101 protein-coding genes, 1 tRNA gene, 1 other RNA gene and 1 riboswitch (2 of these 104 only partly in view) are annotated in these 115,343 nt (G+C 41.6%); of the genes, 20 read left to right on the forward strand and 83 right to left on the reverse strand.

Going from position 1 to position 115,343, the window contains the following annotated elements:
* Positions 1-649, reverse strand: partial view of a metal ABC transporter solute-binding protein, Zn/Mn family gene (locus ACQKMH_RS17165; protein ID WP_427588692.1) — the 5' portion only. Its footprint begins 278 nt before the window's first position; the window shows 649 of its 927 coding nt (coding positions 1-649); it begins with the start codon at positions 647-649; its stop codon lies beyond the left edge, outside the window.
* Positions 650-1,432: 783 nt separating this feature from the next.
* Here ACQKMH_RS17165 and ACQKMH_RS17170 point away from each other — a divergent pair.
* A complete protein-coding gene (locus ACQKMH_RS17170; RefSeq protein WP_427588693.1) occupies positions 1,433-2,395 on the forward strand; it encodes a LacI family DNA-binding transcriptional regulator in 963 nt (320 codons plus the stop codon).
* A 242-nt stretch (positions 2,396-2,637) separates the two neighbouring features.
* A riboswitch (Lysine riboswitch) is annotated at positions 2,638-2,822 on the forward strand.
* A 96-nt stretch (positions 2,823-2,918) separates the two neighbouring features.
* Complete coding sequence (locus ACQKMH_RS17175) at positions 2,919-4,370, forward strand: amino acid permease (protein ID WP_427588694.1); 1,452 nt, start codon at positions 2,919-2,921, stop codon at positions 4,368-4,370.
* Positions 4,371-4,420: 50 nt separating this feature from the next.
* Here the strand turns inward: ACQKMH_RS17175 and ACQKMH_RS17180 are convergent, their stop codons facing one another.
* The 6 genes from ACQKMH_RS17180 to ACQKMH_RS17205 all read right to left on the reverse strand — a co-directional run bounded on the left by ACQKMH_RS17180 (position 4,421) and on the right by ACQKMH_RS17205 (position 11,206).
* Entirely contained in the window at positions 4,421-6,100 is a 1,680-nt protein-coding gene (locus tag ACQKMH_RS17180) for a glycoside hydrolase family 13 protein (RefSeq protein ID WP_427588695.1), read from the reverse strand.
* An 82-nt stretch (positions 6,101-6,182) separates the two neighbouring features.
* Entirely contained in the window at positions 6,183-7,262 is a 1,080-nt protein-coding gene (locus ACQKMH_RS17185; protein ID WP_427588696.1) for a Ger(x)C family spore germination protein, read from the reverse strand.
* On the reverse strand, positions 7,259-8,359 hold the full coding sequence (locus ACQKMH_RS17190) for a GerAB/ArcD/ProY family transporter (protein ID WP_427588697.1): 1,101 nt from the start codon (positions 8,357-8,359) through the stop codon (positions 7,259-7,261). The genes ACQKMH_RS17185 and ACQKMH_RS17190 overlap by 4 nt, the downstream gene beginning before the upstream one ends.
* 22 nt (positions 8,360-8,381) lie before the next feature.
* On the reverse strand, positions 8,382-9,890 hold the full coding sequence (locus ACQKMH_RS17195; RefSeq protein ID WP_427588698.1) for a spore germination protein: 1,509 nt from the start codon (positions 9,888-9,890) through the stop codon (positions 8,382-8,384).
* Between the two features lie 220 nt (positions 9,891-10,110).
* A complete protein-coding gene (locus ACQKMH_RS17200) occupies positions 10,111-10,638 on the reverse strand; it encodes a YhcN/YlaJ family sporulation lipoprotein (RefSeq protein WP_427588699.1) in 528 nt (175 codons plus the stop codon).
* Positions 10,639-10,876: 238 nt separating this feature from the next.
* A complete protein-coding gene (locus ACQKMH_RS17205; RefSeq protein ID WP_427588700.1) occupies positions 10,877-11,206 on the reverse strand; it encodes a DUF948 domain-containing protein in 330 nt (109 codons plus the stop codon).
* 124 nt (positions 11,207-11,330) lie between these two features.
* Here ACQKMH_RS17205 and ACQKMH_RS17210 point away from each other — a divergent pair, with 124 nt between their 5' ends.
* Entirely contained in the window at positions 11,331-11,510 is a 180-nt protein-coding gene (locus ACQKMH_RS17210; RefSeq protein ID WP_230161936.1) for a hypothetical protein, read from the forward strand.
* Positions 11,511-12,100: 590 nt separating this feature from the next.
* Positions 12,101-12,721: an RraA family protein gene (locus ACQKMH_RS17215; protein WP_427588701.1), complete on the forward strand. Its 621-nt coding sequence runs from the start codon at positions 12,101-12,103 to the stop codon at positions 12,719-12,721.
* Positions 12,722-12,787: 66 nt separating this feature from the next.
* On the opposite strand, the gene ACQKMH_RS17220 is transcribed toward ACQKMH_RS17215, so the two are convergent.
* The 5 genes from ACQKMH_RS17220 to ACQKMH_RS17240 form a co-directional block, all read right to left on the reverse strand.
* A complete protein-coding gene (locus tag ACQKMH_RS17220) occupies positions 12,788-14,755 on the reverse strand; it encodes an LTA synthase family protein (RefSeq protein ID WP_427588702.1) in 1,968 nt (655 codons plus the stop codon).
* A 1,182-nt stretch (positions 14,756-15,937) separates the two neighbouring features.
* Positions 15,938-16,882: a siderophore ABC transporter substrate-binding protein gene (locus ACQKMH_RS17225; RefSeq protein WP_427588998.1), complete on the reverse strand. Its 945-nt coding sequence runs from the start codon at positions 16,880-16,882 to the stop codon at positions 15,938-15,940.
* A gap of 212 nt (positions 16,883-17,094) precedes the next feature.
* Positions 17,095-17,853, reverse strand: coding sequence for an ABC transporter ATP-binding protein (locus tag ACQKMH_RS17230; protein WP_098371510.1), 759 nt, complete (start codon positions 17,851-17,853; stop codon positions 17,095-17,097).
* Complete coding sequence (locus ACQKMH_RS17235; RefSeq protein WP_427588703.1) at positions 17,847-18,794, reverse strand: iron chelate uptake ABC transporter family permease subunit; 948 nt, start codon at positions 18,792-18,794, stop codon at positions 17,847-17,849. Before ACQKMH_RS17235 ends, ACQKMH_RS17230 begins: the two co-directional genes overlap by 7 nt.
* Entirely contained in the window at positions 18,787-19,737 is a 951-nt protein-coding gene (locus ACQKMH_RS17240; RefSeq protein WP_427588704.1) for an ABC transporter permease, read from the reverse strand. Before ACQKMH_RS17240 ends, ACQKMH_RS17235 begins: the two co-directional genes overlap by 8 nt.
* Before the next feature lie 339 nt (positions 19,738-20,076).
* Between ACQKMH_RS17240 and ACQKMH_RS17245 the strand changes: the two genes are divergently transcribed.
* The 3 genes from ACQKMH_RS17245 (at position 20,077) to shc (ACQKMH_RS17255) (ending at position 24,363) form a co-directional block, all read left to right on the forward strand.
* The gene (locus ACQKMH_RS17245; RefSeq protein ID WP_427588999.1) at positions 20,077-20,346 is read left to right on the forward strand and encodes a DUF1450 domain-containing protein; all 270 of its coding nucleotides are present in this window, start codon (positions 20,077-20,079) and stop codon (positions 20,344-20,346) included.
* 310 nt (positions 20,347-20,656) lie between these two features.
* Positions 20,657-22,312, forward strand: coding sequence for a M14 family metallopeptidase (locus tag ACQKMH_RS17250; protein WP_427588705.1), 1,656 nt, complete (start codon positions 20,657-20,659; stop codon positions 22,310-22,312).
* A 155-nt stretch (positions 22,313-22,467) separates the two neighbouring features.
* Positions 22,468-24,363 carry a squalene--hopene cyclase gene (gene shc, locus ACQKMH_RS17255; RefSeq protein ID WP_427588706.1) on the forward strand — a complete coding sequence of 632 codons (1,896 nt, stop codon included), beginning with the start codon at positions 22,468-22,470 and terminating at the stop codon, positions 24,361-24,363.
* A 250-nt stretch (positions 24,364-24,613) separates the two neighbouring features.
* Here the strand turns inward: shc (ACQKMH_RS17255) and ACQKMH_RS17260 are convergent, their stop codons facing one another.
* The 17 genes from ACQKMH_RS17260 to ACQKMH_RS17340 all read right to left on the reverse strand — a co-directional run bounded on the left by ACQKMH_RS17260 (position 24,614) and on the right by ACQKMH_RS17340 (position 41,150).
* Positions 24,614-25,096 carry a tetratricopeptide repeat protein gene (locus tag ACQKMH_RS17260; RefSeq protein ID WP_427588707.1) on the reverse strand — a complete coding sequence of 161 codons (483 nt, stop codon included), beginning with the start codon at positions 25,094-25,096 and terminating at the stop codon, positions 24,614-24,616.
* A 298-nt stretch (positions 25,097-25,394) separates the two neighbouring features.
* Positions 25,395-25,943, reverse strand: a complete 549-nt coding sequence (locus ACQKMH_RS17265; RefSeq protein ID WP_427588708.1) for a PepSY domain-containing protein — start codon at positions 25,941-25,943, stop codon at positions 25,395-25,397.
* A gap of 65 nt (positions 25,944-26,008) precedes the next feature.
* A complete protein-coding gene (locus ACQKMH_RS17270) occupies positions 26,009-27,364 on the reverse strand; it encodes an ATP-binding protein (protein WP_427588709.1) in 1,356 nt (451 codons plus the stop codon).
* Positions 27,361-28,056, reverse strand: a complete 696-nt coding sequence (locus tag ACQKMH_RS17275) for a response regulator transcription factor (protein WP_427588710.1) — start codon at positions 28,054-28,056, stop codon at positions 27,361-27,363. Before ACQKMH_RS17275 ends, ACQKMH_RS17270 begins: the two co-directional genes overlap by 4 nt.
* Positions 28,057-28,253: 197 nt before the next feature.
* Entirely contained in the window at positions 28,254-28,775 is a 522-nt protein-coding gene (msrA, locus tag ACQKMH_RS17280; RefSeq protein ID WP_427588711.1) for a peptide-methionine (S)-S-oxide reductase MsrA, read from the reverse strand.
* Positions 28,776-28,913: 138 nt separating this feature from the next.
* A complete protein-coding gene (locus tag ACQKMH_RS17285; protein ID WP_230158970.1) occupies positions 28,914-29,522 on the reverse strand; it encodes a response regulator transcription factor in 609 nt (202 codons plus the stop codon).
* Between the two features lie 12 nt (positions 29,523-29,534).
* Positions 29,535-30,656 carry a sensor histidine kinase gene (locus ACQKMH_RS17290; protein ID WP_427588712.1) on the reverse strand — a complete coding sequence of 374 codons (1,122 nt, stop codon included), beginning with the start codon at positions 30,654-30,656 and terminating at the stop codon, positions 29,535-29,537.
* A gap of 93 nt (positions 30,657-30,749) precedes the next feature.
* Positions 30,750-31,802 (reverse strand): fatty acid desaturase, encoded by a 1,053-nt coding sequence (locus ACQKMH_RS17295; protein WP_427588713.1) that lies wholly within the window; start codon positions 31,800-31,802, stop codon positions 30,750-30,752.
* Between the two features lie 383 nt (positions 31,803-32,185).
* Positions 32,186-32,896, reverse strand: coding sequence for a response regulator (locus ACQKMH_RS17300; RefSeq protein ID WP_427588714.1), 711 nt, complete (start codon positions 32,894-32,896; stop codon positions 32,186-32,188).
* Complete coding sequence (locus ACQKMH_RS17305; RefSeq protein ID WP_427588715.1) at positions 32,897-34,483, reverse strand: ATP-binding protein; 1,587 nt, start codon at positions 34,481-34,483, stop codon at positions 32,897-32,899.
* Positions 34,484-34,565: 82 nt separating this feature from the next.
* Positions 34,566-36,092 (reverse strand): tripartite tricarboxylate transporter permease, encoded by a 1,527-nt coding sequence (locus tag ACQKMH_RS17310; protein WP_427588716.1) that lies wholly within the window; start codon positions 36,090-36,092, stop codon positions 34,566-34,568.
* A gap of 18 nt (positions 36,093-36,110) precedes the next feature.
* Positions 36,111-36,566: a tripartite tricarboxylate transporter TctB family protein gene (locus ACQKMH_RS17315; RefSeq protein WP_427588717.1), complete on the reverse strand. Its 456-nt coding sequence runs from the start codon at positions 36,564-36,566 to the stop codon at positions 36,111-36,113.
* A 57-nt stretch (positions 36,567-36,623) separates the two neighbouring features.
* Positions 36,624-37,649 (reverse strand): tripartite tricarboxylate transporter substrate binding protein, encoded by a 1,026-nt coding sequence (locus ACQKMH_RS17320; RefSeq protein WP_427588718.1) that lies wholly within the window; start codon positions 37,647-37,649, stop codon positions 36,624-36,626.
* Between the two features lie 159 nt (positions 37,650-37,808).
* Positions 37,809-38,735, reverse strand: coding sequence for an AEC family transporter (locus tag ACQKMH_RS17325; protein ID WP_427589000.1), 927 nt, complete (start codon positions 38,733-38,735; stop codon positions 37,809-37,811).
* A gap of 152 nt (positions 38,736-38,887) precedes the next feature.
* Entirely contained in the window at positions 38,888-39,760 is an 873-nt protein-coding gene (locus tag ACQKMH_RS17330) for a LysR family transcriptional regulator (RefSeq protein ID WP_427588719.1), read from the reverse strand.
* Between the two features lie 159 nt (positions 39,761-39,919).
* On the reverse strand, positions 39,920-40,702 hold the full coding sequence (gene fdhD, locus ACQKMH_RS17335; RefSeq protein WP_427589001.1) for a formate dehydrogenase accessory sulfurtransferase FdhD: 783 nt from the start codon (positions 40,700-40,702) through the stop codon (positions 39,920-39,922).
* An 85-nt stretch (positions 40,703-40,787) separates the two neighbouring features.
* The gene (locus ACQKMH_RS17340; RefSeq protein ID WP_427588720.1) at positions 40,788-41,150 is read right to left on the reverse strand and encodes a DUF2294 domain-containing protein; all 363 of its coding nucleotides are present in this window, start codon (positions 41,148-41,150) and stop codon (positions 40,788-40,790) included.
* 332 nt (positions 41,151-41,482) lie between these two features.
* On the opposite strand from ACQKMH_RS17340, the gene fdhF reads away from it, so the two are divergent.
* Both fdhF and ACQKMH_RS17350 read left to right on the forward strand, forming a co-directional pair.
* A complete protein-coding gene (fdhF, locus tag ACQKMH_RS17345) occupies positions 41,483-44,422 on the forward strand; it encodes a formate dehydrogenase subunit alpha (protein ID WP_427588721.1) in 2,940 nt (979 codons plus the stop codon).
* A gap of 19 nt (positions 44,423-44,441) precedes the next feature.
* Positions 44,442-44,918: a DUF1641 domain-containing protein gene (locus ACQKMH_RS17350; RefSeq protein ID WP_427588722.1), complete on the forward strand. Its 477-nt coding sequence runs from the start codon at positions 44,442-44,444 to the stop codon at positions 44,916-44,918.
* A 160-nt stretch (positions 44,919-45,078) separates the two neighbouring features.
* Here the strand turns inward: ACQKMH_RS17350 and ACQKMH_RS17355 are convergent, their stop codons facing one another.
* A complete protein-coding gene (locus ACQKMH_RS17355) occupies positions 45,079-46,047 on the reverse strand; it encodes a nuclease-related domain-containing protein (protein ID WP_427588723.1) in 969 nt (322 codons plus the stop codon).
* Here ACQKMH_RS17355 and ACQKMH_RS17360 point away from each other — a divergent pair.
* Complete coding sequence (locus ACQKMH_RS17360) at positions 46,033-46,239, forward strand: hypothetical protein (protein ID WP_427588724.1); 207 nt, start codon at positions 46,033-46,035, stop codon at positions 46,237-46,239. The two genes, ACQKMH_RS17355 and ACQKMH_RS17360, sit on opposite strands and share 15 nt — an antisense overlap.
* 219 nt (positions 46,240-46,458) lie before the next feature.
* Here the strand turns inward: ACQKMH_RS17360 and ACQKMH_RS17365 are convergent, their stop codons facing one another.
* From ACQKMH_RS17365 to shc (ACQKMH_RS17375), 3 genes are all read right to left on the reverse strand, one after another.
* Entirely contained in the window at positions 46,459-47,361 is a 903-nt protein-coding gene (locus tag ACQKMH_RS17365) for a TIGR01777 family oxidoreductase (RefSeq protein ID WP_427588725.1), read from the reverse strand.
* Positions 47,362-47,394: 33 nt separating this feature from the next.
* Positions 47,395-47,943: an HXXEE domain-containing protein gene (locus ACQKMH_RS17370; RefSeq protein ID WP_427588726.1), complete on the reverse strand. Its 549-nt coding sequence runs from the start codon at positions 47,941-47,943 to the stop codon at positions 47,395-47,397.
* Between the two features lie 101 nt (positions 47,944-48,044).
* The gene (shc, locus tag ACQKMH_RS17375; protein ID WP_427588727.1) at positions 48,045-49,913 is read right to left on the reverse strand and encodes a squalene--hopene cyclase; all 1,869 of its coding nucleotides are present in this window, start codon (positions 49,911-49,913) and stop codon (positions 48,045-48,047) included.
* Between the two features lie 99 nt (positions 49,914-50,012).
* Between shc (ACQKMH_RS17375) and ACQKMH_RS17380 the strand changes: the two genes are divergently transcribed.
* Positions 50,013-51,167, forward strand: coding sequence for a DUF2515 family protein (locus tag ACQKMH_RS17380; RefSeq protein ID WP_427588728.1), 1,155 nt, complete (start codon positions 50,013-50,015; stop codon positions 51,165-51,167).
* A gap of 437 nt (positions 51,168-51,604) precedes the next feature.
* On the opposite strand, the gene ssrA is transcribed toward ACQKMH_RS17380, so the two are convergent.
* The 5 genes from ssrA to secG form a co-directional block, all read right to left on the reverse strand.
* Positions 51,605-51,966: a transfer-messenger RNA gene (gene ssrA / locus ACQKMH_RS17385) on the reverse strand.
* Positions 51,967-52,089: 123 nt separating this feature from the next.
* On the reverse strand, positions 52,090-52,557 hold the full coding sequence (gene smpB / locus ACQKMH_RS17390) for an SsrA-binding protein SmpB (RefSeq protein WP_230158983.1): 468 nt from the start codon (positions 52,555-52,557) through the stop codon (positions 52,090-52,092).
* Between the two features lie 66 nt (positions 52,558-52,623).
* Positions 52,624-54,993, reverse strand: coding sequence for a ribonuclease R (gene rnr / locus ACQKMH_RS17395; RefSeq protein ID WP_427588729.1), 2,370 nt, complete (start codon positions 54,991-54,993; stop codon positions 52,624-52,626).
* Between the two features lie 33 nt (positions 54,994-55,026).
* Complete coding sequence (locus tag ACQKMH_RS17400; protein ID WP_427588730.1) at positions 55,027-55,773, reverse strand: alpha/beta hydrolase; 747 nt, start codon at positions 55,771-55,773, stop codon at positions 55,027-55,029.
* Positions 55,774-55,918: 145 nt separating this feature from the next.
* A complete protein-coding gene (gene secG / locus ACQKMH_RS17405) occupies positions 55,919-56,152 on the reverse strand; it encodes a preprotein translocase subunit SecG (RefSeq protein ID WP_063233970.1) in 234 nt (77 codons plus the stop codon).
* 176 nt (positions 56,153-56,328) lie between these two features.
* Here secG and ACQKMH_RS17410 point away from each other — a divergent pair, with 176 nt between their 5' ends.
* A complete protein-coding gene (locus ACQKMH_RS17410) occupies positions 56,329-56,871 on the forward strand; it encodes a hypothetical protein (RefSeq protein ID WP_427588731.1) in 543 nt (180 codons plus the stop codon).
* A 55-nt stretch (positions 56,872-56,926) separates the two neighbouring features.
* Positions 56,927-57,751: a M15 family metallopeptidase gene (locus ACQKMH_RS17415; RefSeq protein ID WP_427588732.1), complete on the forward strand. Its 825-nt coding sequence runs from the start codon at positions 56,927-56,929 to the stop codon at positions 57,749-57,751.
* A 355-nt stretch (positions 57,752-58,106) separates the two neighbouring features.
* Here the strand turns inward: ACQKMH_RS17415 and eno are convergent, their stop codons facing one another.
* The 9 genes from eno to ACQKMH_RS17460 form a co-directional block, all read right to left on the reverse strand.
* Positions 58,107-59,402 (reverse strand): phosphopyruvate hydratase, encoded by a 1,296-nt coding sequence (gene eno / locus ACQKMH_RS17420; RefSeq protein ID WP_230158988.1) that lies wholly within the window; start codon positions 59,400-59,402, stop codon positions 58,107-58,109.
* A 30-nt stretch (positions 59,403-59,432) separates the two neighbouring features.
* Positions 59,433-60,968: a 2,3-bisphosphoglycerate-independent phosphoglycerate mutase gene (gene gpmI / locus ACQKMH_RS17425; protein WP_427588733.1), complete on the reverse strand. Its 1,536-nt coding sequence runs from the start codon at positions 60,966-60,968 to the stop codon at positions 59,433-59,435.
* Entirely contained in the window at positions 60,961-61,722 is a 762-nt protein-coding gene (tpiA, locus tag ACQKMH_RS17430; RefSeq protein ID WP_427588734.1) for a triose-phosphate isomerase, read from the reverse strand. Before tpiA ends, gpmI begins: the two co-directional genes overlap by 8 nt.
* Positions 61,723-61,768: 46 nt before the next feature.
* Positions 61,769-62,953 carry a phosphoglycerate kinase gene (locus ACQKMH_RS17435; protein ID WP_427588735.1) on the reverse strand — a complete coding sequence of 395 codons (1,185 nt, stop codon included), beginning with the start codon at positions 62,951-62,953 and terminating at the stop codon, positions 61,769-61,771.
* A gap of 246 nt (positions 62,954-63,199) precedes the next feature.
* Positions 63,200-64,207, reverse strand: a complete 1,008-nt coding sequence (gap, locus tag ACQKMH_RS17440) for a type I glyceraldehyde-3-phosphate dehydrogenase (protein WP_427588736.1) — start codon at positions 64,205-64,207, stop codon at positions 63,200-63,202.
* A gap of 32 nt (positions 64,208-64,239) precedes the next feature.
* Complete coding sequence (locus ACQKMH_RS17445) at positions 64,240-65,274, reverse strand: sugar-binding transcriptional regulator (RefSeq protein WP_427588737.1); 1,035 nt, start codon at positions 65,272-65,274, stop codon at positions 64,240-64,242.
* Positions 65,275-65,414: 140 nt separating this feature from the next.
* Positions 65,415-65,657, reverse strand: coding sequence for a glutaredoxin family protein (locus tag ACQKMH_RS17450; protein WP_427588738.1), 243 nt, complete (start codon positions 65,655-65,657; stop codon positions 65,415-65,417).
* 15 nt (positions 65,658-65,672) lie between these two features.
* Positions 65,673-67,010, reverse strand: a complete 1,338-nt coding sequence (rpoN, locus tag ACQKMH_RS17455) for an RNA polymerase factor sigma-54 (protein WP_427588739.1) — start codon at positions 67,008-67,010, stop codon at positions 65,673-65,675.
* 337 nt (positions 67,011-67,347) lie between these two features.
* Positions 67,348-67,419, reverse strand: a tRNA-Arg gene (locus tag ACQKMH_RS17460).
* Positions 67,420-67,706: 287 nt separating this feature from the next.
* Between ACQKMH_RS17460 and clpP the strand changes: the two genes are divergently transcribed.
* Complete coding sequence (clpP, locus tag ACQKMH_RS17465) at positions 67,707-68,315, forward strand: ATP-dependent Clp endopeptidase proteolytic subunit ClpP (RefSeq protein WP_057912033.1); 609 nt, start codon at positions 67,707-67,709, stop codon at positions 68,313-68,315.
* Between the two features lie 88 nt (positions 68,316-68,403).
* Here the strand turns inward: clpP and ACQKMH_RS17470 are convergent, their stop codons facing one another.
* From ACQKMH_RS17470 to ACQKMH_RS17540, 15 genes are all read right to left on the reverse strand, one after another.
* A complete protein-coding gene (locus tag ACQKMH_RS17470; RefSeq protein WP_048688029.1) occupies positions 68,404-68,661 on the reverse strand; it encodes an HPr family phosphocarrier protein in 258 nt (85 codons plus the stop codon).
* Between the two features lie 20 nt (positions 68,662-68,681).
* The gene (whiA, locus tag ACQKMH_RS17475; protein ID WP_427588740.1) at positions 68,682-69,635 is read right to left on the reverse strand and encodes a DNA-binding protein WhiA; all 954 of its coding nucleotides are present in this window, start codon (positions 69,633-69,635) and stop codon (positions 68,682-68,684) included.
* Between the two features lie 70 nt (positions 69,636-69,705).
* Entirely contained in the window at positions 69,706-70,692 is a 987-nt protein-coding gene (locus tag ACQKMH_RS17480) for a gluconeogenesis factor YvcK family protein (protein WP_427588741.1), read from the reverse strand.
* The gene (rapZ, locus tag ACQKMH_RS17485) at positions 70,682-71,581 is read right to left on the reverse strand and encodes an RNase adapter RapZ (RefSeq protein ID WP_427588742.1); all 900 of its coding nucleotides are present in this window, start codon (positions 71,579-71,581) and stop codon (positions 70,682-70,684) included. The genes ACQKMH_RS17480 and rapZ overlap by 11 nt, the downstream gene beginning before the upstream one ends.
* A 46-nt stretch (positions 71,582-71,627) precedes the next feature.
* On the reverse strand, positions 71,628-72,086 hold the full coding sequence (locus ACQKMH_RS17490) for an NUDIX hydrolase (RefSeq protein WP_427589002.1): 459 nt from the start codon (positions 72,084-72,086) through the stop codon (positions 71,628-71,630).
* A gap of 560 nt (positions 72,087-72,646) precedes the next feature.
* Complete coding sequence (trxB, locus tag ACQKMH_RS17495) at positions 72,647-73,594, reverse strand: thioredoxin-disulfide reductase (RefSeq protein WP_230159001.1); 948 nt, start codon at positions 73,592-73,594, stop codon at positions 72,647-72,649.
* A gap of 103 nt (positions 73,595-73,697) precedes the next feature.
* On the reverse strand, positions 73,698-75,200 hold the full coding sequence (locus ACQKMH_RS17500) for a tetratricopeptide repeat protein (RefSeq protein ID WP_427588743.1): 1,503 nt from the start codon (positions 75,198-75,200) through the stop codon (positions 73,698-73,700).
* 474 nt (positions 75,201-75,674) lie between these two features.
* Positions 75,675-76,331: a bifunctional phosphoribosyl-AMP cyclohydrolase/phosphoribosyl-ATP diphosphatase HisIE gene (hisIE, locus tag ACQKMH_RS17505; RefSeq protein WP_427588744.1), complete on the reverse strand. Its 657-nt coding sequence runs from the start codon at positions 76,329-76,331 to the stop codon at positions 75,675-75,677.
* Positions 76,328-77,086, reverse strand: a complete 759-nt coding sequence (gene hisF / locus ACQKMH_RS17510; RefSeq protein ID WP_230159004.1) for an imidazole glycerol phosphate synthase subunit HisF — start codon at positions 77,084-77,086, stop codon at positions 76,328-76,330. Before hisF ends, hisIE begins: the two co-directional genes overlap by 4 nt.
* Complete coding sequence (gene hisA / locus ACQKMH_RS17515) at positions 77,087-77,821, reverse strand: 1-(5-phosphoribosyl)-5-[(5-phosphoribosylamino)methylideneamino]imidazole-4-carboxamide isomerase (RefSeq protein ID WP_427588745.1); 735 nt, start codon at positions 77,819-77,821, stop codon at positions 77,087-77,089.
* Positions 77,818-78,450, reverse strand: coding sequence for an imidazole glycerol phosphate synthase subunit HisH (hisH, locus tag ACQKMH_RS17520; protein WP_427588746.1), 633 nt, complete (start codon positions 78,448-78,450; stop codon positions 77,818-77,820). Before hisH ends, hisA begins: the two co-directional genes overlap by 4 nt.
* Positions 78,451-79,038, reverse strand: a complete 588-nt coding sequence (gene hisB, locus ACQKMH_RS17525) for an imidazoleglycerol-phosphate dehydratase HisB (protein WP_427588747.1) — start codon at positions 79,036-79,038, stop codon at positions 78,451-78,453.
* Between the two features lie 104 nt (positions 79,039-79,142).
* Positions 79,143-80,423 (reverse strand): histidinol dehydrogenase, encoded by a 1,281-nt coding sequence (gene hisD / locus ACQKMH_RS17530; protein WP_427588748.1) that lies wholly within the window; start codon positions 80,421-80,423, stop codon positions 79,143-79,145.
* A gap of 26 nt (positions 80,424-80,449) precedes the next feature.
* Entirely contained in the window at positions 80,450-81,079 is a 630-nt protein-coding gene (gene hisG / locus ACQKMH_RS17535; protein ID WP_427588749.1) for an ATP phosphoribosyltransferase, read from the reverse strand.
* On the reverse strand, positions 81,072-82,256 hold the full coding sequence (locus ACQKMH_RS17540) for an ATP phosphoribosyltransferase regulatory subunit (protein ID WP_377356381.1): 1,185 nt from the start codon (positions 82,254-82,256) through the stop codon (positions 81,072-81,074). The genes hisG and ACQKMH_RS17540 overlap by 8 nt, the downstream gene beginning before the upstream one ends.
* Before the next feature lie 473 nt (positions 82,257-82,729).
* On the opposite strand from ACQKMH_RS17540, the gene ACQKMH_RS17545 reads away from it, so the two are divergent.
* From ACQKMH_RS17545 to ACQKMH_RS17555, 3 genes are all read left to right on the forward strand, one after another.
* Positions 82,730-83,779, forward strand: coding sequence for a processed acidic surface protein (locus ACQKMH_RS17545; RefSeq protein WP_427588750.1), 1,050 nt, complete (start codon positions 82,730-82,732; stop codon positions 83,777-83,779).
* A 1-nt stretch (position 83,780) separates the two neighbouring features.
* Positions 83,781-84,440, forward strand: coding sequence for a class D sortase (locus tag ACQKMH_RS17550; protein WP_427588751.1), 660 nt, complete (start codon positions 83,781-83,783; stop codon positions 84,438-84,440).
* A gap of 71 nt (positions 84,441-84,511) precedes the next feature.
* Positions 84,512-84,655 (forward strand): hypothetical protein, encoded by a 144-nt coding sequence (locus ACQKMH_RS17555; protein ID WP_427588752.1) that lies wholly within the window; start codon positions 84,512-84,514, stop codon positions 84,653-84,655.
* Positions 84,656-84,691: 36 nt separating this feature from the next.
* Here the strand turns inward: ACQKMH_RS17555 and ACQKMH_RS17560 are convergent, their stop codons facing one another.
* From ACQKMH_RS17560 to ACQKMH_RS17605, 10 genes are all read right to left on the reverse strand, one after another.
* Positions 84,692-85,210 (reverse strand): acyltransferase, encoded by a 519-nt coding sequence (locus ACQKMH_RS17560; RefSeq protein WP_230159014.1) that lies wholly within the window; start codon positions 85,208-85,210, stop codon positions 84,692-84,694.
* The gene (ppaX, locus tag ACQKMH_RS17565; protein WP_427588753.1) at positions 85,207-85,875 is read right to left on the reverse strand and encodes a pyrophosphatase PpaX; all 669 of its coding nucleotides are present in this window, start codon (positions 85,873-85,875) and stop codon (positions 85,207-85,209) included. Before ppaX ends, ACQKMH_RS17560 begins: the two co-directional genes overlap by 4 nt.
* On the reverse strand, positions 85,865-86,809 hold the full coding sequence (locus ACQKMH_RS17570; protein WP_427588754.1) for a nucleoside recognition domain-containing protein: 945 nt from the start codon (positions 86,807-86,809) through the stop codon (positions 85,865-85,867). The genes ppaX and ACQKMH_RS17570 overlap by 11 nt, the downstream gene beginning before the upstream one ends.
* Positions 86,810-86,836: 27 nt before the next feature.
* Entirely contained in the window at positions 86,837-87,649 is an 813-nt protein-coding gene (gene lgt, locus ACQKMH_RS17575) for a prolipoprotein diacylglyceryl transferase (protein ID WP_427588755.1), read from the reverse strand.
* A gap of 27 nt (positions 87,650-87,676) precedes the next feature.
* Positions 87,677-88,612, reverse strand: a complete 936-nt coding sequence (hprK, locus tag ACQKMH_RS17580) for an HPr(Ser) kinase/phosphatase (RefSeq protein WP_427588756.1) — start codon at positions 88,610-88,612, stop codon at positions 87,677-87,679.
* Between the two features lie 820 nt (positions 88,613-89,432).
* On the reverse strand, positions 89,433-90,533 hold the full coding sequence (locus tag ACQKMH_RS17585) for a DUF4097 family beta strand repeat-containing protein (RefSeq protein ID WP_427588757.1): 1,101 nt from the start codon (positions 90,531-90,533) through the stop codon (positions 89,433-89,435).
* A gap of 230 nt (positions 90,534-90,763) precedes the next feature.
* On the reverse strand, positions 90,764-93,643 hold the full coding sequence (gene uvrA / locus ACQKMH_RS17590; protein ID WP_427588758.1) for an excinuclease ABC subunit UvrA: 2,880 nt from the start codon (positions 93,641-93,643) through the stop codon (positions 90,764-90,766).
* Between the two features lie 6 nt (positions 93,644-93,649).
* Positions 93,650-95,635 carry an excinuclease ABC subunit UvrB gene (gene uvrB, locus ACQKMH_RS17595; RefSeq protein ID WP_427588759.1) on the reverse strand — a complete coding sequence of 662 codons (1,986 nt, stop codon included), beginning with the start codon at positions 95,633-95,635 and terminating at the stop codon, positions 93,650-93,652.
* 218 nt (positions 95,636-95,853) lie between these two features.
* A complete protein-coding gene (locus tag ACQKMH_RS17600; RefSeq protein ID WP_034309928.1) occupies positions 95,854-96,084 on the reverse strand; it encodes a CsbA family protein in 231 nt (76 codons plus the stop codon).
* Positions 96,085-96,272: 188 nt separating this feature from the next.
* Entirely contained in the window at positions 96,273-97,880 is a 1,608-nt protein-coding gene (locus ACQKMH_RS17605; RefSeq protein ID WP_427588760.1) for a catalase, read from the reverse strand.
* 271 nt (positions 97,881-98,151) lie between these two features.
* On the opposite strand from ACQKMH_RS17605, the gene ACQKMH_RS17610 reads away from it, so the two are divergent.
* Both ACQKMH_RS17610 and ACQKMH_RS17615 read left to right on the forward strand, forming a co-directional pair.
* A complete protein-coding gene (locus ACQKMH_RS17610) occupies positions 98,152-100,344 on the forward strand; it encodes an MMPL family transporter (protein ID WP_427588761.1) in 2,193 nt (730 codons plus the stop codon).
* A 189-nt stretch (positions 100,345-100,533) separates the two neighbouring features.
* Positions 100,534-101,067: a YceI family protein gene (locus tag ACQKMH_RS17615; RefSeq protein WP_427588762.1), complete on the forward strand. Its 534-nt coding sequence runs from the start codon at positions 100,534-100,536 to the stop codon at positions 101,065-101,067.
* Between the two features lie 84 nt (positions 101,068-101,151).
* Here the strand turns inward: ACQKMH_RS17615 and ACQKMH_RS17620 are convergent, their stop codons facing one another.
* Complete coding sequence (locus tag ACQKMH_RS17620) at positions 101,152-102,207, reverse strand: FecCD family ABC transporter permease (protein ID WP_427588763.1); 1,056 nt, start codon at positions 102,205-102,207, stop codon at positions 101,152-101,154.
* Entirely contained in the window at positions 102,204-103,208 is a 1,005-nt protein-coding gene (locus ACQKMH_RS17625) for a FecCD family ABC transporter permease (RefSeq protein ID WP_427588764.1), read from the reverse strand. The genes ACQKMH_RS17620 and ACQKMH_RS17625 overlap by 4 nt, the downstream gene beginning before the upstream one ends.
* 179 nt (positions 103,209-103,387) lie before the next feature.
* On the opposite strand from ACQKMH_RS17625, the gene ACQKMH_RS17630 reads away from it, so the two are divergent.
* Positions 103,388-104,377 (forward strand): ABC transporter substrate-binding protein, encoded by a 990-nt coding sequence (locus ACQKMH_RS17630; protein ID WP_427588765.1) that lies wholly within the window; start codon positions 103,388-103,390, stop codon positions 104,375-104,377.
* A gap of 100 nt (positions 104,378-104,477) precedes the next feature.
* Here ACQKMH_RS17630 and ACQKMH_RS17635 read toward each other — a convergent pair whose 3' ends face one another.
* The 9 genes from ACQKMH_RS17635 to secA all read right to left on the reverse strand — a co-directional run.
* Positions 104,478-105,671, reverse strand: a complete 1,194-nt coding sequence (locus tag ACQKMH_RS17635) for a PDZ domain-containing protein (RefSeq protein WP_427588766.1) — start codon at positions 105,669-105,671, stop codon at positions 104,478-104,480.
* A 213-nt stretch (positions 105,672-105,884) separates the two neighbouring features.
* Positions 105,885-107,309, reverse strand: a complete 1,425-nt coding sequence (locus tag ACQKMH_RS17640) for a S41 family peptidase (protein ID WP_427588767.1) — start codon at positions 107,307-107,309, stop codon at positions 105,885-105,887.
* A 138-nt stretch (positions 107,310-107,447) separates the two neighbouring features.
* Positions 107,448-108,839 carry a murein hydrolase activator EnvC family protein gene (locus tag ACQKMH_RS17645; RefSeq protein ID WP_427588768.1) on the reverse strand — a complete coding sequence of 464 codons (1,392 nt, stop codon included), beginning with the start codon at positions 108,837-108,839 and terminating at the stop codon, positions 107,448-107,450.
* 111 nt (positions 108,840-108,950) lie between these two features.
* A complete protein-coding gene (gene ftsX, locus ACQKMH_RS17650) occupies positions 108,951-109,844 on the reverse strand; it encodes a permease-like cell division protein FtsX (RefSeq protein ID WP_427588769.1) in 894 nt (297 codons plus the stop codon).
* Positions 109,834-110,520: a cell division ATP-binding protein FtsE gene (gene ftsE / locus ACQKMH_RS17655; protein WP_061141190.1), complete on the reverse strand. Its 687-nt coding sequence runs from the start codon at positions 110,518-110,520 to the stop codon at positions 109,834-109,836. The genes ftsX and ftsE overlap by 11 nt, the downstream gene beginning before the upstream one ends.
* Before the next feature lie 296 nt (positions 110,521-110,816).
* Positions 110,817-111,158 (reverse strand): cytochrome c551, encoded by a 342-nt coding sequence (cccB, locus tag ACQKMH_RS17660; protein ID WP_427588770.1) that lies wholly within the window; start codon positions 111,156-111,158, stop codon positions 110,817-110,819.
* Between the two features lie 48 nt (positions 111,159-111,206).
* Entirely contained in the window at positions 111,207-112,034 is an 828-nt protein-coding gene (locus ACQKMH_RS17665; RefSeq protein WP_427589003.1) for a YitT family protein, read from the reverse strand.
* 215 nt (positions 112,035-112,249) lie between these two features.
* Positions 112,250-113,348, reverse strand: a protein-coding gene (gene prfB / locus ACQKMH_RS17670) for a peptide chain release factor 2 (RefSeq protein WP_427588771.1) whose coding sequence is annotated in 2 segments (ribosomal slippage) — positions 112,250-113,284 and positions 113,286-113,348 — 1,098 coding nt in all. Because the reading frame shifts where the segments join, the coding sequence is not laid out codon by codon here.
* A gap of 168 nt (positions 113,349-113,516) precedes the next feature.
* Positions 113,517-115,343 carry the 3' portion of a preprotein translocase subunit SecA gene (gene secA, locus ACQKMH_RS17675; RefSeq protein ID WP_427588772.1) on the reverse strand. It continues 687 nt past the right edge of the window, so only the last 1,827 of its 2,514 coding nucleotides appear in the window; its start codon lies off the right edge, out of view; its stop codon occupies positions 113,517-113,519.

Genomic DNA, 115,343 nt, shown 5'->3' on the forward strand with positions numbered 1-115,343 from the left:
GCCCTCTTACGTCCAAACCATAGGACTGACCGTAGTATCCAAAAGCATCATGTGCTGTAACGAGCACCCGTTGGTCTTCTGGTATTTTATTTATTTCATCTTGAACATATTTATCAAGTTCCTCCAACTGCTGAACATACTCTTCATAATTATCAAGAAACTCTGCTTCATGATCTGGATCATTGGCAATTAACTCTTTCTTCACTGACTCCGCCGCAACCATCCAGAGCTTTACATCAAACCATACGTGGGGATCATGTTCCGTTGCACTCACTTTGCGAAGTTGTTCCTCCTTGAAGTCCTCCGTTACGGCAATCGTCGGTTTATCCTTGCTCATCATTTCAAAGATATCCGTCATTTTCCCCTCTAGATGGATCCCGTTATAAAAAATCATATCTGCTGAATCCAGTGTCTTCACATCACCCTGTGTTGCTTTATATAGATGGGGATCCACTCCGGGTCCCATTAAACTGGTGACCTCGACATGTTTACCGCCAATATTCTCCACCAAGTCCCCTATCATTCCTGTCGTAGCAACTACGTTCAACTTGCCATTGTCCTTATCCAGTTCGGTCGTGTCATTGCCGCACCCCGTTAAAATCAGGATTGCAGCAAGAACGCCCCCAATAGATTTTAGAAAACCCATCATATTCCCTCCTCTTTTTCATTTCCCTAAAAATGTTTGCCGTACGCAAAATTAAGTGTAAATTTTTTTACATTGTCGCAAATGCTAAAAAGTTTCCTCTGCACAACTTATTTTATACTATACACAATTATACAAAAAAAGTGCAACTATTTTTCTTAAAGCCGATATAACTTTTCTAAAAGATCCTTGATTGAATCCACAACAAAAAACTGTCCGGAATATCACTTAGAATTTCCAGACAGTCAGTCATTTCTATGGAGAAAGGCAGGCATGGCATGTTCGACACTAGCGAATCATTCTAACGTTAGAGTTTGTTTGTCCTTACCGACGAAGATATATTTATATTATGGAGTTATAACGGTGAATATAAACTAGGGGACCTTTTTCGAAATCATAAATGATGAACTGTTTAAGGCATGCCCCCGTGCTTAAGGACTTTTATCTTCAAATAAATGTACGATTATTTCAAGACGGGCATCCCGCATTGTTTCAAGGGGGATATTTTCATAGTAGTATCAAGCTTGTACTGCTCCATCATTTTTCCGGCTTCAAAGATATTGCCAAGTACGCCAATCCCAATTCGATACCACAAAGTACAATCAGGCTGATTAAAGTTTGGACCATCATGATTTCCTCCTCCTCTAAGACTTAAACCAATCTTAAAGGATGAAACCCATACCAGAACAAGACCCTTTCTGTAAAAACCTTCAGTAGCCTTATTCTGCTCCCTTGCTCTGAAATGGGTTTCATACGATACAATATAAAAAAAGAAAAAACGGTGATCCCATGACAAATATTAAAGAAATCGCTCAATTTGCAGGTGTATCTGTCTCAACAGTGTCTCGCGTATTGAATAATCATCCATATGTAAGCCCTGATAAAAGAGAGAGCGTTTTACAAGCCATCGATCGCTTGAATTACTCAAGAAACATCAATGCCATTCATCTTTCAAAGGGAAAAACGAATCTTATCGGCATTATCATCCCTTTCACCAATCACCCCTATTACGGGGCAATCGTGCACGGAATTACTAAGCAGGCTAACGCAATAGGCTGCCATATAGTCATCTTTGAAACCCATTATGAAAGAGAGAAAGAAATTCAGGCGTTGAATATGCTGCAAATGAAGCAACTTGATGGCATTATCGTTTGTTCAAGAATTTCGGAAATGAAAGTCCTATTGGATTATCAAAGATACGGTCCGATTATTTTATGTGAAGATACAGCCCAGGCTGAGTTATCGTCGATCAGCATAGATCATTATGCAGCCTTTTCCTGTGCCCTTGAATACGTGATTGCTAAAGGATATAAGAAAATTGGTTACAGTCTCGGCCGTAAAAAGAGCAGGAACAGTTTTCTTCGAACAAAGGCCTTTAATGATATCATGAGAAATCATCAACTTATAAACAATAAAGAATGGCTGTTTGAAGGAAGCTATCACATCAAAGACGGTGAACAATTGTTTCAGGAGTGGAATTCGATGATGGATAAACCGGAAGCCCTCATCATCACTAATGATGACACGGCTGCAGGATTCATTCTTACTGCTAAGAAATCGGGAATAACAGTTCCAAACGATGTCGCCATCCTCGGCTTCAATAATGATAGCCTTAGTGAGCTGCTTGACATCACGACCATTTCCTTGCCGCTGGAATGGATCGGGAAAATGGCAGTGGATCTATTTGAGAATCCTGAAGTAATCAAACATGTGAAGCTGGACTACGCCCTTATAAAAAGAAAGACCGTTTAATGTTATTTTTGTATGTCGCAATTTGATTATTTCCTTTTTCCAATCCTTTTAGAACTAGGAAAAAATAACCACATAAAATAATGATTGCGATATCTATTAGAATATTTTATAATTTTGATATAGTAAAGTTTACTCAATTACTAGCAATCATTTAACGATTTCAAGAATATCTTGAGTAAGATCGTACGACGTCAACTATGCTGGCGCGACGATTTAAGAAAATTGAATACTTCCTCATTTACCGATGAGTTAGAGGCTGCAGCTTATAAAAGTAAAACGGACGAGATTCTGGAAAATTCAAGACTCCGTTTGAAAGGATAAGTTGCCGAAGTTTGGGTATATTCCATGTATATCCTTGCTGGCGGTGTTACCGAACAGGAACATCACTGTCACGTTTTTTCTAAAAGCGTGGGGAGCTATCTTCGGAAGGATAAACGGGTTTATTATAAACAGCCGTCGATCTTTTTCGACTGCTGTTTTTTTATATTTCGTTCCCTTCCAATAAAAAGGAGTGTAACATCAATTGTCAAATTCACAAAAAGCATCAAGCCCTACTGAATTGAAAAGGAGCCTGAAAGCGCGGCACTTAATGATGATTTCATTAGGTGGAACGATTGGAACAGGTTTATTTTTAGCAAGTGGCGGTGCGATTCATTCGGCCGGACCTGGCGGTGCCTTGGTGGCATACGCGGTCATCGGTATCATGGTTTATTATTTAATGACAAGTCTCGCAGAAATGGCATCGTTCATGCCGGTAGCCGGTTCATTCCGTGTTTATGCTTCCAAATTCGTCGATCCATCTTTCGGCTTTGCGATTGGTTGGAACTACTGGTATAACTGGGCAATCACCATTGCCGCCGAATTGGCAGCCGTTGTCTTAATTATGAAGTTCTGGTTTCCTGATAGTCCTTCCTTTATCTGGAGTGGCATCGCGTTAATCATTATGTTTCTTATTAATTATATGTCCGTTAAAGGTTTTGGCGAGACCGAGTTCTGGTTTGCTATGATCAAAGTCGTGACAGTCGTCATTTTCTTGATCACTGGGGTTCTGATCATTCTTGGAATCATGGGTGGGAATGACCCAATTGGTTTTTCAAATTTCACTATGGGCGATGGCCCCTTTAACGGTGGTTTCTTCACGATCTTAGGCGTTTTCATGGCTGCCGGTTTCTCGTTCCAAGGAACGGAATTGCTTGGAGTGACGGCTGGTGAAAGCGAAGATCCAGAAAAAAATATCCCAAAAGCGATCAGATCCGTTTTCTGGCGTATCATTTTATTCTATATCCTTGCCATTTTTGTAATTGGTATGATCATTCCGTTTACTGATTCACGTTTATTGAGTCAAGATGTTGCCGTCAGTCCATTCACGCTCGTATTTGAACGTGCTGGCCTTGCATTTGCAGCATCCATCATGAACGCGATCATTTTATCATCCGTACTCTCTGCCGGTAACTCTGGCATGTACGCTTCAACTCGTATGCTCTGGGACTTGGCACGTGATGGGAAAGCGCCGAAATTCCTTGGAAAGTTAGATAAAAGAGGAGTACCCGTGAATGCACTTATCCTAACTTCTTTAGTTGGCTGCGTTGCATTCTTAGCTTCATTTTTCGGAGATGGTGTCGTTTATATTTGGTTATTGAATGCTTCAGGTATGGCTGGATTCGTAACATGGGTCGGGATAGCTCTTGCCCACTATCGGTTCCGCAAAGCCTACGCAGCTCAAGGCCTTGATTTGAATGCTTTACCATACAGGGCCAAAGGCTTCCCATTCGGGCCAATATTCGCACTTGTTCTATGTATTATCATTATCATTGGGCAAGGCTATCAGGCTTTCAGCAGCAACGGGATTGACTGGAATTCAATGTTCGTTTCCTACATTGGCTTGATTCTATTCTTCGTCCTATGGTTCGGTTATAAAATTAAGCACAAAACGAAAATCATTCCCCTTGAGGAATGTGATCTTAAATCAAAATAATACGTAAAAAGTCCATGGTCTCCTCAAATGAAGGAGACCATGGACTTTTTTCATTTCAAATGATAAACACGACATTCATATGGACGCAGAGGTTTGATGGAGATCCCCTCTTCCTCCTGTTCATAATTGCCGATCAGCCTTGTACTAGAATAGGAATGTAGCTCTTCTGGCAAAGAAAAGGAGGCCTGCTCCTCTTTAAAGTTGCATAGTACCAGCAGCTTTTCATCATCAAGCGTTCTCGTATAGGCAAATATTCGTTCATCATGGGGCAAGAGCAGTTCAAAACGGCCATAAACGATGATTTCATGCTGTTTGCGTAGTTGGATAAGACGTTTATAAAAATGAAAAATGGAATTCGGATCATTGTAGGCTCTCTCTGCATTAATTTCGGGAAAATTCGGATTAACCTTAATCCAAGGAATCCCTTTCGTGAATCCTGCGTTCCGGGAGTCATTCCACTGCATCGGTGTCCTCGCGTTATCCCGGCTGCGAGCATGGATGGCTGACATCATCCGCGCTTTAGACCAGCCATGTGAATTGACGAGTTCGTCATATGAATTCAACGTTTCGATATCCCGGTATTCATCCTTGCTTTCAAATGCAACATTGGTCATGCCCAGCTCTTCCCCTTGATATATATAAGGTGTCCCTTGAAGCATATGAAGACAAGCGGCAAGCATCTTTGCGCTTTCAATACGGTACTTTCCATCATTCCCAAACCTTGAGACAATCCGGGGCTGATCATGGTTGTTCCAGTATAAACTGTTCCAGCCATTGCCCTCTAAACCAGTTTGCCACTTGGATAGAATTCGCTTTAAATCGCTTAGCTTCCACTTATCGTTACTCCATTTCCCTGCTGGTCCACCCCCCAAATCCATATGTTCGAATTGAAAGACCATATGTAGCTCATTACGATCTTTTCCTGTGAACAATTGCGCTTCCTCCGGGGTGACGCCTGGCATTTCCCCAACGGTAATCACGTCATATCCAGATAGGACCCGATGATTGATTTCCTGTAAAAACTCATGTATACGCGGGCCATTCAGGAAAAAAGGACTTCCATCGCCATACTTCTTTTCATGATGAACGGTTCCATCTGAATAGCTCTGATCTTTTGAAAGGAAGTTGATGACATCCATCCGAAATCCATCGACACCTTTATCCAGCCACCAGGTCATCATGTTGTAGATTTCTTCACGAAGCTTAGGGTTCTCCCAGTTTAAGTCCGGCTGTTTCTTGCTGAATAGATGTAAATAATATTCATCCGTTCCTTCATCATATTCCCATGCCGAACCTTTAAAAATGGACTCCCAATTATTTGGCTCGGCTCCATTCTTTCCAGGTTTCCAAATATAAAAATCACGCTTTGGATTATCTTTTGAGGATCGGGATTCCTTGAACCATGAATGTTCATCCGAGGAATGATTGACGACAAGATCCATCATGATTTTCATTCCTCGTTCATGCACGGCCTTCAGCAACAATTCAAAATCAGCCATGGTTCCGAATTCTGTCATGATTGATCGATAGTCACTGATATCATACCCATTATCATCATTAGGAGATTGATAAACAGGTGAGAACCATAACACATTCACACCCAGCTCCTGTAAATAGTCTAGTTTCATCAATATTCCATTTAAATCCCCTATCCCATCTCCATTACTATCCATAAAACTCCGAGGGTACACTTGATACACAACAGCCTCTTTCCACCATGTTTTGTACATGCCTTTCCTCCCTTCTTTAAACGCATTGACATTTACACCAATACCCCTATTATAAAGAGGAAAACTTCAGAATATTCTTCTTTTATTCCGCTATTCCCGTTTGAATCATTTCAATATCCAAATCTACTTCAATTGGAATATGAGGATATGCTTTCTCCCAATGTTTTAGATTGAAATCCCTTGTTTTACTTTTAGCGATATCACCAAGTGCAAGCGGATCTACATGGTTATCCTGCAACATGGTTACCATCTCTTTTAATTTTTTACCCATGACATGTTCTGCTTTAGCTTCAATTTTTTTCACGTCAACCGGGTTGCCCAAGTCATACCCTTGAACCTCTAGCAGATTCGCTTTTAAATTCACTTCAATCTTGACCTTCGGATTTTGATTTGCATTCGAAATATCATAATGGACTTTTGATTCCACGTTATTGATTTCTGTATATTCATTTTCCTTCCATTTAATCTCATAACTCCCCAGCTTAAAGTTTTCACTAAGGACTTTGAATAAAAATCCATCCTCATAAGGAATGTATTTACCAATATACCTGTCCCTTTTAAACAGGGCGATTCCTTTCACCCGTATTCGCTCTTCCGCTGTTTCCAATAGCGGTAAGACCGGATCAATTCCTTTACCATGACATGCATATAAATACCTGTGCAAATCTACATCAGGTAAATTAGTCCTGATATTCTGTTCGATCAACTCTTTTACTTGAACCCCTGGAGTTTTAATTAATTTCGGTTCCATTTTAACTAAATCCTCCGCTTTTCCATGAACGATCGCTAAATACAAATCCCGTCCCACCATTGGGTCTCGCCTATATGTATCGACGTAATCATTCAAACCTTTTCTTGCCAATTCTTCACCATAAAGAATGACAGTCAGTCTCCCTCCGGCAATTGGAAATGGTGTTTTTGCATTTTCTTGCTGACGAGCTGCCTTTACATCATGGGTGATCGCTTCATATACCTCCTTACCCAGACTTTCCTCACCAGGCTGAGGAACGTTGACAACGACCGTACCTTTAATTTTATTGCTCCCGGCATCATCATAACCAACCATTTCAGCAATTAAAATATCTTCTAATATTTGCTTTTCCACCCCGCAAGCCGTCATTAAGAAGCAACCTAATGTAATCAAGAGCAAATGGAATTTCATGGTTTATGACCCCTTACTTTATAAACGATCGACTGCCATATGAATAAAAGAGGAAGGTAAAAATAAATGATATAAAAACCTATTTGTGAAAAGAGTGTGTTAAACCTATCGATCCTATTGCGGTCATCCAAGAAAAAACAGGACACTAATATGACAAGCAGGATGAAAACTAGCATCTTCCTCTGTCTAACCCCGAAAACCCTTTTTGCTGTTCTGCTAGCTGCCCAAATCCCTAGGCAAACATTCGGGAGAACCATGAACAGCCATACGGAAACCCCTATGTATTCGAACCTTTCAATGAATGGAAGGTCTACAATTTTCCATAACGTCAAAGTTGCCCAAATTACATCCTTCAGTTGCTCCTGATGATAGTAGGCTAATGAAATAATAATGGTTACTAAGTAAATCAACATTGTACACACCACCCCTAATTGGGCCCACTTTTGGGAGTGTTCACGCCTTTTTATGAATGGATAATAAATCAGGATCAATTCAAAACCAAGATAATTCAAGGTCATTTTCTTACAGGCCTTCATGATTTCCAAAAAAGAATGATCAAGAAAAGGACCCAAGTTTCCGAAGTGGGCATGCTTAAGTGGGAAATAATTCAAAAGGAATAACGGCGATCCGATAATAAGTCCGATTATAAAAAAACCAGTAATGACCCTGAACCCTCCCACAACAAAGCTATACACGAGAATAAGAATGATGGTCAATAGCATGAGGACATTAACACTAGGGAACATCCAAACCTGAATGACTTCTAAATAAGTCCTGATAAGAATGATGGGAATCAAGATAAAGTAGAGGATGAACAAAATATTGAAACCATTTCCTACCCATTTACCAAACAAATCTTGATGGATGGCGATCAAATCAAGCGTTTGTGGACCCTTGCCTAAAATTTTGTAGCACATCCAAAGAAGAATATTTATGATTAATCCTGAAATGATGACGGATATCCAGGCGTCTTGCCCGGCTTCTCTCGCTATGACCCGTTCAAATCCCAATATCCCTACTCCAATCTGCATTCCGGGCATGAGGAAAAAAACTAAAAATGGAGAAATTAGTTTCGTTTCATTTGGTTTCACTTCCATACTACTCACCGCTTTCTACGTCTTATTCATCAATATCACTTTGAGCGTTTTGAGTTTTTGCCTTCTTTCTTATCCTTATTCGATCTTCCGTCCGCAGAAATTGTGGGCGTTTAATCTGCTTTGAAAAAGGCAGGCGAATTAAACTATCTTTAAAGTCAGGTAACCTTAACGGGTAAAGAGGTTCTAAATATGGACTGCCAAGCGACGTCAATTTCAATAAATGACTTAAAATGAATGCACTGCATAAAGCTAATCCAAACAGTCCGTATAATTGAGCTGCAAATAGAAAAGGAAAGCGGATCAGACGAATCGTATTACTGATTTGGTAAATCGGCAACGTAAATGAAGCAAGGGCAGCCAAAGCGACAAGCATCAATAGGACATTACTGACAAATCCTGCTTCAACAGCGGCTGTACCGATGACGATACCCCCAACAATACCGATGGTGGAGCCAACCTTAGCAGGAAGCCTAACCGCCGCTTCCCTCAGTAATTCAATGGTTCCTTCAAGCACGATCGCTTCCAAAATGGGCGGAAAAGGAATCACTCCCCTGGAGGATATCAAAATGGGCAACAAATCTGTCGGGATCACCTGATAATGATAGGTTAAAACGGCAACATACAGAGGCGAAGATAAAATGGAAAAGAGGACGGCGAAAAGACGAATCAAACGAAATGAAGTACCAAGATTCCAAATTTGAAAATAATCTTCAAATGACGAGAAAAACGAAATGATGGTGTTAGGGCCAATTAATGCATGTGGCGACCCATCAAGCATAATCCCTATTTTCCCTTCCGATAATACACTGGCCAAATGGTCAGGCCGTTCAGTATCAATGAGCTGCGGAAACATCGAATTTCGATTATCGGTGATCATCTGGCCTACAAACGAAATATCGACGATCGTATCATAATCTATATCATCTATTCTTTGCATGACTGTATCAATGAGCTGCTGGTTAACAATTCCATCTATATAAAGAACGACTAACCTTGTTTGTGAAATGCTCCCTACCCGAAATTCCTTGGACTGCAATTCAGGAATGGGCAGCCGATTACGAATTAGATTCAAATTCGTATCAAGCGATTCAACAAAGGCTTCCTTAGGGCCAGCGACCGTATATTCCGACTCAGGTATGGAAGTTTGCCTTTTCACACTGTTACCGCATGGAATCAACAAACACTTTTCATCAGATTTTTTGTATCGGATCATGATCGAACCTGCCAAAACCAGCCTTTGAATGACGTTTATATCCGTTGTCTCTTTTATATCTTCCATTGGAATATCGTCTTTTAATTGTTGTAGATTCTTTTTTGGTTGATTAGAGATGACCGCCAAAACCTGTTCGTGGAGCTGTTGAGCACTAATTAGTGATTTAAAGTAGGAAATGGTATACCCATCTTCATTCGGGAATTGGAAGGTAAGAAAGTCATTGGATGCTTCGAACTTTTTAAGCAGTTCAAAAAAATCCTTAGAATTATTCTGAAAAGCTGTTGCATCCGTTTCCCCCTTGCCCTTAAAAAACTTCATTACTTCACCCCTATTCCCTGTCCTTTAGTTTCTTAGCTTACCCAATTATTGTAACCACCCTCTATAAAGTTAGTCATGAATACCGATATCCATAGAACCGATCCGATGTGATTACCCATGGTTATTTCATTCATTCCTTAAAACAGGAAAAGACCCATCCGGGAGTTACGAAATCCCCGGATAAGTCTTTGGTTTTTTGATTCATTTAATTTTTCACCTTTTACCTTGAGCTTGGAAAAATGCGTGTTACAAGCTCACGGAACTCATCAACGAATCCTGCAACGGGTTTTCCATTTTGAATGTCATTCACATATCCATCCATTCTTTGAACAAAGTCAGGGTTAGTCGACACATAGACATTGTCTACAGATGGGTCGGCTCCTCTTACTGCATCAGCAACTCTTTCTTTCAGGTCATCTGAGACATCTTTATCCGCACCGTCATTTAACACAGCACCTACATATGCATGATGGTCAGTCACAATGACTCTGGCGCTCTTTACATCCTTCAAGGCTTCTACGCGATTTGAGATATCATCAGACACCCTCATATCGTTTACACCATTATCATTATTTTGATTATCATTTATATTTTGCCTTGTGTCGCTTACGTTCATCGGATTATCATAATTATTCTGATTAGTACGATTCAGACCAAGATTCTCACTGGCACCTTCCTTATTATTCTGAGTACAACCAGTAATCAGTAGAACCATCATCGCACTTGATACTATCGCTTTATAATTCATTCTTTCACTCCTCTCAAATTGTTAACATTACTATTTGCAAGGAGTGGGTTGATTATTCACAAGAAATGACCTTCAGACTGATAATTCCCACCAAAACCAACGAACACTAAACCACTTGAATCCATCCAATTACAGCAAAAGCCCAAGAGGTCATGAATCATAACCTCCTGGGCTTTTTTCCCTCCGTTTATTCAGAATTCTGGATTTTACTGTTGGACCATTCTTGTTAATCATTTTATTATGCATCGCTTCTGTTTCTTAGCTTTAACTTGTCACCTTTAATTGAAAACCAAATATGTTTAAAGGGCTCAGGTGTTTGTTTAGCAGCATCGACTGTATATTGTACGGCCTCTTTTTTATATTGTACATCTTCAGTGATTCCATGCTGTGTCATGGCGAGTTGATCTGTCTCTGATTTAATCTGATTTGTTTTTGCCTGAATGCGCGTAACCGTTTCAGTCACATTTTCAATTGTCGGTTTCGACTCCTTAAATGTTTTGAAAGCAAAAAAAGCTAAATAGATAATTGATCCGATAAAAAGGGCAAGACTAATGTATACAATAATCACCTATGATTCCTCCTTCATTATTTACCTTTACTATACCCGTAACACTTAAGCAGAAAACGATTCCTCATGTATTTTCTTTTATGCCTGGTCATATCATTGAAAGAAAGAAAAAGGAGGAATGAAAATGAATCATATGCCTCTGCTTAAAGCCTGTTTTAAAGCTGGGATACACTTCATTAAACACTTAACCATACAGCAGGCTGCCACCATAGCAGGAATCATTTTTTTAATCATTCATCCAGAAATTTTAAGTCCAATTTGGCTTACATTGGCAACCTCTGTCTTGGTATTGCTCTTACTTTGACGAATGTTGATTCCTCTTTAGTGATCATCCGTACACAGGTTTCACTAAAGACCTCTTCGCTACACTTGCATTCGTATCAGAGGATATAGGGTATACTGATATTTTGCGCTTGGTGACACTAGGCGAGTGAAACAAACTATTATATTACTACGGAACTGCTACACACAGCAGCGTAAAGTATCCCCCATTCATGAAAATAAAAACCAATACTCGATGATATCCTTATAACCGCTCTTTATTTGGACAAGTTGCCCCTCTGTTTTTTGAAATAGGCTTGCAGAGAGATGAATGATCCAAACGCTTTCGAAATCCAGTCTACAAGCCCTTATTCTAAACAGATATAACATGATCAAAGTCCATGTCCAACCAAGGCTGGATTTCATTTTACCATCCGTCTCATAAAGTTTAATCAATCGTTTGATTAAATAGGGATTTGCCTTGAACTCATGGAGTCAGAAGAACCTCCCTCCCCTTCCATATATCGCTTTCTCCACATTTATCATTTTTGAAAAAAACGCCTTTCAATTAGAAAATTGTGATAATTGTGTATAATTAGACTATATTCAAATTCTCAAGGAGGAATCATATTCATGGATACTCTTATTCAACAGTTCAGGGATTTACCCACCACCGCCATTTCGGATGCAATGGAAGGATTGAACAATCTGGAATCGGTCATTAAACCATTAAAAGAAGAATATCATGTTGCTGGAAGAGCTTTAACAGTACAAGTGCCCGTAGGTGATAATTCTGCCGTCTTGAAAGCAATCGGTGAGGCTCGTCCGGGCGATATAATAGTCGTTGATAGCAAAGGGGATACATACCGGGCAATAGCTGGGGACTTTGTTGTCGGCATGATGCAGACCATGGAAATTGGCGCTCTCGTAGTAGATGGCGTCATTCGTGACCTGAAAGCCATTAAAGACCTGAATTTCCCTGTATTCAGTAAAGGGACGACCGTTGCCTCAAGTGGTAAGGTCGGTGTAGGAGAAACCAATATCCCCATTTCATGTGGAGGTGTTACCGTATTTCCAGGTGACATTATCATAGGGGATGTAGATGGTGTCGTCGTCGTGCCACAAGCAATGGGTGACGAAATCCTGATGAAAGCAAAAGATAAAATATTAAAAGACGTAAAGCGTGAAGAAAAGTATGCAGGAAAGCCTGAAGAAATAAAAAAGTATATTGCCATGATGACCAATAAAGCATAATGGATCCTTTTGCAGAAAAAAAACAGGCAGGAAGCCTTTGCTTCCTGCCTGCTTTTTCGTAAAGCCTTATTTATCGGACTCGGTTTCCTTTGAACCCTCTTCATCATATGTGTAATCATAATCAGTAGGGTCTATCGGTTTAAAACCATTTGGAGTATAGAAACGGAGTAAGTCCCCGTTCACTACTTTATCGGATAAATTGAGCATCGTTTCAGCTCTCGTTTTATAATTGAGGATGTCATCATTTTCCTCGACCAATTCCCCTGTTTTCGTATCGTAGTATTTCCCTTTAATGGAAGTGACATCTGGTGTGACAAAATCACCATTCCTGAAAGGTACTACTTCATTATGATCTTTTGACAATAAATCCGAACCGAATTGTACATAATCTTTAGATTCAACACCTAACAGATGCAATAAAGTCGGAAGTAGGTCAATCTGTCCTCCGTATTGGTGCATTTCCCCGCCTTCAACACCTGGAACATGAATCAATAATGGTACACGTTGCAATTGGGCATTCTCAAATGCTCCAACATCCTTGCCAAGCACTTTTGACATGGCTTCTTTATGGTTTTCGGAAATACCATAGTGATCACCATACATAACGATTACCGAGTTATCATATAGACCAGATTCCTTCAGATAATCGAAAAACTCTTTAAGCGCCTCATCGGCATAGCGTGCAGTCTGGAAGTAATTATCAACTGAAGCATCGCCTGTCGTTTGTTTACCGATTGTTGCTTTTTCCTGGTCCATGGCATATGGGAAATGATGAGATACTGTTATGAATTTTGTATAGAAAGGCTGTTTAAGCGTTTCTAACATAGGAATCGATTCTTTAAAGAAAGGCTTATCCATTAATCCATAACTTAGTACTTCCTCTTTATTTTCCATATTATAATGGTTTGCATCGAAGAACTGATTAAAACCAAGAGACTTATACATATTGTCCCGGTTCCAGAAAGATTTGTAATTACCATGGAACACAGCAGATGTGTATCCTTGTTGTCCTAAAATCGCTGGTGCTGCTTGATACGTATTTTGGGATCTGTTTGTGAATGCTGCCCCCTGTGGTAAACCGAACAGGGAATTTTCAAGCATGAATTCTGCATCCGCCGTTTTACCCTGGCCTACTTGATGGAAGAAATTATCAAAATGCATGAAATCTGATTTATCATGTGCAAGTGAGTTTAGAAATGGAGTTACTTCTTCCCCATTCAATTTATAATCGATCAAGAAATTCTGCATGGATTCCAAATGCAGGTAGATGACATTCTTACCTTTAGCTGCACCAAAATACTTAGGGTTCGGTTCAGCGCTTGTTGCCTTCGTATAGTTGACCACTTCTGCGATATCCGTGCTATTTGCAGTTGCACGCTGAGCGTATGTTTTAGTATTCTGAACGGCATCATATACCGTATAGTTGAACATACCCAAATATTTGACGATATAGTTCCGGTCAAATGTTCTTGATAATAATTGCGGACGATCCTTTTCAGCAAGTCCCAAATTGATAGCGAAAATTGCAAGTCCCGCTAGGTAAACCATTCCAACTGTACGGCGTTTAACTTTGAAGTCTTCCACTTTAAAGCCTTTGAATCTGTACAATACAATCAAAAGAACCGTATCAAGGAAATAAAATACATCATGAGCTTTAAATAATTCTAAAATACTCGGTCCCAAATCCCCGGCATTTTGCACTTGCGTCAAGGTTGGTAAAGTAATGAAATCGGTAAATGAACGGTAGTAAACAATATTGAAGAATAACCATAGTGACAACAATAAGTTCAACCTGATGATCCATTTAAACGATTTTTTCCCTTTCGCCAATAATGCCAGGCCAAAGAATAAAATGGCTGAGCTAATCGGGTTTATGAACAGTAAGAACTGTTGCAGGCCATTTTCAAGACCTAAGTTAAATTCAATTCGATATCCAATATAAGTTTTTATCCAAAATAGAACTACCGCAATAAAGAAAAAGCCTAGTATGTTATCTGCAAATAAATGCCGGCTTTTTTTAAGAAAATTATTCATGCTTTCACCTCTATTAATCTAGTGGTTTATTTATATAAATTTTTACTTAGTTACAAAAGACGGAAAATCGCAAAACTTATGATAGCATTCTTTCCTTCCGATAGTCAAGAGTGTGCAAACCACCTTTTGTCACATCACTGCCTCTTATATCCAGAACACTTTTTTAGCTTATGAACAAACCTTTGAAAAAATAACAGAGCTTCGCCCGTCTCGAATGACCAGTACACCTATAACAAATATATAGGAATTCCAAGTCTTAATCCAATAAATATCACCGTAACTTTTTGGGGCGACTGTGGCTGACAGTCACAATTTATTTTCAGTTCCTTCAGGCTTTTACCATTATATACGACTCTTTATAAAAACACCAGCACATTACAAAATATGTAAAGATATTATTCTCGGATCTTTGAAAGCTATTAGCTATACCCAGGATTCCTTTCCCGATAATTCGACAACTGCATTGTTGCTGGCTCCCTCGTACTTTTAAATCCCTTTCAGAACAAACGCCTGCCCTAGCCTCCCCCATTTTTCTAACTGATCCTCACACTCTGAAATTCCATTATGTAACAAATGTTTTGAAGCTTGTTCTTTTCTCCCAGTTCGCGTAATATCGACATCATTTCCATATTGATATCTTTTCTTTAAAATTTTTCCTTTTTTAATTTAATCTCTCCTTGAAATTAAATGGCATCAAGTATTTCTTTTATACCCTTAAGAAAAAAGTATCGTCAATTCGATTTTTCTTAAGGGATATTTTTCAACCCATTATAGGTTCTATTTTACAATATTTACTGAAAATAAAAGTGCAAAACCCCTCCTGAAACATTCATGCAAGAACGAACATTATGATTCTAAACAAAAGTGGCCTTATAATAGGAAGAAACTATTTTGCCCTCGGTTGTGTAATGTAGTCCTTATTTTCTTTCGATACCTCTCAAATGAGCCCCTGGCAGCCTACAAAAGGCGTGTAATATTAGCCTTGTCCAATTCCCCCCCTACTTGAGATGGGAAGACGCTATAAGCCGTTATATACACACGTTTAATTTCCTCATTTTTTATGATGTCCAATCCAAATGATTTTTGAACTCTTGTTATGTATATATATTTCCAGCCAGCTTTATTATAAAAAAATAAAAAATCCTGCCCTCGATCGAGGACAGGATTTCCTTTAACCTTATATTACTTAAGACCTTTTGAAACTTCTTTAACCATCTCATCAACGGATTCTAATCCGCCGCCTGATAAATACCAGTAGTTAGGGTCAAGATAAATGATGTTGCCTTCTTTGAAAGCTTTTGTATTTTTCACGATGTCATTTTCAACTGTGCTTTTCGCTGCAGCTCCATCACCGGCAACCGCATCTCTGTCTACAACGAATAGGTAGTCAGGATTCTTTTCAGCAATGTATTCGGAAGAAATACTTTGACCGTGTGTCGATACTTCCAATTTATCATCTACAGCAGGTACTCCGAATACATCATGGATGATTCCGAATCTTGAATCCGGGCCATAAGCACTTACTTTTCCACCGCTGGAAAGAACGATTAAACCAGTTTTGTCAGTTGGAGCTTTTTCTTTCAAAGCATTGATGTTTTCTTCAACACTTGCCAATCCTTTAGCAGCTTCGTCTTCTTTATCAAAGATTTTACCCAAAAGAGTTACGTTTTCTTCAAATGATTCCATATACTTTGTTGTATCTACACCAACAAAAACAGTAGGGGCAATTTTGCTTAATTCCTCATATGCTTCAGCTTGACGGCCAGAAATAAGGATTAAGTCAGGAGCAATTTCATTGATTTTTTCGAAGTCAGGCTCTTTTAATCCGCCAGCATTTTCAGTTGTACCTTCATATTTAGAAAGGTATTTTGGAAGGCCATCATGAGGAACAGCTGCCACTTCCACACCCAATTTATCAAGAGTATCAAGAGTACCCATATCGAATACAACGACTTTTTTAGGGTTTGTTTTTACTTTCGTTTCCCCTAGTTGGTGCTTAACTGTAATTTCTTCGCTTTTAGCACTTTCTTTCTTCGTGCTTGATTCCTCTTTTTCCTTATCTGCTCCACAAGCTACAGCCACTACAGCCAGCATTGCAACCAAAAGCAGTAAAGATAATTTCTTAATCATTATGGTCACCTCGAAAAGTATTTTTTATTTAAAATTACATAATGAATCCTCACCTTCACAGAGTTCACCTTCATCACTTTTCCTGCCATATGAACAGGAGGCGGCTAAAGTCTTGGGCGCCCGCCAACTCTTAACAGCCTAATGAGCGTAAGAGGTGATTCTGGGACGGCTACGAATACTGAAGTAATTTAAAACCAAATGGAATTGTCTTAAGTGAAGTACACACAGATCTTATTATCATTGATATTTTGGATTTCAATATCCATATCGTAGATTTCCTTTAATACATTGGAATTGATGACTTGCTCGGTAGGTCCATTATGAACAACCTTGCCGTCCTTCAGTGCGACAATATAGTCGGAATAACAGGATGCAAAATTAATGTCATGAATGACGATAATGACCGTTTTCCCTAATTCATCGGCCAATCTCCTCAATACCTTCATGATTTGGACGGAATGCTTCATGTCAAGATTGTTCAGGGGTTCATCAAGAAGTACATACTCCGTGTTCTGAGCAATAACCATGGCAATGAATGCCCGCTGTTGCTGACCGCCGCTAAGCTGGTCAAGGAACTTATCCTGCATGTCTGCAAGTTCCATATATTCAATCGCTTCATCGACATATTTCCAATCCTCTTTGGTCAACTTGCCTTGTGAATACGGAAAACGGCCAAAGGCAACTAGTTCACGAATCGTTAATCGGATATTGATGTGGTTAGCCTGCTTTAAGATGGCAATCTTCTTCGCAAGTTCATTGCTATTGAATTTCCCCATATCCTTACCATCGATCAGGACTTCTCCCGAATCCCGGGTAATGAGCCGGCTGATCATCGAAAGGACGGTACTTTTCCCCGCTCCATTGGGACCGATGAAGGATGTGATTTTCCCTTTCATTATTTCAATGGAAACATCCTCGACAACCGTTTTACTATTATATTTTTTGAATAAATTTTTCACTTCTACCATGATTTATTCTCCTTTAATAGAAGATAGATGAAATAGACACCGCCAACAAAGTTGATAATGACACTTAATGTGGTGGAGAACGTAAAGATCCTCTCTACAATGAATTGGCCGCCGACCAAGGCAATCACACTGATCAGCATCGCACCCGGGATGATATGTTTATGTTGATAGGACTTAATGAATTGATAGGCCACATTTGCAACAAGTAACCCGAGGAACGTGATCGGACCGATCAGGGCCGTTGAAATGGAGATTAAGATCGTAACGACGATTAAAACCCGTTTCGTGACAAAATCATAATCCACTCCCAAGTTTATGGCTTGGTCCCTTCCTAGGGACATGACATCTAAATACTTCAAAAATCTCATGAAATAGATCATTGCCGCTATCATGAGGATAATGGCTAACGTTAACAGGTCCGTGTTGACATTATTGAAGCTGGCAAACATTTTATTTTGAATGATTTGAAACTCATTCGGGTCAATCAATACCTGCATGAATGAAGACATGCTGCCGAATAAGGTCCCGAAGATGATGCCGATCAGCAATAGGAAGTAAATATTGCGGTTTTTCTTGAACATGAACTTGAACAGCAGGCTGGAAAAAATAAGCATGGCCGCAAGTGTAATCAGGAAATTAAGATTTTTATTCATGATCATGATATGCGTTGAACCGAAGAGGAAAATCACTCCCGTTTGGATCAGCATATACATGGAGTCCAACCCTAATATGCTTGGTGTCAGGATTTTATTATTCGTGACCGTCTGGAAAATCACTGTTGAAAAAGCTATAGCACAACCAACCACAATGATGGCGATGATTTTGATAACCCTTCTTGGCAGTGCATAATCCCAATTCGGGCCAAGGTCCCAAAAGATATAACCTGCCGTTAAAGCTGCTGCAAGAACAGCTAATATAATGATTCTAATTTTATTATTCATATGCCTTTCTCCTCATTATCAGATAGATAAATACGGCGCTTCCTATCACACCAACCACGAGTCCGATCGGGATTTCAAATGGATATATGAGGATCCTGCCCAGAATATCGCAGATCAATAGGAATACTGCCCCTAGCAATGCTGTATGAGAAAGACTCTTTTTCAAATTGTCACCAAGGTAAAGGGATACAATATTTGGTACGATCAAGCCTATGAAAGGAATCGTTCCCACCGTTAACAGGACGACAGTTGAGGATAAAGCAACGATGATTAACCCAAAATTGACGATAAGCTTATAATTGAGTCCTAGATTGATAGCAAACTCCTCACCCATCCCTGCCACAGTGAATTTATTGGCAAAGAAGTATGCGAGAATGACTAGTGGGATACTTACATATATAAGTTCGTACCTTCCCGACATGATCATCGAGAAATCCCCATTCATCCAAGTGTTGAGGCTTTGAATCAAATCATATTTATAGGCAAAGAAAGTCGAGATAGATCCGACGATATTGCCAAACATCAAACCAACCAATGGGATGAAAATCGTATCCTTATATTTCACTTGATCAAGAATTTTCATGAACAAGAATGTACCTGCCAATGCGAATATGAAAGCGAATGCCATTTTCTCGATAAGTGCTGCCGATGGAAAAATGATAATGGCAAGAAGAAGTCCGAGCCTTGCAGAATCCATGGTACCGGCAGTCGTCGGTGACACAAACTTATTGCGGCTCAATTGCTGCATGATCAGGCCGCTTATACTCATCACCACGCCGGCAATGATTATCGTCACCATTCTAGGAAAACGGCTTTGCAGCATGATTTGCACTTTATCATCACTTAGATTCAATAAATCAAGAGGGGTAATATCTTTTACACCAATGAATAATGACGTAAATGATAAAACAATTAACGCCATGACTAAATATCTTATCTTCATCTACATTTCCTACTCTTCCTATCTCAGTAAATACAGCGATAATATTTTTAATTAAAGATATCTGAATACAGACTATTGTAAACACCCATTGAATCAGAATCATTAGTTACAATAGTTACAAGGATCTTCCACTTGTGATAATGAGATTCATTATCATTATCACATTAACTCTCATTCTATCATTTCTTTGACAGGTGTCAACACATACAAGGGAATTACTTTGATAAATTCTGGATAGTCTATTGTGTGAATTTGAATTATCCTTTCATGCATTTCGTTTCAGAAAATGATAAAATCAAAATAACAAATATTTACTCTTCTAACGAAAGTAGCGATATGATGAAAAACTTCCTTACCAAAGTGTTCACTAAAAAAGAGAAAATCCAGATTGAATTTTGCCAAAATAATTTAGATCGCTTCCTTAATGAACAAACTGTTGCTGATTATGGTAAGTTCCTAGCGAATCCGAGGATTCAATATAAGGAATATGAATGCTTAAGTGAATGTAAACTTTGTAAGACAACCCCCTACGCAAAAGTGAACGGCCAGATATTGAGCGGGGAAGATTCAAAGGATCTTTTACATCAGTTACAAGCTGAATTAAAATAGGTACCGGCCAAGCTAATTGCTTGATCCGTACCTATTTTTAATTTCAACTATTTTATTATCGTTTGTTTAGCCGGATGATTTAGAGTCACCTATTATGGAAAACCTTCTAAAACTTCCCCACACTTTTTTCCCTGCGAAATTCACTCTATATATTAAAAGAAGCCGAGTGTACCTTACTGGGCTACAAGCCATGGAACGGATTTATCAATCTAGTAGATACTTCCTGTTTTTTACTATTTTCAGTGTTTATGCTGTATAACTAGCAATATATATGATAATTTATGGAAAAAGGTAAATGAGGAGGACGTTCGTGAAAAAAATCATACCAACCATCGTATCAGTTGTCACACTAGGTCTTGTCACTGGATTGCCTGGCCAGAACACCATCGCCAAGGCAGAAGATTTCACCCCTTATTATGGAAATGGTCCAAGCTATATTCAACCTGATAACCTCTCCTACCTTTTCCCTGAATCTAACGTTTCTTTCAAGACCCCTGCCTTTAACCAAGGCAAGATTGCCTTTACAAGCCAAGAAGAAATGATTGGTTATATCAAGTCCCTCACCCGTAAAAATAAGAACATCCAAGTCAAGACACTAGGTAAATCCACAGAAGGACGCGATATCCCGATGCTACTTTTCAGCAAGGATTCAAAAAAGCTGAAAAATGATACCCATAAACCATTGATATGGATACAAGGTCAGATTCATGGCAATGAGCCCGCTGCAGGTGAATCTACATTAGTCCTTGCACAATGGTTGGCTGAAGGCAAGCTTGGTGATGTGCTTGATAAAGTGAATATTGCCATTGTCCCACGCGTGAATCCAGACGGCTCTTATCAGTTCAAACGATATACCTCCAATGACATGGATGCGAATAGGGATTATTTAAAAGTCGAGTACCCTGAAGTTCAGACGATACACCAGTCCATCGACGAGTACGAACCTGAAGTCATTCTTGATGTACATGAATACACTGTGAATCCCGCCCCCCTTAAAAAGGTAGGTGCAAATGGATCGATTTCTTCCTATGATTTACTCATCTCCTCAGCCAAAAATTTAAATATTCCAAAACAGCTACGAAAGGCTTCCGATGAACTTCTATTACCCAATGTTTATAAGACATTGGATAAAGAAAGGCTTTCCTATCACGATTACTATACACTCGATACTTCTGATGAAGGAGTCCTCACCGCCACTGAAGGGAGTACGGAAGCTCGGATCGGCCGAAACGCCCTCGGTTTGAAAAATACAATGACCTATTTAATTGAAACAAGGGGAATCAATATTGGCCGTGCAGACTTTAAACGTCGTGTTTTTGCACAAGCTACTGCACAGGCAGCATTCATAAAAACGGCTGCCGAGCAGGCTAATAAAGTTAAAAAGGCGGTTAAGCAGGCAGAAAATGAAGTCGTACAAAAAGGGCGAAAAGTAAATGATAAGGACAAAATTGTCATTACCAGCGAAAACAAATTGATTAAGAATCAAAAAATGACAGTAGTCGATTTAGCAAAAGCTAAACTGGCCGATACCTCCATTGATTGGGTGGATTCTACTGAAGCCTACCCTACCCTTGTTAGAGATCGGCCGACAGCTTATATCCTTCCACCTGAATATAAAGATATCGCCAAGAAACTTCAGCTATTGGGTGTAGAAGTGAAAAAATTAAAAAAATCGATGAAAGTATCCGTCGAAAGCTATAGAGTTAAGGATTTGAAGGTGTCAACTGAACTAGAAAGCGGACATTCCACAAGGGAAGTCACGACCGCCGTAACATCGAAAATGCGGGATATCCCAAAAGGTAGCTATGTATTCGACATGGCACAGCCTGACGCCAACTTCATCTCCCTTGCACTAGAACCGGAAGGGATAGACAGTTATGTAACATTCAATTTCATCCCTGCTGACAAGGGGAAAGAACTCCCGATTTACCGCTATATGCAAAAATCTTCATTACCGGTTAAATAGTACTTCTTGAAGAATACCTAAAAGACGCTTTGGCAGCTTTCATTGCCAAAGCGTTTTATGTGTTCAGAAACGGACCGGCAAAAATTATTTCTTGAATGCAATAGGAACTTCCGAATATACATATAAACTGAAAATGTTTTAGAGGAGGAACGTCATTGAACCAACATATACAATTGGAAATGAACCGTCTTGTTGATTGCATAAAACAGGACCAATCCGCTGATGGTTCGTGGAATTATCCCTTTGACACTGGAATAACGGCAGATGCCTATATGATTATATTATTGAAAGTTTTAGATATGGAAGATGCTTCACTTATAGAAGCTTTAGTAAAAAGAATCGAAAGCAGGCAAACGGATAACGGTTCATGGAAACTTTTCCAAGACGAGAAGGATGGTAATGTTACAGTTACGATCGAGGCCTACTATGGCCTTCTTTTTAGCGGACTCCGAAATGAGCGGGATCCACATATGAGGAAAGCCAAACAATTCATTCTTTCCAAGGGTGGAATCAAACAGGCCAAATTGTTAACCAAAATGATGCTTACAGTCACCGGACAATATAAATGGCCCCGCTTTTTCCCCATTCCTCTCGAAGTTGTCTTACTGCCGCCAACCTTCCTCGTCAGCATATTTGATCTTTCCGTATATGGACGGGTCAACCTGATTCCACTGCTTTTACTTGGTCATAAAAAGTTTCAGATCAATACCACGAACACACCTAGTTTAAAAGATTTATTTCAAACAAGGGCGGAACGTTCAGAGGAACATGCATGGGAGGAATATCGTACCGACGAATTTCGATCCTTCTTCTCCAAACTTCAATCAGGTGTCAAAACGTTAATTGGTTATCCGGATTATTTACATTCCTTAGCCTTGGATTCGACGAAAAGGTTTATGCTCGACAGGCTGGAACCAGACGGAACGCTGTACAATTATTTCGGTTCTACCTTTTTCATGATTTTTGCCCTCCTTTCAATTGGGTATTCGAAAAAAGATCCGGTGATTTTAAAAGCGGTTGCTGGTTTGAAGGGAATGGCCTGCTCTGTTGACGGTCACACACATATCCAGTTTACAACGCCCCATGTTTGGAATACCTCCTTAATCAGTTACGCCCTTCAAGAAGCAGGAATCCCATCCAAAGACCAAACTGTTGAGGCCGCAAACCAGTACTTATTGTCGCGCCAGCATTATATGTATGGAGATTGGCTGATTCATAACCCTAACGCAATTCCAGGTGGCTGGGGGTTCTCTGATTTAAATACAATGAATCCGGACGTGGATGATACCACTGCCTCACTGCGTGCGCTGGCTAAACAACTGCAAGAAAAACCGGATAATCGGGACAGCTGGCAGCGTGGCGTCTCCTTCACGATTTCCATGCAAAATGATGATGGCGGATTTCCTGCCTTCGAACGGAATAACGACCATAAATGGCTACATTTCATTCCTGTAGAGGGTTCCAAATATCTCCTGACTGACCCTTCGACAGCCGATTTAACAGGGAGAACGCTGGAATTCCTAGGGAACTATACAAATATGAAGAAGCCTGAAGAAGTCAGCAGAAGAGCGGTGGATTGGCTATTGGAGAACCAGGAGCATGATGGATCCTGGTATGGGCGCTGGGGAATCTGCTATCTATATGGCACATGGTCTGCACTGACTGGAATGAAGGCCGCAGGACAATCCTCTCGACATCCATCGATCCAAAAAGCCATAGCTTGGTTGAAAAAAATTCAAAATAAAGATGGCGGCTGGGGTGAATCTTGTTACAGTGACATCAAGGAACAATATATCCCCCTCGGAACCAGTACCCTGACACATACAGCCTGGGCTGTGGATGCATTGATTTCTCAATCCGATATGCCGACAGCAGAAATTGAAAGCGGCATCTCCTATCTCATCCGTGCCGGTCAACAAGATAGCTGGACCAATGATTATCCAGCTGGGCAGGGAATGGCAGATTTTTTGTATATCCATTATCATAGCTATCGCTATATTTATCCCCTTTTAGCCTTAAGTCATTACAAAAACAAATTTCTGATTGCATAGTCTCATTACAGTGTTTTTAACATATAAACGTGAATATGTGGATTACCTGTGGAAAAGTAGTGAATAACACTGAAAAGTTATCCACAATCCAAGGTTATCCACATTCATTTATCCGGTAAAATGGCTAAAAGCAAGCCATCGATAAAAATTTCCCTTCATTTTTGTTGAATTTTGTCGATTAAATCATTTCGGATATGTAAGAATGATTTGTTTTATGCAAGCTTTGTGGATAGTTTGGGGATGATCACTATTATGTGAAGACTGTATCCAGTTTATCACTATAGAATTCTATGGCCTTCGCATAAGATTGTATTTCTTGATCCTTGGAGGTTTCTGCAATTATCTTCAATAAGGATTCCATTGCAAGATCATGTTGGCCCAAATTATAAAATGCCATGGCCCTGAATACCAATAAAGACTTATCCCCAGGAAACCTCATCAGCCCGGATTCCAATGTCTGTCTTGCTTTTTCATATTCCCCAATGGTGCGATATGTGCTACCTAACCCTAGGTAGGCCCCTTTTGCGTCCTCTTCAGGCAAACCTAATTTGAGGGCAGCTTCATAATAGGGCACCGCCTTTACCTCCCGTCCTAGAATATCCAAACTCCAGGCACACTGATACTGTATGACTGCATCGACGGGGTTTTGCTTTGCCAGATCCATCAATAATCGATTGGATTTTTCGAATTCTTTCTTTCCTCTTAATGAGAGTGCCCTTTCTAAATTCCCCATTGCCATTCCTCCATTGAATAAGATTCCTTAATTGCCCTATTCGCGATGCCTCTATTTAATTCCTTCTTAATCATATATATGTTGGAAAATGGGAAACTAAGCGCCAAACGATCTAGAAGACAGAAATTAATATGATTTTACTTGGAGGTTATTTAATGGGCGGGATTTCAATACCCGTACAAATTCCGCTTCGGTTCATCCTGGCAAGTTAGATTGTTCAAAAAAAAAGGATCTGCCTCATGGCAAATCCATTCATACATTACAGTTCAAGATCATTCATAATTCACCGATCACTCGATTAATTATCCAACTCGGTTTTCAATACTTCTCCCGTGGTGGCATCCACTACTACATCATATTCCTTTTTCCCCTGGTTTATTTCAAACTCGTATACAAGGATGCCATTCTCAGAATCCAGCTCTACATCCGTTATTTGACCATCCACCTTTTTCAAGGCTATCTTTTCAGCTTGATCACTGCTGATTTTTGCCGTTTCCACCGCTTGTTGTGTACTCATTTCCTCCTCATCATCGTCTTCCATCTCCTGAGAAAGAATCTCTCCTTTTTCAGCATCCACGTCTACATCTTGATAGCCTTCTTTCGTCTTAACTGTCATTTCATAGGTCATTGGCTGATCCCAATCCTTTTCAAATTGAGTAACTTCCCCACCTAGTTTTTCTGAAATCATTTTGACAGCCTCGTCCTCTGATAACGCACCCTTATTGACTGCATATACTGCCGTTCCAGCAGCACCGCCGAAAAGCAATACAGTTGCTATGGATACCGTCATGATTACCTTTTTCCTTTGAATGATACTTTCCTTTATTGTGCTCCACTGCTCTTTCATGAATGAATTCCTCCTTTAATTTGTTACCTTAAGAATAACCATTCTTCATGAAACGAACATGAACGCTAGATTAGAATTTGATGAGAAAGAATGATCGTCACCACCGTTCCTTCCCCCACTTCGCTTTGAATCTCCAATTTGCCGTCAAATGACTCGGCAAGTGATTGCGCGATGGAAAGACCGAGTCCATTGCCTCCCGTTTTCCTCGCTCTCGATGAATCCACACGATAAAACCGTTCAAATACATGCGGGAGATGTTCTGGTGATATACCCGGACCTTGATCTTTCACGCCAATGAAAATATCATTTCCCTGCCGTTTTATCATGATTCTTATTCCCGATTCACTGTATTTCATGGCATTGTCCAAAAGGATGACCAATACCTGTTCAAGCTTACTGGATATGCTCATAGCATATATTTCCTTAAACTCGCATTGGATCTTTATTTCACGATTCCCCGTCCGTCTAAACGTTTGGGCAATCTGTTCACAAAATGATATAAGTTCGATTTTTTCCTCCATATCGACTGTAGGTTCCGCTTGGGAAGCCGCCCGCAGAAGATGTTCCGTCAGCTGTTTCATTCGGATCGCTTCATGATGGATCGCCTCCACTGCCTCTTCCTGAATCGCCTCATCCTTCATTCCCCAGCGCTTCAATAGTGAGGAATAGCTCTCAATGACAGTTATCGGTGTTTTCAATTCATGTGAAGCATCCGAAAGGAATTGCTGCTGTTGATTATAATTCCGTTCCAGCCTTTCTATCATCATGTTGAATGAAGCTCCCATTACCTGTAGCTCGTCCTTTGATTGATCCGATAACGGAATCCGTTTGAATTCTCCACTTTTCTCTATATCCATCATTGTCCCGCTCATGATGGAAATTGGTTTAAGAATTTGATTGGCCAGCCACTTACCAGCAAGAATGGATAAAAGAATGACAAAAAGCGATGCACCACCTAATACAAGAGAGAGAGTCGATAAATGATCAAAGAGCGTATCCTGCGGCTGTATGACCTCGATCATCCCTAGCTTCTTTCCTTCTTCGGGATAAGGATGCCGATAAGTCAACATATAGTCCCCGTCAGCCTTCGTGAAATCAAATCCTTTATCGTTAACCGATTGAACCTTAAACCCCTGAAGGTCTTCTTCATCCGTAAATGACTTTATCAACCTTCCATCAGTGTCAAATATCCGCACCATTCCATCGTCTGGGGTATATGGCTCCAATAAATCGGGATCACCGGAAATCAAATCTTTCGTCAGGATATTCTCTTCAATCAACGAAGCTTGATCTTCAAGCAGATCCTGTTCCCTCTCAACCGATATCCAAAAAAAGGCGATTAAAACGATGATACTCAACAATATGAGCATGACGCTTAAAAAAAGACTGGAATACGATTGGATTTTCGTCCGAATCTTCATATTGGCTCCTTCAAGCTATAACCTACACCGCGATAAGTATGTATCAGCTGCAAGTCAAACGGATAATCAATTTTTTTCCGTAAATAACGGATATACACATCAACCACATTCGTATCCCCTACAAAGTCATATCCCCAAACATTGGTCAGGATTTGGTCCCTAGACAATACTTGGTTTTTATTTTGCAAAAGATAAACAAGCAGGTCGAATTCGCGGGAAGTCAGTTCAATCCTTTTGCCATGCCTGAGAATGTCCCTTGTTCCTAAATTTAATTGCAGATCATGAACAATGAGACTATCCGCTTTATCATCAGATTGCGCTTTTCCTGTATTCATACGAAAACAAGCTCGAATTCGGGCCAGCAGTTCCTCAATTTCAAACGGTTTCGTTACATAATCATTTGCACCATGGTCCAGGCCATTCACCTTATCAGGTACGGCATCCCTTGCCGTTAAAAGGATGACTGGTGTTGCGTCATTCTTTTTCCGGTAACGCCTAAGTACTTCTATGCCATTCAACTCGGGCAGCATCACATCCAATAAGATTAAATCCCACTCTTTTGCTTCCGCCTTCTCCAGACCTGCTTTTCCGGTAAAAGCCGATTCAGTTTGATAACCCTCATGTTTAAGTTCCAGTTCTAGGACCCTCGCGATTTTTTCTTCATCTTCTATAATTAAAATCCTTTTATTCATGATTACCACCACCTACCCCTTAGTGTACTGAACAAAAATGAAAATATCATGAGAAATTTAACCCTTCGTATAAAAACCTTATAAAGGCTTTTATTATTTCATTTGCGTTAAGCAAATGCTTCACATGAATTACGCATGAAAGGTCCATGTCCTTTCAATAAAAAGAACCGGATGTGAAAACACACACCCGGTCCTTTTTATTTACCAACCCAATGTTGGTCAATGAATTCATCGCGTCCTGACTTTTCACGGTCCGCTTTATAATCTTCTTTGTTTTTTTTATGATAGTCTTGATGGTATTCCTCTGCAGGATAGAAGGTTTGTGCCGGAAGGATTTCCGTTACAATCGGTTTCTTGAACTTCCCGCTTGCTGCTACCTGTTCTTTTGCTTCATTGGCCAATTTTTCTTGAACTTCATCATGATAGAAGATGGCCGTTAAATACTGACTTCCCCTGTCATGGAATTGACCCCCGTCGTCTGTTGGATCAATCTGCTGCCAATACAGTTCCAGCAGTCTTTCATAAGGGAATAATCGAGGATCGAAAGTGATTTCAACGACTTCATAATGACCCGTTTTTCCCGTCTTCACTTCCTCGTAAGTTGGGTTTTCAACCTGTCCTCCCATATAACCGGATACGATTCCCCCAATTCCGGGTTGTTCTTCAAATGGTGTCACCATGCACCAAAAACAGCCTCCAGCAAATGTAGCTTTTTGCATAATGGTCATCTCCTTCCTATACTAATGAATAAAAATTAATATATCATATCCTAACCCAAACCATGTGTTTTTTGATTCTGATTTACGAAGCCGACATGCTCACGCCAAAAAGGATCTCCCTCTTGGCAAACCCTTTAATCAATCTTTTGACCAGCCTTTTTCCTTGAATCTTACAATCGCTTCAACACGATTACTTACATCCAATTTATCGAGAATCACCGAAATATAATTGCGAACCGTCCCATTAGTCAAATAAAGCTGGCTGGCAATTTCCTTTGTATTCTTACCATCTGCTATCAACTTCAGTACTTGACACTCTCTCTCAGTCAAAGGGTTCTCTTCTTCATAAGCCATATCCACCAGCTCAGGAGCATAAATGCGCCGACCATCCATGATGACACGGATCGAGTTCGCCAATTCCTCACTTGGGCTATCCTTCAGAAGATATCCCCCTACCTCGGCCTTTCTGGCTCTTTCAAAATATCCAGGACGTGCAAAAGTGGTTAAAATGATGACTTTGCATTGATGGCCCTGATTCTTGATCTCTTCTGCTACATCAAGCCCGGTTTTAACTGGCATTTCAATATCCGTAATGCAGATATCCGGCTTTAAACGATTGACGAGATTCATTGCTTCTTCCCCATTGCTCGCTTTTCCGACAACTTCCATATCCTCTTCCAAATCAAGGATAGAACCCAGTGCACCAAGCAGCATCCGCTGGTCTTCAGCAATTACGATTCGAATCAATGTTAATCCCACCTATCCATTATTTTTTATTGCATTCGGAACCCTAATATAGAGAGTGGTTCCATCGGTTGATAGAATATCCAGGCTGCCGTTAACGAATTCAAGCCTTTCTTTCATGCCTTGAAGTCCATTGCCTTTAAAAAACTCTGATTTATGTGAGAGCCCCACTCCATTATCCTGGACTTTGATCGTCACTCCTGTCTGTAATTCTTCTATAACGATATTACAGGAGTCGGCACGGCTATGTTTGATGATATTGGTAACCGCTTCTTTCAAACACATGCTTAAAACCGTTTCAACAAGCAATGGGGTATCTTGCAATTCCGTGGTGCCTTCCAAATTGAAATCTATCTCTGCCGCTTTCAATATTTGTCTGATCCGGATGATTTCATCACTTAGCTTGGCCCCACGCATTTCTGATACCATTTCCCGTACTTCTTTAAGTGCCGTCCTCGCCGTTTGGCGGATATCCTTGATTTCCTTCCTAGCAGAATCCGGATTTAAATCGATCAATTTCCCTGCAAGGTCACTTTTCAAGCCTATCAAAGAAAGCTTTTGACCAAGTGTATCATGTAAATCACGAGCAATACGCTGACGTTCTTCCATTTTGCCAAGCTCGGATATTCTTTTATGTGCATCTTCCAATTGTTCTTCCAGCCTATCCCGTTTATTCCGATTATAAGTGTTGAATGGGAGGAGGATCACGCCAACTACACAAATGAGCATAAAGGGAAATTGCGAAAAGAAGGTAGGATCTTTCATGATGAACCCAATGTTGACTGATACGATGGTAGCTAATAGCTGGATTGAATATAATACGAAAAAACCAACCTTATTTTGAACATTCCCAATAAAGAAGGCTAAAAAAAGTGAAAAGTAAATGTAGCTGAAAAATATGGTCATGGAAATGGATATGACTATTTGTATCGCAGTCCAAACGTATACGGGCCATCCCTTCGAAACGAATGAGAGGCCATATGAAATGAAAAATAAAATGATCATGACGATTCCAAAAACAATTTCCAGCATCGATGAAGATTTAAAAATGAAATAAAAAGGAAGGATACAAAAAATGATCCACACATATGGGCTTAGCCCTGTGTTTTTCGGAAAAATATGATACCAACTTTGCATGGCGCAGCCTCATTTTCTTTTCTTCTAGTATATACTACAGGGTTTTATCAAAAAACCATCCAATGGAAATTGAATGGTTTTTTAATAAACTATTTATTTTTCTTGAAGGCTTGGACGTTTGTTATTGATTCCTACCTTTGGTTTTGTATCGTTTAGACGTTGCTTAATCTCTTTAAAACTTACAAACGTTTTGTTTTCGCCATCATAAAGGCGGAAGCGAAGCGATTTTAAGCTTGAACCAAGAGTGATTGTCGTTGCCTTTTGCAAAGGCAAGGTGGAATCATGGACTTTTTCCAGATTATAGTTTGGTACTCTTGGACTAAGGTGATGCACGTGATGGAAACCGATATTTCCTGTTACCCATTGTAAAATCTTTGGAAGCTTATAATAAGAACTTCCATCAATGGCAGCCTTCACGTAATCCCATTCTGATTCCTCTTCGAAATAAGAATCTTCAAACTGATGCTGTACATAGAACAGCCAGATACCCAATGATCCCGTTACAAAAAGAAGCGGTACTTGGATCATCAAGAATGCCTGCCATCCGATAGCCAAACATAATAAACCATAAATCACAACGATGGCTGCATTGGTCAAATACGTATTCATGCGTTCTTTCTTTCTTGCACCTTTTACATTCAGGCGATTCGATACAAGGAATAGATAAAATGGCCCTAATCCAAACATGACGATCGGATTTCTATATAAACGGTAAGCTAGACGTCCCCAGAATGTTGCAGCTATATATTCATCAACGGTCATGATCCAAATATCTCCTGTACCGCGTTTGTTTAAATTACTGCTGGTTGCATGATGTATGGAATGACTATGCTTCCATTGCTCATACGGAAATAATGTGACGATCCCACTGATTGTACCTAGGATATTGTTCGCTTTCCTGCTTTTGAAGAACGATTGATGACAGCAATCATGGAATATGATGAAGATCCTGACCACGAACCCTGAAGCAAGAACCGAAAAGGCCAGGGTCAGCCAATATGAAATCGATAAGCTTTGATAAGCTAAAAACCATAATAGAAAAAATGGCGGAAAAGTATTTATAAGTTGTTTTACACTTGATTTAATATTGGATTTTTCAAAAGGGGCAACGTCTTTTCTCAATTGTTTTTGATTATGGTTACTCATGATTTCCTCCTCTTAACTCTATATAAAACATGGAGTGTTTATTGGATTGATGAGATTACTTTTTTTGGGGCAGCTTTCATTCATGCCTCGTCAGCGTGTGTTTAATGACACTCTCTTACTTCCTTAAGTATAGGAATAATCACCGTTCATCTGTAGTCATAAACGTCAATGAGCTGGCATGACAATTGTCATATACTTGTCTACCCTTTCACTTTTCACACGTATTTTTTCCCCATTTATCATTTTTACACTTCAAAAAATAATAAATTCATTCAAAATCTCATGTAACATTCCCTACAAATTTCGAATCAACCCCCATCTATTCTCTGCCAGACTATGTACTTGATCCAAAAAAAAACAGATCCGCCATCCGGCGAACCCATTTATATTTTGACGGCATATACCCGTTCAGGCCTTCCTACCGTGCCATATGTTAAATCCGCTTCAATTTTTTCCTCCGACATTAAGTGTTCAAGATAGCGCCTAGCGGTTGTCCTGCTCACGCCCATTTCCTTTGCCACTATTTCTGCAGTTAACCCAACTGATGTTTTTCCCAATACAAGCATCACCTTCTCCAAAGTCATTCTATCGATCCCTTTAGGCAGTGAAATCTGTTCTCCTTCCCTGTTACCATGCACATCCTTTCGCAATAGCTTGTCCACCTGTTGCTGCGTCATGGGAAAATTGCCTTCTTCTAATTCAGACAGTTTCATGTGATACTCTTGATATCGAAGTAGGGACTGCTTGAAACGTTCAAATACGACAGGCTTGATTATATAATCAAATATGCCAATCTTGATGGCTTCCTGGACTTTTTCGATCTCTTTTGCCGCCGTTATCATAATGACATCACTTTGTTTGCTTTGCTGCTTGATTTCTTTTAGGATATCGAGGCCATTCATATCCGGAAAATACATATCGAGCAGTAATAGATCCGGCTGCATGATTTCAATGAAGCTTTTGGCCTCGACATAACTTGACGCAATCCCTATCGTTTGAAACCCCTCAATCTTTTCGATGAATAGCTTCTGTATCTCGGCAATCCGTAAATCATCTTCTACGATTAAAACTTCTATATCACGAACGGCTTTCATTTAATCACCCCTTTTTTTTGGTATGGCTACAGTAAAGATCGTATATTCCGCTTCTTTCGTTGAAAAAGTGATGGATCCTCCCAATCCATCAATCGCTTCCTGAACAAGGCTCAGGCCGATACCTGAATTGGTTTGATGGCTTTTCGTCGTAAAACCGTTTAGGAAAATTTGTTCCGCAATTTCTGGATCCATCCCTTTTCCATTGTCCTCCACTTCAATGATCAACTCTTTACCTAAGTCCGTGACGAACAACGATACCTTTTTTTCCTCCCTTTTGTTTTCCCTCACAGCTTCGAAGGCATTGTTGATCAGGTTACCGATGATCGTCACTAATAAATCACGATTTATCTCCGACGGAATATCTTTAAAACTGCTCTCTCTATCAACTGTAAAATCAATTTTCAGCTCACTGGCTAAACTTACTTTCCCTAAGATGAACCCGGCAATAATCGGATCGGGCACTTCCTTCATCAGAAAGTGAATGAACCCTTGGGTAACATCGACTTCCTTCGAAATAAAATCTATCGCTTCTTTATAGGACTCCAGTTGAATCAGACCAAGAAGAGTATAGAGCCGATTGGAATATTCATGCGTCTGCGCCCTTAACCCCTCTGCATACGCCTTTACATGGGAAAGCTCCTGAAGTAGGTTGGATAGTTCGGATTTATTCCTCAAACTCGCGACAGCGCCGATGACTTCTCCGTGTTTATTTAGAATGGGAATGCGGCTAGCCAAAAAAATTTCACCGTCAATCATAAATTCCTGATCATATTCTGCCTGTGCTGTGCTGACTACATCAAGCAGATGTGTATGTGTAATGACTTCTTCAATTTTTCTCCCGCGAAGCTCAACACCTTTAGGAATATGAAGGAATTTATGCGCAGTCTCATTGACAACAGTGATTTTCCCATGTACATCAATGGCGATGATTCCTTCATGAATCGACTCCAAAATGGCATGTTTCTCTTGAAACATCCAAGCAATCTCTTTCGGCTCCAGCCCTAATATCGCCTTTTTTATATTTATGGAAATGAAGAAGGCTATTAATAAACCGCCTATTAAAATAAAAGAAATGGTCCAAAGTATCTTTCTTTGTATACTGGACACTTCTTTTTCAATATCGTTCTGAAGGTAACCGACAGAAACTACCCCCATTACTTTTCCGTCTGCCATTATCGGGGACTTCCCCCTTATGGAAGGACCCAATGTTCCGGTTGACTCCGTGATGATGGATTTCCCATTCCAAACCTCGGCGTTATCTCCCCCTACCATTTTCTTTCCAATCAAGTTTGGATCAGGATGGGACAGGCGCTTTTCATTCTCATCTCCTATAACAATGAATTCCGCGTCAATCTGCCTGCGAATTTTTTCTGCCATGGGCTGGATGATTACAGAAGGATTATCCGTTCGAAAAGCCTGGTGAATTTCAGGCAGCAAAGAAATGGTCTGGGCAACCGATAATGCCTTTTCCCCTGTTTCCTGCTTCAGGTTACTTTCCAGGATATTTATAAAAATAACTTCAAAGATTCCACCGATTAAGATGATTAACGTACAGATGCCCAGCATCAGCTTAGTATGTAAACGCATTCAACCACCTCTTCTTACATCATATAAAAAAAAACCCCTTTGAAAAAGGAGTTTTTTCGAAACATTCAGAAAACGTCATTCATTAACCTTCTATATTGATGACAACATCTTTCCCTCGTTTCTTAAGTAATACCGGAATGAGCAGCCATAGTGCCGTTATAATTAGGAAGGCAAGTGAAAGCGGCCTAGTGAAAAACAAGCTGTAATCCCCATCGGATATGGTCAAGGCCCTGCGCATATTGTTTTCTATCATCGGTCCTAATACCAACCCCAATACCAATGGCGCGATTGGGTAATCATTTTTACTCAAGAAATATCCCAAAACCCCGCATCCTAATAATAGCAATAAATCATAAGTGGATACTTGTACGGCATATACACCAAAGATGGAAATCGCGATAATGATTGGAATCAAGTACTTCTTGGGCGTTTCAATGATTTTCGCAAAAACCTTAACGAGCGGGAGATTAAGGATAAGGAGCATCAGATTCCCAATGAACATACTGGCGATCAGTCCCCAAGCTACCTGAGGGTGATCTTCGAATAATAATGGACCAGGTTGAACATTGTACATCATGAGCGCGCCCATTAAGATGGCTGTTGTACCGGAACCCGGTATCCCCAGGGTCAATAGTGGAATCATCGCTCCGCCAGACGCCGCATTATTGGCCGTTTCAGGACCGGCCACCCCAGCAATCTCCCCCGTACCAAATTTCTCGGGTTTTTTTGAAATGCGTTTTTCCATAAGATATGAGAAGAAAGAAGCAAGAGTCGCCCCTGCACCTGGCAGGATTCCTACAAAGAAGCCCAAAAGCGATCCCCGGGCAATGGGACCAGCAGATTCCTTGAACTCCTCTTTGGAAGGAATCAAATTATTGATCTTCGCAATTTCCCCATCGTCCTCTTCTTTTTCCAATATCGTCTTGAAAACTTCTCCAAGGGCGAATAAACCTACTGCAATCGTCAGGAATTCGATCCCTTGATACAGCCAAGGAAGGTCAAAGGTAAAACGGGCGATCCCGGATACATTATCAATTCCTATCGTCCCGATCAACAAACCGCAGACGGTCATGATCAGTGCCTTGGTTACGGATTTCCCCGCCAGGCCACTGACAGCCGCAAGGCCTAGAAGCATGAGCGAAAAATACTCAGCCGGCCCGAATTTAATGGCAATCGTCGATAATGGCTGAGCTAACGCAATCATGGCGATAAGGGTGACGATCCCTCCAACGAAGGAACCGATGGCTGAAATGGATAATGCACTCCCCGCCCTGCCCTTCTTTGCCATTTGGTAGCCATCCAAAGTGGTGACGACAGAAGAGGATTCGCCAGGTGTATTTAATAGAATGGACGTTGTCGACCCTCCATACATTGCTCCATAATAAACACCTGCAAGTAAAATGATGGCGCTGGTCGCCGCTTGCTCCGGTGGAAGTCCGCCTGTGATCGATGCGGTTACCGGAATTAAAAGAGCCACACCGCTCATCGGCCCGATTCCCGGCAAAACGCCTACAGCGGTACCGATCAATACTCCGACAAATGCAAAAAGTATGTTATACCAAGTAAGTGCCGCTTCAAATCCTTGTAATAAATAATCAAAAGTTCCCACTTCCCATCCCCCTTCCTCTTATGAAAACCAGATTGGCCAACCCGGCAGTGTTCCCTTTAAAACATTCACGAATAAGAAATAGATGATTCCGGAAAATCCTGCGGAAATGATGAGGGATGTCACCCATTTATTCCGTTCCATCGTTTGAAAGCAAACAAACAAAAAGAGAAAAGTCGTAATGACATACCCTATCGTTTCCAATGTCAAAATATAAAGTAAGGTTGAGAGAAAAATGATGATGAACGGCTTATACTCCAGCTTTTCCTTTCTCGATTCTTGTCTCTTGCTCCGATATGCCTCATAGAACAGGCGTATACTTAAAGCAGAAAGAACAAGTCCTAGTACAAATGGAAAAATATCCGGCCCTACCGAACTTCCATATGACGAGCTGGCAAGCTTCCTGCTTCCTATCATAAACAGCACTCCAACAGCCAGAAAGGCTACAGATGCAAAGCGATCAAATTTCACGTCCATCCTGGTCCCTCCATTTCAGAAAATAAGAAGAAGGTGAAAGCACCTCCTTCCTCCCCATTATTTTTCCATGCCTAAAGCTTCTAATAATTGCTGCACTTGTTTCTCCTGTTCTTCTAAAAACTTACCGAATTCTTCACTATTTTTATATTCTTGTTCCCATCCTTGAACTTCCACTTCCTTCTTCCATTCAGAAGTTTCTACTAACTTCGCAATGGAGTTGTCCCAAAATGTTTTCGCCTCTTCAGACATATTCTGAGGTCCAAATACGCCTCTCCAAATCGTGAATTCCGCATCTACCCCTTGCTCTTTTGCCGTCGGTATGTCTTTCAGATCTCCACCAAGACGCTCCGTCGAGGTTACGGCCAGCACTCTGATCTTTCCTGCTTTTAAGAATTCCCTGACGCTGGAGGCATCCGTTCCGATTACATCTGCATTCCCTCCAAGCAATGCCGTAATCGCTTCCCCTCCGCCGTCGTAGGAGACATATTTAAGCTTAGTTGGATCCAATCCATATTCATATGCTGGAAGAATGGAAATCAAATGATCCATGGATCCCGGAGCCGACCCTCCAGCAAAAGTTAACTTACGCGGATCTTTCTTCACCACTTCCAACACGGATTTCAAATCCTTGAATTCAGAATCCTCCTTTACCACTATCGCTCCATAATCTCTTGTCAGCTGTGCCAAAGGAGTCGTATTTTTATATCCATATGGACTGTTGCCCTCTTTTTTAAGATTATTGATGATGACAGGCGGTGAGTTCACGAAAAGCATGTCGTTATTATCCGCTTGCTGTGTTGCATAATCCGCCATGAAGACAGCACCCCCGCCACCAGGTTTGTTTTCGACGGTTAAAGGCTGGTTCACCAGTTTTGTCTCACCTAAGACCTTCGTAAATGAACGGGCTGTTAAATCCCATCCTCCACCTGCGCCCGAAGGAGCGACGATCGTTATGGCTTTTTTCGGATAACCTGTACTTTCTTTCTTTTCGCCTGATGTATCCGAACTACTGCCACATGCACCTAAACTTAAAGCTAACGAACTTGCCAATAGTACCGCAGAAATCTTTTTACGAGAAAACATATGAATCCCCCTTTTGAAAGCGTTTTCTTAATTCTACAAAAATATCTTGTTTTTCTTTAATTATTAAACTAAACTGCATAAATTCCATAATCTTCATATTGTTCATAAAGTTTTATAGCAGGAAAAGGGGAAAAAGACTGCCCATTAAGAGCAGTCCAACTAGAATAGAATTTTTGAAAGATATACGACCAACGTTACCGTTATACTGCTAAATAAAGTGGACATCAAGACCGCCTGCGCCGCATACTCCGGGTGGTTGCCATACTCCAAAGCGAATAATGCGCTATTTCTTGATGTTGGAAATGAGCTCGCGATAAATAACCCTTGAGCCACAGTCCCCTCCAAACCAAGCATGAGGATGATCAGGAATGCAATGGATGGTGAGAGTATTAAGCGTCCAATCAAGCTAAGGATAAGCGGAAGCGGGAAATGGGTTATTTTCAAGTAAGCACTCTGTGCACCCAATGTAATCAGGGCAATGGCTATGAATGCACTCGCGATATTATCAATTGGGGTCCATAAAAACAGAGGAATATCGAAAGAAGCCTCGTGTAATAGGAAACCGAGCAAGAGAGCATAAATGACGGGGTTCTTCAAGAACTCGCGCATGGCACCCTTTGCACTTTTTGTATGGACGGAAACGGAATTCATCAATCCATAGGTATAACTCAATAGATTTTGAAAGATGATCACGATGACTTGGATTGACAGACCAAGAGGATTGGAATGAAAAACCATCTGGCTGACGGGGAGGCCGAAATTGGCTGAGTTATTTAGGACCACACTATTTTTAAACGTGGCAGAAAGACTTTGATCAAACTTGGCGAGTTTGGCAATCACTGTACTCACTATGATGAGACTTCCAGCTTGCAGAGCAAGGAAGCCAAATATCTGGACGATCATTCCCCCACCCATATTGCTATGATATATATTGACAAAGCTAATGGCCGGCATGAGCAGGAAATGATTCAATTTAGATAACGTATTCATATCCAGGTTGAATTTACGATGAAGAATGGCCCCCGCCCCTATAAGGAAAAAGACCGGCACAATGACATTCAATACGATTAGAAACAGGACACTCATTTGACTACTCTCCATTCCTTAGGCAAACCTCCGTTGATTTACATCTCCCATCTATCATAATGCCGAGAAACCCATAATTAAAATACCAAAAATTTATCGTTAACGATTCAAAAATGGAATGACAAAAAAAGCACAGAAGTTTCTGTGCCTTTTTAAATATCCTTCATGAAATCGACGTCCTTGACAAATTGGACAAACTCTTTTACCAGCCTTAATTCCAGCGACTTTTCATGATATAACATCCACGTATTCCTAATAAGCAGATTTCCTTGCTTATCCTTCAAATCCATTTGACGGAGATTTTGGTCTTTCTCCAATAAAACACTAGGAAGGATTCCATATCCCAGCCCATTCTTGACCATTTCTTTGCATGTATCCCCTTTGTCCACTTCCATTCCTACCAAAGGCGGCCCTGAAAAATTGTCTCTCCACCAATTATCGATCATTGTTTTTAAAAGGGCATCTGTCCCATAATCAATCCTCGGCAATGAGGGAAGGTCCCGGACTTCGATTTTTTCCTTGGAAGCAATACAAATCGTTTCCTCAAAAAGATGATGCCTTGATCCTGCCCATTGATAGTCCCCCCTGACAATCCCGACATGGACTTCTTCCTTGTAAATGAGGTTCAATACTTCCTTGCTCCAACCTGTAGTCACATGGAAATCCACTTTAGGATATCGCTCACGAAATAATTTCAAAAGGCCGGGCAATTTATGCAGCGTAATATAATTGGACACACCCAACCGTAATGTTCCACTGATCTCCTGTCCCATATTGAACGCTGTCTCTTTTATCTGCCGGAGCCTGATCAGCATCTCATCTGCACAAATGGCCAAGTAATCCCCTTGGGGGGTGAACTGGACCCCTCTTGTTCCCCGCTCAACAATCTTTAAATTGAATTCCTTCTCCATTTGTTGAATTCGTTTCGTTAAAGAAGGTTGCGAGATATATAAACTTTGCGCCGTTTTAGTAATATTTTTGTGCTTGTGTAGCACCTTTAAAATATGCCAATCCCTTTCATTCATAGCCCTTCCCCCTGATACCGATTTTCCTGTTTGTTTTATTAAACTTACCATAAATGGTGTTGGATATATCCTTTTACAAAGTAAAAAAAGCCCCAACCATGCAGGCAAGGACCTTTCCATAATCGCATTCTCTTGCCCATTCAAGCGGGGGATGCTCAGTCATTCATTTAAATGAATTCTCTCAGGGCAAGTATAGATATTCATGGAATCATTACGAATGAATCCGACCGTGGTAATTCCCAATCCTTCTGCCAACTCCAAAGCCAATTCCGTTGGAGCGGATTTCGAGAGTATCAGTTCACAGCCAATCTTCGCCACTTTCAATAGAATTTCCGATGAAATCCTGCCACTGAACACGATGGCTTTTCCTTCTATCGAAATACCATTTTTCAAGCAATGACCATATATTTTGTCCAAGGCGTTATGCCGCCCGATGTCCATCCTGCTTAATACGAGGCCATCGACATCACATAATGCAGCATTATGGACTCCGCCCGTATTCTGAAACGTGACAGCAGAATTTTGTAAGTCCTTCATCAAGCGGAAGCAATCATCAGGTGTTAGTTTTACCGATACATTATCCATTTTCTTGGCAGTCAACGCATCATTCACAAAGACGAAACCTTGTCTGCTCATCCCGCAGCAAGACGTAATATATCGCTTATTTTGAAAGTCCTGGTAGTAAGGGTTCACTTTATCTGTCTTCACATGAACAAAGCCCTCTTTTTCCTGGACCCAGATTTCTTTTATCTCTTCATATCTTTTGATGATGCCTTCAGAAGCCAAATAGCCAATCACCATATCTTCGATGTACTCCGGTGTGCAAACCATCGTAACGAATTCCTGGCCATTTATTTTCACTGTAACAGGAAACTCCGTTACGATCGTATCTTCCATTCGCTCCATGTTGCCTTTGGTAATCCGGATGATATCCCTCTTCATCTCAATCGCTTTCACGCTTCCACTCCTTTTTAATGTCCAGGAGCCAATCGACCATTGGTAAGGAACATCGATTTACCATACCCGGTCAATGCCCGTTTAGTTTATCCGCTATATTCTTATCAAATACGAATACGGAAATCGCTATGTTCTCTTTAACTTTGATGTCTGTAAACAAATGGACCAGATTAGCTCCAATCAGTTCTTCCATTCCATCAGGAGGACTCTCTGAATACACATCCTGAATCATTTTGGTTCGGGCAGAATGGACCATATCCCTTCCTTCCTCTGATCTTGATATGAACATTTCCGTTGGAGTCAAATTCCCATATAATGTAGAAACGGCCATATTTTCGACGAAAACCGTGTGTATGCGTTCCGGACCTTTCCCGAATAGTTCCTTGCGAAGCTTGCGGATCATATCATTGAACTCATGAATTACTTTTGACAAATTAACCTCACTCCAAATCAAGGAATTTTCTTCTTCTTAATTGTCTTATCATAAATCAACAAAAAACTAAAGAAATTTGGAAGTTGCAGCTCTTATACAGGATTGTTTCTTTCTGGAATTAAAGGTATAATATCAGTGATGAAAGTTGGGTATGCAATATTGTATTGTTGTGTCCCTATCTTTTTCAATACCTATACATAATGGTATGATTGGTATATTGGCAAGTTTTGCTATTAAACTATTCCACCATGACTTACACAACCGTTTTAGAGCCGGAGGTGTAATCATGGTGGTTTTTTTACGTGTTTTCAGCTCTAGAAGGGGGAGATATTATGAGCGATTCGCATATTACTATAAAAATTAATGGGTTTGACCATACGGCAAAAAACGGATCAACAATCCTTGAAGTTATCAATCAAAATGAGATAGCCCATCCGCAAATTTGTTATGTCCCTGAAGTGGATCCAATCCAAACATGTGACACTTGTATCGTCGAGGTGGACGGGAAGCTCGTCCGATCATGTTCGACAGTGGCAGTGAGCGGCATGGATATAGCCTTGGACTCAAGGAAGGCAAAAGAAGCCCAAACCGAAGCAATGGACCGGATCCTGGAAAATCATTCATTATACTGTACAGTATGTGATAATAATAATGGAAATTGCACACTTCATAACACGGCAGAATTAATGGAAATCGAGCATCAAAAATATCCTTATACACCGAAAGTGGAATTGGGTGACGTCGATATGTCCCATCCATTTTACCGCTATGATGCCAATCAATGCATTGCATGCGGTCAATGCGTCGAAGTCTGCCAAAATCTACAGGTCAATGAGACACTTTCCATCGACTGGGAAGCAGATCGCCCTCGGGTAATCTGGGATGAAGGAACGGAAATCAACAACTCATCATGTGTAGGCTGCGGACAGTGTGTCACCATTTGTCCTTGTAATGCTTTAATGGAAAAATCAATGCTGGGTGAGGCCGGTTTCATGTCAGGTTTGAAAAGCGACATGCTTGAACCCATGATTGACCTTGTTAAAGAAGTGGAACCTGGATACAGTGGAATTTTTGCCATATCGGAAATTGAAGCGGCAATGCGCGATACACGGACGAAGAAAACAAAAACGGTTTGTACGTTCTGTGGGGTAGGTTGCTCATTTGAAGTTTGGACAAAAGGCCGTAAGATCCTTAAAGTCCAACCTACTCATGAAGCCCCGGTTAATGCCATTTCCACATGTGTTAAAGGAAAATTCGGCTGGGACTTCGTAAACTCCGAAAAACGCTTGACTAAGCCCCTGATTCGTAAAAATGGGAAATTCGTTGAATCAAGCTGGGATGAAGCACTTGATTTGGTTGCCTCAAGATTTAGTTCGATCAAGCAACAGCACGGCGGTAATTCAGTCGGCTTCATTTCTTCATCCAAGATCACGAATGAAGAAAACTATGTGATACAAAAATTGGCACGACAAGTTTTCGAGACGAATAACGTCGACAATTGCTCCCGTTATTGTCAATCACCAGCAACAGACGGATTGTTCCGTACAGTCGGAATGGGTGGAGATGCTGGCACGATTAAAGATATCGCTGCGGCAGGACTTGTCATCATCGTCGGGGCTAACCCTGCAGAAGGCCACCCGGTATTAGCAACACGAGTTAAGCGGGCACATAAACTTCATGGTCAAAAACTGATTGTTTCAGATCTCCGGAAAAACGAAATGGCAGAGCGTTCTGATATCTTTATGAGACCAAAGCAAGGTACGGACCAAGTATGGCTTATGGCCGTTACAAAATACATGATCGATCAAGGCTGGCATGATCAAGAATTCATCAATGAAAATGTGAATTTCTTCGACGATTATAAAGACATCCTTAAAAAATATACTCTGGAATATGCAGAACAAAACACAGGAATTTCAAAAGAAACACTAATTCAAGTAGCTGAAACGATTCGTGATGCTGACGGGACTTGCATCCTTTGGGGAATGGGGGTAACACAAAACACTGGTGGTTCCGATACTTCCGCTGCAATTTCCAACCTTTTACTAGCTACAGGAAACTACCGCCGTCCAGGAGCTGGAGCGTATCCACTTCGCGGCCATAACAATGTACAAGGAGCTTGTGATATGGGTACCCTTCCAACATGGCTTCCAGGATATCAGCATATTTCTGATGATGCAGCACGGGCTAAATTCGAAAAAGCATATGGAGTAAAAATTGATGGAAAACCGGGTATGAACAATATCGAAATGCTTCACGCAATTGAAAAAGGCGATATGAAAGCGATGTACCTTGTCGGTGAAGATATGGCACTTGTCGATTCTGATGCCAACCACGTTCATAACGTATTATCAAGCTTGGATTTCTTTGTTGTTCAAGATATCTTCCTTTCCAGAACCGCACAATATGCAGACGTCGTATTACCAGGAGTACCATCTCTCGAAAAGGATGGAACGTTTACCAATACGGAGCGCCGTGTACAGCGTTTATACCAAGCACTGCCTACTACAGGAGAAGCTAAAGCAGACTGGTGGATCACCCAAGAGATTGCTAAACGCTTAGGAGCGGATTGGAACTACAATCACCCTAGTGAAATCTATGCGGAAATGGCAAGCCTGTCTCCACTATTCAGTGGAGCGAACTATGAAGTTCTTGAAGGCTGGAACAGCTTCTTATGGGGAAGCCATGATGGCACCAGCACGCCGCTTCTTTATGTGGATGGCTTCAACTTCCCTGATAAGAAAGCACGTTTTGCTCTATCTGATTGGGTGGAACCTGCTCAATTCCCAGAGGAATATGATCTTCATATCAACAATGGACGTATGCTTGAACATTTCCATGAAGGAAATATGACGAATAAATCAAAGGGCATTCAATCTAAAGTACCTGATATATTCGTTGAGGTTTCTCCCGAGCTTGCAAAAGAGCGTAAAGTCAGTGATGGCGGGCTTGTTCGCTTGGCGTCACCATTCGGAGCGGTTAAAGTAAAGGTTCTGATTACAGACCGAGTACAAGCAAATGAGCTTTTTTTGCCAATGAACTCAGTGGATAAAGACTCAGCCATTAATTTCTTGACAGGCCCTGTGTATGATAACCGTACAAGTACTCCTGCTTACAAACAAACGATGGTACGCATGGAAGTATTAAGTGCAAGCGGAGATATCCCACTGCCTGGTACCAACCCACGGAATAAAAAACGTCATCCCCAAAATGGTGTCGAGGTTGAACGTAAGTGGGCTCGTCCAGGGTATGTTCACTTAACGGATAAATAACAAGGAGGGTGAAAAGGTCATGGCAGCTCCCATTACGGAAATCCATAATCCCATTACTGAGGAAGAAATAAAGCTACAAAAACTAGAAGAACTAAAAACGCTGATCACCAATAATGAAGATGCGTTAAACAATATGTTCAAAATTGTCAATGAACTGAATGACTCAGGAGTATTCGAAGCCGCGACCTCCATGCTTCAAGGAAAAGAACAAATTGCAAAAATCGCGCTTCAACAAGTCACAAGACAACCCGTAACAAACCTGATCAATACCCTTATGGGTGCAACAGGAGCCTTGATGAACGCCGATGCCGCACAATCCACGAAACTGCTAAACAGTGCATTGGCGGGAATCGATGAAGGAAACAAATTTCTCCAGGCCAATAAGAAAATCGGCGTGTTAGATTTAATGAAAACGTTGAATGATCCCGACATAAACCGGGCAATCGGTTTTGGCGTCCACTTCCTAAAGGGAATGGGTAAGGAATTGAAAGAATAGAATCGGAATCTTTTCTCAAGTGACTATCCCCAAAAGTCAATTTCTCTCAACAAATAGAAAAAGGACTCAAAAGAAGTTCATACTTATTTTGAGTCTTTTTTCTATAAATATAGGGAAATTAAATGAAGGAATAGTATCTTAACTATTCGGCCAGATTGTTTCACTCATCAAAAAACAGGCTGTACACCCTCCCCTTATTCGCACCACGGCTTGTCAGGTTCAATGATTGCAAAATCCTCGTTGCACTGGATGCGGAGGATATGTTTAAAAAATCCCTCAACTGCCGATTCGTTATACTCGAGCCTATTAGAAAAAAATAATCTCGTAAAGCCTGGATATGTGCATCTTTACTGGATAGTTGGCATTGATTGCAAAGCCATGTGCCATGCCTTCTAAATAACTGATTCCCCCGACAATTCCCACATATCACTCCCTTGATAAGTTCTTCTTCGGTAAGATTGTATCGTTCCAGAATGGATGAGACGGCTTCGGTATGATGCTTATTTATGATCCGAACTACTTTCTTTAAGTCTTTTTCACCTAAAATGGAATCTGTAATGGAATCCTCCATTACGTTGATTCTTGAAGGCAACACATCGGGATGAATAACTTTGTATTGGAGTTTACGGTTTTCAGGAGATGTACGAATGATCGTTTGGGGATTACTGATAACAACCAAAGAAAGGATAGGTAGTGAGGGAAAGCCATTTTTCAAGAACCAATTCTTCAACTGGGATTGCTGGCGGCTGACTTGAATGAGGGGATCTGGAAATGCCGTCTCTTTTCCATCTTTCGTTCGAATGAGCTGATTGAAATGCGGATCAAAATAGATCATACCAGCTATATTCTTCACTTCAATAATAAGGGCAAATTTCTTCGAGATTAATAAGGTATCCAGTTGAAAAAAACGGGATTGTTCCTGCAGCCTTAAATCGTGGAAGATAAAGTATCTTTTCGAATCAAGAAAGCTTAGCGGAAAGTCAATGGAACTTTCCCCTTTATAGCCCGCTTCCCTTTTATTGAGATCATTCACGATTGAGGAGATTTTAGGATGATTCGGAGGAAGCCTGCGCACTAAAGCACGTAATTTAAGGATAGTAAGGGGGACTTTTCGTTGTTTTACAATCAATATTCATCACTCCAATCTTGGTTTCTCCCAAATGATTCTACAGCAGAAGCGAATATTCCTTTAAATGATGACGATTGTACAATTTATCTGCGAATTTGGGAATATATCTTCGAAAATGGAGATATATCTGCGAAAACTCCTGATTTATCTGCGAATTATGCGATTTATCGATTTTTCGACAAAAACAAATAAAAAAACGAATACCTAATCCTTATAGGGGTACCGCCAACATTCCGCGTTTATCTGACGGTACCCCATATACAAAAAGGCTCCCTCCAAATGCCAGTCTGTGTTTTCTACGAACAGCTGATTAAGGACACAGCGTGCTATTCAACGCAGGGAGGGCCTGCCGTACTGTCATGACTAAAGCTTAATAATAAGTTTCCTTCTTCATATAAGCGCAATGTATCTTTAACCTAGAATATCAGAAAGTGCACTTTGTACGTATGGAAATTGAAAGGAGTAATTGTGGTAAAGTGCTTTTTGAGGGAGTACCCGCTGCCCTTTTAATACCAACTGACTCATTTCACCAAGTACTACTTTTACTACAACCCCAGGAACCTGAAGCCAATATGGGCGGTGAAGGACGTCTGCAATGGACTGTCCGAATGATGACATGCGTATTGGATGAGGAGAGGTCACATTCAACGGTCCTTCTACTTCAGAATTACTTATGGCGAAGTAAACCATCTCAACCGCATCTTGAATGTGCACCCAGGAAATCCATTGCATCCCACTGCCGATTGTCCCCCCAATACCTAATTTATACGGTAGCACCATTCGCGGAAAGGCACCCTCTTGACCCAGAATGACGCCGAAACGCGCGAAGACCGTTCGAACACCTAATTCTTTCGCCATTGCTCCTTCTTTCTCCCAACGCTTTACAACACTGGCTAAAAAATCGTTTGCATCACTTTTGGAGTACTCATTAAACGTTTTGAAGTCTGACATCCCGTAGTAACTTACACCTGAAGCGTTAACAAGAACTTTTGGCTTTGGATGAAGATGTCTCAAAATTCGAATGACCTCATTTGTGGCTGTAAGACGGCTATTCAAAATAGCCTCCTTTTTACTTTGGATCCACCGTCCGCTATTAATTGATTCCCCGGCTAAATTGACCATCGCATCGACATCCTTAAGTTCGTTTTCAGGTTGATGATCTGCAGAAAGCCACTCGACATAATGAACAAATTCACTTGTTCTTTTATGATCAGGAAGACGCGTTAATATGGTTACTCGATGGCCTTTTTGAGTCAACAGGTGTGTCAAGGCTTGACCTACAAACCCGCTTCCTCCCGTTATAACAACATGCAATTTACTCACCTCCTGTAACTGCTTTCTTATAAGTTAGTGAATAAAATAACGGCCTAAAAGATTGCCAACAAGAAAAATCGGGATCATGAGCAGGCTGACGGGAAGACTTGCAAAAAGTAAATGCCCGTCTATCAGGCCGCATTCGAACAAACTGTCATAGGCAATAAGACTGTAAGGGATGAGAAGGAATAGCGCCGTTATGATGCCAGGTGTGTAGCCTTTGAAACAGATGGACTGAACAATATGCATGATCGCTTGCAGAATAAATAAATTGAGAATAGCTGTATATAAAAGAAAGCCCCCTCCGTTTAATGTGAGATGGGCAGTCACCACTGTAGTGAATGAAATAATCAACAAAATCCAAGTAGCCGAAACAGAAAGCTGGGCAGCGGTCGAACCTAGTTTTTCCCTCATATTTAATATTAGTTGGACGAAAGAAGAAGATTTTTGAAACCTATTTTTACTTGCCTTCATGGAAGATTCAATGGTTATGATCTCTTCTAAGTCATGGAAAATAAAAATGATTGGGCACAACCAAATAATTGTATGAAGATCGAAAAATTGGCGGAAAGTTTCAAGCATCTTTTGCCTCCTGCTTGTTGTAGTTTTGTTCATTGAATGGGACAAACTTTAAAAATATGCAAAAAGTCACTTGAAAGCTATTTGAATCCACAAATCCCTGTTTAGCTCCCTTCAGCTAATTTTTGATAATGGGCCAAGGCCAATAACGGAAAAACGTATTCGTAACAATGATAATTGATATAAAAGGCTCCCGCCATTCCCCTTCCTTTCGGGTAGGCCTTTGCCCAATCTTTTTCTTTTCCATCTACTAAAAAAGCTGCGCCGCGTTTAATGTCAGGTGTGACTTCAGCCGCGGCTGAGATAAGTGTATCAAGGGCCCATGCTGTATGGGTGCGGGTACTTTCGCCCAACGGCACATAACAATTTTCGATATCACTTTTACAGGATTCTCCCCACCCTCCGTCTTGATTTTGAATGGCTTTTAACCAGTTTACAGCCTTCTGAATGGCAGGATGATTCGGGGAAATTCCAACCGCAACCATTCCCGTTACAGCCGCCCATGTGCCATAAATATAGACGCCCCAGCGCCCTACCCAAGAACCATCCGACTCTTGATTCTTTAACAGCCAACGAATCCCGCGTTTCACCATAGGATGATGAAAATCCAAATGGGTATAGTTCCCGAAAAACTCTAATGTCCTTCCCGTTAAATCAACCGTCGACGGATCAATCAACAAATCTTTTCCGCCCTCGATCGGTAACAGGTTCAATATTTTCTTATTTACATTCTTTTCGAATGCCGCCCAGCCACCGTCATTGTTTTGCATGGAAATGAGCCAGTTGATTCCCCGATCCCATGCCTGTCGACAATCCACCCTTTCGATGGCTAACGCTCGAATCGCTCTTAGTGCTGCCGTTGTGTCGTCAATATCCGGATGGATTGTATTCATGTCCTCAAAGCCCCAGCCTCCCGGCAACAGGTTTGGTTCGTGAATGACCCAATCCCCGTATTTGACTTGTTGCCGGGAGAGGATATATCGGTTTGCCTTCTGAACGGTATTCGATGAATAAGGGACTCCGGATTCTTGCAGAGCATAACTGATTAACGTCGTGTTCCAGACCGTAGCCGTCGCATATTGGCAGTGGAGTTCCCCATCAATCCGGCAGGTCATCGCATTTAAGCCTTGCAAGGCACGGGTAATCACCGGATGTGTATTCGAATATCCCCTCGCCAATAAGGCAAAAATCATCATAGAAGTTGCACCGAAATAATTACATAAGGTGCCATCCGGTTCTATTCTATCCAGCATATATTGTTCGGCGCGATTTAAAGCTAACTCGCGAAGATTTCCGGGGTAGTCTTTCAGGCCTTTTATCCCTTTTTGAATCGAATCGATAACCGAGCGGAATTCCGGATCTTCTGTAAAAAAACGATTTTCTTTTTTGAGATACAAATCAGAGAGATCAGGAGACCGTAGCGTTCTCCTGCTAAAACCCAAATTGGCCAGAATCAGTAACGGGATGATGTTCGTTCTGCCAAACATGGAGAAGTCAAAAAGATTAATTGGAAAGGAGTCCGGTATAAGCAGCACTTCAATCTTAATGGGGAAAGGCGGCCACTCGCACTGTCCGGTTAAAGCCAACACGACTTTAAAAAGCATATGAACTTCTGTAGCCCCTCCGTTGGCAAGGATAAACCGCCTGGCTGCCTGGATATCCGGGTCATCCCGATCCCGGTAACCGGAGTAAAGAAGGGCATAATAAGCTTCCACAGTGGACGTAAGGTTCCCTTTTCCTTCATCATAAAACAAACCCCATGAACCATCTTTCTGCTGTTTCCCTGCAATACGTTCCACCAGTTCTTTTATGAACGCCTCATCATTTATCTCCAATGTCCGCAATAAGATAATCATGTGACAGTCTGTTCCGATGCCGGTCTCAAAAGGATATTGCCAGGACCCGTCATCTGATTGGTCCCTAATGAACTGAGCGACGATTCGGTTCATTTCCTCATTTACCCGATGTCCCATGTTACCCCCCTCTTTCGAATACTCACGTTGTATTCATATTCCTCTAGCAATATGAATATGCATTTCTTTAATGGGAGAATCGAACGCAGTTAAAATGAAATGTTGATAAGGGATGATGTATTTTTGCTTGATTCCTATTCGGATGTAAAGAAGGATTTGAAAAAAAAGTTAAAAAGTAAATCTTCCGGCCTCCTGCCCTTTTTATCCGAAAACGATAAACAACGCATTCACTATATAAGAGAACAGACAAAACAACATAATCAAAACAATGTTACACGGACTCGGGCTTATTACAATTTTTATCTTGAGCATCCAGAAATCCATTGGGCCCTCCTTGGACATATGGTATCGAGGAACGTTGGCTGGAACATGACCGATTTAAAAGGGGATTTGCTGACAAAACTTCTGCCAGACAGAGATCAGAAGGCGATTTATTCTTTTTTGGAACGCGGCAGCTGGTTGATTTTTCAGGATGTGTATCCCCAGTGTTTGATTTATGACCTAAGTGTGAGAGCCAACCAGGAAATGTTCCACCTTTTACACTTTTTTCACATTTCCACCTTTATGGAAACGATGTGGCGTTATTTTTGGAACACCGGGGATTCCTACACTCTTGCGATTGCGACTGTAATAAATGAACAAAGTTATTTGGATAAAAGAGTGATCCAAAATGATCATTTTAAAAAAAACGTAACCGGTACGGTCAGCTTCAAGTTGTATGATTTTTTGCGTTTCAATCACATTCTTTTTCCATACTGTGCAGGGGGAAATAGGCAACAAACCTTACTTGCCGGCGCTACCTCGCGCCATTTCACTTCGCTTCACGAACGAATTTTATTCGGAAAAAGATTGTATGCCCTTCTTTTTCAGCGTACAAATATTTCAGCGGGCGTTTTGAAATGGGCGAACGATCATCCCCATACGGGTTCACGAAAAGATTATTGGCCCGATTTGTTTAACGATGTAAACGAATTTTTCCCCCGTTCCCTTTATAAACCTCGGGTCAAGAATTGTAAGTTAAGAAAAGGCGCCGCCGACCGGTTGTACAGCCCACTGTTAAAATACGCCTGGCCGAATACTTCTCATGAAGATGCGGAAAGCGGCGACTGGTTTGAGGATTGGCATGTTCTGGACTATATTCATAAGGACGTCGATGTGAATGGAGATATATTCGGGAATTATTGCAAAACGCTTGAAATAATGGAGCTTGCGGTCATGGGAAAGGAAGCCATTCTGTTACGGGAAGAGGAATAACCATCAACGTGCGGTGATTTTGACAGCTGTTCTATATATTTGCATTGGTCGCTCCTTTCATTTTGACTTTTATTCCTCGAATTGTTGATTGTGTCATAACAGAGAGGGGAGAGTGTCAGGAAAGAACAATGTTAAAACATACGGTACCATTTGTCTTGAAATCGTTGAAAAAGGAGACCTATGTTTGCATTATCTCGGTTACTTCAATTTAAGTGATCGGTTCCGCTATACAGCAGTTCAAATTAAGATAAATGAAACAACATTCTTGTAGACTTCAGAGCCCCCGACAACTCCAATAGAAGTTGTCGGGGGCTCTGTGTAATATTGGACTAGATCTACATTTATTAACTTATAAACAAATTTATAAAGCATAAAGATGTTATGATGACAATTTTATGCTTCAAGTCACACAAATAAAAAACCACCAATATATGTATTGGTGGAGACGGTGGGAGTCGAACCCACGTCCAGACATAACGGCACTTAAGCTTCTACGAGTGTAGTCGATATATTCGCATTTCGCGAACTCATTAGCCTATCGACAGGCGGCAGAGCAGCTAGTCTGATTGGTCTCTTCCTTCATCCTCAGACGGTGGATTCCGGCGTATCCCACTTAGAGTGAGTCCCTTACCCTACCACGTGGGCCATGGAGGGAGGAACAGCTAACGACTGTTGTTACGCAGCGAAAGCTAGGTTGTTGTTTTGTTTGCCAGTTATAGGCGTTGACGTTTTAACGAGGCCGATCCCCTCGACTCGCAACTTAAGCTCGAACTATCCCTGTCGAATCCGTAACGTCCCCATGATTGAAATGGAGCGTACGAGAGAAGAATAGTCAGCAAGTTGGCTGATATTCAATTGTCATCGGTACAGGTTTAATTATAACAGATTGCTTCAAAAAATCAATTGTAAGGTCTTGGCAGTTCTACATCTTCTGACGATCACGGAAAGCACGTTCAATATCACGTTTTGCTTCCTTCTTCTTCAGATCATCACGCTTGTCATATTGTTTCTTCCCTTTTCCAATTCCGATTAAAACTTTGGCAAAGCCATTCTTTAAATACATTTTCAACGGGACGATGGTATAACCTGTTTCCTTTGTTGTACCAATCAATTTACTGATTTCCTTCTTATGCAAAAGAAGCTTCCTTGTCCGCAACGGGTCATGGTTAAACTGGTTTCCCTGCTCATAAGGGCTGACATGCATATTATGAAGATAGATTTCACCATTTTCTATTTTAGCAAAGGCATCCTTCAAATTCACTCGGGCCGCACGGATGGCCTTGATTTCGGTCCCTTTCAAAACGATGCCTGCTTCAAATGTTTGTTCAATGAAGAAATCATGATATGCTTTTTTATTTTGTGCTAGTTGTTTACCTGAGCCTTTTGGCATCGTACTCTCCCCTTTTTACATCCAATCGCGGTGAGAGGATGAATGGATCATCCCCTCACCTCAATCTTATCTCTTTTTAGGTTTTCTCTTGCGCTTGGCTGCCGGCGCATTTTCGAAGAATTTTTTCTTCTTTTTCGGTTTTCTATCGGAAGAAGGTGCATCTCCATTGCGGTTACCTCCGCGGCCGACGCCTTTCCCTTCGTTACGTCCACCATTGCCACCACGGCCCCGTTTACGTTCACCTGAATTGGCCTTGAATATTTTCTTCTCGCCAGATGGACGCGGACGGCTTACCTTCATGCCAATAATTTCGAAATCGATGGCGCGTTCTTCTTTATTGACGTTGGAAACACGTACGTCGATCTCATCGCCGATCCGGAACACCTTACCTGTGCGTTCCCCGATCATTGCAAGCTGACGCTCATCGAAGCGGTAATAATCATCCGTCATGAAGCTGACATGGACAAGTCCTTCAATGGTGTTTGGCAACTCGACGAACATCCCGAAATTCGTAACGGATCCAATGATCCCGGTATATTCTTCGCCGATTTTATCAAGCATATATTCCGCTTTCTTCAAATCATCGGTTTCCCGTTCGGCATCGACGGAGCGGCGTTCACGTTTCGATGTATGATCGGCAATATCAGGTAAAATGGCATTCCATTTCTCTTTCGTTGCTTCATCGAGTTTCCCTTCCACCAAATAGGTCCTGATCAACCTGTGCACGATCAAATCTGGGTAACGGCGAATCGGCGATGTGAAATGTGTGTAAAACTCGGCTGATAATCCAAAATGGCCTAAGCTCTCCGGATCATACTTCGCTTGTTGCATGGAACGAAGCATAACGGTGGATATGACCGTTTCCTCCGGTTTACCGGCTACTGCCTCGATGATTTCCTGTAGCGCCTTCGGATGAACATCATTGGCCGATCCTCGTACAATATACCCGAAGTTCGTGATGAATTCAAAGAAACGCTGCAGCTTTTCCGGTTTGGGATCTTCATGAATACGGTAAATGAACGGTACTTTAAGACGGTTGAAATGCTCTGCAACGGTTTCATTAGCCGCAAGCATGAATTCTTCAATCAGCTTTTCCGCAACCGATCTTTCCCGTAAAACAACATCAGTCGGATGTCCCTCTTCATCAACGATAACTCTCGCTTCATTGAAGTCAAAGTCGATCGCACCGCGGTTCATCCGATTTTTACGAAGAATGGCCGCTAGCTTCTCCATATCCTGGAACATCGGCACTAACGCTTCGTAACGTTCGAGCTGTTCTTCATCTTTATCCACAAGAATTTTGTTCACATTGCCATATGTCATCCGTTCCGTCGTTTTAATGACACTTTCAAAAATCTCATGGTTGACGACTTGCCCACTTGGCGTGATTTCCATCTCACAAGACAGTGTAAAGCGATCAACTTGTGGGTTCAAAGAACAAATCCCATTTGATAAACGATGCGGAATCATCGGAATGACCCTGTCCACCAAATAAACACTCGTTCCTCTTTCAAGGGCTTCCTTATCGATCGGTGAACCTTCCGTTACATAATGGCTGACATCGGCAATATGTACACCCAACTTGTAATTGCCATTTTCAAGTTTCGAAACCGTAACAGCATCATCCAAATCCTTCGCGTCCGCTCCATCAATCGTGACCAAAACATCATTCCGCAAATCCCTGCGGTTGCCAATTTCACTTTCTTCAATGGTATCCGAAACTGCATTGGCTTGATCCATGACGTCTTCCGGGAACTCCATCGGCAAGCCATATTTATGGATCACGGAAAGAATATCAACACCAGGGTCATTCTTATGTCCAAGAATTTCAATGACTTCACCTTCTGCACTTACGCGACCTTCAGGATAGGAAGTAAGCTTGACGACAACCTTATGGCCCTCTACCGCTCCATGTGATGCATGCTGCGGAATGAAGATATCGCTTGCGATCTTTTTGTCATCAGGGATGACAAAACCAAAGCTTTTACTTTCAGAGTATGTACCTACCACTTGTGTAATTCCACGTTCAAGGATTCTGATGACAGTACCTTCTTGTCTCGAACCTGATGTCTCTGAAGATACACGGACCATGACGATATCTCCATGCATCGCTGTACCCGTTTCATTTGGCGGGATGAATATATCATCCATTCCTGGATTATCTTCTGGTGTCACAAAAGCAAATCCTTTTGCATGACCCGTTAATTTACCGCGAAATAAATTCATTTTTTGCGGCAGGCCATAACGATTGCTTCTCGTTCTGACGACCAATCCCTTTTCCTCCATCTTAACTAACGCCTTAACGAAATTCTTGAAGTCTGCCGAGTCTTCAATTTTCAAAGCCTCTTCAAGCTCTTGTACGGTTAATGGCTTATATGCTTCGTCGGTCATATACGTCAGAAGCTTATTAATGTGTTCTTGAATGTTATCTTCCATAAAAACCCTCCTATTCAGGGTATGATAATTTTGTTATTCGGACCAATCCAGACTTTCTAAAAATTCTAATACATCTTCATGCAATTGGTTACGTTCTTTATCAAGAGTTATGACATGACCGGATTCTTCATACCACTTGAGCTTTTTGACAGGTGACTCAATGGCATCGATAATAATATCGGCACTTTTCGGATTGATGACATCATCATGCCGCCCTTGAACGACAAATGTCGGTGCATAGATTAGATCGACATGCTCCCTTACATCCGTTATCAATTCCTGAAGAGCTTTCAATGTATTCATAGGTTTATTAGCGAAACGGTCCATTTCAAGCTCTATTTGCTCTGGTGTTTTTCCTTCATACTTCTTAAATTCTCTAGCGTACTCCAAAACTCCTTTATACATCATTTCTTCACTTTTAATATACATAGGCGCACACATTGATACGATACCCTTTATAGGTACAGTGTAACCTAATTTAAGAGAAAATACGCCTCCTAATGAGAGTCCTGCAACAGCAATTTCTTCATGGCCTTTGCTCTTTAAAAAATCATAGGCCATCATGACATCTTTCCACCAATCAGTTGGACCCGTTTCCACTAACTCCTCTGGCGGCACACCATGTCCTTTATAGTGCGGGGCATGGCAGGTATATCCATGCTTCTCCAGGTGGCGTCCAAGCATCCGCACATCAGCGGAATTCCCCGTAAATCCATGTAAAAGTAAGACAGCTCTTTTTCCGCCTTCAAATGTAAAGGGCTGCTGCAGCTTGATTTTCATGATTATAAGCTCCTTTATCAGTAAATAGCATCAAAAAATTTTTTTCCCTATCCTATCATTAAGTACTAAAATCACTATATCTATTCATACAACTATTGTGCAAAGAAAAGAGCCTAGCTATTTAGCTAGACTCATTTTTGATCCATTACACATCAAAGAATGCAACAAGTAAAGTTAAAGCAAAGAATAAAATGGCTAATACTATCGTTGCCCGGTGTAAAACAAGATCTAAACCGCGTGCTTTTTGCTTTCCGAATAGCTGCTCAGCACCGCCGGCTATCGCACCTGATAAACCTGCACTTTTACCTGATTGAAGCAATACCGTCACAATAAGGGCGATACTGACAATCACTAAAAGCGTTATGAGAAATGCATGCATGCAATTACACCTCCTGAAGAACCATAAACATTTACTTTAACTTTACCACACCCAATAAATATCCACAATCTTTGTTATACTATAATGGTAAGAATTCCTAAACATCCATAGTCATTGATTTCTTTTTGAATAAAAATTTGAGATACTTTACATAAAGAGAAGAAAGAGGTGTCACCATGTTTAAGTCCATTCTTCGGATTCTTGATCTCCTGACCATCCTATTCTCGGCGGTTGCCGGTTATTCTTTATGGACAGGCGGAAGCAATCTTATAAGTGTCTTACTAATCATCCTATCACCGCTTTTATTGCTGCTTGCAAAGTATCACGGAAATCGATACTTATTATTTGCTGCATATAGCACGACAACCGTTTATTTTACTGCTATTATTTATAATGGACTTTCCAATAGCGGTATCGATTTTTTCCAATCCAGCTTCAATGTCCTCCTAATCGGGGCAGCAGCCGTCTTGCTGAGCATCATAGCAGCGGTCATTGGGTTTGGGACCAATACCCTTACGATTCTCTGGTTATCGCTTCATGCCCTGGTCACATTCGAGACAATCAGAATGTCATCTGGTTTCCTTTCACATTTTTGGTCAGATCCCGTCGTGGAAACCGCAATCCGAAATGATTATCCTTTTTTGTTGATGGTCATCTGGATTGGCTTATTTCTGGATAAATATCAAAGTGAATTAACAAGGGATTACTTATCACGATAATCTTTCAAAACTACCTTTATTGGAAATCTTATATTAAAAGCAAGGGGCCTTCCATATGTTAAAATCTGTATTTACAGCAACTGCTCTATCATCTTTCATTCTATTGTCCGGATGCTCATTCGACCAATCAAACGAGGATAAAAAAGAGCCAAAAGAAGAACAGCCGAGCTCCCAGAATACGGAGACAGAAACTGATAAGAATAATGACTCAAAAGAAACGGCCCAACGCCAGGTAGAAGTTGATGAAACGGTTAAACCCGCACAGGCTGGACTTCAGACATTAGCCAACCCGGAAAGCATACCTGTACTTGTCAATAAGCAATACAGCCTGCCGGAAGATTACAAACCTGATGACCTTATCTATCCAAAAGTGGATTTCATCTTTCAAGATAAAATTGAAAAAAGAATGATGCGAAAAGAAGCGGGAGAAGCGCTTGAGGAGTTGTTCCAAGCTGCCGAAAACGAAAACATGCACTTTGCCGGTGTTTCCGCTTACCGTTCACATCAAACGCAAATCGCTGTCTTTAACAACTATGTGGCTAAAGACGGGGAAGAAAAAGCGAGAACCTACAGTGCATTGCCTGGGACAAGCGAGCATGAAACAGGTCTAGCGATCGACGTCACGACCCATGACGGAGCATGTGCCGCCCAGGACTGCTTCGGTGACACGAATGAAGCCGTCTGGCTTGCTGACCACGCCCATGAATACGGATTTATCATCCGCTATCCGGAAGGCAAGGAAAACATCACAGGCTATAAATACGAACCATGGCACATCCGCTATGTCGGTGTTGATGCTGCAACTGAAATTTTTGAAACGAAGAGTACATTAGAAGAATACTATAATGCCGTTCCAGTAGAAGCTGTGTCGGATAATTAAAAAAAGGTGCCCAGATGTGGCACCTTTTTTATCTGAAATGGTATTAATCAATCGTTTGATTAAATGGCTTGAACCAAGCTACTTTAGCAGCGTTACCGCTGCTAAAAGCTAATAAAAGTTATAATTATTATGTTAATGATAGTTAGATATGTTCCATTTTCTCCACAACACATTATAATTCCTGATGTACTCACTTAAAAATAAGGACTGACCAATATTAAATGCAGGCCTCAACCGTCCTTACTTTCCAACCCTCAGTATACATAAAAAACCTCCCATTCAAAATGTGGATTGCCACATTGAATGGGAGGTGCTCACTCAATCCGCTTCTCGTCAGAAGCAGACTTCGCAGTGATTACTTCTTCAAGTTATAGAAAGATTTCAAGCCTGCATAAACAGCCAAGTCACCAAGCTGGTCTTCGATGCGAAGAAGTTGGTTGTATTTAGCGATACGGTCTGTACGGGACATGGAACCTGTTTTGATTTGTCCTGCGTTTGTTGCAACGGCGATGTCAGCGATAGTTGCATCTTCCGTTTCACCTGAACGGTGGGAAACGACTGCAGTGTAGCCTGCGCGCTTAGCCATTTCGATTGCTTCAAACGTTTCAGTCAGTGTACCAATTTGGTTCACTTTAATCAGGATGGAATTACCGATGCCTTTTTCGATGCCTTCAGCCAATTTTTTTGTGTTCGTTACGAATAAATCGTCACCAACTAATTGAACTTTAGAACCAATGCGTTCAGTTAAAAGTTTGTGGCCTTCCCAGTCATTTTCATCCAAGCCATCTTCAATTGAAAGAATTGGGAATTCATTCACTAGCTCTTCATAGAACGCAACCATTTCTTCGGATGTAACGCCATTGCGGCCTTCTCCTGCAAGATCGTATTTGCCTGTTTCTTTGTTATAGAATTCAGATGAAGCTACGTCCATACCAAGGTAGATATCTTCGCCTGCTTTATAGCCTGCTTTTTCAATTGCCTCGATGATGACTTGCAGCGCTTCACGGTTTGAACCAAGGTTAGGCGCAAAGCCACCTTCATCACCAACAGCCGTGTTCAAGCCTTTAGCAGAAAGAACGGATTTCAATGCATGGAATACTTCAGCACCCATACGAACTGCTTCTTTGAAGCTAGGAGCACCGACAGGAAGGATCATGAATTCCTGGAAGTCTACATTGTTATCGGCATGTGATCCACCGTTAATGATGTTCATCATTGGAGTTGGAAGTTGTTTCGCGTTGAACCCTCCAAGGTAACGATACAATGGTAAACCGGAAAATTCCGCAGCGGCGTGGGCAGCAGCCATTGATACACCAAGGATTGCGTTCGCTCCCAAGTTCCCTTTGTTTTCAGTACCATCCAGTTCGATCATCGTAAGGTCAAGGCCTGCTTGGTTCGTTACATCCAAACCAATGACAGCTTCAGCAATGACATCATTTACATTATCAACTGCTTTTTGTACCCCTTTACCTAGGTAACGAGATTTATCTCCGTCACGAAGCTCAACTGCTTCGTGTTCTCCTGTGGAAGCTCCCGATGGTACGATTGCACGTCCGAAGTATCCGGACTCTGTTTGGATTTCTACTTCTACTGTTGGATTACCACGAGAATCTAACACTTCGCGTGCATATACATGTTCGATGTACGGCATTATAAATCTCTCCTTTTCCAATTCACAATTTTATTTAGATAATAGGGATTTCCCTGTCATTTCAACAGGTTTTTCGACTCCAAGCAAATCAAGCATTGTTGGAGCTAAATCGCCTAATATACCATCTGTTCTTAATGTTACCTGATTTTTAGTAATAATGACAGGCACAGGATTCGTTGTATGGGCAGTCATCGGGTTGCCTTCAAGCGTTACGACTTCATCAGCGTTCCCATGGTCAGCGGTAATGATTGCTGTACCGCCTTTTGAGACGATTAAATCGACAATCCTGCCCAAGCATTCATCCACGGTTTCAATCGCTTTGACGGTCGGTTCTAGCATCCCTGAGTGACCAACCATATCCGGGTTGGCGAAATTCAAGAGGATCGCATCGAAGCGGTCAGCCTCTATTTGTTCCATCAACGCATCCGTCACTTCATAAGCACTCATTTCCGGCTTTAAATCATATGTAGCGACTTTCGGAGAATTAATTAAAATTCTCTCTTCACCAGGAAACTTCTCTTCACGTCCGCCGCTCATGAAAAACGTCACATGCGGATATTTTTCAGTTTCAGCAATACGAAGCTGGGTAAGCTGGTTTTGGGAAAGTACTTCCCCTAATGTATTATCAAGATTTGTCGGCTTAAAAGCAACATATCCGTCAACTGTTTCTGAAAAATGTGTCAAGCAGACAAAATGGAGATGCTTCGGATGTCCAGGACCGCGGTCAAATGAGCGAAAGTCCTCATTCGTGAACGTATTGGAAATCTGGATCGCCCGGTCAGGACGGAAATTATAAAAGATAACCGCATCATCATCTTTAATCGTTGCCACCGGTTTTCCGTCTTCCGCCGTTATCACAGAAGGTATCACGAACTCGTCAAAAATACCATGCTCGTAGGAATCCTCGACACACTCCATCGCAGAAGAATAAGCAGGGCCATCACCATACACCATTGAACGATAGGATTTCTCCACACGCTCCCAGCGTTTATCACGGTCCATCGAATAATATCTTCCGGATATGGTCGCAAACTGACCAACACCGAATTCCTTCATTTTTGCTTCTGCATCCTTAATATAACCCTGTGCCGTTTTCGGGCCGACATCACGTCCATCTAAAAATGCATGTACATATACATTTTTAACTCCTTCTTTAGCCGCCAATTTCAGCAAGGCATACATATGTTCAATATGACTGTGCACGCCACCATCTGAGAGAAGTCCGAAAAGATGAAGATCCGTTCCTTTTTTCTTCGTATGGCTCATGGCCTCGACCAAAGTTGGATTTTCTGCAAACTCACCTTCACGAATAGCCAGGTTCACACGGGTCAGACTTTGATAAACGATCCGTCCGGCCCCTATATTCAAATGACCCACTTCAGAGTTCCCCATTTGACCAGCAGGCAAGCCAACAGCTTCCCCGCTTGCAATTAAATGGGAATGCGGATACTGTTCCCAATACCGATCAAAGTTCGGTTTTTTCGCATGAAAAACAGCATTTCCTTTCTCTTCGCTACGGCAGCCAAAACCGTCTAAGATGATAAGTGCCACAGGCGACTTACTCATTATGACCAGCCTCCAGCAATTGTAAAAAGGAATCAGTTTTTAAGCTCGCCCCGCCTACCAACGCACCGTCAATATCAGGCTGTGACATATACTCTTTAATATTCTCAGGTTTAACACTGCCGCCGTACTGAATGCGGATGGCTGCAGCTGCTTCGTTTGAAAACTTGTCAGCAACAACTGAGCGGATATGTGCACAAACTTCATTTGCATCTTGAGCAGATGAAGATTTTCCTGTTCCAATCGCCCAGATCGGCTCATAAGCGATAACGGCTTGTTTCAATTGTTCATCAGTTAATCCAGCTAGGCCTTTTTCTATCTGGCTGCCAACGAATTCATTCGTTTCGCCAGCTTCCCTTTGTTCAAGTGTTTCACCGCAACAAACGATAGGAGTTAACCCGTGAGCAAAAGCGGCATGAGCTTTTTTATTGACTGCTTCATCTGTTTCGTTGAACATTTCCCGGCGTTCAGAATGACCAAGAATGACATAAGATACACCGAGATCCGTTAATGCAATCGGGCTGATTTCTCCTGTGAAGGCACCACTTTCTTCGAAGTGCATGTTTTGCGCACCGATTTTCACATCGGTTCCTTTTGCTGCTTGAACAAGTTGATCCAAAAACAAAGCTGGAGCACATACCACCGTATCGATTAAATCTTGCTTCGGAATCAGATTGCTCACTTCTTCTATAAAGGCAGTCGATTCAGATAGTGTTTTATTCATTTTCCAGTTTCCTGCAATAATCGGTTTACGCATTTGGTTTCTCATCCCTTCTAAAGTTGAAATTTTTAACGGTTCACGCTTATTTATCGTTCAATGCTACAACGCCAGGCAATTCTTTGCCTTCCATGAACTCAAGAGATGCACCGCCACCAGTTGAAATATGGGACATTTTTTCTGCTAAGCCAAACTTTTCAGCAGCTGCGGCAGAATCCCCTCCGCCTACAATGCTGTACGTATCTTTTGCTTCCGCCAATGCTTCAGCAACGGTTCTCGTTCCATTTGCAAATTTATCGAACTCGAATACACCCATTGGTCCATTCCAAATGACAAGCTTGGAACCTTTGATTACATCCGCAAATAATTCACTTGTTTTTGGACCTATATCAAGAGCCATTTTATCAGTTGGAATAGCATCTATATCGACATTCTTGGCTTCTGCATCTGGAGAGAATTCAGCCGTTACAACTGCATCGATTGGCAAATGTAATTTTACGCCTTTTTCTTTAGCGCTTTCGATGAAAGATTTGGCCAATTCAATTTTGTCTTCTTCCAATAAAGAATTTCCGATTTCATGACCTTGCGCTTTAATAAATGTATAACCTAGTCCGCCACCAATAATCAAGTGATCGACGTTTTCCAAAAGGTTTTCGATAACGCCTATTTTATCCTTTACTTTTGCGCCGCCAATTATAGCTGTAAAAGGACGTTCTGGGTTGGATAAAGCTTTTCCAAGCACCGAAAGTTCTTTTTCCATAAGCAATCCTGCAACAGCTGGAAGATGGTGTGCGATTCCTTCCGTTGAAGCATGTGCACGATGAGCAGCTCCGAATGCATCATTAACATAAACATCCGCAAGTGCAGCAAATGACTTCGCCAATTCTGGATCGTTCTTCTCTTCTCCTGGATAGAAACGAACATTTTCCAATAACAGAATCTCACCATTTTCCATGTTATCAATGATGGACTTAACTGAATCCCCGTAAGCTTCTTCAGCTTTTTGTACATCTTTGCCACTAAGCTCACTCAGTCTTTTTGCAACAGGAGCTAATCGCAATTCTTCAACGACTTGTCCCTTAGGACGGCCAAGATGGCTGGCTAAAATGACTTTAGCACCTTGTTCCGTCAGATAGGAAATCGTCGGCAGTGCCGCTCTGATTCTCGTATCATCCGAAATCTTTCCGTCCTGCATCGGAACGTTAAAATCAACACGGCAAAAAACGCGTTTCCCTTTTAATTCAATATCTCTAATCGACTTTTTATTCATAATCCAAGAACCTCCTTAGATATTGTTATCATATTTTTGATTCTCTTAGCCAAAAAGGGAGAGGGTAAATATCCCAACTCCCCTTTTCTCTTTTTCATTATAGTCGGTTTCCATGAAATTATCCAAAAACAAGAAATGTAAACGCTTGACTGTTTAATGACTTACTAATAATATCATCTTCTGCCAAGTTTTTTTAGAGGTGTTATAAAAAAAACCTCACCTTGGTGAGGTTTTTTATTATTCTAATTACAATCCTTTTTTAGCCAAATAGTCGATTAAATCCACAACACGGCTAGAATATCCAGTTTCATTATCATACCAAGATAATACTTTAACCATGTTTCCTTCCATTACCATTGTGGAAAGGGCATCAATGGTAGATGATGATGGGTTACCGTTATAGTCAGTTGATACTAGCGGAAGTTCGCTGTACTCAAGAATCCCTTTTAATTCGCCTTCAGAAGCCTTTTTGAATGCTGCATTAACTTCTTCAACTGTTGTGTCTTTTTCAAGCTCTGCAACAAGGTCGACTACAGACACGTTTGGAGTCGGTACGCGCATTGCCATACCATTTAATTTCCCTTTAAGTTCAGGAAGAACAAGTGCAACAGCTTTTGCTGCCCCAGTTGTTGTAGGAATGATATTCTCGGCAGCTGCACGTGCACGGCGGTAATCTTTATGAGGCAAATCAAGGATTTGCTGATCATTTGTATATGAGTGAACAGTAGTCATCATACCGCGTTTGATTCCGAATTGTTCATGAAGCACTTTAGCAAATGGCGCTAAGCAGTTTGTTGTACAAGAAGCATTAGAGATTACATGGTGGTTTGCTGCATCATATTTGTCTTCGTTTACACCCATGACAATTGTGATATCTTCATCAGATGCAGGAGCAGAGATGATAACTTTTTTCGCGCCTGCTTCTAAATGTTTAGCTGCATCTGCACGTTTTGTGAAACGACCTGTAGATTCTACAACTACTTCTACTCCTAGCTCACCCCATGCTAATTGTGCAGGATCACGTTCAGCCAATACTTTGACTTTATGGCCATCAACAACCAAGTAATCCCCATCAACTGCCACTTTTTCATTAAGAGATCCATGAATTGTATCGTATTGAAGAAGGTGCGCTAACATATTAGCATCCGTTAAGTCGTTAATAGCTACAATTTCTACCTCAGAATTACTCAATGCTGCACGAAATACATTACGTCCAATACGTCCAAAACCATTAATACCAACTTTTACTGCCATGAAAAATTCCTCCTTTTAAGTTCGCAAATATATTAAGGGGTGTAATTCCCCTGAATTAACTCTTGTGCTGCCGCTTCATCCGTGATTAAAACCGTTGATGAAGGCGCTCCTTTCATGTAAGAACGGATAGCCTTAGCTTTAGTTTTCCCACCTGCCACAGTTATCACTCGCTTTTCAGGGCTGAGATCATCTAACTGGATACCGACTGTCAAAACTTTATGAACAACTTTGCCATTTTCATCGTAGTAATAACCGAATGCTTCTCCTACAGCATTTCCATCTAACAGCTTCTTTAACGATTCTGGCGAAGAATTTCTTCTCTCTGCCATCGCAATGGCATCACCAATTCCATGAATGATCATATCAGCAGATTTAATTTTGGAAATGACTTCTTTAATAGCAGGTTCCTTCATGAAGGAAGCATAGACCTCACCGCTTAATTGATCGGGTACATATAACACTCTGTATGAGGCATGCGCCTTCTGTGCCATTCTTTCGACAATCGTATTAGCCTGATTCTGCACTGCCTCACCAATTCCCCCGCGGGCTGGGACAAATGTCAATTTCTTCGACGCTTCATCAGGTGACAACGAATTGGCCACTTCGGCCATTGTCGATCCACCCGTAACTGCAATGATATTCTTTGAGTTCCATTCTTGTTTCATACGGTTTGCGCAGGCTTTACCCAATTCTTTTTTTACCCATGGGGTTTCGTCACAATTTCCTGAGACAATGATGACCTCATCCACTTGTAACAATTCCTGCAACTGCCGTTCCATTATGTCTATACCCATTACTTCACGCATTATTCCTTCTAACTTATCCAGGATTTCCATCCCTTCATCTGTCAGGGTCATACCAGAACTGAATATATTAACCAGACTCTGACTTTTCAGAAAATCAACCTCGCTTCTAAGCGTCCGCTCAGTCAAGTTAAGGCTTACAGCCAGACTTCGCCTTCCCACTGGCTGCATCATTTTGATATAACGCAGGATATCATATCTTTTTTGCATAACCATAAGGAAATCAGGTAATAATTTTCTTTGTACCTCGAGTAATGTACGCATATTATAAAACTCCTAAAAAGTTAAGTTGGACGTATAATGTCCCGCGTAGTCATTTTCTGTCCCACTTAAAACAAAAAAATATTCCTGCTACATATTTTATTCTAGCAGGAACGGAATGTTTCTTCAAATGATTTGAAAAATTATTTTTCCAAAAGCCTATTTAGAGCTGATTTATCAACCTTTCCGAATTGAACGATATCATCTTTCCATTCTATGACAGGGATCATCAGTCCGAATTTCTCAAGCAAATCGTCATCGGAATGTATATCGATTTCCTTATACCCTATTCCCGATTCCAATTTCATTTCTTCAAGTATTAGCTTGGCTTTATCACATAAGGGACATTTATCCCTACTATATAAAACAAACGCACTTGATTCCAAAATCACTCATCCTTTTCAATCATATCTTTTTCGTTTAGATGAAGAAGGGATCCCCAGTTGTTCACGGTATTTGGCTACAGTTCGGCGTGCCAGGATAATTCCATGCTCCTCTTTCAGTCTTTCAGCCAAATCTTGATCCGAAAGCGGCTTTTGCTTATTTTCACCATTGATGGCTGCCTGGAGGTTCTTTTTTGCTTGCATGCCAGACATATCCTCCTCAAGGCCGACTGACTGTAAAGAAGTGGTGAAAAATATTCGCATTTCTATCGTACCGAATGGTGTCTGCACGTATTTCCCTTTAACAGCCCGACTGACTGTGGACTCATGTATGCCAAGCTCGTCTGCGACTTCTTTCATTGTCATGGGCTTCAAGAAGTTCAGGCCGTGATGAAAGCACCCTGGCTGTTTTTCGACTATGCACTGAATAACCTTCAATATGGTCTCTTTTCTCTGCTGAATCCCTCTTGAGATCCATTGGTATTCTTGCCACTTATCTTGAATAAAGCGTTGAACTCCCTGATCCTTATGACTCTTCATTCGGTTTAAATACCCTTTATCCACATTAAGATTGGGTGTGTTACCATCATAATTCCCTACAAGCAGTATCCCATCACGAACCTCCACGACCACATCCGGCACTATATAGGAAGGTTTTTCTTGAAAAAAGAGTGAAGCCGGTCGCGGGTTCAACGTCTGGACATAATCAAAAACTTCTTGAATCTCCTTCATTGTAGCACCGATCTTCTTGCTTAAGTCTTTCCAACGCTTTTCAGCAAAATCGAGGAAGTGGTTTTCCATGATCGATTCTGCCAGCAGATTCACTCCTTCTGCCTTTACCTGAAGTAAAAGACACTCTTGAAGATTTCTTGCCGCAAGCCCATGCGGTTCGAGTTGCTGTAAAATCGAGAGGCTCTCTTCCAAAACGTCTAAAGATATACCTGGAACACAAATATCATCCAGCTGAATGCGCAAGTAACCGTTTTCATCCAGGTTATGAATTAAGAGCAACATCGCCTTTTGCTGCTCACCGGAAAGTTCCTGATGATTCACTTGGGACATGACATGCTGCTCAAGTGAAAGTGTATCTTCACTGATTTGCTCAATCCAATAGTTGGCATCATACGTATTTTTAAGAGTCCGTTTACCCTTTTTCCGATCAAAGGTTGGCTGAAATAAAGCAGATGTTGGCTGATCTAGGGACAGTAATGGATTTTCCGCAATTTTATTTTCCAAGAAAGCGGAAAGCTCCTGTGCGGAGTATTGCAGCAAGGTAATAGCCTGCATAAGCTCCTGGGTCATTGCCATCTTTAATGTTTGCTGTTGAAATAGTCCTGCTTTCATATTCATACTCATCGATTCATCCCTCCCCCATTCCATTTTACATTATCAGGAGAAAATTCTACACAAAAACCCATGAAAACGCTTACGTTTTTTTCAGAATAGTGTATTTGTTTTAAACTACTATATGTTAGAAATGAGATTTTAACAACTACTTTTATTGAGAAATCGCTATTTTCCAAGGGGTACAAACCAAAATATCCCAAGTAATTGCCCACATACCATGATTCGATGGACATTTACTAGAATCGAGTAAATCCGTCAAAAATCGCGAAGGGACCATTCGATGCCTTTGCTTAAAAAAGATCAATAAAAAATCCCCCACTTCAATAATAAAGCAGGAGATTGGTAATGCCCTCGGCAGGAATCGAACCTGCATTTCAAGCTTCGGAGGCTTGCGTTCTATCCGTTGCACTACGAGGGCGAAATAACTATATTTTTTCGACAGACTTCATTATATGATAGAATGCCTTCCTTTGCAAGGGTTATCAGGTTTAAAACTTTATCTTTTGGGTATTATGGATAATGTGGAAATTCATCCCTGTGCGGCATAATTATAAATAATTTTAATCGGAAGGAGTCTTAGTCAGAAAATTGTCGAACAAATTATCAATTATAGGGTTTGTTTTGTTTGACCTAAATTGACCAAAAAGTGTATCATACATACATAAAGAATTTAAATGATTCTCTTAATCGAAGGAGGAAATGAACATGAATTTAATTCCTACAGTTATTGAACAAACAAGTCGTGGGGAGCGTGCCTACGATATTTACTCCCGTTTATTAAAAGATCGGATCATTATGCTAGGAAGTGCAATTGACGATAATGTTTCCAACTCCATTGTTGCTCAATTACTATTTTTAGAAGCAGAAAATCCTGAAAAAGATATCACTTTATACATCAACAGCCCAGGTGGAAGCATCACTTCCGGTATGGCCATTTACGATACGATGCAATATATCAAACCTAATGTATCCACTGTATGCATTGGTATGGCTGCTTCCATGGGTGCATTCCTATTAGCTGCTGGTGAAAAAGGCAAACGTTATGCGTTGCCAAACAGTGAAGTCATGATTCACCAACCACTTGGAGGAGCTCAAGGTCAAGCGACGGAAATCGAAATTGCCGCCCGCCGAATCCTTCACTTGAAAGATAAGTTAAACCAAATCTTAGCGGAACGTACTGGACAACCTCTTGAAGTCCTTCAAAGAGATACGGAACGTGATAACTTCATGACTTCTGAAAGAGCTCTTGAATATGGCTTGATTGACAAAGTCATCACTCGCAGCATTCTTGAAGATAAAAAAGACTCTAAATAATAATGATTAAAAGGCCCCGAAAGGCGTGTTAAGCGACTTTCGGGGCCTTTTTTATATAATACTATGAAAAAGGCGGCAACCTCTTCTTTTAACCCTCTTGCTGAACGAACTCTTCCAATGCCTCTAATGCTTCTTTTTCATCGCGTCCTTCAACAATTAACTTAACGGACACGCCGGAACTGATGGCAAGGCTCATCAATCCCATGATACTTTTTGCATTCACTTTTTTTCCTTCTTTTTCAAGGAAAACATCTGAATGAAAGCGGTTAGCTTCTTGTACAAAAAGAGCAGCCGGCCGGGCTTGTAAACCTGTCTTCAGTTTTACTTCAACTTGTTTTTCCACCATCTTGATCTCCCCTGTTAGTTTTATTTTTTCGCAGCAATAGCTTCTCCCCCACGGAGCCTGTCAGCTATTTCATCAATCTTTCGTAAACGGTGATTAATCCCGGACTTACTGATGTTTCCTCCAGATACCATTTCCCCAAGTTCCTTTAAGGTTATATCCTGAAATGCTATTCTAAGCTCGGCAATTTCACGAAGCTTATCCGGCAATATGTTTAGTCCTACCGTATCCTCAATGTATTGGATATTTTCAACCTGGCGCAAAGAGGCACCTATCGTTTTGTTCAAATTAGCTGTTTCACAATTCACAAGACGATTCACTGAATTACGCATATCACGGACAATCCGTACATCTTCGAATCTTAATAAAGCTGAATGGGCACCAACGATACTTAAAAACTCGGCAATCTTTTCGGCTTCTTTCAAATAAATGATGTACCCTTTTTTGCGTTCAAGCGTCTTCGCCTTTAAGCCAAACTTATTCATTAGCTCACAAAGGGCATCATTGTGCTCTTTATAAAGTGAGAAAATCTCAAGGTGATAGGAAGACGTTTCCGGATTATTGACCGAACCTCCAGCAAGAAATGCACCCCTTAGGTATGATCGCTTGCAGCATTTCTTTCCAACAATAGTATCGGGTATGGCATGGAGAATTTCAAAGCCATCGCCTAAAATTTCTAAATCGGTTAAAACCCGCTGTCCTCCAGATGACATCCTGACAATATAAACATTATTCTTTTTAAGCTTCATCTTTTTACGGACCAGCAGCTCGACTTGGACTTCATAACTTTTTTTCAGCAGCGTATATATCCTTCTGGCAATCGCTGCATTTTCAGTTTGAATATCCACAACTAGCTTCCGATTAGAAAATGAAAGGGATCCGTTCATCCGGATAAGCGCACATAGTTCCGCTTTTCCGCAGCAATCCTTTCCCTCTAATTGTGTAAGCTCTTTTTTTGTTTCTGAAGCAAAAGACATCCATTTCACCCCCAATCGAACGCAGGTAATCTATTTTTATCAATTAAAGAAAAACCGTCCCCACTTATATCTACGGAACTATATGGCTTTTTGTTTCATTTACAAGCATATTAAAAAGCAAATCCGCCACTTTTTTCGTGTCATGGCGTATTACATTCCCTTCATAGCTGAAAATGCGTTCTTGTATGATTTCAAGACCCATTTGTTTTAAACTTTCCACATCATACATGACCGGTTTGGCATATTCAGCTTGATAACGTTGCTGAATCTCGGCCGGTATTTCTTCATTATTAACAAGTATCCTGTCAATATATGCATTTCCCATATGGTCGTATATGGCTTTAATATGATCGCTCGCGCTATAATCCAGCGTCTCGCCGGCCTGAGTCATCAAGTTACAAATATAAACTTTCTTAGCCTTGGAACGGCCAACTTCTTCCCCTAGACCCGGGACAAGTAAGTTAGGCAGAATGCTAGTATATAAGCTTCCTGGACCGATGACAATGAGATCAGCATGCTTGATTTCCTGGATAGTTTCACTGAGCGGCTTTATATGCTGAGGAGACAAAAATACTCTTTTTATTTTCTTTCCTGAAAAGGGGATCTTGGATTCTCCTGTAACAATCGTTCCGTCAGCCATTTCCGCGTGGAGAACCACACTTTGGTTGGCAGCCGGAAGCACTTTACCACGCACATTCAGGAATTTACTCATTTCCTGGATTGCATGGACAAAGTCTCCGGTCAACGACGTCATTGCAGCCAGGATCAAATTCCCCAGTGAATGCCCGGACAACTCATTTTTACTCTGAAAGCGATGCTGAAACATTTGTTCAACGAGAGGCTCTACATCCGATAACGCAGCAAGCACATTACGGATATCACCTGGAGCGGGGATATCCATATCCTCACGAAGGCGACCTGAACTTCCACCATCATCAGCTACCGTAACGATTGCTGTTATATCCACTGGATGCTTCTTTAAACCCCTTAACAAAACTGGAAGGCCTGTTCCCCCTCCAATGATCACAACCTTAGGTTGTTTCTTATTATCTAACATCTGCTTTCCCCTTACTTTTTTCGATATCTCGATGTGACACTTGAACTCTGTAATCCTTTTTGAAGTGGTTTGAGATATACTCCGTCAATGCTACCGACCGATGCTGACCGCCTGTACATCCAATCGCAATAACAAGCTGTGCTTTTCCCTCACGCTTATAATAAGGAAGCATGAAAGCAAGCAAATCAGTCACCTTTTCCAAAAACTTTTGTGTTTCACTCCATTTTAAAACGTAACTCGACACTTCCTGTTCCAATCCAGTCTTCGGCCTCATATGGTCAATATAATATGGATTTGGCAGGAAACGTACATCAAACACAAGGTCAGCATCTATTGGCAAACCATGCTTGAATCCGAAGGACATGACATTGACCGTGAAACCTACACTTTTATCCGTAGAGAATTCCGAAGCGATTTTCTCCCTCAATTCGCGTGGTTTCAGTTGTGATGTATTAAAAATCAACTGAGCCCTGCCCTTTAATTCGTCCAAAAGTTCCCGTTCCATTTTAATGCCTTCCAATGGCCGGCCCAATGGAGCAAGGGGATGGGTCCTTCTCGTTTCCTTATATCTGCGTACTAAGGATTCATCATCAGCTTCAAGAAACAGGATTCTTGGTGATACTGCTGATGTATCCGTTAATTCATCAAGTGCCAGAAATAAGGAATCAAAAAATTCCCTCCCCCTCAAATCCATGACAAGAGCCACTTTATTCATCTTATTCCCAGAGTCCTTCATTAACTCCAAAAATTTTGGCAATAGTGTGGGCGGCAAATTATCGACGCAAAAAAAGCCGAGGTCTTCAAAACTTTGAACCGCCACTGTCTTACCCGCTCCTGACATTCCGGTAATGATGACCAATTGCGTTTCATTTATCTGCCCTGTACTCATATTTCTCCGCCCCCATGTATAACAATCTTTTTTTATTAATCAACTATTAACCTGGATCTAACCGATAAGAAAGTAACTTAAACTCAGGCGTATAGGTAAACGTTCCATAGATGATTCCACTTCCATGAACCATATAGTCCAGAATGTGAAAATCCCCTTCAGCCATATTCAGGTTTTTAACATCATCAACTGAATGCCAACTAAGCTCCCCTTCTTCACAAACATCCACATTGACGCCATCGGAATCCGTTGCAAAGAAAGTGAACATCATCCATTCCGATAACACTTTATCCCCGTCCTTCATAATGAAGGTGAAAATGCCTTTGATGGAGGGGTTTTTTAAATAAACGCCTGTTTCTTCGCGATATTCTCTAATACAAGCATCACGTATAGATTCTCCAGGCTCCATCTTGCCACCGGGTGCTACCCACCATCCCCGTCTAGGTTTTTTCAATAAGAGGATTTGATTATCCTTAATCAATACACAATTTGTGACACGTTGCACGTTCTTCACCTCAATTGGATTCTGCTCGACTATAGAAACCTTCACCCTCCTGGATGAAGGGATCCTGTTTATATCCTTAAACCGCCGCGAGAATATCCATTTGGCGATTTACAAATGCTAATAGTTCAAACAAGTTGTATTTTACATCTTATTACCATTATGAAAGATATGTTTAGTATATCTTATCATTATACTATTTTTGAAATGAGCTAACAATAAAGTAAACTTCCTGCATTGGGGGAATATTCATTCGCAAAGATTCACGCACTAAGTATTCATCTCCTGCTTAACTCCTATTATTCTCCACTTTCCCTGCCTAAATGCAAAGGGAAGGTTTACTTCTCATTTGCAGCCTGTCACCATTCCCTAAAATTGGAACTAAAGAAATGGTCTTAAAGCAGGTCAAAAAAAAGGGACACAGATTCTTAATCTGTGTCCTCAAACGTTTATAATTAAAGGGGGTCAACTTCTACTCTTACTATACCCAATCATTATTTCACGCGTGTTACAACATCGTTAAAACGGAATTACGATGTATGAATTTTTGTAACCAAACTTTTTTAAGCCTTTGGCTGCAATTTTTCTTGGAGTTCCTCAACATAATGCTGAGCGGCTTGAGCAGCAATGCTTCCATCACCTGTTGCTGTAACGATTTGACGTAATGTTTTTTCACGAACGTCACCAGCTGCAAAAATGCCCGGGACGCGTGTTTCCATCAAATCATTCGTTTCTATATAGCCTGTAGCATTCAAGATGCCTAGCTTTTCAAAAGGTTTAGTTAGCGGCAGCATTCCAATATAAATGAATACACCGTCTGCGTCCATCTTAGTTTCTTCACCGTTTACAGTGGAAACTAGAGTGACACCACCGACTTTGCCGCCTTCTTCATTGATTTCCTTTAAAGTATGATTCCAGATGAAGTCAATTTTTTCATTGGCAAACGCACGATCTTGAAGGATCTTTTGCGCACGAAGTTCATCACGTCTGTGAACGATCGTCACTTTTGAAGCAAAGCGAGTTAAGTACACGCCCTCCTCAACTGCAGAGTCTCCTCCGCCGATTACGAACAATTCCTTTTGCTTGAAGAAAGCTCCATCACAAACCGCACAATACGATACACCGCGGCCGCCTAATTCTTTTTCGCCTGGAACGCCGATTTTTTTGTATTCGGCACCCGAAGAAATAATGATTGAACGTGCTTTGAATTCCTTGGAACCAGCAATGATCGTTTTATACTCTTCACCGTCGATGATTTCCTTTACATCCCCATAAGCATACTCCGCACCGAATTTCTTCGCATGATCAAACATTTTCGTTGAAAGTTCAGGTCCAAGGATCGTGTCAAATCCAGGATAATTTTCAACTTCCTCCGTATTGGCCATTTGTCCGCCAGGTACGCCGCGTTCCAACATCAATGTTGAAAGGTTCGCACGTGATGTATAGACAGCAGCCGTCATCCCTGCAGGACCAGCTCCAATAATAACAACGTCATAAATTTTTTCAGACATGTTCTCACTCCTCCATATTCCATAACAAATGGAACCTTCACTACGGTTAGTGTTCCCTACCTATTATCCTATATAACAAATAATTTTTCGTCCAAATATCTGCTCACTCCAGAAGGTTTTGAACCAACTTTACGTACTTCGATAGGGTGGACACCGAAATGAAATGTTTGTCTGCGATATCCTGTTTGCTCGCTTTCTCGTTTTTAAGCTGATTCCACACGTATTCCACCGCAGAGGCCCAGCCTGCTGGATTATTTAGTTTCTGCTCGGACTTCACCGCTTCGATAAATACGGAAAACCACATTAAATAGAGCCCTGCTTCATCTAATTGAATCGGTTGAAAATGCTGATATAATATCTCTGCTGTGCGATCAGCAAAATCAATCGGTGTTAATTGGCGATCTTTAGCAGGAGCTTGCACAAGGTCGGCATAATCCCGTTCCAAATCAGTGAAATTCTGATTAAGGTTGAGTACTTGGTTTTTCAATAGCTTCTGTTTATGGTCCGAATGTTTCAGAAGAAAGATGGCAAACAGCCTTTCTTCGATGAATTCGCTTTCCAGCCTTTTTATAATAGATGGAAAATGGTGTTCAAAACCATCTGTAGTCGCATTCATATCTCCCCAAGGCTCCATGCCTTCCTTTTCCGGGTTCATTTCCACGACCTTTTTCCAAGCCTTTCTGGCAGCTTGTTCATGACCTAGGTGAAAAGCGGATATAGTAAGCCAATAGTAGAAGGTTCCGTCTCCCTCGAACCCTTGCTTTTGCAATGCTTTTAGCCATTTATATGCAGAGGCATAGTTTCCGATCAAAGCGAAAGTTGCTCCAAGCTTGAACCGATGTTCGGATAGCATCGGCCGAATTTTCTCCAGCATCTCTATGAGTTCTTCAACTTTTGCTTCATCTTGTTGATAATGATGAAAAACAACAAGGTTACATAGTGCATGGAGGTTACCTGGACTTTTTTCCAGTACTTCATCAAGTGTTTCAAAAGCCTCATCTACTTGACCAAGGTAGAAATATGCCAGTGCCAAGTTATTATAAGCAGACCAGTAATCCTCGTATTCGGCAATCGTTTCTTTCAGTACTTCGATGGCCTTCGGGAAATTCCCTGACTCCAAATACTCGCGGGCCTTCTCCTGTTTAGTAATGAGCCCATCATGCTTAAAGGGATTTTCTTCTGATTCATCCGACTCAAAAGTTATCAATTCAAGCAGATCCTCGGCGTCATCGCTGAACTCCCCATCTTCTTCTTTATCAAGATAGGCACTAGCGTGACGGTAAGCTTCCTTGAACATGCCTAAGTGGGCATAATTATTCGCTAGGAAGTAATGGCATTCCGACATATAAGGATCCATCACATCCAATATATTTTCCAAGAGGTTGTTTGAATAATTATATTCACCGATTTCCGAGCATGTGATTGCCAATTGACAGGCTATCATCGGTTCGGCCGGTTCAAGTTCCAGCGCACGTTCCAAGTATTTTTTTGATTTTGGTAGTTCTCGTCTATGATATGCTTTTAAACCCTTGGTGAAATAATACTCACCTGTTGGGTGAAAGGTTAGAATTTTTGCCTGTTGGCCAAATTTAGAGTCTTTACTCATGTAATCCTCCATCTACAAGTTGATTAACCATAGTATTATAACATATTGGTGTAATTTTGCCGAACAATTCAAGAAAATGGAAAATGGAAATCACCATGCTTTCATTAAGAAAAGATCAAAGTATATTCTTAGTCAAACGGGCATTCAAGATTGCAGCTCATAGTTGTAATATAGAAAAAAAGCCCTCCTAATTGACGGAGGGCACAAACAGTAGACAAACTCGATGAAAATCAAGTTTGTCTACTGTTTTTTAAGGAGTTGTACAATTTGAACGTTGATTTCCTCTCCAGGCACTCGCTTTCCGCGGGCGATCCGGGAGCCTCCTCGGCGCCATTGCGCCTGCGGGGTCTCCCCAATACACACTTTTCCCGCAGGAGTCTCGCACACCGGCTCCAATCAACTTTGTTTTAACACTTAGATAGAATCCCTTTTGTCTACAAACTGAACCCTCCTATTACGGAGGGAAATCAGCATTCATTCGGTTTCTTTAGGCTCATCCTTATCGGAATGTCTAGCCTTCAATACATCAAGCACCGCTTGGAAAGGCAATTCTTGTTCTTGAAGAAGAACGAATAAGTGATAGAGAAGATCGGCACTTTCCATGGATAGTTCCTCTGCATCGCGGTTTTTAGCAGCAATGATCACTTCTGACGCTTCTTCACCTACTTTTTTCAGGATTTTATCCACACCCTTATCAAATAAGTAGGTTGTATAAGAACCTTCAGGCATTTCCGATTTTCTTCTTTCAATCAACTTCTCCAAATCCGTCAAGAAAGTCACATTCGTTTTCACCGCTTGACGGGCTTCAGTGTTTTCATAAATGGATTCGCTAAAACAGCTTGTCGCTCCAGTATGGCATGCAGGACCTGCAGGAATGACTCGAACGACCAATGCGTCTTGATCGCAGTCATACTTCATCTCGATGATTTTCTGTGTATTTCCGCTGGTTGCTCCTTTATGCCATAATTCATTGCGCGAACGGCTGAAGAAAACCGTTTCGCCCTTTTCGATGGACAATTCTAGAGATTCTTTATTCATATAAGCAAGTGTCAGCACTTCCCCGCTTCGTACATCTTGGACAATTGCCGGGATTAGACCTTTTTCGTCGAATTTAATAGTTTCAAGATTCATCGTACAACCACTCCTTGTTGTTTGAGAAACGCTTTAACTTCTTTGACCGATGTTTCTTTATAATGGAAAATCGATGCGGCTAAGGCTGCATCCGCTTTACCTTCTTCAAAGGCCACCTGGAAGTGCTCGGCATTACCAGCACCTCCTGATGCGATGACCGGCACCGAAACAGCTTCTGAAACCGCTTTTGTTAAAGCGATATTAAACCCCTGTTTCTCCCCGTCACAATCCATGCTTGTTAATAAAATTTCGCCCGCACCGCGGCTGACTGCTTCTTTCGCCCAGTCGATCACTTCCCATTCAGTCGGTTTTCTGCCGCCATGGGTGTATACGCGCCATGATCCTAGCTCTTCATCATATCGAGCATCAATAGCGACTACGATACATTGGGCACCAAAATACTCTGAACCTTCATTAATTAAGTCAGGACGAAGAACGGCTGCTGTATTTAAAGATACTTTATCTGCACCTGCACGTAATATTTTCTTCATATCCGCTAATGAATTAATACCCCCGCCAACTGTGAACGGGATTGCCAAGCTGCCCGCTACCGCTTGAACGACGTCGACTATCGTTTCCCTGCCTTCATGTGATGCGGAAATATCCAGAAAGACGAGCTCATCGGCACCTTCCTGGTCGTAAAACGCTGCAAGCTCAACAGGATCTCCAGCATCTCTTAGTGAAACAAATTGTATGCCTTTAACTACACGCCCATCTTTTACATCGAGACACGGAATAATTCGTTTAGTGAGCATTTAATCACGCACCTTTTCTAGTGCTTCTTCTACAGTAAAGCGATTCGTATATAGAGCCTTGCCAATGATTGCCCCTGCAACTCCTTGCGCTTTATACTCTTTGAGGGTGATAAGGTCTTCCAGGGAACTAATTCCTCCCGAAGCAATCACATTTTTCCCAGTTGCCTCCGCCATTGCCAAGATACCTTTTACATTCGGGCCTGAAAGCATGCCATCCGTCGCAATATCAGTAACGATAAAGGTCTCTGCGCCAGCATCGGCCAGCAGTTTACCAAGCTCTATTGCAAGTGTTTCAGACGTTTGAAGCCAACCATGTGTTGCGACCCTGCCATCCTTCGCATCTATGCCGATTGCAATATTCTTTCCATATTTCCTAATCATCTCTTTCGTGAAATCAGGATTTGAAACGGCGGTGCTGCCTAGAATGACGCGTTCTACTCCATGATCCAGATAATGAGCGATATCTCGTTCCGTACGGATGCCGCCGCCGATCTGGATGCGGGCACCTAACTCTTGTGCTGCTTTAATCACGTATGAATCATTGATGCGCACTCCCTCTTTAGCGCCGTCCAGGTCGACCATATGTATCCAATCGGCTCCTTGGTCCGCAAAGCCTTTAGCCATATCGAAGGGAGAATTGCCATAAACGGTTTCCTGATTGTAATCGCCCTGGATTAAGCGGACGCATTTGCCTCCGCGCATATCAATCGCCGGGTAAATCGTAAAGTTGCTCATGCTCTTTCCTTCCCTTCTACTAATGACAGATAATTTCTCAAGAGTGACATGCCCATCTTCCCGCTTTTTTCCGGATGGAACTGCATGCCGAACACATTCCCTTTACCGACGATCGCAGGCACTTCCACATCATAAGTCGCCGAAGCGGTAATGAAAGATTCATCCGTATGGACGTAGTAAGAATGGACGAAATAAACATGTTCCTCTTCAAGATCCTCATTCACTGGTGACACGTGTTTAAATTCAAGACGATTCCAGCCCATGTGCGGCACCTTATAAATCTGGTCATTCGCATCCACTCCCTTAAAACGAACGACTTTACCCGGGATGAGGGATAATCCTTTTGCCGGTCCATTTTCCTCACTTTCATCAAAGAGAAGCTGCATACCAAGACAGATGCCTAATAGATAACCTCCATTTGCTACATATTCCCTCAGGAATTCATCCAGCTTTTGTTTCTCCAAGAGACTCATGGCATCCCTGAAAGAGCCAACCCCGGGAAGTATGATCCCTTTCGACTTTGAAAGTTCTTTTGGGTCATCGGAAATGAATGAATCAGCACCAAGGCGCTCAAGCCCTTTACTTACAGAAAATAAATTCCCCATGCCATAATCGACGATCCCGATCATTTACAACATTCCTTTCGTCGAAGGGATGCCTTTGACACGCGGATCGATGGTCGTAGCTTCATCCAAAGCACGTCCCAGCGCTTTGAATATTGCTTCAATCATATGATGTGTGTTGTGACCGTAATGAACGACTACATGCAAATTCATCCTTGCTTCAAGAGCGAATTTCCAAAGGAACTCATGCACCAGTTCCGTATCGAAAGTACCAACCTTTTGCGAAGGAAACTCAGCCCGGAACTCCAGGTGCGGACGATTGCTTAAATCGATGACAACCTGTGCGAGTGCTTCATCCATCGGTACGAAAGCATTTCCGTAACGTTTTATCCCGCGCTTATCACCAAGTGCCTCCAACAACGTTTGACCTAAGCAAATGCCAATATCTTCAGTTGTATGATGATCATCGACCTCAGTATCGCCGTTTGCATCGACGGACAAATCAAACTTCCCATGTTTCGTGAACAAATCAAGCATATGCGTCATAAACGGAACGCCCGTCTTAATCGAGGAATTCCCTTCCCCATCCACACCAAACTTTAAGCTGATCTCCGTTTCATTCGTCTTTCGTTCCACACTAGCAAAACGTTCCATTACAACTCCTCCTCATCGGGGTAAGACCCCTTTTCCCAAGATGTAAACTGCATTTCAAAAGTCTTTATATTCAGTGTTTGTTATTTTTCATAAGGTCTCAGGCACTATTTCCTGGATTCATTCACTCCACGAGATTCAATGGCTCGAGCATGCGCCTCAAGCCCTTCCATGCGGGCAAATCCAGTGATTTTCTCTGCATTTTGGCGGAAGGCCGTTTCACTATACATGATGATGCTAGATTTCTTTTGAAAATCATCCACATTAAGTGGGCTGGAGAAACGGGCGGTTCCATTGGTAGGAAGCACATGATTGGGACCTGCAAAGTAATCCCCAACCGGCTCAGAACTAAATCGGCCAATGAAGATTGCCCCGGCATGCCTGATTTTAGCCATGACTTCCAGTGCATCATTGGTCACGATTTCCAAATGTTCTGGTGCAAGTTCATTGATTGCTTCAACTGCTTCCGCCATATTCCCGCATACAACGATTCGTCCATAGTCCTTTATGGATGCTGCAGCAATATCACGGCGTGGAAGTAGCGCCACTTGCTTGGCCACTTCTGCGGCCACTTCTTCTGCAAGGATCATTGACGTTGTCACCAAAACACTGCAAGCACGGGCATCATGCTCTGCCTGTGACAGCAAGTCTGCCGCAACTTCTGTGGCAATGGCAGATTCGTCTGCCAACACCGCTATTTCACTTGGTCCAGCAATCATATCAATGGCCACATCCCCAAATACTTCCCGCTTCGCTAACGCCACATAAATATTTCCCGGCCCCACTATTTTATCGACTTTCTTTATTGTTTCCGTCCCATAAGCGAGAGCCGCTATGGCCTGAGCCCCGCCAACCTTATAGATTTCCGTGATTCCGGCAATTTTGGCAGCAGCTAAAACTGCTGGCTCTAACTTCCCATCTTTCCCTGGAGGGGATACCATAACGATCCGTTCCACACCCGCAGCCTTGGCAGGCATCGTATTCATCAGTACAGACGAAGGGTATGCTGCTGTGCCACCAGGAACGTAAATACCCACAGCATCAAGAGGTGTTATTTTTTGTCCTAGCATCGTTCCCGTTTCATCTGTCGTAAACCATGAATTTCGAATTTGTTTCTCGTGAAACAATTGAATATTGTTCGCAGCTTCTTGAATAATATTAAGCTGCTCCGTAGGTAAGGACGCTGTCGCTTCTTCCATTTCCTGTTCCGATACACGTAATTCCTCTAGTGTGACACCATCAAACCGTTCGGTATAATTATGTAAAGCGGCGTTTCCTCTGTTCCTGACATCATAAATAATATCCTGGACCGCTTTTCGTTGATCCGCAGTACCTGCATCAACCGAGCGTTTCAGTGAAATCCCTTCTGCAAACTGTTCAATTTTCATACGCTCACCTCATTAGCGATTCTTTACTATTCAATGATTTCTGCTAATCGATCCACAATTTCCGTAATTCTTGCTTCTTTTAAACGATAGCTAACAGGGTTTGCCACCAGCCTCGAAGTCACATCTGCTATTTTTGCATATTCAACGAGACCATTCTCCTTCAATGTCTGTCCCGTTGAAACGATATCGACGATTCGTTCAGCCAAACCAATTAATGGTGCTAACTCAATAGATCCATTCAATTTAATAATCTCTACTTGCTCTCCCTGCTCGCGGAAATAACTGGAGGCAACATTCGGATACTTACTGGCTATTTTAGGAGCGATGTCACTTATTTTCGTACCAGGCAGACCAGCTACGGCTAAGTAGCATGCACTGATTTTTAAATCAAGTAACTCATATACATCACGTTCTTCTTCCAACATGACATCCTTGCCTGCAATTCCAATGTCAGCCACGCCGTGTTCCACATAGGTTACGACATCCATCGGTTTAGCTAAAATGAAACGCAAGTTCTCCTCTTCCACATCAAGGATCAATTTTCGGGAATCATCAAACTCAGGAGGGAGACGAAAACCCGCCCTTCTTAATAGCTCTGCCGCTTCTTCAAATATTCTCCCTTTTGGCATCGCAATCGTTAAAAAGCTATTATTCATCTTTTCCACTCCCTCCATTCCCTACAAATAAATGCACTTCAGAAAATGTCCTTGTAAAAGCATCGACATTTTGAACGACTGTAATATCTTGAATCGTTATCCTTTTTCCTTCGGATCGTTTCATTCTTGCAAATTCAATGGCTTCCAATCGTCGTTCGGGACTGAATAAAATACATTCTGGCGCAGTAGGCTGCATCGGCTCCCCAAGAGCTTCGGCAAGACGATCCACACGGATTGCAAAACCTGTGGCCGAAGCATTCCAGCCGAACTTTTCAAGCAGATTATCATACCGCCCGCCATTACCGATTGGTGACCCCACTTGTCCCGCATACACTTCAAATAAAGTTCCAGTATAATAACTCATATGACTGACCAATGTTAAATCAAAGCTCACATATTGTTCTATGCCAAATTCTTTCAACTGTACAGCCAATTCCTTCAGTTCAGCCAAAGAATCTTGCCCTTTATTGTTTTCAACCAAGCCCAGCGCCTTTTTCAAGGTGTCTTCACTGCCCCTTAATGAGGTAAACTCGATAAGCCGTTGTTTATCAATCGATGAAAGCGGAAGCGATTTTACATGCTCCCGAAAACCAACATAATTCTTTTCATATAAAAACTTCCTTAATATAGAGGCTCTTTCCTCCGTACCTAGAATGCTTAAGAAAAATTCTTGTAAAAAGCCGATATGTCCAATGGAAATCTTGAATTCCATAAGGCCGGCCGCCTTTAATACATCCGCAAGCAGCGCAATCATTTCAGCATCGGCACTTATTGACTTATTTCCGATACACTCAATACCAATCTGTTCGAATTCAGCCGGCCTGCCTCCTTCACGCTGCTGGGCCCGGTATACATTCGCGGAATAGGCCAGGCGAAGCGGAATTTGCTGTTTTAAGAGTTTGGATGCTGCGACCCTTGCAATGGGAGCTGTCATATCGGGACGCAATACGAGCGTATGTCCCTGAGAATCGAGAAGTTTAAACAACTGTTGATCTAAAATTGCCGAAGCCTCGCCAATTGTTTCATAATATTCCAAAGCAGGCGTTTCAATAAATTGATAACCCCACTTCTTGATTTCCTCACTCATTTTATTTCTTGCCGACACTTTCGTTTCATATAGCACCGGCAATGTATCTCTCATGCCTAACGGTTTCTCAAACATAAATGGCTTTGTCACGACTGCACATCCTTTTGAAATATTGATTACTATATATCCAATCGGTCTGCCTTAAGCAAGAACCAATGTCATTTCCATCATTCCTTTTTTTATATACCTTTATCTTTCCAAGATTGTACGCTTAAATCCTTATTTCAGATAACATATAAAAATAGTATCAAATAAAATGCCATAATCATATAAATACTCACAATAATCTATTAAATCACTTTAGTTCGCTAATATGGTAGCGGGTTGAAGTTATTAATAGTTTACCCCTGCCCCTGCCTCACGTCAAGGAAAAGCTGCCAAATTCCATACCCCCGATCACATTGTGTACATGGCTATTTCCTCGAACAGGAGATACACCTTTTTCCCCAGACCCATCCTCCCATCTTTAGCCATTCATTGTTATTAATGTATACCTTTTGGTTCAGCTGTTTTATAATACTCAGGAGTTTGGATATATTAGATTTTTTTAGGAGGAAATGGAATTGAAGAGATTTTTTTCGTTTTTTGTGGCGCTTGTCGTTCTTTTTTCGCTAGGTTTATACGGGACGAAAGGTTTTGCAGCAACTATGATCAACCAAGATGAGCTTAATGCATACCTTACTGAAGTTAGAATGACGCAAGAAGAATTGGAAGAGTATTTAACCTATTATGACTTAACATTAAATGAGCTGGAATCGCTAGAAGAGCTGCGTGATACATTAGGACCCACCGTCACTCCTGAAACTCTACAGAAATTACTTAAAGAATATGAAATGACAGAAGCTGAACTTACGGAATTATTAATAGATTATGGCGAACTGGAAGAAGGAGATTCCATCATCGATACCTTCCACTTCATTTACGACATAGAAGATATTATCGATTTAGAAATGGATTACGATGATGAAGAGCTGGAATATGATGATGAAGAGATCATCGATTTAATGGATGGACTTTTTACTGAGATCGGTCTTACAGACGAGGAACTCGACAGATTCATGAACCATCTTTTACCTATCGTCGAGGACCCGACTTTTGAAGATCGTTTAATGGCCATTTCAGATAGGATGGACAAACTCGAGTATTTCGAAACAATTGATGAATTGTCTGCTGAACAAGTAGCGGAATTGCTTTCTATATATAATGATCTGCAAAGCTTGCTGCAAATTCAATTCAAATTCGCCTTAATTCAGGACGGGGTCACTAAAAATCTATCACTTGAAGCTTTATTCCAGCTAAAAGATTTGACGAATGCTAGTTTACTAGTTTCCATTTACGATTTAAGCGGCAATCTTTTGCTCGACTTTATATTGACAGGTGAAATGATCGGTTCCGATTTAGTGAAAGAAACCGGTAATGACATTAAACAGTCCACTGAGGTCATTTCTAAAGTCGTAGATGTAAAAAAAGAAAAGAAGAAACCCACACATAAAACGGAAAAGGGCGGATTGCTTCCTAAAACGGCTGGTAATTACCTATTCGGAACTTTAATCGGTTTAGTGATGATGGGTATTGCCTTTGGTTTAATTAGAAAAGCGAGACTTGCTAATTAAGATGAGCGCAAATAGGCAATCCAAGCATAAGAAAAACTGGTTACTTATCACTGCCGCTTGCTTTTTAGCCTTAGGTTTTTACTTTACAACAACAAACACCTATACACTATTGAAAGGCTATGCCATATATAAATGGAATAAGCCTGAAACAACCGAGGCGACTGAGGTGAACGAGGCTACGGCTATGATCCACGAGCCGAAGACGCAAGCAGATGTTCCCGATGGGGTTGAACTATATAATAAGCGACCGGAGACAGGGGAATTGATGGGGGAGCTTTATATTCCAAAAATTGAAGCAACACTCCCAATTTATCACGGAACGGACGAAGATGAGCTCGAAAAGGGTGTCGGACATTATGCAGGATCGGTTCTACCCGGTGAAAAGGATAATTCCGTTTTATCTGGTCATCGAGATACCATTTTTAGAGAGCTAGGTGAAGTCGGTCAAGGAGACTTGCTGATTGCCAAAACAGAAGCTGGTACGTTTACATATAAAGTGAGGAAGGTACGTATCGTAGATGCTGATGACCGTACTGTAATCGTTCCCAAGCCTAAAGCCACACTTACAGTAACAACTTGCTATCCTTTTTCATATATTGGTAGTGCACCAGAACGATACGTATTGGTTGCCGATTTATTGAAAACGGAAATAGCTAAATGAGATATGGGGACTGAAGTTGTTCAGTCCTCTCTTCATTCATCATAAAAAGATGGTGGGAGGGCTAGTTTGATATGGATAAACAAGCTCAGGAGAAGTTTTTCCAAATATTAAAAGACACTTATGAAACGACAGTGCAAAAGGAAAATATATCGATCAACGAAGTCATTGATCATCTAAAGAATGAACTGACTCCACTATACCCAAAATGCCATTAAAAAAGGACGTGCCACATAAATGGGCAAGTCCTTTTTTTATATGGAAGTTTGCTGATCCCTCTCAAGCATTTCCTCTTTGGTATAGATGATTTTCATTGGATTTCCGCCGACAAAAGCTCCCTCTGGAACATCCTTATGGACAAGTGTCCCCGCAGAAACAATCGCTCCATTACCGATTGTAAGTCCTGGAAGAATCGTAGAATTGGCTCCAATCAATACTTCATCTCCAATGACTACCTCTCCTAAACGGTATTCTTGAATTAAATATTCATGAGCAAGAATCGTCGTATTATACCCAATGACTGTATTCATTCCCACGGATATTTTTTCAGGAAACATCACATCCGGCATGACCATCAAGGCAAAGGAAGTATGCTTTCCGACTTTCATATGTAAAAAAGTCCTGTAAAGCCAATTCTTCATACCTAGAAAAGGTGTATAACGCGCAAGCTGAATCACCACAAAGTTCTTTACGACTTTCCAGAATGGAACGGTCTTATACACATGCCATAGTGAATTAGCCCCTTCAACTGGATAGCGGGTCGTGCGTCTCATCTTCTAGCCTCTGTGAGCTTTTCAACCTCAACGATATTTAATAAATCAGCCATTTGCTCAAGCATATAATCAGGGTGGTAACTTTCCAAAAATTCTCGGCCTTTAATGGACCATGACACCCCTGCCGTTTTTGTCCCTGTATTTTTCCCACCAAGAATATCATGATAACTGTCGCCAATCATGATCGCTTCTTCTGGCACCGAACCGAGTTGATCTAAAGCTTTTAACAATGGCTCTGGGTCTGGCTTTGCTTTTTCCACTTCATCCAGCGTGACCACCACTTCAAAGAATTGATCCAGTTTGCTTAAACTCAGGCCCTTTTCGACGACATCGCGCTTCTTTGTCGTAACGACTGCCAATTTATAGCCGCTCTGCTTCAATGTTTGAACGGTTTCGAACACCCCGTCAAATTGTGTGACAAGCAAATCATGGTTCCGCCAATTATGCTCCCGATAATAAGTAATCATTTCATCCACTCGTTTTGGATCAATGGAAGAGAAAGTATCGACCAAAGTCGGTCCGATAAATGGAATGATATCTTCCCGATTGAACTTTCCAGGACAAAAGTGGTTTAAAGTTTCTGTAAAAGAAGCGATGATCAATTCATTTGTATTGATCAACGTCCCATCAAGATCAAATAATAATGTAGTTATGTTACTGTTCATAAACAGCTTCCTTTCTCTGTACACTGTCAGTCCGATTCCAAATATACGCAACCACCATCGTTAGAACAACAGCTGTGAGTAACCGAATTAGCAACAACGGCAATACCGGAATCCCCAGTGGTATAAAGATTAGCGTATCTTCTACAACAGCATGACAAGCAACTAAAAAGATGAATGCAATTGTCATATCCTTCTTCGAGACATTATCTTCTTTAGCTGCTTGAATCATTACACCTGCCCCATATGCCAAACCAAGAGTCAGCCCTGTCACGAAAGGCATGGAAGCATTCGGCTTCATCCCCAGGACTTTCATAAAAGGAGCAAGGGCATTGGAGAAGGCCTCCAGCCATTTTAGATCTTTCATGATTTGAACCACTACCATAAGCGGGATAACGATGACTGCCAGATGGGCAATCCCCGAAAGAGCCTGAATGACCCCATGTAAAAGGATTTCCCCCGCTCCGTTCAACTCAGCAGTCCCGCCGTTAGCCATGCCTTGGGCCATTTCGGATCCGCCCTGCCAAACAAGATTGATGACGACCGCTGACAAAAACGCCAGCCCGATCCGTACGGTTAAAATGATCCACAGCTTGACGCCTGTTTTCATCGCCACACCTGATTCAATTAATAAATTATGTGAAAAGGATAGCATCATAGCGATTATAAATACTTCTTTCACAGTCAAATCAAGCGTTAATATGCCTGCTATCCCTGCGTATAAATTCAGGAAATTCCCTAACACGAGCGGAATGGCAGCATCACCTGGAAGACCAATGAGATTCATTAAAGGAGCTATCAAGTTAATGATCCATGGCAATACAGGCGTGTATTGAAGCACAGTAACGATCAGAGTAACTGGAAATATCACTTTTCCCAAAGACCAGGTTGTATTCAAGCCAGAAAGAAGTCCCTTTTTAATCGAATCTACTATCACTATGCCCTCTCCCTTTACACATATTCCCTATGCATCTAAATATCTTTTGACTGCCTTCCCACTGACCCTTCTGTAGACCAATAAGGCAATGGCCACAATTACTAATACAATGGAGATCACTTGTGCGATGCGCAGCGACTCCGTCAGCATCAAACTATCCGTCCGCAATCCCTCAATGTAAAAGCGGCCGATGGAATACCATAATACATATGTTAAAAATAGTTCACCCCTGCGCAAGTTCACTTTCCGCAAACTTAAGAGGATAATTACACCGATGAGATTCCAAATCGATTCATACAAAAAGGTTGGGTGATAATAAGTACCGTTTATGTACATTTGATTAATGATGAATTCAGGCAAGTGCATATTTTCAAGGAATGACCTTGTAATTTCTCCTCCATGCGCTTCCTGATTCATGAAATTACCCCAACGGCCAATCGCCTGCCCCAACAATAAGCTTGGTGCTGCAATATCCACCAGCTTCCAAAATGAGACTTTCTTGACCTTGGCAAAAACAATAACGGTCAACACCGATCCAATCAGCGCTCCGTGTATGGCAATTCCGCCATTCCATATTTTTATGATATCCCCTGGGTTTTGTGAATAGTACTCCCACTGGAAAATGACATAATAAATACGTGCACAAATGATTGCGATAGGGACGGCGAACAAAATCAAATCTGTAAATATTTCCTTATCAAGACCTCTTCGCTCACATTCCCTTAAAGCAATAATAAGACCAAGTAACACACCGAAACCGATGATCAGTCCATACCAATGCACCTGAATAGGACCAAGATCAATAGCGATTGGATTCAGTGGCTGTATTCCCTGTTCCATATTGTCCCCTCTTTTCCTTTATACCTTTTAAAATTCATCATGCTCCGGATCTGCAATCGCATGATTCAAGCGATCAGAAAACTGTTCTGCAGCATTTACTCCCATTCGTTTCAGTCGATAATTCATCGCTGCCACTTCAATAATAACAGCCAAATTTCGACCAGGACGAACGGGCACGGTAATCTTCGTCACTTCCGTATCGATGATTTTCATTTTTTCTTCATCAAGACCAACCCGGTCATATTGCTTGTTTTTTTCCCAAAGTTCCAAACTGATGACGATTGAAATCTTTTTATTACTACGGACTGCACCAGCTCCAAATAGAGTCATTACATTTATGATTCCCAATCCTCTTATTTCAAGAAGGTGTTCAATCAAATCGGGTGCATTCCCGACCAGCGTATCTTGATCTTCCTGGCGGATTTCGACGCAATCATCAGCAACTAGACGATGACCCCGTTTCACTAATTCAAGAGCTGTCTCACTTTTACCAACACCGCTTTTCCCGGTAATCAACACACCTAATCCATAAATATCCACCAATACACCATGAACAGCTGTGGTTGGTGCCAATCTACTTTCAAGGAAATTGGTCAGACGGCTGTATAAACGTGTCGTCTTCATATTAGATCTCATCACAGGAACGGATTCCCGCTCTGAAGCTTCAATCAACTCAATAGGCACTTCCTGTCCACGCGTAATGATGATGCCTGGAGTAAAGTCCCTGCATAACTCTTCCATCCTCTGTATTCGATCTGGTTCATTCAGCCGATTAAAAAAGGACATCTCCGTCATACCTAATAGCTGTACTCGATCTGCGGGATAATAATCAAAAAAACCAGCTATCTCAAGTCCTGGACGAGATAAATCACTTGTGACAATTGGCCGGTTAATTCCTTCTTCTCCACTGATAAGTTCTAGACCGAACGCTTCTACTATATCTTTTGTACGGACTTTTGCCATATATCTTTCCTCCTTTAGGAGCGATGCTATTTTTTAGAGATACTTTTTCTATTTTAGCATTTTTCTGTTAATAACCAAACAAAGCACTATCGATTTATTGTTTTTTTATTCACTCACCCGGATGATAAGAGCGAGAACAGACCAATGACAGGAAAGAGATGAGATGAACATACCTGCTACTTCCGCTCGTATGATTACAATGTAAAAGAAAGCCCGACAGTTATATTTGAGGGTTTAACCGGTTGTGGGTTTGTTCCATTTGAATGTTCTTTTCCACTCCAGGCACTCGCTTTCCGCGAACGGTCAAGGAGCATTATCGGCTCTCCTTGCGCATGCGGGGCCTCCCTTGGATACGCTTTTCCCAGGAGTCTCGTACCTTCCGTCACCCTCGAACCTTTCTGGAAAGATTGGCTTTTTTTTTCGTGGTATTGAGGGTCTTGGGTTAATCTCATTTCGGATAAATTCTGATAAGCACGCGTTTCTTTTCGAGCAATTTTCTTTTCAAATTTGTGTAGATTCGCCTTCACATGTGTCGAATCAACGACAAAGTGTAGGCAAAATGGTTCTATCTAAATGATAACGTACAAAACAGTTTGCTCACTCATTCCATGCTCTTCAGACCGAAATGGTTTTTAGAAACACAAAGAAACAATTGAGTGCGTATTCGCAAATGCAAAAGAAAGCATGGAATGAGTTGGACAACGTTAGGGGGACTTAAAAATTGTCGATGCAGAAAAAGGGTTTTGGAATGGGACCATTCCAAAACCCTTTTGTCTAAAAACTGTACCAGCCAAGTTAATTTGGCTGGCTTTCTTTTTCTTCAGGAAACCGTTATCGCTGCAGTCTTGGTTTCTGCAAAAACATGAAGCACAGGAACCTCTTCTTTAACCGTTTTAAACTTAAGAACCTTTTGAACCACATCGCTCTTCTCTTCGATGATGGTCATTCCCTCCAAACTTACGTTAAAACTTCCTAAATTAGATTTTAACTCTCCCTCAATGGCCTTACCAGGGGGCAGGATAAGCTTGACTTTTCCAGTAATTGACTTCGCATGTATAGAGTCACAATCCATCCCAAAGTTCGAACAGACGATTTCACCATTAAAAGTTTGGACATCCAGTTTCTTGAAGTACCCAGCGGCATTTATGGCTCCATTCAAAGTTTCGGCTTCCAAGTCATTAAAGTTTGTATCTGAAATGGTGATCATCCCGTTACCCGTTTCGAGCTCACACGAATCACCTTTTCCTTGCATGATATGAATGGCACCATTCGCGGTTTTTGCTTTAAGGTTCTCTGATTTCAATGATTCAGTCGTGATGGCACCATTGAACAGTCTTACATGAATGTCCTCATATTCCTTCCTAGGAATGTACATGATCGTATCGACTTTAATGGCTTTTTCCCGAACCTTGAACTTCATCTTTCCATCTTCAATCGAAAATTCAACTTCTTCTAAAAAGTTTTTTCTCGCTTCTTCTATATCTTCCACCCGGTATACCTTAGCATGGCATTCAACCCGAACATCCTTCTGATTCCATGTAGCAATTTTCACTTTCCCATTGGCTATATCTACATCAACTTCATTGAGGAAATCATAATCATGCTGGAAAATATGACTGACTTCCACAGATTTCCCGAAATTGAAATCAAGGTCCGTTTCTTTTATTTTCTTAAAAGCACTTTCAACGAAATCAATAATCTTTTCCTTCGATGACTGGATATTCTTCTTAAACGTATCCTGAGTACTTCCTTCGCTTTTCTTATCCACGACAACCGTCGATAATTCATTTTGTAGTTTCTGCTCTTTAGCTTCACTTTCCTGACTAGCTTTTTCTAAATCTTCTAAAAGGCCCATGGCTTCTTCGGCTGTTAACTTGCCATCTTGAATCATTTCTAAAATCTTCTTTCTTTCCTCCTGCATGAACATTCCTCGCTTTCTTCTATCATGTTATTCATACATACGCCTAGATATCTAAAAAGTTTCATAAATGCCGTTTTTCCCATCAATCGACAAAGTAATATGACAAGATTCTCAAAGGAAAAAGTATAATTTCCCCGGAAATATCCTGTTTATGCAGTATTTAATCAAATGATTGATTAATTTCACACTGTCATTTTTCTACAAAAAAACAAGCCCGCAGGCTTGTTCTTTTAAGCATGTTCATGCTCCTGTTCTTTTTCTTCAATCCAATTTTCCATGCGAATTTGATCACGTGTAAGTACAGGTTTTAAATATTTCCCCGTGTATGAATCGGAAACTTCACATATTTTTTCTGGTGTTCCATAAGTGACGATCGTTCCACCCTTATCTCCGCCTTCTGGACCTAAATCAATAATATGGTCCGCCGTCTTAATGACATCCAGATTATGCTCAATCACTAAAACGGTATCCCCATTATCAACCAGCCGCTGCAGGACTTCGAGCAACCTTGCTATATCATGGACATGTAGTCCTGTAGTCGGTTCATCCAAGATATAAAAGGAGCGACCAGTGGAACGGCGATGCAATTCAGAAGCGAGTTTAACCCTTTGCGCTTCACCGCCTGATAAAGTGGTAGCTGGCTGTCCAAGCTTGATATATCCCAAGCCAACGTCAAAAATCGTTTGTAGCTTCCGTTTGATTTTCGGGATATTCTCAAAGAAACTAACACCTTCCTCAACTGTCATATCAAGAATGTCGGAAATGTTTTTCCCTTTATATTTCACTTCAAGCGTCTCCCGGTTATAACGTTTCCCATGACAGATTTCACATGGTACATAGACATCAGGAAGAAAATGCATTTCAATCTTGATAATGCCATCACCACGGCATGCTTCACAGCGACCACCCTTCACATTGAAGCTGAACCGTCCTTTTTTATAACCGCGTATCTTCGCTTCATTAGTTGAAGCAAAAACGTCACGAACATCATCGAATACCCCTGTATAGGTAGCTGGATTTGATCGAGGGGTTCTACCTATCGGTGATTGGTCAATATCAATGACTTTATCTAAGTGTTCGATCCCTTTAATCTCACGAAAGTCCCCTGGTCTAGATTTTGCCCGGTTCAGTTTTTGAGCCAATGACTTATGGAGAATCTCATTCACCAATGTACTTTTCCCTGACCCCGAGACTCCAGTAACAGCTGTAAAGACTCCAAGAGGGAATTTCACATTAACGTTTTTCAAATTATTTTCCTTGGCACCTTTTATTTCAATGACACGCCCATCATTTTTCCGGCGTTCCAAAGGCAATGGAATGAACTTCTTCCCTGCTAAATATTGACCCGTTAATGATTTAGGATTATTCATGACCTCTTCCGGTGTACCAGCGGCCACTATTTCCCCTCCATGTGCACCTGCTCCAGGGCCAACATCGATCAAATAATCGGCTGCAAGCATTGTATCTTCATCGTGTTCAACGACAATCAGTGTGTTACCGATCTCGCGCATATTTTTCAGCGTTTCAATTAATCGATCGTTATCACGCTGATGCAGCCCAATTGAAGGTTCATCTAAAATGTACAGGACTCCCGTCAATCGGGAACCGATCTGCGTTGCCAATCGTATACGCTGCGCTTCGCCGCCTGATAATGTTCCCGCTGCCCTGCTTAACGTCAAATATTCCAAGCCTACATTAGCCAGGAAACCAAGCCGCTCGCGAATTTCACGTAAAATCAATCTCGCAATTGCAGCTTCCTTTTCCGTCAAGTCAAGCTCATCGAAAAATACTAACGCATCTTCCACTGATAAAGCTGTCGTTTCACTTATATGGACACCTTGAATGAGCACAGAAAGACTTTCTTTTTTCAATCGATGACCCTTACAGGTTGGACAGTGGTGTTCTGACATATATTTCTGCATTTGCTCCCGAATATAGTCTGAACTCGTCTCCTTGAAGCGCCTTTCGATATTTCTTAAAACTCCTTCAAAAGGAATATATCCTTCTTGCACTCTTCCAAAATCATTTTTATAACGGAAATATATCTTATCTTTGCCTGAACCAAGCAAGACCTTCTCCATCTTCTCTTCCGGTAAATCCTTAACGGGCACATCCATATCTATTTCATAATGGTTGGCTACCGCTTCAAGAAGCTGAGGATAATATTGTGAGCTTGTCGGCTCCCATGGTGCAATTGCATTTTGACGTAGGCTTAACTCCTTATCCGGTATGACCAGATCTCGATCCACTTCAAGCCTTGCTCCCAAGCCATCACAATCCGGACAGGCTCCAAACGGGCTATTGAAGGAGAACATTCTTGGCTCTAACTCTTCAATTGAAAAGCCGCAGTATGGGCAAGCATGATGTTCACTGAACAGCAGTTCTTCTTCACCCATAACGTCAATGATGACTTTGCCTTCGCCAAGCTTCAGAGCACTTTCCAATGAATCTGCAAGCCTTGCCATGACACCCTCTTTAATGACGATCCTGTCTATAATGACTTCAATTGAATGTTTTTTATTCTTTTCGAGATTGATTTCTTCACTAAGATCATGCATTTCCCCGTTTACACGGATGCGGACATATCCTTGTTTCTTAACTTCCTCCAAAACTTTTGCATGTGTCCCTTTTCTGCCTGAGACAAGCGGTGCCAATACCTGAAGCTTGGTTCGCTCAGGGTAATCCAAAATGCGGTCCACCATTTGCTCAATCGTTTGGGAGGTAATCTCTATATGATGGATCGGACAGGTCGGCCTGCCGACCCGTGCATATAACAGCCTTAAATAATCATAGATTTCCGTAACAGTCCCTACGGTTGAACGAGGATTTCGACTGGTCGTTTTCTGGTCTATGGAAATGGCTGGTGACAAACCTTCAATTGCATCGACATCCGGTTTATCCACTTGACCTAAAAATTGACGCGCATAAGCAGACAGTGATTCTACATAACGCCTTTGCCCTTCTGCATAAATCGTATCAAAAGCCAAGGAGGACTTTCCGGATCCGGACAATCCAGTTAGCACGACAAGTTTGTCTCTCGGTATCGTGATATCGATATTCTTTAAATTATTGGCCCTGGCGCCTTTTATCACAATCTTATCCATTGCCATGTTTCGTCACCCTTCCGCTTTTAACTCTAGTAATAAATCACGCAGCTCGGCAGCTCGCTCGAAGTCCAGTGCCTTTGCCGCTTCCTTCATTTCTTTTTCCATGCTTGCCATCACTTTCATACGCTCTTTCTTAGGAAGCTTGGCGAGGCTTGGTGCAAGATCCTCTTTGTACGCTTCTCCTTCTTCCGCTACATGAGTAGCCTTGATGGAATCTCGGATATCCTTTTGAATGGTTTGTGGCAGTATTCCATGCACATTATTATAATTTTCCTGAATTTCACGGCGTCGTTTCGTTTCATTAATGGCAAGTTCCATCGAATTCGTGATGCGGTCTGCATACATGATGACGTGACCGTTGGCATTACGGGCGGCGCGGCCCATCGTCTGAATTAGCGATCTTTCCGAGCGAAGGAATCCTTCTTTATCGGCATCCAGAATGGTCACTAATGAAACTTCCGGAATATCCAATCCTTCTCGTAAAAGATTGATTCCAACCAATACATCATATTTGCCCATTCGCAGCTCCCGGATGATTTCTATCCTTTCTAGGGTTTTCACTTCCGAATGAAGGTATTGGACCTTGATGCCTATTTCCTTTAAATAATCAGTTAAGTCTTCAGACATCTTTTTCGTTAATGTCGTAATGAGGACACGTTCGTTCTTTTTCACCCGATCCTGTATTTCACCAATCAAGTCATCTATCTGCCCTTCAATTGGCCGTACTTCAATCGTTGGATCCAGCAAGCCGGTAGGACGGATAATCTGCTGAACCATTTCTGGTGTATGCTCAAGTTCATATGGTCCCGGAGTTGCCGAAACGAATATCGATTGATGGACCTTTTTTTCAAATTCTTCAAATCTTAGCGGACGGTTATCTTTTGCAGACGGCAGACGGAAGCCATGATCGACGAGTACTTGCTTACGTGCCTGATCTCCATTGAACATGCCCCTGATTTGAGAAAGGGTTACGTGCGACTCATCCACGACCAGCAGAAAGTCTTCAGGAAAATAATCTATTAACGTGTACGGCGTCGCACCTGCCGGACGAAGCGTTAAATGTCGGGAATAGTTCTCGATCCCTGAACAAAAGCCCATTTCCCGCATCATTTCCAAATCATAACGGGTCCGTTGCTCCAAGCGCTGGGCTTCAAGCAATTTCTCATCTTCCCTTAATTCCTTCAATCGTTCTTCCAGTTCAATCTCGATATTTTGGATGGCTACCCTCATTTTCTCTTCGCGGGTTACGAAATGGGAAGCCGGGAAAATAGCAATATGTTCGCGTTCACCAGTGATTTCACCAGTAAGGGCATCGACTTCACGGATACGGTCAATCTCATCCCCGAAAAACTCGACCCGTACGCAATGTTCATCGCGGGAGGCCGGGAAGATTTCGACCACATCGCCGCGAACGCGGAAAGTCCCCCGTTGAAAGGCAATATCATTTCGTTCATATTGAATATCCACAAGTCTGTGCAACAATGCATTTCGGTCTATTTCCATGCCCGTTCGGAGAGAAACGACCATCTCACGGTACTCTTCAGGGGAACCCAGACCATAAATGCACGATACACTGGCAATGATGATGACATCTTTCCTTTCGAACAAAGATGAAGTTGCCGAGTGACGCAGTTTATCGATCTCATCGTTGATGCTTGCATCTTTTTCGATGAATGTATCAGTGGATGGAACATAAGCCTCTGGCTGATAGTAATCATAATAGCTAACGAAATATTCGACGGCATTATTAGGGAAAAACTCTTTGAACTCACTGTAAAGTTGCCCTGCCAACGTTTTATTGTGGGCGATGACAAGGGTCGGTTTATTGATTTGCTGAATCACATTGGAAACGGTGAACGTTTTCCCTGTCCCCGTCGCCCCCAATAATGTCTGCATTTCCTTTCCTTCTTTAATCCCATCGACAAGCATTTCAATTGCTGCAGGTTGATCCCCTTGAGGAGAGTATTTTGAGACTAACTCAAATTTATCCTTCACCAAGCATAGCCTCCTATTGAAATATTTTTATATGAAAAACGGGACATGACCATATCCCTTCTATTTATTCCGGTTTAAGAATGTATATATACACATTCTACCACAATTGCCTCAAAACAAACCAGCAATAAGCGAACGTCCATTCTACTTTTAGATTGTGAACTCTATGGGCGTTGGAGTGTAAATGCAAGTTGAGTACAAAAAAAGCACCTTTGATGTCAGGCGCTCTTGGATGTTCGTTTCATCATTCTTTTCGATAACCAAAATCCCACTGTCAGGGATAATGCATCAACGATGATCAATAAGTTTGTATGCGTATAACCTTTATATGCAGAAGCTGTAATCAAGGCAACAGTTAAAACAAGTCCCACGACATTGTTATAGGTAACCCTTGAAAATAACATGACAAGTAGACAAGGAAGGAAAAGGGCAGAAAGAATTTTAATCATTTTATCATCTCCTTTATAAGAGAAAAATAGAGTAGTTTCAGTTTAAATGATTATGAAGTTTTTTGCCAATCTATTTCCTGCTTGATTTCATATCATCTTCAGAAGAACGTTCCAGCCATCCACTCAATTATTCCCATAAAAAAAGGAAGCCAACCCCTTTAAAAGGAGTTGCTTCTTTTTTTGACCAATCAATATGGATCTGCTTCATGTCCTTTTCTTTCTGCATCCTCTGGGTTATCCGTTCCACCTAGAGGCTTTGAAGAATTCGTATGTTCAGAAGCTGAAGCTAGGCCCTCTTTTAGTCTGCGGCCATATTCTTCATCAGCCTCTGCAGCAAGAGCTATCATTTTTTCTTGAATGCGCGGGTCTGCCGGAGCTAATGCCGATACTAAATTGGAGATTAAATCATCTCTTTCCCAATCTTCAAATTCACGATATGTTTCACCAGCCTGTTTCGTATTGCTTTGGCGATCTATTGTTTCACGGACCAGTTTTCCTTCTACAAATGGTGTATGCTCTTTACCCGTTTGTTCGGCTTCCTTCAACCCTCCTACAGTTGATGGCTCATAGTTGATGTGAGGACTTTGATTGCCTCTGCCAACTTCATATTGCATCTGGCCGCCAGTCTGATTCGTGGCTGTTGGTTTCTTTGGAGCATTAATCGGCAATTGAAGATAATTTGCTCCAACACGGTGACGTTGTGTATCAGAATAAGAGAATGTACGTCCTTGTAACATTTTGTCATCGGAGAAGTCCAGCCCGTCCACCAAGACGCCCGTCCCGAATGCAGCTTGTTCGACTTCAGTGAAATAGTCCTCCGGATTTTTATTCAATACCATCGTACCGACATGCAGCCATGGGAACTCATCTTTCGGCCAGATCTTCGTATCATCCAGCGGATCAAAATCCAACTCAGGATGATTATCATCACTCATGATCTGTACGTTTAAATCCCATTCCGGATATTCCCCACGTTCAATCGCTTCATATAAGTCCTGTGTGGCATGATTGAAATTCGTTGCTTGAATTTCATTGGCCTCTTTCTGTGTCAAGTTCTTGATCCCTTGTTTCGGTTCCCAATGATACTTGACAAGTACAGCTTTGCCCTCTTCATTCACCCATTTATAAGTATTGACGCCCGACCCTTGCATCATTCGGTAATTGGCTGGAATGCCCCAAGGGGAGAATACAAATGTGACCATATGAAATGTTTCCGGTGAGCTGGAGCAAAAATCGAAAATCCTTCTGCCATCCTGAATATTCGTGACCGGATCCGGTTTGAAGGCATGAATTAAATCAGGGAATTTCATGGCATCCCGGATAAAGAAAATTTTCAGGTTATTCCCCACAAGATCCCAGTTTCCGTCCTCCGTATAAAATTTAACGGCAAATCCCCTAGGGTCACGCAGCGTTTCCGGGGATGTCCCTCCATGGATTACAGATGAAAATCTCACGAATACCGGTGTTTTTTTACCTTCCTCCTGAAAGACTTTCGCTCTCGTATATTTTGAAATCGGCTCGTCCCCCGCTTTACCAGTCGGAACAAAGTAACCATGGGCACCTGCACCACGGGCATGCACGACCCGTTCCGGAATGCGCTCCCTATCGAAGTGACTGATCTTTTCCAGGAAGTCATAGTTCTCCAAGGTACTTGGTCCTCTGTTCCCCACAGTTCGAATGCTCTGGTTGTTCGTTACAGGGTGCCCTTGCCTGTTCGTTAATGTTTCATTAGATTCATCATTTGCTTTTTTGGATTTATCGGACAAAAAAATCCCTCCTCTGTTAATAAAAGCCATAATACTACTTTACTTTCCCCAATTCCCTATATTTAACTCTCCAAACTTCATATTTACATACCATTAATCAAATGAGTGCTTTTTTCCTATATGGAAATGAGTATATTTTCATTCCACCTACTAAGTTTCATAATAAGGATGAAAAGCTTTGAATGAGCATACCCATTTTTGTATAAGTCAACAGGACGCCATTATAATGAAGTAAGGACAAAAATAAATCAAAAGCGAGGTAACCTCATTGGACGAATCAATATTAGGAAGACTTAGCAGGATGATGACTGGAAAAACCAGTCGCTGGGTTGTCATTGCTGTATGGATAATTGCAGCAATACTATTAACACTCACATTGCCTGACGTAAAGGATCGAACAGCAAATAATGCCGCGGACTTGCCTGCAGACTCAGCTTCTGTCGTGGCTGATGAACTTATTAAAGAAAAGTTCCCCAATTCCTCAGGGATTCCAGCCTTACTGACATGGCATCGGGAAGGCGGACTGACAGAAGCCGACTTGACCGAAATCCAGTACCTTTCCAAAGAGCTGACAGATCATCCACTGACTCAGCAATCTTTTTTACCACCGCTTCATGAAATCCCATTGCCCGCTCTGCATGGGTCCGTTTCAGAAGATGGCATGACTTTCGTACAGCCGCTCTTCTTTAAAGAAAAGACCGAGACTGCCCTTCTGGAAAAAAATCTTGAAAGCATTAATGAAATCGTTTCAGAACGTATTGGAACAGACCCGTTCAAGGTCCCGATAGATTCAGATGAATTATCCCTTCGTGTAACAGGCCCTGTAGGGATATCCGTCGATGCAACGGGATTATTTTCAGGTGCTGATTTCCAATTGCTTTTAGCAACCGTAATACTTGTACTTGTCGTCTTATTACTCATTTACCGCTCCCCGCTTTTAGCCATCATTCCTCTAATCGGAGTAGGCTTCGCCTATCTGGTCACAAGTCCGATTCTTGGATTCATGGCAGACCATGGTTGGATCACTGTCGATTCACAAGCTATTTCAATCATGACCGTATTATTATTCGGTGCTGGAACGGATTATTGTCTATTTTTAATTTCTCACTACAGAAGTGAATTAAGAAATCATGAAAGTAAACGGGAAGCGATGATTGCCGCATTTAAAGATTCGTCCGGCGCAATTGCGATGAGCGGCCTTACGATTGTCATCTCCCTATTAACATTGCTTGTAGCGAAATACGGAGCGTATCACCGGTTCGCCGTACCCTTTGCCTTGTCCATCTTAATCATGATGGTGGCAGCTTTAACACTTGTACCGGCATTGCTTTCTATATTCGGGAGGGCTTCGTTCTACCCGGTTGTTCCACGCACACCAGAAATGGAAGAAGCACGGGCTAAGAAAAAAGGAAAAACCGTTAAAAAGCATAAAGAAACGGGCCGCATCGGTAATTGGCTTGGTCATATCGTCACAACCAAGCCATGGACTGTCATTCTTGCATGTTTGATCATCTTTAGTGTTTTAGCTGGATATTCTTCGCAAATAAAATATTCATATGATATTCTCTCTTCATTCCCTGAAGATATGAACTCCCGAGAAGGCTATGCTGTCATTTCCGACTCGTACTCACCAGGCGAAATGGCGCCAGTCACAGTGGTTGTCGATTCAGATGGTAAGGATATTGATTTAGCGGCATCATTAAAAGAGATGAAAATCGTTGAAAGTGTTGCAGATCCCGTTAATAGTAAATCCAATAAAGATCTGCAGTCATATGAAGTCACATTCAACATAAACCCATATGATATTGAGGCCATTGATTCTATTCCGGATATTCGCACCATTGCGGAGAAAGAATTGAAAGCGGCCAATGTCACTTCCGTCGGTGAAAAGGTATGGATTGGCGGGCAAACTGCAACTCAATTTGATAAAAGGAATACGGTAAAAGCCGATGAATTCATGATTATCCCGATTATCATCGTCTTGATTTCCTTGCTTCTTTTAGCCTACTTGCGATCGATAACAGCCATGGTTTATTTAATGGGAACTGTGATTCTCTCTTTCTTTGCAGCCATGGGCTTAGGTTGGATAATCTTGCACCACTTCATGGGAGTGGACGCCATCGAAGGAACAATTCCACTATATTCATTCGTGTTCCTCGTTGCATTAGGAGAAGATTATAATATTTTCATGGTTTCGAGCATTTGGCGGAAGAAAAAGACGAGGCCAATCAAGCAGGCCATTAAAGAAGGAGTTGCCGAAACTAGCGGTGTCATTACATCAGCCGGAATCATCTTAGCGGCCACTTTTTCCGTTCTTGCTACACTGCCGATTCAAGTATTGGTTCAATTCGGACTGATTACTGCTTTAGGTGTGTTAATGGACACATTCATCGTCCGTCCATTCCTGGTTCCTGCAATTACCGCGCTCCTTGGCCGTCGTGCCTTTTGGCCGAGTAAAGCCAAACACCATGAAGAGAATGAACATGCCAATTAATAGAGGGTTAGACTTTCCCTTTTCCTAAAAACCCTGTGCCTCTATGGTGCACAGGGTTTTTACATGTTTTCTAAATTAAGGGAAAAAATCAGTTGACACTATTACTTTCAACTCTTATAATTACATTAAGTTCAAATATCTCAAATTAAAGATATATAAATTAAAGATTAATAATTAGGAGGAATAACCATGACAAATACAAAATGGACAATCGACCCAACTCACAGTGCTATTGAATTTTCTGTAAAACATATGATGATCGCTAAAGTAAAAGGAAGTTTTAATAAATTCGAGGCAAACATTTCAGCAAATCCATTGGATCTAACGACTGCAGATATCGATTTTACCGTAGATGTGGCAAGTATTGACACTCGCAATGCAGATCGGGATAATCACTTGCGTTCAGCTGACTTTTTTGACGTAGAAAAAAATCCTACATTAACGTTCCAATCTACAAAAATAGTGAAAACGGATGACGATGAATACGATGTAACAGGAAATGTAACCCTTAATGGGATTACACAAGAAGAAACTTTCGCCATCACCTTCGAAGGCCAAGGGAAAGATCCTTGGGGAAATGAAAAAGCAGGATTCAGCGGGAAAGGGAAAATTAAACGCAGTGATTATGGTTTGACGTATAACGCGGCATTAGAAACAGGCGGCGTACTTATCGGGGATCAAATCACTCTTACCATCGAAATTGAAGTAGCTAAAGAAGCGTAACGATTAAAAAGCAGCGATCCGTTTGGATGGCTGCTTCTTTTTTATTCAAGTATTCATTACCCTATCCTTCTACTGCTACCGAATTTACGAATTCCTCGTTTTATAAAGTAAATAAATGAAGTATGGTGCCCCGATGCTCGCTGTGAAGACACCAGCCGGTATTTCCAATGGTGAGAATAAGGTCCGTCCAATCAAATCCGCCACCATAACGAGTATTCCACCAAGCAGGGCTGAAGTAGGCAATAACACTCCAAAACTCGAGCCCACCAGCCTTCTAGCCATGTGTGGGGCCATTAATCCGACAAAACCTATGCCACCAGCAAAAGCAGTAGAACCACCGATCAAAGCCGTACTGATCATCAATAATGTAAACCGCTGTTTTTGGACGTGTCCACCAAGCCCTGTTGCAAGGTCATCGCCTAGCTCCTGTAAATTAATATTCCTGGCATACAGAAAGGCGATTAAAAGGAAAAGAATCGTCCATGGTGCCAGTACAGCGATATTATTCCAGGTGGAGTTTGACACTGACCCCGTGATCCAAAGGTTTGCCTGACTAGCTTGATAGACTGGGCCAAGAATCATCATCATCGTAGTGAGGGCCTTCATTAGAGCCATCACCCCAATCCCGATCAACACAAGCCTTATCGGGGGAACTCCATTTTTCCAGGCTAAGGAATAAACAAGGAATGCCACGACTGTCGCCCCAATGAATGCAGCTAACGGCAGCCAATTGATACTCACCGTTAAAGAATGATTCTTATCGCTAAAAACAGCCAAGAATCCAACAACCGCTACAGTGGCTCCACCTGTTATCCCCAAGATATCAGGCGAGGCAAGTGGGTTTCGAATCATCCCTTGCAGGATTCCTCCAGCTACAGCAAGTCCCATCCCCACCAAGAGAGCAACAATTATTCTAGGCAAGCGAAAGGACTGGATAATTAGACGATCGCTATCCGTTCCCCCTCCGAAAAGAACTTGGAGGACACTTAACGGATTAATATTCATTTCACCCAAACCAGTACTGATCACAAACACTAGTGAAGTGACTAAAAATAATATAAAAATCACAATCATCGCTTTTTTATCCAATATGAAGGATATTTTTTCATTAAATAAACGAAAGTTCTTATATGACTTCATCGGCCGCTGAACCCCTTTCTAGCTATGTAAATAAAGAATGGGGTCCCGATTATGGCTGTCATGACTCCAACCGGAACTTCTCGAGGCATCAGGATATACCTGGAAATGATATCTGCTGCAATCAAAAGCACCGCCCCGAAAAGTCCAGAGAACGGAATCAACCAGCGATGATCGATGCCAACTATAGAACGGGTAAGATGCGGAACGACGATTCCTATAAAGCCAATCGGACCCGCAACCGCCACTGATCCGCCAGCGAGCAGGATGATTGCCAGCCCCAGGACCAGTTTAAGGAAAACTATATTCAGTCCAAGGCCTTTTGCAACATCCTCACCCATTGATAACACATTCATTTTACCGGACATGATCAAGGCAAGGCCCCAACCTACGACAAGATACGGCAGGACGGCAATTAAATTGTCTAAACTTCTGCCGGAAACCGATCCAGCAAGCCAGAACAAAACTTGATCTAATAGTGCCTCATTGGAAACAAGAAGACCTTGTGTAAGTGAAGCCACCATGGCCGTCATGGCTGCACCAGCCAATGTCAGCTTCATCGGTGTCAAGCCGCCGCGTCCCATGCTTCCAATCATATATATGCTTATCGCGGCTATGGCCGCCCCTATGAATGACAGCCATGTGAATACTTGAAGATTGCTTATCCCAAAAACGGTGACCCCAGTGACAACCGCCAATCCCGCCCCGGCGTTGACCCCGAATATATCTGGAGAGGCCAGAGGGTTTTTAGTTAGCGTTTGCATCAAAACCCCCGAGATGGCCAAACTTGCACCAATTGCCGAAGCGATCAGGGCACGAGGAAGTCTGACTGATTGAATGACAATGTGTTCATTGGTCCCATTGAACTGGGTAAAAGCATCGATGGCCATCTTCCAAGTTGTATCTGTATAACCGTATACAATGCTTGAGCACAGTAAAAACAGCAGCAAAAGAATGGTAATGAACAGCCCCATCCATTTCTGCCATGTATATTTTAATAGCATATCCAGTTACCTTTCCAATCACGTTTGTATAGTAATATTTTACTGGTGGTAATGGGATTATGTCAACGATTTTGAGAATCATTTTCAATTATATATTGACAGAAAACTATATTCATTTTATGATGAGGCTGTTAAGTGCGAATGATTATCATTTGCTGAAAATTGGGAGGGATACATAAATGTTTAGGATCAAGTCATTATTCACCATTTTTACTATATTTGCAGTCTTCCTTCTTGCAGCTTGCGGAAATTCGGATGATAAAGCAGCAGGAAATAAAGCAGACGACAAAAAAGAGGATACAAGCTATACAATCGAGCACGCCATGGGTTCTACTGAATTGAAAAAAGCGCCAAAAAGAGTGGTCGTTCTAACAAATGAAGGCACTGAAGCACTACTTGCTTTAGGAATTAAACCTGTTGGTGCCGTTCAATCATGGCTTGGTGACCCTTGGTACGACCATATTAAAGATGATATGGATGGGGTCGAAGTTGTTGGTGTTGAACATGAAGTGAACTTAGAGAAAATCGCATCACTGAAGCCTGACTTGATTATCGGAAGTAAGATTCGCCAAGAGGCTGTATATGATAAATTAAGTGCAATCGCCCCTACCGTCTTTTCGGAAACGCTTAGAGGAGATTGGAAAGAAAACTTTAAACTATATGCAAAAGCCGTTAACCTTGAAGATAAAGGGAACGACGTAATTGCTGAATTCGATAAACACACAGAAGATCTTAAAGCTAAATTGGGTGATAAGGTAAATCAAGAAGTTTCCGTTGTTCGTTTCATGGCTGGAACTACTCGTATTTATTACACGGATTCATTCTCTGGAGTGATTTTCGATCAATTAGGATTTAAACGTGCAGAGCAACAGAAGGAACTGTTCACTGCAGATAATAAATTAGGTAACCTTGCCATCGAGGTAGGTAAAGAAGTCATCCCTAAAATGGATGGAGATCTTCTCTTCTACTTCACTTACGCTCCTGAAGGCGACAAACAAGCCCTAAGCACTGCAAAAGAATGGACAAATGATCCACTTTGGAAAAACCTTGATGCAGTTAAAAATGGAAAAGCTTATGAGGTTAGCGACGCTACTTGGAATACATCTGGCGGCGTAATTGCAGCTAATAAAATGCTGGACGATATAGAAAAAATCATGCTGGAAAAGTAATAACATAGGATTGCGATCTTACTGAAAACGGCCTTTCTCGATATAGAATTCGAGAAAGGCCGTTTTATTTTACATTCATTCTGCTGTGTCATTTGTGACTTTAACCCACTTGTCCACTTTCCTTTAATTGATCATCAACGAACAAGATGCCCAATTCATAATGCTCCCCGTCAAATAGCGCTCTTTGCACAAACCGGATCTGTTCATTATTATCGATGACCTCAAGCTTGCAATGTGCACGGTTAATTTGGAGCGCCCTGTATAACTCTTCTTCTTCCCTGACGACGACACCATTTATTTTCGAAATGACCTCGCCTTTAACTAATCCCATTTTATCCGCCGGAGAATGAGGGATAACACCTAAGATCTGAACACCAAGCTTGCTTTTTGAAAAATAAAAAGGAAGTTTGGTATCGATTGCTTTTTGGGAATAATGCAGGAATTCACGGCCAAGAATCGCCAATACAGCTGTTATGATTGCCAATGGCGGGTAGAAGTAACCAACAACAGCCAATGCCGTAATCACGAACCCTAAAGCTCCCACCTTTTTACCTTGCGCCCTAATGGCCTGTCCCGGAAGCGTCCCATGAACTTTTTGCTTGAAGCCGATTAAAATGGGCAGCATGATCGGCGACAGGTTTACATCCCCGATTGAAAAAACCGGATACCAATCGAAAGGCACTGGAAGCTGCCCTCCCGGAATCATGACGAACATTGGAATTAGCCAGATTCGTTGTGAAACATACACACCAATCGGCTGCCCCCTCTTGGATACCTTCAGCTGCGGGGAGACCTTTTTACTTCCATTGCCAACAATCAAAAACCCTTCAGCGATCAGTAATAACCCGATCAATATAACAAGTGTCGGATAGACGGATCGATCCAGCTGATTAAACGCATCCTGAAATACTGGCAGCTGGATATCTCCATCATATAGAAAGAGAAGGATAAAGAAGGTGATCCCCACTGTATAAACGGGTGAAACAAACCTCTTTTTCATGGTCAGTAAGGATAAGAAAGTTACCCCGGCCATGACATACACTGCCGCCAAAGGGATGGTGATTCCTGAAGCCAACGTGAGGAAAGAAAGAATGAATCCCCATATCAATCCTTGAAATAACATTGAACGCAGCTCCGTGGAAACTCTGTAGATCTTCGTATTAAAATCATGGCGTTCCCGTTTAACGCGGAGATAGCCGATGAATAAACAATAGGCAATCGAAACATAAAGCAAAGGATGAAGGAAGAGTTTTCCTAATCCTATAAAGCATGCAATCAGCCAATCCGTTGTCAATTTCTTTCCACCATCCTCAAAAGTAATCAAAAGTATGTAAAATTCGTTCTAGTCAGTTACCTCCTATTCTATCAAAAATGTAACCTCCCTGCCTATTAAGATACAGAAAAAGTATCTTTATCTTAGGTTTCCCTTCGTTAGCATTCATGCTTGTAGAAGGACGATCAATCAATGTAAAAAAGGCACCGCTCCAAAGGAACAGTACCTTCACTATTATTTCACTAAATAATTCAACGCCGTGCGTAACTGAATATCATTATCCTCATCCTGAATCTTTTCTAGAATGGCGGTTTCCAGATGTGCCGCCGTTTTAGCGCCCAGCTTACCAGTCACTTTCAGTCCAAATTGTTTTTGGAAAGCTTTTACTGCAATTTCAGTATTCCAATCATAATAACCATCTTCACGACCCGGTTCAAATCCAAGTCCTTTCAGGATGCTTTGGGCATACTGGATCTGTTCGTCATTCATATCCCGTTGCAAGACCTTATCAACAGCCAGCTGATGGGCATCGAAGTAATCCGGCTGTTTTACATTGATTGTCGGTTCGATCCCTTTTTTATGGATCCAGTTCCCTGAAGGCGTCAACCACTTATATAATGTAAGTTTAATCTTACTCCCATCGCCCATTGGAACAGCTTGCTGTACTGTGCCTTTCCCGAAGGTCTTCTCACCGACCAATGGGTAGCCTCCCGCCTCTTGCATCGCGCCAGCCAGAATTTCTGAAGCTGAGGCGCTCCCTTTATCCGTCAACACGGCAATGGGATAACTCTTCGCTTTCTTAAGGCTTGTAAAAAACGATTGCGTTTCTCCCGTCCTTTCAGCAATTTGCAAATAGGGTTTATCTTTTGTGATAAACTCGCCAAGAATCGTTTCCACACTAGATAGAAGGCCGCCTGGATTGCCGCGTACATCAATGACCAATCCTTCGATTCCCTTCTTTTCCAGCGCCTTCATCTGCTTTTTGAAATCAGTCGCCGTATTTTCCGAGAAAGTGGTTAACTCGATGTAGCCGATTTCTGCTCCTGCCACATCTTTAATTGATGAAAACACTGTATCAAGCGGAATTTCGGCACGCACCATATTGAACTCGAGTGGATTGGAAACCCCCGCACGCTTTATTTCCATTTTGACGGATGACCCTTTTTCGCCACGGATTTTCAGGCGTGTTTCATACAGATCCAACCCTTCCACGCTTTCACCATTCACCTTAAGGATTTGATCTTTCGGCTTTAAACCAGCTTTTTCAGCAGGCGAGTCTTTGTAAGGAGATACAATTATCACCTTACCATCTTCCATACCAATTTCAGTCCCTATCCCTTCAAAAGAAGAGTCCAAGGTTTCATTGAATTGCTTAGCGGTCTCCTTGTCCATATATACGGAATAGGGATCTTTCAACGCTGACAGCATGCCTTGGATGGCACCTTCCACCAGGTGGGACCCATCCACCTGTTCTACATACTGACTTACGATCAAACCATAAGCTTGTTCCACTTTTGCCCATTCCTTATCTTTCGGTATTGTTTGGCTTTCTTGCTTTGCTTCATTCTTATTCGGGAGGCTTGTCCAATATATGCCCCCCAGTGCTCCAATGACTAGTGACATGATGATGGCTAGAGGAAGTACCCATTTTTTGATCATCTTTATCCCCATTTCTGACCTGATATGTATTTCACTATATGAGGTGATCAGAAAAAATATGCTTGAAGATCATGGTGCTCACAACAAAAAAAGACCGGGATAAAATCCCGGTCTTTTAATTCGTATCTATAGGGGGTATTAATTAGGTATATAGTTTAATGGATTAACAGCATTGGACTTGCTATAATTCCATGGGCCTTTATGTAGCTCAAAGTGTAAATGCTGACCGAATGAGTGTCCTGTGTTCCCCATGATACCAATTTGTTGACCTTTGGCAACAACAGCACCTTCACTTACTTTTCTAGAGTTCATATGTGCATATACCGTAGTCCATTGCTGACCGCTGATTGAATGGGTAACAAAGACGACATTACCGTATGTACTGGACAAATAAGAACGGCTTACGACTCCGTCGGCTGCCGCTACAATTGGAACCGTTCCACTAGCAGCAATATCAATGCCGGCATGCTGTTTATTCCAACGTTCACCCATTGTTGAAGATACATATCCTGCACTTGGTCTTGTAAAAGTACCCGATGATACAGCAGGCACTTGACTTACATTTGACGATGAGTGTGAAGATGGTGATGGTGATGATGATGAACTGTTGCTTTTTGCACTAGATCCTGATGAAGAAGATTGTTTTTTGGATTCGGACGCCTGGGCTGCCGCTTGTGCTGCTTGTGCTGCTTCTTGCTCTGCACGTTTTTTCGCTTCGGCTGCCGCTTTTTTACGAGCTGCTTCCAATTCGGCAAGTCGTTGATGCTCTAAGTCGATGGCTGATTTAATAGCCTTTTCTTGAGCAGCAAGATTCGCTTTTTCTTCCTCTAAGCCCATCTTCTCATCTTCATGTTTTTTAGTTTGTTTCTTTAATTTCTCAACTAATGCATCCTTTTCTTGCTTCTGCTTCTTTTGTTGCTCTTGGATTTGCAATAGTTCGGCTTTTGCCACTTCTAAACTAGCAAGCTTCGCTTCAACGGCATTTTGCTTTTCTTCCAAATCTTTTTTATCTAGTTCATGCTGCTTTAAAATATCCCGATCGGCTTCAGCGATTGTCGCTACAGCTCCGACGCGGTCTACTAAATCTCCAAAACTTGATGATCCGAATAACACTTCAAGGTAGTTCACGTCCCCGCCAGTCTCCTGGAAAGAAAGTGCCCTTTCCTTCAATACTTCATTACGCTTGGCAATCCGATCTTTTAATACTTTAATCTCTTCTTTCAATGCTTCAATTTCTTTTTTCGTTTGTGTAATTTCAGCATTTTTAGCATCGATTTTTTTCGCGGACTCTGCAATTTTCGCTTCAATGGCCTCGATTTGTTCTTCTGCGGTCATTTGCTTATCGTGCAGGTTATCGATTTTTTTCTCCGTGTCGGAAATATTCGATTCTACACCCGAACGTTTTTCCTGAATGGAATCTTTCTGTTTTTCTAGATCCGAAATCGACTCAGCATAAACCGAAGGTGCTGCTAAAATGCTTCCCAACCCAATCATGATGGAGGCATTCATGGCAATGATATTTTTTTTCAACGCTTCATTTCCCCTTTCAATCCCGTCACATACCGTGCCTTGCAACGTCTCTCTATTTGTATCAGGCTTCTTTTGACATTCGTGTGTAAAAGAAGGTGTTTGATGATAATTTTATACTTTCAAGAACTTCCTGACGGACATCAAGCTTCCCCATATTCCGATAACGGCACCTAGTACAATGAGGATGGCCGAAACTTGATAAATAAACGGGCTTGCAGGTAGCAAATCCACGAATTTGAACGTAATCTGTGGTGCTGCATATTTATAAATATTGTAATAGAGTACAGAAATCAAACCGATTGGTACAATAGAACCGAGGATTCCCAACCAGAGTCCTTCCAAGAAGAATGGCCAACGGATAAATGTATTCGTTGCTCCTACTAATCTCATGATCTCAATTTCTTTTCTTCTAGCTACAATTGTAATTTTAATCGTATTCGAGATCAGGAACATCGCAGTGAATAGTAAACCTACAATAAGAACGATCCCTATGTTTCTCGCTATATTCACGAAAGAGAATAATTTCTCTACGTAGCCCTGTCCATATTTGACACTTTGGATATATTCAAAGCCTTCGATCTCTTTTGCCACCTTGATGACATCTTGCGGAGTTTTCGTTTTGATAATATAAACGTCCCTTAATGGGTTGTCCTGTTCAAATGGTTTAAATGCCTTACCATTATCACCTAAGTCATCTATTAAATTCGTAAGCTCTTCATCTTTTGGAGAGAAGATGACCGATTCAATCCCGTTCATTTCCGAAATTTGTTTACCGATAGCTTTTATATCGTCATCATTCGCCGCATTATCAATATGCGCACGAACTTCGACATCCTTCTCCACATTTCCCGCGATATGATTTAAATTCATCATGAGCACTAAAAAGACGCCAACCAATGTTAGTGTGACCGTTACTGCACTGACTGAAGCAAACGTCATCCATCCATTACGGCCAATATTTTTAAAACTTTCACGGAAGTGACGGAGCAATGTTCTAAATTTCATATCCGTAATCACCTCGATGTTCATCGCGAACGATTTTTCCACTTTCAATGGCAATGACACGTCGTTTGATATTATTGACGATGTCCCTATTATGAGTAGCCATGACAAGTGTTGTTCCGCGTTTATTAATTTCTTCAAATATGTTCATGATTTCCCACGATGTTTCAGGATCAAGATTCCCTGTAGGCTCGTCGGCAATGACTACCTTAGGATCATTGACGATCGAACGGGCTATTGCAACCCTTTGCTGTTCTCCGCCAGATAGCTCGGAAGGAAGCATTCTAGCTTTATGTTTAATGCCAACCAGATCCAGAACTTCCATAACTCTCTTTTTGATTTCTTCTGGTTCCTTTTCGATAACTTCCATGGCAAATGCTACATTTTCATAAGCTGTGAATGTTTGAAGGAGTTTAAAGTCTTGGAATACCATACCGATATTACGGCGGAATAGAGGAACTTTCGAATTGCGGATACTTGGGAGGCTGAGGCCATTGACCAAGATATTACCACTTGTCGGCTTTTCTTCCCTATACATCATTTTGATGAAGGTTGATTTCCCGGCACCGCTGGGACCTACTACATAAACGAATTCGCCTGGCTTTATTTTCACATTGATTCCATTGATGGCAATGACGCCATTTGGATATGTCTTTTTCACATCTATCATTTCTATCATTCTAAAACCACCTAATTTGCTTGTATTATCACTATGTACTAACGGCTTTTTCGACATTTTTCACTGAAATCTGACAGGAAATCTCTCTTACTTGAGCACAGAAACATTATAACATCATATTTTGTCAAATTAAGCATAAAAATTATTACAGTTTCATTTCAGTTAGACATAAATCAACATCTACGTAATAATTCCAGAATTTGATTGCTTGGTAAAGGGGTAAATGTGAGGTGTTTAGAGGATTTTAAAGGAGGCTGAATGAAACGTCCTGCTGTTGCAGAACGTTTCGATGGTAATCACTTATGTTTAGCAAGCCATTCAGCGACCATGCTCGCTTCTTTGCCCTGAATTATTCCTTTTGGCATTGCTCCTTGACCATTTGCAATGACCTTTTCGATATCAGCTTTTGATAGTTTCGATCCAACCTTCGTTAAATTCGGCCCCACGCCACCTTCGAGATTCACTGCATGACAACTTGAACATTTGTTTTCGTAAATTTTCGCGGCATCACCAGCATCTGCCGTTGTTGTTTCGTTATTTTCACTTGCAGGCTCTTTATCAGCGGCATCATCGTTCCCGCCACATGCGGCCAAGGCCAAAGAAGTACCTAAAAATAAGGCTAACCATTTCTTTTTCATGAACTTACCCCCTCTTTTTCGTACCAATACAAGAACATTATACCAATTTCATTCTAGTTTAAAACCCTCCCCAAGTACTTCCGATGCGTCCATTACAATGACAAACGCTTTAGGGTCAACGAGTTTCACCAATTGTTTCAATTTGGTGAATTCCGATTGGTCTATTACACACATCAATATTGGACGAGTATCATCCGTATAGCCGCCATACCCGGAGATCCCTGTTACTCCCCGGTCAAGCTCATGTATGATAGCATCCCTTATTTCCATTTCATTATTCGTGATAATCAGTGCCATTTTGGAACGATTCAAGCCGACCTGAACAAGATCAATCGTCTTACTTGTCACATATAACCCTATTAATGCATAAAGCCCTTTCTCAATATCAAAAACGATCGCAGCACTTAAGACAATGATTCCATCAATGACAGCCACACATGTCCCTAATGACATATGGGTGTACTTATGAAAAATCTGGGCAGCTAAATCCGTTCCCCCTGTCGATCCCTTCCCGCGAAAGACAATCCCTAGTCCAAGTCCCACCATCATCCCTCCGCAAATCGAACCAAGCAATGCATCATTCGTCCATGCATCCCAATCCTTTGTCAGAAATACCACTAGAGGCAAGAACAAGGTTCCAATCAGGCTTTTTGCTCCGAAATGTCTTCCCAGTATGATAAGCCCAGCAATGAACAAAGGAATATTAAACCCCCACAGTACATAGGCTGGCTCCCAACCGAGAGTTGACCTGAGAATCGTACTTATCCCACTGACCCCGCCCGATGCAACTTGGTTAGGCAGTAAGAATACATTAAAACCAATGGCAATTATGGCCGAGCCCACAATCACCAATCCATACTCCATTAACTTTTGCATGTATTGGTGCTTCGGCTCCCGGTATCTTTTTCTCATTCTATATTGTCTCCTCAAACCATCATTATTAACTAGTATTGGCTGTACGGAATGTAGCATTCCTTTTCATATCCTGTAAATGTCAGCCAGATGAACGTTAAAGGGAGAATGAAGGGAGTCCCATGTAAAAGAAATCATAAAAAAAGCCGGACCAGGGATACCGGTCCGGCTTTCACATCTTATAATTTTGAACGTAAGTACGCATCAATGAACATATCGATATCCCCATCCATGACAGATCCCAAGTTTCCAGTCTCCGCACTCGTACGGTGATCTTTAACCATGGAATACGGATGGAAAACATATGAACGGATTTGGCTTCCCCAGCCAATTTCCTTTTGCTCACCGCGAATTTCATCCAAATCCGCTTGTTGCTGTTCAATTTCACGTTGATACAGTTTGGCTTTCAGCATATTCATGGCTTGAGCCTTATTTTTGATTTGTGATCTCTCGTTTTGGCACGTCACCACTGTATTGGTAGGTAAATGGGTGATCCGGACCGCCGAGTCAGTCGTATTGATATGCTGACCACCTGCACCACTTGCCCGGTACGTATCAACCTTCAAATCTTCCGTACGTATTTCTATATTGATCGTCTCATCGAATTCCGGCATGACTTCACAAGAAACGAATGATGTATGGCGCCGTCCAGAGGAATCAAAAGGAGAAATACGAACAAGACGGTGAACTCCTTTTTCCGCTTTCAAATACCCGTAGGCGTTATGGCCCTTGAAAAGTAAAGTGACACTCTTGATTCCCGCTTCATCACCTGGAAGGTAATCAAGGGTTTCCACTTTAAAGCCTCTCTTTTCACCCCATCTTGTATACATACGGAGCAGCATCGAACCCCAATCCTGGGACTCCGTTCCGCCTGCACCTGGATGCAGTTCAAGAATGGCATTTTTCGAGTCATATTCTTCACTTAGTAAAAGTTGAAGTTCAAAGTCATTCATCTTTTGTGAAAGAACCGTGATTTCCTCTTCCAGCTCTGCCAAAAGTTCCTCATCGTTCTCCTCTTTCACAAGTTCATACGTCAAATCCAGATTTTCATATGACTCATTCAAATCGGACAATTGATTGACCTGTTCTTTCAATGCATTCGTTTCATTGATGACAGTCTGAGCTTTTTGCTGATCATTCCAAAAATCGGGATGTGTCATCTCATTTTCTAGCTGTGCGATTCGTGCCTCTTTTTCATCTAAGTCAAAGAGACCCCCTAAAGTCCGTTAATCGTTGCGCTGTTCGTTCGAGTTCATTTCTAATTTCTGCTAATTCCATTTCTCTTCACCTCATTAAGTATGTTAAAAAACCCTGTGTTGGGTTCGCATCAGTACAATTAAGCCTCTTCAAACTATATGCAAATATATTGCTTTATGCAAATTAAACATGAAAAGAGGCGGCAAGTCTCTTCCACTTAACCGTCTCATAATCATTATACACCTAACTTTAACCTAAATTACCATGGCAATTCTTATATTTTTTACCACTTCCGCATGGACATAATGCGTTTCTGCCAACGTCTTCCTTTTTACGAGCCGGGGCTTTTTTCACTTTTCCCCCGTCTTCTTCCTTCGGATTGACCGCTTGTCCTTTTATGACTTCCTTCCGCTCTAAGTTATTGCGGATTTCAGCTTTCATGATGTATTTGGCGACTTCATCTTCCATAGAAGCGATCATGGCTTCAAACATCGCGAAACCTTCGGATTGATATTCACGAAGTGGATCGATTTGGCCATAAGCACGAAGGTGAATCCCTTGGCGCAATTGTTCCATTGCATCAATATGGTCCATCCACTTACTATCGACCGCACGAAGTACGATGACTTTTTCGAATTCACGCATCTGTTCTTCAGATAGCTCTTCTTCTTTTTCGTCATAGTTTACTTTCAATTTAGCTAAAATGAACTCAACCAATTCCGGTTCATTTTTTCCTTCTAAATCTTCTACCGTGATGGAACCTTCATTGAATAAGTTGCCGTTCAAGTAATCGACAAGACCTCGTAAATTCCAACCTTCCTCATCGCCCATTGGTGCAAACGCGACAACATTGCGCTGGATGGACGCCGTAATCATCGTTTCGACGATTTCTCGTAGGTTTTCACTTTCCATCACATCGAAACGCTGCTTATAGATAATTTCCCGTTGTTGACGGAGAACATCATCGTACTGCAGCAATTGTTTACGTGAATCGAAGTTATTGCCTTCCACCCGTTTCTGGGCTGATTCAACGGCCCTTGTCACCATTTTACTTTGAATCGGCTGGGAATCATCCATGCCAAGCCTTGTCATCATGTTTTTCATGTTATCCGATCCGAAGCGACGCATTAATTCATCTTCCATTGATAAATAGAATTGAGTGACCCCCGGATCTCCTTGACGGCCCGACCGACCACGCAACTGGTTATCTATACGCCTGCTTTCATGACGTTCCGTACCGATGACAGCAAGGCCTCCACGCTCCTTGACGCCTTCCCCAAGCTTGATATCCGTACCGCGGCCAGCCATGTTCGTCGCGATCGTAACTGAACCTTGATTACCTGCATTCGCAATGATTTCCGCTTCACGCTCATGGTTCTTTGCATTCAAAACATCGTGAGGGATTCCTTTTTTAGATAAATAAGCTGAAATGACTTCAGAGGTTTCAATAGCGACTGTACCGACAAGCACTGGCTGCCCCTTTGCATGACGTTCGGCGATGTCTTCCACAACAGCCCGGAATTTCCCATCAGTTGAAGCATAAATTAGATCTGGCCTGTCATCCCTGACGATATTTCTGTTTGTCGGAATGGCAATGACATTCATATTATAGATATTGCGGAATTCCTCTTCTTCCGTTTTGGCTGTACCAGTCATACCGGAAAGTTTTTCGTACATCCGGAAATAGTTCTGGAACGTAATCGTCGCAAGTGTCATGCTTTCATTTTGAATTTCAAGGCCTTCCTTCGCCTCTATCGCCTGGTGGAGACCCTCACTGTAACGACGGCCTTTCATCAAACGGCCTGTGAATTGGTCAACGATGACAATCTCGCCTTCTTGGACAACGTAATCCACATCCAAATGCATGGAAACATGTGCCTTCAAAGCCTGATTTATATGATGATTTAAAGTCACGTGATTTATATCGAACAAGTTATCGATATTAAACGCTTTTTCAGCACGGTTCATCCCATCTTCTGTAAGCTGAACGCCTTTTGTCTTTTCATCGTACGTATAATCGGTATCTTTTTGTAACGTTCTCACAAACGCATTGGCTTGGATATAGAGCTGGGCCGA

The sequence above is a fragment of the Peribacillus sp. NPDC097895 genome (assembly GCF_050277555.1).
Lineage (GTDB): Bacteria > Bacillota > Bacilli > Bacillales > DSM-1321 > Peribacillus.

Coding starts and splice junctions, on each gene's coding strand:
- ACQKMH_RS17170 (WP_427588693.1), top strand. CDS start 1,433: ATGACAAATATTAAAGAAATCGCTCAATTTGCAGGTGTATCTGTCTCA.
- ACQKMH_RS17180 (WP_427588695.1), bottom strand. CDS start 6,100: ATGTACAAAACATGGTGGAAAGAGGCTGTTGTGTATCAAGTGTACCCT.
- ACQKMH_RS17185 (WP_427588696.1), bottom strand. CDS start 7,262: ATGAAATTCCATTTGCTCTTGATTACATTAGGTTGCTTCTTAATGACG.
- ACQKMH_RS17190 (WP_427588697.1), bottom strand. CDS start 8,359: ATGGAAGTGAAACCAAATGAAACGAAACTAATTTCTCCATTTTTAGTT.
- ACQKMH_RS17195 (WP_427588698.1), bottom strand. CDS start 9,890: ATGAAGTTTTTTAAGGGCAAGGGGGAAACGGATGCAACAGCTTTTCAG.
- ACQKMH_RS17200 (WP_427588699.1), bottom strand. CDS start 10,638: ATGAATTATAAAGCGATAGTATCAAGTGCGATGATGGTTCTACTGATT.
- ACQKMH_RS17210 (WP_230161936.1), top strand. CDS start 11,331: ATGAATCATATGCCTCTGCTTAAAGCCTGTTTTAAAGCTGGGATACAC.
- ACQKMH_RS17215 (WP_427588701.1), top strand. CDS start 12,101: ATGGATACTCTTATTCAACAGTTCAGGGATTTACCCACCACCGCCATT.
- ACQKMH_RS17220 (WP_427588702.1), bottom strand. CDS start 14,755: ATGAATAATTTTCTTAAAAAAAGCCGGCATTTATTTGCAGATAACATA.
- ACQKMH_RS17230 (WP_098371510.1), bottom strand. CDS start 17,853: ATGGTAGAAGTGAAAAATTTATTCAAAAAATATAATAGTAAAACGGTT.
- ACQKMH_RS17235 (WP_427588703.1), bottom strand. CDS start 18,794: ATGAATAATAAAATTAGAATCATTATATTAGCTGTTCTTGCAGCAGCT.
- ACQKMH_RS17240 (WP_427588704.1), bottom strand. CDS start 19,737: ATGAAGATAAGATATTTAGTCATGGCGTTAATTGTTTTATCATTTACG.
- ACQKMH_RS17245 (WP_427588999.1), top strand. CDS start 20,077: ATGAAAAACTTCCTTACCAAAGTGTTCACTAAAAAAGAGAAAATCCAG.
- ACQKMH_RS17260 (WP_427588707.1), bottom strand. CDS start 25,096: ATGGGGAATTTAGAAAGGGCACTCTCATTAAGAGGAAAGAAAGAATTC.
- ACQKMH_RS17265 (WP_427588708.1), bottom strand. CDS start 25,943: ATGAAAGAGCAGTGGAGCACAATAAAGGAAAGTATCATTCAAAGGAAA.
- ACQKMH_RS17270 (WP_427588709.1), bottom strand. CDS start 27,364: ATGAAGATTCGGACGAAAATCCAATCGTATTCCAGTCTTTTTTTAAGC.
- ACQKMH_RS17275 (WP_427588710.1), bottom strand. CDS start 28,056: ATGAATAAAAGGATTTTAATTATAGAAGATGAAGAAAAAATCGCGAGG.
- msrA (WP_427588711.1), bottom strand. CDS start 28,775: ATGCAAAAAGCTACATTTGCTGGAGGCTGTTTTTGGTGCATGGTGACA.
- ACQKMH_RS17290 (WP_427588712.1), bottom strand. CDS start 30,656: ATGCAAAGTTGGTATCATATTTTTCCGAAAAACACAGGGCTAAGCCCA.
- ACQKMH_RS17295 (WP_427588713.1), bottom strand. CDS start 31,802: ATGAGTAACCATAATCAAAAACAATTGAGAAAAGACGTTGCCCCTTTT.
- ACQKMH_RS17300 (WP_427588714.1), bottom strand. CDS start 32,896: ATGAAAGCCGTTCGTGATATAGAAGTTTTAATCGTAGAAGATGATTTA.
- ACQKMH_RS17305 (WP_427588715.1), bottom strand. CDS start 34,483: ATGCGTTTACATACTAAGCTGATGCTGGGCATCTGTACGTTAATCATC.
- ACQKMH_RS17315 (WP_427588717.1), bottom strand. CDS start 36,566: ATGGACGTGAAATTTGATCGCTTTGCATCTGTAGCCTTTCTGGCTGTT.
- ACQKMH_RS17320 (WP_427588718.1), bottom strand. CDS start 37,649: ATGTTTTCTCGTAAAAAGATTTCTGCGGTACTATTGGCAAGTTCGTTA.
- ACQKMH_RS17325 (WP_427589000.1), bottom strand. CDS start 38,735: ATGAGTGTCCTGTTTCTAATCGTATTGAATGTCATTGTGCCGGTCTTT.
- ACQKMH_RS17330 (WP_427588719.1), bottom strand. CDS start 39,760: ATGAATGAAAGGGATTGGCATATTTTAAAGGTGCTACACAAGCACAAA.
- fdhD (WP_427589001.1), bottom strand. CDS start 40,702: ATGAAGAGGGATATCATCCGGATTACCAAAGGCAACATGGAGCGAATG.
- fdhF (WP_427588721.1), top strand. CDS start 41,483: ATGAGCGATTCGCATATTACTATAAAAATTAATGGGTTTGACCATACG.
- ACQKMH_RS17350 (WP_427588722.1), top strand. CDS start 44,442: ATGGCAGCTCCCATTACGGAAATCCATAATCCCATTACTGAGGAAGAA.
- ACQKMH_RS17370 (WP_427588726.1), bottom strand. CDS start 47,943: ATGCTTGAAACTTTCCGCCAATTTTTCGATCTTCATACAATTATTTGG.
- shc (WP_427588727.1), bottom strand. CDS start 49,913: ATGGGACATCGGGTAAATGAGGAAATGAACCGAATCGTCGCTCAGTTC.
- ACQKMH_RS17380 (WP_427588728.1), top strand. CDS start 50,013: ATGTTGATAAGGGATGATGTATTTTTGCTTGATTCCTATTCGGATGTA.
- smpB (WP_230158983.1), bottom strand. CDS start 52,557: ATGCCAAAAGGCTCAGGTAAACAACTAGCACAAAATAAAAAAGCATAT.
- rnr (WP_427588729.1), bottom strand. CDS start 54,993: ATGGAAGATAACATTCAAGAACACATTAATAAGCTTCTGACGTATATG.
- ACQKMH_RS17400 (WP_427588730.1), bottom strand. CDS start 55,773: ATGAAAATCAAGCTGCAGCAGCCCTTTACATTTGAAGGCGGAAAAAGA.
- secG (WP_063233970.1), bottom strand. CDS start 56,152: ATGCATGCATTTCTCATAACGCTTTTAGTGATTGTCAGTATCGCCCTT.
- ACQKMH_RS17410 (WP_427588731.1), top strand. CDS start 56,329: ATGTTTAAGTCCATTCTTCGGATTCTTGATCTCCTGACCATCCTATTC.
- ACQKMH_RS17415 (WP_427588732.1), top strand. CDS start 56,927: ATGTTAAAATCTGTATTTACAGCAACTGCTCTATCATCTTTCATTCTA.
- eno (WP_230158988.1), bottom strand. CDS start 59,402: ATGCCGTACATCGAACATGTATATGCACGCGAAGTGTTAGATTCTCGT.
- gpmI (WP_427588733.1), bottom strand. CDS start 60,968: ATGAGTAAGTCGCCTGTGGCACTTATCATCTTAGACGGTTTTGGCTGC.
- tpiA (WP_427588734.1), bottom strand. CDS start 61,722: ATGCGTAAACCGATTATTGCAGGAAACTGGAAAATGAATAAAACACTA.
- ACQKMH_RS17435 (WP_427588735.1), bottom strand. CDS start 62,953: ATGAATAAAAAGTCGATTAGAGATATTGAATTAAAAGGGAAACGCGTT.
- gap (WP_427588736.1), bottom strand. CDS start 64,207: ATGGCAGTAAAAGTTGGTATTAATGGTTTTGGACGTATTGGACGTAAT.
- ACQKMH_RS17445 (WP_427588737.1), bottom strand. CDS start 65,274: ATGCGTACATTACTCGAGGTACAAAGAAAATTATTACCTGATTTCCTT.
- rpoN (WP_427588739.1), bottom strand. CDS start 67,010: ATGAGTATGAATATGAAAGCAGGACTATTTCAACAGCAAACATTAAAG.
- clpP (WP_057912033.1), top strand. CDS start 67,707: ATGAATTTAATTCCTACAGTTATTGAACAAACAAGTCGTGGGGAGCGT.
- ACQKMH_RS17470 (WP_048688029.1), bottom strand. CDS start 68,661: ATGGTGGAAAAACAAGTTGAAGTAAAACTGAAGACAGGTTTACAAGCC.
- whiA (WP_427588740.1), bottom strand. CDS start 69,635: ATGTCTTTTGCTTCAGAAACAAAAAAAGAGCTTACACAATTAGAGGGA.
- ACQKMH_RS17480 (WP_427588741.1), bottom strand. CDS start 70,692: ATGTTAGATAATAAGAAACAACCTAAGGTTGTGATCATTGGAGGGGGA.
- rapZ (WP_427588742.1), bottom strand. CDS start 71,581: ATGAGTACAGGGCAGATAAATGAAACGCAATTGGTCATCATTACCGGA.
- trxB (WP_230159001.1), bottom strand. CDS start 73,594: ATGTCTGAAAAAATTTATGACGTTGTTATTATTGGAGCTGGTCCTGCA.
- ACQKMH_RS17500 (WP_427588743.1), bottom strand. CDS start 75,200: ATGAGTAAAGACTCTAAATTTGGCCAACAGGCAAAAATTCTAACCTTT.
- hisIE (WP_427588744.1), bottom strand. CDS start 76,331: ATGAATCTTGAAACTATTAAATTCGACGAAAAAGGTCTAATCCCGGCA.
- hisF (WP_230159004.1), bottom strand. CDS start 77,086: ATGCTCACTAAACGAATTATTCCGTGTCTCGATGTAAAAGATGGGCGT.
- hisA (WP_427588745.1), bottom strand. CDS start 77,821: ATGAGCAACTTTACGATTTACCCGGCGATTGATATGCGCGGAGGCAAA.
- hisH (WP_427588746.1), bottom strand. CDS start 78,450: ATGATCGGGATCGTCGATTATGGCATGGGGAATTTATTTTCTGTAAGT.
- hisB (WP_427588747.1), bottom strand. CDS start 79,038: ATGGAACGTTTTGCTAGTGTGGAACGAAAGACGAATGAAACGGAGATC.
- hisD (WP_427588748.1), bottom strand. CDS start 80,423: ATGAAAATTGAACAGTTTGCAGAAGGGATTTCACTGAAACGCTCGGTT.
- hisG (WP_427588749.1), bottom strand. CDS start 81,079: ATGAATAATAGCTTTTTAACGATTGCGATGCCAAAAGGGAGAATATTT.
- ACQKMH_RS17550 (WP_427588751.1), top strand. CDS start 83,781: ATGAGCGCAAATAGGCAATCCAAGCATAAGAAAAACTGGTTACTTATC.
- ACQKMH_RS17555 (WP_427588752.1), top strand. CDS start 84,512: ATGGATAAACAAGCTCAGGAGAAGTTTTTCCAAATATTAAAAGACACT.
- ACQKMH_RS17560 (WP_230159014.1), bottom strand. CDS start 85,210: ATGAGACGCACGACCCGCTATCCAGTTGAAGGGGCTAATTCACTATGG.
- ppaX (WP_427588753.1), bottom strand. CDS start 85,875: ATGAACAGTAACATAACTACATTATTATTTGATCTTGATGGGACGTTG.
- lgt (WP_427588755.1), bottom strand. CDS start 87,649: ATGGAACAGGGAATACAGCCACTGAATCCAATCGCTATTGATCTTGGT.
- hprK (WP_427588756.1), bottom strand. CDS start 88,612: ATGGCAAAAGTCCGTACAAAAGATATAGTAGAAGCGTTCGGTCTAGAA.
- ACQKMH_RS17585 (WP_427588757.1), bottom strand. CDS start 90,533: ATGCAGGAGGAAAGAAAGAAGATTTTAGAAATGATTCAAGATGGCAAG.
- uvrA (WP_427588758.1), bottom strand. CDS start 93,643: ATGGCAATGGATAAGATTGTGATAAAAGGCGCCAGGGCCAATAATTTA.
- ACQKMH_RS17600 (WP_034309928.1), bottom strand. CDS start 96,084: ATGATTAAAATTCTTTCTGCCCTTTTCCTTCCTTGTCTACTTGTCATG.
- ACQKMH_RS17605 (WP_427588760.1), bottom strand. CDS start 97,880: ATGGCTTTTATTAACAGAGGAGGGATTTTTTTGTCCGATAAATCCAAA.
- ACQKMH_RS17610 (WP_427588761.1), top strand. CDS start 98,152: ATGATGACTGGAAAAACCAGTCGCTGGGTTGTCATTGCTGTATGGATA.
- ACQKMH_RS17615 (WP_427588762.1), top strand. CDS start 100,534: ATGACAAATACAAAATGGACAATCGACCCAACTCACAGTGCTATTGAA.
- ACQKMH_RS17620 (WP_427588763.1), bottom strand. CDS start 102,207: ATGAAGTCATATAAGAACTTTCGTTTATTTAATGAAAAAATATCCTTC.
- ACQKMH_RS17625 (WP_427588764.1), bottom strand. CDS start 103,208: ATGCTATTAAAATATACATGGCAGAAATGGATGGGGCTGTTCATTACC.
- ACQKMH_RS17630 (WP_427588765.1), top strand. CDS start 103,388: ATGTTTAGGATCAAGTCATTATTCACCATTTTTACTATATTTGCAGTC.
- ACQKMH_RS17640 (WP_427588767.1), bottom strand. CDS start 107,309: ATGATCAAAAAATGGGTACTTCCTCTAGCCATCATCATGTCACTAGTC.
- ftsX (WP_427588769.1), bottom strand. CDS start 109,844: ATGAAATTTAGAACATTGCTCCGTCACTTCCGTGAAAGTTTTAAAAAT.
- ftsE (WP_061141190.1), bottom strand. CDS start 110,520: ATGATAGAAATGATAGATGTGAAAAAGACATATCCAAATGGCGTCATT.
- cccB (WP_427588770.1), bottom strand. CDS start 111,158: ATGAAAAAGAAATGGTTAGCCTTATTTTTAGGTACTTCTTTGGCCTTG.
- ACQKMH_RS17665 (WP_427589003.1), bottom strand. CDS start 112,034: ATGCAAAAGTTAATGGAGTATGGATTGGTGATTGTGGGCTCGGCCATA.